The sequence below is a fragment of the Brevibacillus sp. FSL K6-2834 genome (assembly GCF_038592925.1).
In the GTDB taxonomy this organism is placed as follows: domain Bacteria; phylum Bacillota; class Bacilli; order Brevibacillales; family Brevibacillaceae; genus Brevibacillus; species Brevibacillus borstelensis.
Genome location: NZ_CP151945.1, coordinates 2,157,501 through 2,272,843 on the forward strand (window position 1 = coordinate 2,157,501; position 115,343 = coordinate 2,272,843).

At 52.4% G+C, this 115,343-nt stretch carries 107 protein-coding genes, 9 tRNA genes, 1 other RNA gene, 1 riboswitch and 1 other annotated feature (2 of these 119 cut by a window edge); of the genes, 74 read left to right on the top strand and 43 right to left on the bottom strand.

Going from position 1 to position 115,343, the window contains the following annotated elements:
• The 6 genes from NST96_RS10615 to NST96_RS10640 all read left to right on the top strand — a co-directional run.
• Nucleotides 1–47, top strand: a tRNA-Ser gene (locus NST96_RS10615) (it extends 44 nt beyond the left edge of the window).
• 9 nt (nt 48–56) lie between these two features.
• Nucleotides 57–133, top strand: a tRNA-Met gene (locus NST96_RS10620).
• Between the two features lies 1 nt (nt 134).
• Nucleotides 135–208, top strand: a tRNA-Trp gene (locus tag NST96_RS10625).
• Nucleotides 209–230: 22 nt separating this feature from the next.
• A tRNA-His gene (locus NST96_RS10630) sits at nt 231–306 on the top strand.
• Nucleotides 307–310: 4 nt separating this feature from the next.
• Nucleotides 311–384: transfer RNA gene (locus NST96_RS10635), tRNA-Cys, on the top strand.
• A gap of 6 nt (nt 385–390) precedes the next feature.
• Nucleotides 391–467 (top strand) — tRNA-Arg (locus NST96_RS10640).
• 220 nt (nt 468–687) lie between these two features.
• Here the strand turns inward: NST96_RS10640 and NST96_RS10645 are convergent.
• Nucleotides 688–948, bottom strand: a complete 261-nt coding sequence (locus NST96_RS10645; RefSeq protein ID WP_024985113.1) for a hypothetical protein — start codon at nt 946–948, stop codon at nt 688–690.
• A gap of 200 nt (nt 949–1,148) precedes the next feature.
• On the bottom strand, nt 1,149–1,463 hold the full coding sequence (locus tag NST96_RS10650; protein WP_003387497.1) for a hypothetical protein: 315 nt from the start codon (nt 1,461–1,463) through the stop codon (nt 1,149–1,151).
• Nucleotides 1,464–2,006: 543 nt separating this feature from the next.
• Between NST96_RS10650 and NST96_RS10655 the strand changes: the two genes are divergently transcribed.
• The 4 genes from NST96_RS10655 to NST96_RS10670 all read left to right on the top strand — a co-directional run bounded on the left by NST96_RS10655 (nt 2,007) and on the right by NST96_RS10670 (nt 4,917).
• Nucleotides 2,007–2,088 (top strand) — tRNA-Leu (locus NST96_RS10655).
• Between the two features lie 33 nt (nt 2,089–2,121).
• Nucleotides 2,122–2,198, top strand: a tRNA-Glu gene (locus NST96_RS10660).
• Between the two features lie 255 nt (nt 2,199–2,453).
• Nucleotides 2,454–3,692, top strand: a complete 1,239-nt coding sequence (locus tag NST96_RS10665; protein WP_003387495.1) for a glycosyltransferase family 2 protein — start codon at nt 2,454–2,456, stop codon at nt 3,690–3,692.
• 265 nt (nt 3,693–3,957) lie between these two features.
• A complete protein-coding gene (locus NST96_RS10670) occupies nt 3,958–4,917 on the top strand; it encodes a TIGR01212 family radical SAM protein (RefSeq protein ID WP_024985114.1) in 960 nt (319 codons plus the stop codon).
• A 55-nt stretch (nt 4,918–4,972) separates the two neighbouring features.
• Here NST96_RS10670 and NST96_RS10675 read toward each other — a convergent pair whose 3' ends face one another.
• The gene (locus NST96_RS10675) at nt 4,973–5,701 is read right to left on the bottom strand and encodes a glycerophosphodiester phosphodiesterase family protein (protein ID WP_024985115.1); all 729 of its coding nucleotides are present in this window, start codon (nt 5,699–5,701) and stop codon (nt 4,973–4,975) included.
• Nucleotides 5,702–6,048: 347 nt separating this feature from the next.
• Here NST96_RS10675 and ablB point away from each other — a divergent pair, with 347 nt between their 5' ends.
• Complete coding sequence (gene ablB / locus NST96_RS10680; protein WP_024985116.1) at nt 6,049–6,888, top strand: putative beta-lysine N-acetyltransferase; 840 nt, start codon at nt 6,049–6,051, stop codon at nt 6,886–6,888.
• Nucleotides 6,889–6,903: 15 nt separating this feature from the next.
• Here ablB and NST96_RS10685 read toward each other — a convergent pair whose 3' ends face one another.
• Nucleotides 6,904–8,463 carry a PucR family transcriptional regulator gene (locus NST96_RS10685; protein WP_031931727.1) on the bottom strand — a complete coding sequence of 520 codons (1,560 nt, stop codon included), beginning with the start codon at nt 8,461–8,463 and terminating at the stop codon, nt 6,904–6,906.
• Nucleotides 8,464–8,606: 143 nt separating this feature from the next.
• Here NST96_RS10685 and NST96_RS10690 point away from each other — a divergent pair, with 143 nt between their 5' ends.
• The 7 genes from NST96_RS10690 to NST96_RS10720 all read left to right on the top strand — a co-directional run bounded on the left by NST96_RS10690 (nt 8,607) and on the right by NST96_RS10720 (nt 15,765).
• Nucleotides 8,607–9,959, top strand: coding sequence for an aspartate aminotransferase family protein (locus tag NST96_RS10690; protein WP_003387490.1), 1,353 nt, complete (start codon nt 8,607–8,609; stop codon nt 9,957–9,959).
• A gap of 18 nt (nt 9,960–9,977) precedes the next feature.
• Entirely contained in the window at nt 9,978–10,670 is a 693-nt protein-coding gene (locus NST96_RS10695) for a CoA transferase subunit A (protein ID WP_003387489.1), read from the top strand.
• The gene (locus NST96_RS10700) at nt 10,652–11,329 is read left to right on the top strand and encodes a 3-oxoacid CoA-transferase subunit B (protein ID WP_003387488.1); all 678 of its coding nucleotides are present in this window, start codon (nt 10,652–10,654) and stop codon (nt 11,327–11,329) included. The genes NST96_RS10695 and NST96_RS10700 overlap by 19 nt, the downstream gene beginning before the upstream one ends.
• 12 nt (nt 11,330–11,341) lie before the next feature.
• Nucleotides 11,342–12,613, top strand: coding sequence for a peptidase (locus tag NST96_RS10705; protein ID WP_003387487.1), 1,272 nt, complete (start codon nt 11,342–11,344; stop codon nt 12,611–12,613).
• A 45-nt stretch (nt 12,614–12,658) separates the two neighbouring features.
• Nucleotides 12,659–14,020: a 4-aminobutyrate--2-oxoglutarate transaminase gene (gene gabT / locus NST96_RS10710; RefSeq protein ID WP_003387485.1), complete on the top strand. Its 1,362-nt coding sequence runs from the start codon at nt 12,659–12,661 to the stop codon at nt 14,018–14,020.
• Nucleotides 14,021–14,101: 81 nt separating this feature from the next.
• Complete coding sequence (locus NST96_RS10715) at nt 14,102–15,520, top strand: aldehyde dehydrogenase family protein (RefSeq protein WP_003387484.1); 1,419 nt, start codon at nt 14,102–14,104, stop codon at nt 15,518–15,520.
• A gap of 156 nt (nt 15,521–15,676) precedes the next feature.
• Nucleotides 15,677–15,765, top strand: a tRNA-Ser gene (locus tag NST96_RS10720).
• Between the two features lie 102 nt (nt 15,766–15,867).
• Here NST96_RS10720 and NST96_RS10725 read toward each other — a convergent pair.
• On the bottom strand, nt 15,868–16,176 hold the full coding sequence (locus NST96_RS10725; protein ID WP_003387482.1) for a DUF3817 domain-containing protein: 309 nt from the start codon (nt 16,174–16,176) through the stop codon (nt 15,868–15,870).
• A gap of 567 nt (nt 16,177–16,743) precedes the next feature.
• Here NST96_RS10725 and NST96_RS10730 point away from each other — a divergent pair.
• Nucleotides 16,744–18,318, top strand: a complete 1,575-nt coding sequence (locus tag NST96_RS10730; protein WP_003387481.1) for an acyl-CoA synthetase — start codon at nt 16,744–16,746, stop codon at nt 18,316–18,318.
• A gap of 75 nt (nt 18,319–18,393) precedes the next feature.
• Here NST96_RS10730 and NST96_RS10735 read toward each other — a convergent pair whose 3' ends face one another.
• Nucleotides 18,394–18,537, bottom strand: coding sequence for a hypothetical protein (locus NST96_RS10735; RefSeq protein WP_003387480.1), 144 nt, complete (start codon nt 18,535–18,537; stop codon nt 18,394–18,396).
• Between the two features lie 92 nt (nt 18,538–18,629).
• On the bottom strand, nt 18,630–20,801 hold the full coding sequence (locus NST96_RS10740; protein WP_003387479.1) for an exo-beta-N-acetylmuramidase NamZ domain-containing protein: 2,172 nt from the start codon (nt 20,799–20,801) through the stop codon (nt 18,630–18,632).
• A 150-nt stretch (nt 20,802–20,951) separates the two neighbouring features.
• On the opposite strand from NST96_RS10740, the gene NST96_RS10745 reads away from it, so the two are divergent.
• The 7 genes from NST96_RS10745 (at nt 20,952) to NST96_RS10775 (ending at nt 29,364) form a co-directional block, all read left to right on the top strand.
• Complete coding sequence (locus NST96_RS10745; protein ID WP_051567434.1) at nt 20,952–21,374, top strand: copper amine oxidase N-terminal domain-containing protein; 423 nt, start codon at nt 20,952–20,954, stop codon at nt 21,372–21,374.
• 270 nt (nt 21,375–21,644) lie between these two features.
• Nucleotides 21,645–22,268 carry a YhcN/YlaJ family sporulation lipoprotein gene (locus NST96_RS10750; RefSeq protein ID WP_122957757.1) on the top strand — a complete coding sequence of 208 codons (624 nt, stop codon included), beginning with the start codon at nt 21,645–21,647 and terminating at the stop codon, nt 22,266–22,268.
• Nucleotides 22,269–22,498: 230 nt separating this feature from the next.
• Entirely contained in the window at nt 22,499–25,594 is a 3,096-nt protein-coding gene (locus NST96_RS10755; RefSeq protein ID WP_003387476.1) for a BTAD domain-containing putative transcriptional regulator, read from the top strand.
• Nucleotides 25,595–25,753: 159 nt separating this feature from the next.
• Nucleotides 25,754–26,332, top strand: coding sequence for a TetR/AcrR family transcriptional regulator (locus NST96_RS10760; protein ID WP_003387475.1), 579 nt, complete (start codon nt 25,754–25,756; stop codon nt 26,330–26,332).
• Between the two features lie 77 nt (nt 26,333–26,409).
• Nucleotides 26,410–27,600 (top strand): HlyD family efflux transporter periplasmic adaptor subunit, encoded by a 1,191-nt coding sequence (locus tag NST96_RS10765; protein ID WP_024985123.1) that lies wholly within the window; start codon nt 26,410–26,412, stop codon nt 27,598–27,600.
• Nucleotides 27,593–28,768 (top strand): ABC transporter permease, encoded by a 1,176-nt coding sequence (locus tag NST96_RS10770; RefSeq protein WP_003387472.1) that lies wholly within the window; start codon nt 27,593–27,595, stop codon nt 28,766–28,768. Before NST96_RS10765 ends, NST96_RS10770 begins: the two co-directional genes overlap by 8 nt.
• A gap of 95 nt (nt 28,769–28,863) precedes the next feature.
• Nucleotides 28,864–29,364 (top strand): DUF3907 family protein, encoded by a 501-nt coding sequence (locus NST96_RS10775; protein WP_024985124.1) that lies wholly within the window; start codon nt 28,864–28,866, stop codon nt 29,362–29,364.
• 57 nt (nt 29,365–29,421) lie between these two features.
• Here NST96_RS10775 and NST96_RS10780 read toward each other — a convergent pair whose 3' ends face one another.
• The 6 genes from NST96_RS10780 to NST96_RS10805 all read right to left on the bottom strand — a co-directional run bounded on the left by NST96_RS10780 (nt 29,422) and on the right by NST96_RS10805 (nt 35,719).
• Nucleotides 29,422–30,015 (bottom strand): NAD(P)H-dependent oxidoreductase, encoded by a 594-nt coding sequence (locus NST96_RS10780; protein WP_327926036.1) that lies wholly within the window; start codon nt 30,013–30,015, stop codon nt 29,422–29,424.
• Between the two features lie 63 nt (nt 30,016–30,078).
• Nucleotides 30,079–31,476 carry a S8 family peptidase gene (locus NST96_RS10785; protein WP_003387469.1) on the bottom strand — a complete coding sequence of 466 codons (1,398 nt, stop codon included), beginning with the start codon at nt 31,474–31,476 and terminating at the stop codon, nt 30,079–30,081.
• 145 nt (nt 31,477–31,621) lie between these two features.
• Nucleotides 31,622–32,395, bottom strand: a complete 774-nt coding sequence (locus NST96_RS10790) for a Cof-type HAD-IIB family hydrolase (RefSeq protein WP_172920641.1) — start codon at nt 32,393–32,395, stop codon at nt 31,622–31,624.
• 112 nt (nt 32,396–32,507) lie between these two features.
• Nucleotides 32,508–33,623, bottom strand: a complete 1,116-nt coding sequence (ugpC, locus tag NST96_RS10795) for a sn-glycerol-3-phosphate ABC transporter ATP-binding protein UgpC (protein ID WP_003387467.1) — start codon at nt 33,621–33,623, stop codon at nt 32,508–32,510.
• A 106-nt stretch (nt 33,624–33,729) separates the two neighbouring features.
• Nucleotides 33,730–34,728 (bottom strand): PucR family transcriptional regulator, encoded by a 999-nt coding sequence (locus NST96_RS10800; RefSeq protein WP_243014616.1) that lies wholly within the window; start codon nt 34,726–34,728, stop codon nt 33,730–33,732.
• A 40-nt stretch (nt 34,729–34,768) separates the two neighbouring features.
• Nucleotides 34,769–35,719 (bottom strand): metallophosphoesterase, encoded by a 951-nt coding sequence (locus NST96_RS10805; RefSeq protein ID WP_003387465.1) that lies wholly within the window; start codon nt 35,717–35,719, stop codon nt 34,769–34,771.
• 163 nt (nt 35,720–35,882) lie between these two features.
• On the opposite strand from NST96_RS10805, the gene acsA reads away from it, so the two are divergent.
• Nucleotides 35,883–37,598 carry an acetate--CoA ligase gene (gene acsA, locus NST96_RS10810; RefSeq protein WP_003387464.1) on the top strand — a complete coding sequence of 572 codons (1,716 nt, stop codon included), beginning with the start codon at nt 35,883–35,885 and terminating at the stop codon, nt 37,596–37,598.
• Between the two features lie 105 nt (nt 37,599–37,703).
• Here acsA and NST96_RS10815 read toward each other — a convergent pair whose 3' ends face one another.
• The 4 genes from NST96_RS10815 to NST96_RS10830 all read right to left on the bottom strand — a co-directional run bounded on the left by NST96_RS10815 (nt 37,704) and on the right by NST96_RS10830 (nt 42,047).
• Nucleotides 37,704–38,861, bottom strand: a complete 1,158-nt coding sequence (locus tag NST96_RS10815; protein WP_024985128.1) for a cation diffusion facilitator family transporter — start codon at nt 38,859–38,861, stop codon at nt 37,704–37,706.
• 34 nt (nt 38,862–38,895) lie between these two features.
• Complete coding sequence (locus NST96_RS10820; RefSeq protein ID WP_031931738.1) at nt 38,896–39,945, bottom strand: NAD(P)-binding domain-containing protein; 1,050 nt, start codon at nt 39,943–39,945, stop codon at nt 38,896–38,898.
• Between the two features lie 164 nt (nt 39,946–40,109).
• Entirely contained in the window at nt 40,110–41,486 is a 1,377-nt protein-coding gene (locus tag NST96_RS10825; protein ID WP_024985130.1) for a hypothetical protein, read from the bottom strand.
• 225 nt (nt 41,487–41,711) lie between these two features.
• Nucleotides 41,712–42,047, bottom strand: a complete 336-nt coding sequence (locus tag NST96_RS10830; protein WP_051567436.1) for a metalloregulator ArsR/SmtB family transcription factor — start codon at nt 42,045–42,047, stop codon at nt 41,712–41,714.
• A 220-nt stretch (nt 42,048–42,267) separates the two neighbouring features.
• Here NST96_RS10830 and NST96_RS10835 point away from each other — a divergent pair, with 220 nt between their 5' ends.
• Both NST96_RS10835 and NST96_RS10840 read left to right on the top strand, forming a co-directional pair.
• Complete coding sequence (locus NST96_RS10835; protein ID WP_003387457.1) at nt 42,268–43,272, top strand: permease; 1,005 nt, start codon at nt 42,268–42,270, stop codon at nt 43,270–43,272.
• 11 nt (nt 43,273–43,283) lie between these two features.
• Entirely contained in the window at nt 43,284–44,384 is a 1,101-nt protein-coding gene (locus NST96_RS10840) for a TIGR03943 family protein (RefSeq protein WP_024985132.1), read from the top strand.
• A gap of 211 nt (nt 44,385–44,595) precedes the next feature.
• Here NST96_RS10840 and NST96_RS10845 read toward each other — a convergent pair whose 3' ends face one another.
• The 6 genes from NST96_RS10845 to NST96_RS10870 all read right to left on the bottom strand — a co-directional run bounded on the left by NST96_RS10845 (nt 44,596) and on the right by NST96_RS10870 (nt 50,303).
• Nucleotides 44,596–45,477: a metal ABC transporter permease gene (locus tag NST96_RS10845; protein ID WP_003387455.1), complete on the bottom strand. Its 882-nt coding sequence runs from the start codon at nt 45,475–45,477 to the stop codon at nt 44,596–44,598.
• Nucleotides 45,474–46,829 carry a metal ABC transporter permease gene (locus NST96_RS10850; protein ID WP_024985133.1) on the bottom strand — a complete coding sequence of 452 codons (1,356 nt, stop codon included), beginning with the start codon at nt 46,827–46,829 and terminating at the stop codon, nt 45,474–45,476. Before NST96_RS10850 ends, NST96_RS10845 begins: the two co-directional genes overlap by 4 nt.
• Nucleotides 46,826–47,617: a metal ABC transporter ATP-binding protein gene (locus NST96_RS10855; RefSeq protein WP_003387453.1), complete on the bottom strand. Its 792-nt coding sequence runs from the start codon at nt 47,615–47,617 to the stop codon at nt 46,826–46,828. Before NST96_RS10855 ends, NST96_RS10850 begins: the two co-directional genes overlap by 4 nt.
• A gap of 27 nt (nt 47,618–47,644) precedes the next feature.
• Entirely contained in the window at nt 47,645–48,607 is a 963-nt protein-coding gene (locus NST96_RS10860; RefSeq protein ID WP_342406291.1) for a zinc ABC transporter substrate-binding protein, read from the bottom strand.
• A 227-nt stretch (nt 48,608–48,834) separates the two neighbouring features.
• Nucleotides 48,835–49,497, bottom strand: a complete 663-nt coding sequence (locus NST96_RS10865) for a response regulator transcription factor (protein ID WP_339167761.1) — start codon at nt 49,495–49,497, stop codon at nt 48,835–48,837.
• On the bottom strand, nt 49,494–50,303 hold the full coding sequence (locus NST96_RS10870) for an ATP-binding protein (RefSeq protein WP_003387449.1): 810 nt from the start codon (nt 50,301–50,303) through the stop codon (nt 49,494–49,496). The genes NST96_RS10865 and NST96_RS10870 overlap by 4 nt, the downstream gene beginning before the upstream one ends.
• Nucleotides 50,304–50,409: 106 nt before the next feature.
• Here NST96_RS10870 and thiD point away from each other — a divergent pair, with 106 nt between their 5' ends.
• Complete coding sequence (gene thiD / locus NST96_RS10875; RefSeq protein WP_003387448.1) at nt 50,410–51,204, top strand: bifunctional hydroxymethylpyrimidine kinase/phosphomethylpyrimidine kinase; 795 nt, start codon at nt 50,410–50,412, stop codon at nt 51,202–51,204.
• A gap of 134 nt (nt 51,205–51,338) precedes the next feature.
• Here the strand turns inward: thiD and NST96_RS10880 are convergent, their stop codons facing one another.
• Both NST96_RS10880 and NST96_RS10885 read right to left on the bottom strand, forming a co-directional pair.
• Nucleotides 51,339–52,769 (bottom strand): DUF4179 domain-containing protein, encoded by a 1,431-nt coding sequence (locus NST96_RS10880; protein WP_342406294.1) that lies wholly within the window; start codon nt 52,767–52,769, stop codon nt 51,339–51,341.
• Between the two features lie 139 nt (nt 52,770–52,908).
• Complete coding sequence (locus tag NST96_RS10885) at nt 52,909–53,286, bottom strand: sigma factor (protein ID WP_342406297.1); 378 nt, start codon at nt 53,284–53,286, stop codon at nt 52,909–52,911.
• Nucleotides 53,287–53,428: 142 nt separating this feature from the next.
• Here NST96_RS10885 and NST96_RS10890 point away from each other — a divergent pair, with 142 nt between their 5' ends.
• From NST96_RS10890 to NST96_RS10935, 10 genes are all read left to right on the top strand, one after another.
• Nucleotides 53,429–53,638: a hypothetical protein gene (locus NST96_RS10890; RefSeq protein WP_003387444.1), complete on the top strand. Its 210-nt coding sequence runs from the start codon at nt 53,429–53,431 to the stop codon at nt 53,636–53,638.
• An 83-nt stretch (nt 53,639–53,721) separates the two neighbouring features.
• Nucleotides 53,722–54,795, top strand: a complete 1,074-nt coding sequence (gene splB / locus NST96_RS10895) for a spore photoproduct lyase (protein WP_003387443.1) — start codon at nt 53,722–53,724, stop codon at nt 54,793–54,795.
• 290 nt (nt 54,796–55,085) lie between these two features.
• A complete protein-coding gene (locus NST96_RS10900; protein WP_024985136.1) occupies nt 55,086–55,721 on the top strand; it encodes a deoxynucleoside kinase in 636 nt (211 codons plus the stop codon).
• A 45-nt stretch (nt 55,722–55,766) separates the two neighbouring features.
• A complete protein-coding gene (locus tag NST96_RS10905; protein ID WP_003387441.1) occupies nt 55,767–56,453 on the top strand; it encodes a deoxynucleoside kinase in 687 nt (228 codons plus the stop codon).
• Between the two features lie 113 nt (nt 56,454–56,566).
• Complete coding sequence (locus NST96_RS10910) at nt 56,567–58,279, top strand: hypothetical protein (protein ID WP_339167764.1); 1,713 nt, start codon at nt 56,567–56,569, stop codon at nt 58,277–58,279.
• A 103-nt stretch (nt 58,280–58,382) separates the two neighbouring features.
• Nucleotides 58,383–59,144, top strand: a complete 762-nt coding sequence (locus NST96_RS10915; protein ID WP_003387439.1) for a class I SAM-dependent methyltransferase — start codon at nt 58,383–58,385, stop codon at nt 59,142–59,144.
• A gap of 64 nt (nt 59,145–59,208) precedes the next feature.
• A complete protein-coding gene (locus NST96_RS10920) occupies nt 59,209–59,493 on the top strand; it encodes a 4a-hydroxytetrahydrobiopterin dehydratase (RefSeq protein WP_003387438.1) in 285 nt (94 codons plus the stop codon).
• Between the two features lie 100 nt (nt 59,494–59,593).
• The gene (locus tag NST96_RS10925) at nt 59,594–59,914 is read left to right on the top strand and encodes a hypothetical protein (protein ID WP_003387437.1); all 321 of its coding nucleotides are present in this window, start codon (nt 59,594–59,596) and stop codon (nt 59,912–59,914) included.
• A complete protein-coding gene (locus tag NST96_RS10930; RefSeq protein WP_024985138.1) occupies nt 59,911–60,684 on the top strand; it encodes a DUF3109 family protein in 774 nt (257 codons plus the stop codon). The genes NST96_RS10925 and NST96_RS10930 overlap by 4 nt, the downstream gene beginning before the upstream one ends.
• A 110-nt stretch (nt 60,685–60,794) precedes the next feature.
• A complete protein-coding gene (locus NST96_RS10935) occupies nt 60,795–61,304 on the top strand; it encodes an acyl-CoA thioesterase (RefSeq protein WP_003387434.1) in 510 nt (169 codons plus the stop codon).
• Nucleotides 61,305–61,347: 43 nt separating this feature from the next.
• Here the strand turns inward: NST96_RS10935 and NST96_RS10940 are convergent, their stop codons facing one another.
• Both NST96_RS10940 and hutH read right to left on the bottom strand, forming a co-directional pair.
• Nucleotides 61,348–61,764 carry a thiol-disulfide oxidoreductase DCC family protein gene (locus tag NST96_RS10940; protein ID WP_342406305.1) on the bottom strand — a complete coding sequence of 139 codons (417 nt, stop codon included), beginning with the start codon at nt 61,762–61,764 and terminating at the stop codon, nt 61,348–61,350.
• A 94-nt stretch (nt 61,765–61,858) separates the two neighbouring features.
• Nucleotides 61,859–63,370 (bottom strand): histidine ammonia-lyase, encoded by a 1,512-nt coding sequence (gene hutH / locus NST96_RS10945; protein WP_172920636.1) that lies wholly within the window; start codon nt 63,368–63,370, stop codon nt 61,859–61,861.
• A 334-nt stretch (nt 63,371–63,704) separates the two neighbouring features.
• On the opposite strand from hutH, the gene NST96_RS10950 reads away from it, so the two are divergent.
• Nucleotides 63,705–64,295: a hypothetical protein gene (locus tag NST96_RS10950; RefSeq protein WP_172920635.1), complete on the top strand. Its 591-nt coding sequence runs from the start codon at nt 63,705–63,707 to the stop codon at nt 64,293–64,295.
• A 348-nt stretch (nt 64,296–64,643) separates the two neighbouring features.
• On the opposite strand, the gene uvsE is transcribed toward NST96_RS10950, so the two are convergent.
• On the bottom strand, nt 64,644–65,570 hold the full coding sequence (gene uvsE / locus NST96_RS10955) for a UV DNA damage repair endonuclease UvsE (protein WP_122957746.1): 927 nt from the start codon (nt 65,568–65,570) through the stop codon (nt 64,644–64,646).
• Between the two features lie 124 nt (nt 65,571–65,694).
• Between uvsE and NST96_RS10960 the strand changes: the two genes are divergently transcribed.
• A complete protein-coding gene (locus tag NST96_RS10960) occupies nt 65,695–66,039 on the top strand; it encodes a carboxymuconolactone decarboxylase family protein (RefSeq protein ID WP_003387429.1) in 345 nt (114 codons plus the stop codon).
• Between the two features lie 72 nt (nt 66,040–66,111).
• On the opposite strand, the gene NST96_RS10965 is transcribed toward NST96_RS10960, so the two are convergent.
• Nucleotides 66,112–66,996: an IS3 family transposase gene (locus tag NST96_RS10965; RefSeq protein ID WP_155808033.1), complete on the bottom strand. Its 885-nt coding sequence runs from the start codon at nt 66,994–66,996 to the stop codon at nt 66,112–66,114.
• A complete protein-coding gene (locus tag NST96_RS10970; RefSeq protein WP_024985204.1) occupies nt 66,936–67,262 on the bottom strand; it encodes a helix-turn-helix domain-containing protein in 327 nt (108 codons plus the stop codon). The genes NST96_RS10965 and NST96_RS10970 overlap by 61 nt, the downstream gene beginning before the upstream one ends.
• Nucleotides 67,263–67,429: 167 nt before the next feature.
• Between NST96_RS10970 and NST96_RS10975 the strand changes: the two genes are divergently transcribed.
• From NST96_RS10975 to NST96_RS10995, 5 genes are all read left to right on the top strand, one after another.
• A complete protein-coding gene (locus tag NST96_RS10975) occupies nt 67,430–69,856 on the top strand; it encodes an EAL domain-containing protein (protein WP_003387428.1) in 2,427 nt (808 codons plus the stop codon).
• A gap of 206 nt (nt 69,857–70,062) precedes the next feature.
• Nucleotides 70,063–70,992 (top strand): GGDEF domain-containing protein, encoded by a 930-nt coding sequence (locus NST96_RS10980; RefSeq protein WP_003387427.1) that lies wholly within the window; start codon nt 70,063–70,065, stop codon nt 70,990–70,992.
• Nucleotides 70,993–71,063: 71 nt separating this feature from the next.
• A complete protein-coding gene (locus tag NST96_RS10985; RefSeq protein ID WP_251247096.1) occupies nt 71,064–73,616 on the top strand; it encodes an EAL domain-containing protein in 2,553 nt (850 codons plus the stop codon).
• Nucleotides 73,617–73,693: 77 nt separating this feature from the next.
• The gene (locus tag NST96_RS10990; protein WP_342406311.1) at nt 73,694–74,497 is read left to right on the top strand and encodes an ABC transporter ATP-binding protein; all 804 of its coding nucleotides are present in this window, start codon (nt 73,694–73,696) and stop codon (nt 74,495–74,497) included.
• An 84-nt stretch (nt 74,498–74,581) separates the two neighbouring features.
• The gene (locus NST96_RS10995; RefSeq protein ID WP_003387423.1) at nt 74,582–75,271 is read left to right on the top strand and encodes an MBL fold metallo-hydrolase; all 690 of its coding nucleotides are present in this window, start codon (nt 74,582–74,584) and stop codon (nt 75,269–75,271) included.
• 82 nt (nt 75,272–75,353) lie between these two features.
• On the opposite strand, the gene NST96_RS11000 is transcribed toward NST96_RS10995, so the two are convergent.
• Together NST96_RS11000 and NST96_RS11005 are read right to left on the bottom strand one after the other, a co-directional pair.
• Nucleotides 75,354–76,040, bottom strand: a complete 687-nt coding sequence (locus tag NST96_RS11000) for a hypothetical protein (protein WP_003387422.1) — start codon at nt 76,038–76,040, stop codon at nt 75,354–75,356.
• A gap of 76 nt (nt 76,041–76,116) precedes the next feature.
• On the bottom strand, nt 76,117–78,156 hold the full coding sequence (locus NST96_RS11005) for a beta-propeller domain-containing protein (protein ID WP_342406315.1): 2,040 nt from the start codon (nt 78,154–78,156) through the stop codon (nt 76,117–76,119).
• Nucleotides 78,157–78,347: 191 nt separating this feature from the next.
• Between NST96_RS11005 and NST96_RS11010 the strand changes: the two genes are divergently transcribed.
• From NST96_RS11010 to NST96_RS11035, 6 genes are all read left to right on the top strand, one after another.
• Nucleotides 78,348–79,877 carry a fumarate hydratase gene (locus NST96_RS11010; protein WP_003387420.1) on the top strand — a complete coding sequence of 510 codons (1,530 nt, stop codon included), beginning with the start codon at nt 78,348–78,350 and terminating at the stop codon, nt 79,875–79,877.
• Between the two features lie 340 nt (nt 79,878–80,217).
• Entirely contained in the window at nt 80,218–80,391 is a 174-nt protein-coding gene (locus NST96_RS11015; RefSeq protein WP_342406318.1) for a hypothetical protein, read from the top strand.
• 20 nt (nt 80,392–80,411) lie between these two features.
• Nucleotides 80,412–80,882: a HipA family kinase gene (locus NST96_RS11020; RefSeq protein ID WP_342406320.1), complete on the top strand. Its 471-nt coding sequence runs from the start codon at nt 80,412–80,414 to the stop codon at nt 80,880–80,882.
• A 157-nt stretch (nt 80,883–81,039) separates the two neighbouring features.
• A complete protein-coding gene (locus tag NST96_RS11025) occupies nt 81,040–81,351 on the top strand; it encodes a LysM domain-containing protein (protein WP_003387418.1) in 312 nt (103 codons plus the stop codon).
• Nucleotides 81,352–81,498: 147 nt separating this feature from the next.
• Nucleotides 81,499–82,293: a carbon-nitrogen family hydrolase gene (locus tag NST96_RS11030; protein WP_122957741.1), complete on the top strand. Its 795-nt coding sequence runs from the start codon at nt 81,499–81,501 to the stop codon at nt 82,291–82,293.
• A gap of 98 nt (nt 82,294–82,391) precedes the next feature.
• The gene (locus NST96_RS11035) at nt 82,392–82,580 is read left to right on the top strand and encodes a hypothetical protein (protein ID WP_003387416.1); all 189 of its coding nucleotides are present in this window, start codon (nt 82,392–82,394) and stop codon (nt 82,578–82,580) included.
• A 72-nt stretch (nt 82,581–82,652) separates the two neighbouring features.
• On the opposite strand, the gene NST96_RS11040 is transcribed toward NST96_RS11035, so the two are convergent.
• Both NST96_RS11040 and yfkAB read right to left on the bottom strand, forming a co-directional pair.
• Nucleotides 82,653–82,907, bottom strand: coding sequence for an alpha/beta-type small acid-soluble spore protein (locus tag NST96_RS11040; RefSeq protein ID WP_003387415.1), 255 nt, complete (start codon nt 82,905–82,907; stop codon nt 82,653–82,655).
• Between the two features lie 28 nt (nt 82,908–82,935).
• Nucleotides 82,936–84,051, bottom strand: a complete 1,116-nt coding sequence (gene yfkAB, locus NST96_RS11045; protein ID WP_039071079.1) for a radical SAM/CxCxxxxC motif protein YfkAB — start codon at nt 84,049–84,051, stop codon at nt 82,936–82,938.
• A 76-nt stretch (nt 84,052–84,127) separates the two neighbouring features.
• Between yfkAB and NST96_RS11050 the strand changes: the two genes are divergently transcribed.
• Nucleotides 84,128–84,814 carry a DUF1385 domain-containing protein gene (locus tag NST96_RS11050; RefSeq protein WP_003387413.1) on the top strand — a complete coding sequence of 229 codons (687 nt, stop codon included), beginning with the start codon at nt 84,128–84,130 and terminating at the stop codon, nt 84,812–84,814.
• 20 nt (nt 84,815–84,834) lie between these two features.
• Here NST96_RS11050 and NST96_RS11055 read toward each other — a convergent pair whose 3' ends face one another.
• Entirely contained in the window at nt 84,835–85,365 is a 531-nt protein-coding gene (locus NST96_RS11055) for a gamma carbonic anhydrase family protein (RefSeq protein ID WP_003387412.1), read from the bottom strand.
• Nucleotides 85,366–85,525: 160 nt separating this feature from the next.
• On the opposite strand from NST96_RS11055, the gene rnpB reads away from it, so the two are divergent.
• An RNA gene (rnpB, locus tag NST96_RS11060) (RNase P RNA component class B) lies at nt 85,526–85,911 on the top strand.
• Between the two features lie 72 nt (nt 85,912–85,983).
• Here rnpB and asnB read toward each other — a convergent pair.
• Entirely contained in the window at nt 85,984–87,837 is a 1,854-nt protein-coding gene (asnB, locus tag NST96_RS11065) for an asparagine synthase (glutamine-hydrolyzing) (RefSeq protein WP_003387410.1), read from the bottom strand.
• A 151-nt stretch (nt 87,838–87,988) separates the two neighbouring features.
• Here asnB and NST96_RS11070 point away from each other — a divergent pair, with 151 nt between their 5' ends.
• From NST96_RS11070 to NST96_RS11105, 8 genes are all read left to right on the top strand, one after another.
• Entirely contained in the window at nt 87,989–89,740 is a 1,752-nt protein-coding gene (locus tag NST96_RS11070) for a LytS/YhcK type 5TM receptor domain-containing protein (protein WP_003387409.1), read from the top strand.
• Nucleotides 89,740–90,477, top strand: coding sequence for a LytTR family DNA-binding domain-containing protein (locus tag NST96_RS11075; protein ID WP_003387408.1), 738 nt, complete (start codon nt 89,740–89,742; stop codon nt 90,475–90,477). The genes NST96_RS11070 and NST96_RS11075 overlap by 1 nt, the downstream gene beginning before the upstream one ends.
• A gap of 150 nt (nt 90,478–90,627) precedes the next feature.
• Complete coding sequence (locus NST96_RS11080; RefSeq protein WP_342406328.1) at nt 90,628–90,978, top strand: DUF485 domain-containing protein; 351 nt, start codon at nt 90,628–90,630, stop codon at nt 90,976–90,978.
• Entirely contained in the window at nt 90,975–92,501 is a 1,527-nt protein-coding gene (locus NST96_RS11085) for a cation acetate symporter (protein WP_024985150.1), read from the top strand. The genes NST96_RS11080 and NST96_RS11085 overlap by 4 nt, the downstream gene beginning before the upstream one ends.
• A gap of 80 nt (nt 92,502–92,581) precedes the next feature.
• Nucleotides 92,582–94,138, top strand: coding sequence for a cation acetate symporter (locus tag NST96_RS11090; protein WP_031931757.1), 1,557 nt, complete (start codon nt 92,582–92,584; stop codon nt 94,136–94,138).
• A 44-nt stretch (nt 94,139–94,182) separates the two neighbouring features.
• Nucleotides 94,183–94,500 carry a hypothetical protein gene (locus NST96_RS11095; RefSeq protein ID WP_003387403.1) on the top strand — a complete coding sequence of 106 codons (318 nt, stop codon included), beginning with the start codon at nt 94,183–94,185 and terminating at the stop codon, nt 94,498–94,500.
• A 120-nt stretch (nt 94,501–94,620) separates the two neighbouring features.
• Nucleotides 94,621–95,685, top strand: a complete 1,065-nt coding sequence (locus NST96_RS11100; protein WP_338461443.1) for an HD domain-containing phosphohydrolase — start codon at nt 94,621–94,623, stop codon at nt 95,683–95,685.
• A gap of 139 nt (nt 95,686–95,824) precedes the next feature.
• Nucleotides 95,825–96,679 (top strand): universal stress protein, encoded by an 855-nt coding sequence (locus NST96_RS11105; protein WP_031931759.1) that lies wholly within the window; start codon nt 95,825–95,827, stop codon nt 96,677–96,679.
• Between the two features lie 133 nt (nt 96,680–96,812).
• On the opposite strand, the gene NST96_RS11110 is transcribed toward NST96_RS11105, so the two are convergent.
• The 3 genes from NST96_RS11110 to NST96_RS11120 form a co-directional block, all read right to left on the bottom strand.
• Nucleotides 96,813–98,093 (bottom strand): MFS transporter, encoded by a 1,281-nt coding sequence (locus NST96_RS11110; RefSeq protein ID WP_003387400.1) that lies wholly within the window; start codon nt 98,091–98,093, stop codon nt 96,813–96,815.
• A gap of 62 nt (nt 98,094–98,155) precedes the next feature.
• Nucleotides 98,156–98,749, bottom strand: a complete 594-nt coding sequence (locus NST96_RS11115) for a TetR family transcriptional regulator C-terminal domain-containing protein (protein WP_342406334.1) — start codon at nt 98,747–98,749, stop codon at nt 98,156–98,158.
• A 132-nt stretch (nt 98,750–98,881) separates the two neighbouring features.
• Nucleotides 98,882–99,394 carry a GNAT family N-acetyltransferase gene (locus tag NST96_RS11120; RefSeq protein WP_003387396.1) on the bottom strand — a complete coding sequence of 171 codons (513 nt, stop codon included), beginning with the start codon at nt 99,392–99,394 and terminating at the stop codon, nt 98,882–98,884.
• Between the two features lie 255 nt (nt 99,395–99,649).
• On the opposite strand from NST96_RS11120, the gene NST96_RS11125 reads away from it, so the two are divergent.
• Together NST96_RS11125 and NST96_RS11130 are read left to right on the top strand one after the other, a co-directional pair.
• Nucleotides 99,650–100,531 (top strand): deoxyribonuclease IV, encoded by an 882-nt coding sequence (locus tag NST96_RS11125; protein WP_003387395.1) that lies wholly within the window; start codon nt 99,650–99,652, stop codon nt 100,529–100,531.
• A 39-nt stretch (nt 100,532–100,570) separates the two neighbouring features.
• The gene (locus tag NST96_RS11130) at nt 100,571–100,969 is read left to right on the top strand and encodes a hypothetical protein (protein WP_003387394.1); all 399 of its coding nucleotides are present in this window, start codon (nt 100,571–100,573) and stop codon (nt 100,967–100,969) included.
• 201 nt (nt 100,970–101,170) lie between these two features.
• Here the strand turns inward: NST96_RS11130 and argS are convergent, their stop codons facing one another.
• The 4 genes from argS to NST96_RS11150 form a co-directional block, all read right to left on the bottom strand.
• Entirely contained in the window at nt 101,171–102,886 is a 1,716-nt protein-coding gene (gene argS / locus NST96_RS11135; protein ID WP_003387393.1) for an arginine--tRNA ligase, read from the bottom strand.
• A gap of 57 nt (nt 102,887–102,943) precedes the next feature.
• Nucleotides 102,944–103,192 (bottom strand) — a binding site (T-box leader).
• A 42-nt stretch (nt 103,193–103,234) separates the two neighbouring features.
• Nucleotides 103,235–103,714 (bottom strand): hypothetical protein, encoded by a 480-nt coding sequence (locus NST96_RS11140; protein ID WP_031931765.1) that lies wholly within the window; start codon nt 103,712–103,714, stop codon nt 103,235–103,237.
• 90 nt (nt 103,715–103,804) lie between these two features.
• Nucleotides 103,805–104,665 carry an AraC family transcriptional regulator gene (locus tag NST96_RS11145; RefSeq protein ID WP_327970259.1) on the bottom strand — a complete coding sequence of 287 codons (861 nt, stop codon included), beginning with the start codon at nt 104,663–104,665 and terminating at the stop codon, nt 103,805–103,807.
• Between the two features lie 167 nt (nt 104,666–104,832).
• Nucleotides 104,833–104,937: a YjcZ family sporulation protein gene (locus tag NST96_RS11150; protein WP_003387390.1), complete on the bottom strand. Its 105-nt coding sequence runs from the start codon at nt 104,935–104,937 to the stop codon at nt 104,833–104,835.
• Between the two features lie 199 nt (nt 104,938–105,136).
• Nucleotides 105,137–105,237: riboswitch (SAM riboswitch) on the top strand.
• A gap of 101 nt (nt 105,238–105,338) precedes the next feature.
• Here NST96_RS11150 and metH point away from each other — a divergent pair.
• From metH to NST96_RS11195, 9 genes are all read left to right on the top strand, one after another.
• Nucleotides 105,339–108,785: a methionine synthase gene (metH, locus tag NST96_RS11155; RefSeq protein WP_342406341.1), complete on the top strand. Its 3,447-nt coding sequence runs from the start codon at nt 105,339–105,341 to the stop codon at nt 108,783–108,785.
• A gap of 32 nt (nt 108,786–108,817) precedes the next feature.
• Entirely contained in the window at nt 108,818–110,686 is a 1,869-nt protein-coding gene (locus tag NST96_RS11160) for a bifunctional homocysteine S-methyltransferase/methylenetetrahydrofolate reductase (RefSeq protein WP_031931768.1), read from the top strand.
• 229 nt (nt 110,687–110,915) lie between these two features.
• Nucleotides 110,916–111,437 carry an AAA family ATPase gene (locus NST96_RS11165; protein ID WP_024985159.1) on the top strand — a complete coding sequence of 174 codons (522 nt, stop codon included), beginning with the start codon at nt 110,916–110,918 and terminating at the stop codon, nt 111,435–111,437.
• A 28-nt stretch (nt 111,438–111,465) separates the two neighbouring features.
• The gene (locus NST96_RS11170; RefSeq protein WP_342406344.1) at nt 111,466–112,053 is read left to right on the top strand and encodes a histidine phosphatase family protein; all 588 of its coding nucleotides are present in this window, start codon (nt 111,466–111,468) and stop codon (nt 112,051–112,053) included.
• 32 nt (nt 112,054–112,085) lie between these two features.
• Complete coding sequence (locus NST96_RS11175) at nt 112,086–112,526, top strand: Rrf2 family transcriptional regulator (protein WP_003387384.1); 441 nt, start codon at nt 112,086–112,088, stop codon at nt 112,524–112,526.
• Between the two features lie 326 nt (nt 112,527–112,852).
• Complete coding sequence (locus tag NST96_RS11180; RefSeq protein WP_251873633.1) at nt 112,853–113,647, top strand: transposase; 795 nt, start codon at nt 112,853–112,855, stop codon at nt 113,645–113,647.
• 1 nt (nt 113,648) lies between these two features.
• Nucleotides 113,649–114,212 (top strand): hypothetical protein, encoded by a 564-nt coding sequence (locus tag NST96_RS11185; protein WP_342405527.1) that lies wholly within the window; start codon nt 113,649–113,651, stop codon nt 114,210–114,212.
• A gap of 161 nt (nt 114,213–114,373) precedes the next feature.
• Nucleotides 114,374–115,015, top strand: a complete 642-nt coding sequence (locus NST96_RS11190; RefSeq protein ID WP_327955987.1) for an NAD(P)-dependent oxidoreductase — start codon at nt 114,374–114,376, stop codon at nt 115,013–115,015.
• Between the two features lie 59 nt (nt 115,016–115,074).
• Nucleotides 115,075–115,343, top strand: the beginning of a protein-coding gene (locus NST96_RS11195; RefSeq protein ID WP_003387382.1) for an NADPH-dependent FMN reductase. Its footprint extends 283 nt past the window's final position; the window shows 269 of its 552 coding nt (coding positions 1–269); the start codon lies at nt 115,075–115,077; its stop codon lies off the right edge, out of view.

Here is a 115,343-nt window from a genome sequence, read left to right on the forward strand (position 1 = left end):
TAGTACGCGTAAGCGTAGCGAGGGTTCGAATCCCTCACTCTCCGCCATATCCGCATGGCGGTGTAGCTCAGCTGGCTAGAGCGTTCGGTTCATACCCGAAAGGTCGGGGGTTCGAGCCCCTCCGCCGCTACCATAGGGGTATAGTTTAAAGGTAGAACGAAGGTCTCCAAAACCTTTGGTGTGGGTTCAATTCCTACTGCCCCTGCCAAATGGATTTGGTTTTGTACATGGCGGTCGTGGCGAAGTGGTTAACGCACCGGATTGTGGCTCCGGCACTCGTGGGTTCAAGTCCCATCGATCGCCCCAATATGGGAGTATAGCCAAGTGGTAAGGCACGGGTCTGCAAAACCTTCACCCCCGGTTCAAATCCGGGTACTCCCTCCATATCACGTCCCAGTAGCTCAGCAGGATAGAGCAACGGCCTTCTAAGCCGTCGGTCGGGAGTTCGAATCTCTCCTGGGACGCCATCTCTTAAAAGAAAACCTCCCGTAGACTTTTTTAAGTCCATGGGAGGTTTTTTGACGTCAACTTCCGCTATGGGTCTCGCAAAGATGAGTGTTCTACGGATGCCGTTTCTGTCGGATGATGAAACACCCAGACATCCGGGCGAAACGAGGAAGAAGAAAACGAACGAAGAAACGAACAAACGATGCGTGCCTTCCGAAAGAGGGGACAGTTGGTGGGTATTCAATCGACAAAAGGATTGTAATTGTATAGTCCGCCAAAATACCGCTTATCTGCGATCTGAGTGGCCTCGGATTTCTCTTTCTCAAGAGATGCTCTGATTTCATCCCAATATTCAGGTGTTGCATCGGACAAGTCTACATTCATTTTCTCCCCGATCAGGTTACGGATTAGCTGCCAATCGTCGGGGTGCTCGTATTTCTTGACCCCGCCTCCAATTAACCTGATGTCATGCAAGGTACGTTTGATGTCATCCGGAATCATGGATTACCTCCATAAAGAACAAATGTACACTCAGTTTGACCTGAAAGGGTCATTTATATCCAAAAGAGTAGGTCTTTTTCCATCGACGGAAGCTGGAGCAGACGGCAGCTAGATCAGAGAGCAGCTGGATCAGCCAAAGATACTGGCCGTTACAAAAGCCACTGACGACATGCCAGTGGCTTGAAAAGGTCATTCATTCATTATTTGACAGAGTAGGAGTAGATGCTAACGCCGCCGTCATCCCATACTTTGAGCGTTACATATCCAGGCTTCTGGAACTGAAACGTAAGCTTTCTGCCATCGAATACTACGTTTCCGACCAGGTTGGCTCCTTCTGTGAACTCATAGTCATTGCCGTATTTTGTATCCCAGTTGCCAACATACACGACTCTACGAGAAGCTTCAGTCACTGCTTGATTAGTTGAATCTACGGATACTTTTGCAAATGTCGGAGTGATGCTGCTGCCAAGAACAAAAACAAAAGCGAAAGCCCCAGCACTCAATTTTTTCCACATAAGCGATTCCTCCCAGAAAATTGTATTTTTCTTACATTTTTATAATATAACTGTTATCTAATAATTGTATATATTAGGAAATTACTATTTTTGTTTTTCCAATTGTTATAAAGAGTCTCAGATTTTGAAAAAGTTAGAATCGCTCCTGCTACTTCATTACTTTTACGGTCAGGAAGATTATTCAGTGAATGAGTCGAATACATGTCGAAATCTCGACATTCCTGTCGGTTCCAGTTGTTTTATTGGTAGGGCTGTCGTTTTGTAAGAGCAAGCAGAAGTAGTACGAAGAATTAGGATTCGTGTCGAAAACACATTAGTATAAAGAGAAACGAGGAGTACCAAAATTCCTATTGACTCGAAAACTACAACCGTGTATACTTCGTAATTGTGAGTGAATCTGCAGGAATCATTCGGGACCATAAGTCACCTTCAAGTATGATGAAAAGGCTTATATGAGGTATTCGGAGATCAGCAAAGCGCTCTTGCTTTTAAAGCCAGTAGGTCGGGAATGCGCATCTTCCTAGGGCTTTCTATTATCAACCTGCGGTCGTGGTGGAATTGGCAGACACACCATCTTGAGGGGGTGGCGGGGCGACCCGTGCGAGTTCGAGTCTCGCCGACCGCATTATGTTCTGAAGCGGGAGAAATCCTGCAATCTGGCCCGTTGGTGAAGCGGTTTAACACAGCAGCCTTTCACGCTGTCATTCAGGGGTTCGAATCCCCTACGGGTCACCACTTTTTTGGCATACGGGTTTTAGACTAAGCCTTTTCCGAAGGCTTTTTTTTCTGCTTACTGGCATGGATTCGAATAGAACCGAATAAAGGTGGGAATGGTGATAGAAGTGCCTCTTTTTTTTCCCACTTTTGGGTCATTGCGATATACTGAATTTTGAGGTACACTCCCAATTGAGAGAGAGAGAAGAGTAAAAATTTGGAAAAACACTGCCTGAATCAAGAAAAAAATAAGATTTAGGTCGAGGAGAAGAATCCATGAGTGAATTGAAAGAGATCATTGAGGGACTGTTCATCGGATTTACTAGTACGGTAGGTGTAGTAAGTACGTACCAGACACTTGTTTCATGTGCGGGCTTGTTCCGTAAAAAGGAGCAGGTTACACATGAGCCACAAAAGACATTTGCCGTCCTGGTTGCAGCACACAATGAGAGCGCCGTAATTGCGCCGCTTATCGAGAATTTGAAGAAGCTGGATTATCCGCGCGAGATGTACGATATTTTTGTTATCTGTGACAACTGTACGGATAATACAGCCGAGATCGCACGTCAGCATGGAGCCTATGCTTGTGAGCGTTTTGACACGTCGAAGCGAGGCAAAGGATTCGGGATTGAATGGATGCTGGAAAACCTGTGGGCAAGGCCTAAGCAATATGATGCCGTCGTGATGTTTGACGCTGACAACCTGGTAGAAAAGAACTTTTTACGTGTCATGAATGACCGCTTGTGTAAAGGAGCACGGGTCATCCAAGGATACCTTGACTCCAAAAATCCATTTGATTCGTGGATTACGCTTTCATACGCTGTGACTTACTGGTTCACAAACCGCATGTGGCAATTGGCACGTCACAATCTGGGACTTCCAAACACTTTGGGAGGAACAGGGCTTTGCATTGAAAGCAACTTGTTAAAAGAGATGGGCTGGGGAGCTACCAGCTTGACGGAAGACCTGGAGTTTGCCACCCGCTGTATTGAGCGGGGGATCTACCCGACATGGGCCCATGATACAAAGGTGTGGGATGAGAAGCCGATCGACTTGAAAGCTTCTATGCGCCAGCGCTTGCGCTGGATGCAGGGTCATTACGATGTGGCCGGCCGCTATATCGGTTCGGTGCTGAAGAATGGCCTGCTCAAACGTAAACTAGGCATGCTTGATGCGGCATTTTACCTGTTTCAGCCGATGTATGTGCTGATGGTAACGATGATGTCGATCCTGTTCCTGGGCCGCTTTTTGGAGATCGAGATGCTCATGCCGGCGGCAACCATATTGCCAACCTGGCTTGTTTATGGCTCGACAGCAGTCTTCTACATGCTGCCGCTTCTTGCGCTCTATCTTGATAAAGTGCCGTGGAAAGGGTACTTTGGGCTATTGCTGCTGCCTTTCTTCTTCCTGACATGGCTGCCGATCATGTTTTATGCATTTTTTACAAAGAAGAACCAAGTGTGGAGCCACACATCGCATACTCGTGCGATACGCATCGAAGAGATTCAACAATAGCACAGCGTAAATGTAAAACCACAGGGAAAACGTGCCCTGTGGTTTCCTGTATTGCGCTTCCCCTCTCGACCTATCTGTCTGGTATAATGGAGAAGTCGCATCTGAAACACTTTATGCAAAAGAACCGCGGTTATGGTATCGCGAAACGTATATAATGAGTTGTTGGACAGTTTCTCAGGAGGCTACGGGCAGGATTGTGGACGTGGTTTCAACGAAAGTGGATTCGAAGAGCATGGCCGCCAAGAAGGGAGATAAGATGATGAATATGCAAATAAAACCGTTGGACACCCCGCAACTGTGGGGCGACAAACGTTATCATACATGGAACTACCATCTCCGCCAAACATTTCAGGAGAAGGTGTTTAAAGTGCCGTTGGACGGGGGGTTCAGTTGTCCGAACCGGGATGGCAGCGTCGCAACGGGAGGCTGCACGTTTTGCAGTGCCAGGGGATCGGGAGACTTTGCCGGGGATCGACGGATGGATCTGGAAAGACAGTTCCATGACGTGAAAAACAGAATGCATCAAAAATGGCCGGAAGCGAAGTACCTTGGTTTCTTTCAGGCATATACCAATACCTATGCTCCCGTGGAAGAGCTGCGCGAGATGTATGAGGTTGTACTGAAACAGGAGGGAGTCGTCGGACTTTCAATCGCCACACGCCCTGACTGTTTGCCGGATGACGTTGTCGAATATTTGGCCGAGCTGAATGAACGAACGTATTTATGGGTAGAGCTCGGCTTGCAGACCATCCATGAACGGACCGCACAATTGATTAACCGTGCGCACGATTATCAGTGCTACCTGGACGGCGTGGAAAAGCTGCGGAAGCATAACATCCGCGTCTGCTCGCATATTATCTACGGTTTGCCGGGCGAAACGCACGAAGACATGATGGAGACGGCCAAAGCGGTGGCCAATCTGGATGTCCAGGGCATTAAAATCCACCTGCTGCATTTGCTGCGCAAGACTCCGATGGTCAAACAGTATGAGGCTGGCCTGCTGGAATTTTTGACACAGGAGGAATACACCAAGCTGGTGGCCGACACACTGGAGATTTTGCCGCCGGAGATGATCGTGCACCGTGTCACCGGAGATGGACCGCCTGATCTTCTCATCGGTCCGATGTGGAGCCGTAAAAAATGGGAAGTGTTGAACGGAATTGATGCCGAGCTCGTTCGCAGAAACAGTTGGCAAGGGAAGTTTCATACACCGTGTTCTCGATAAGAAAGAGGGCGTCCTCAACCGTCTCTGACGGTTGGCGGGGCGCCCTCTTTTCGTCTCATGGTTTGTGCAGGGCTTTTCTCGCTCTGCCCGGGTAATTGGTGATGATGCCGTCAACGTTCATTTTGGCGGCATCACGTATGCCGGCAGTTGAATTAATGGTCCAGCCGACGACGCGAAATCCGTTCTCTTTTGCCTTGCTGACCAACGCGGAAGTCAATTGATCTTTGGGTACGTGCAATTCGTCGACGCGATACCGGCTCCCGACCTCCCAAGGGTTATGGAGCGGCCCGATATACAGCAAGGCGGTCGTCTGATTGGGATCAAGCTCTTTGACAGCAAGCAGACTGTCAAAATTAAAAGAGGAGATAACTGTGCGGCTCGTCAAATCGTATTGTCGGATCAGCCCGATCACGTATTCCTCCAGTTGGGGTTGGGCAAAGAAGAAGTTTTTGAGCTCGATGCAAAAACGCAGTTTCGTCGGGGCAAATGTGTGGAGCACCTCGCGCAAAGTAGGGATTCGGATGTGCTTTTGGCGTGATGGAACGGCCTTGTCAGCGCGAAATTTTTTCAGCTCTTCCCATGTATGCTGCCGCACGGTTCCACGTCCGTTGGTGGTCCTCTCGAGGTGGTGGTCATGAATCACGACCACCTTGTCATCCTTGCTCAACTGAACATCCAGCTCAATCCCGTCTGCGCGACGTCGCACAGCGGCGCGAAAAGCCTCCATCGTATTTTCCGGATAGCGGCCGGAAGCACCGCGGTGAGCGTAGATCAGTGGTGTCAAGAGAGCTTCCTCCTTCCGTTCGGTCCTGCACAAGTGGTCCTATTACATACATATGTATTGCGCCCCTCGCTACTACCAGAAGAGAGGGGCGCAATGGTATTTACGTACATGAGCAAAGCACGATAACGAGCAAAATGAACAGGACCAGTATAAGGGTACTGTTGTTGTTCCGGCTGCAGCTCATCTGATTCTCTCCTCTCGGCAGTCTAGCGTACTTTATCCTATGTCTGCCTGTCGTGATTGGCACTCGCCAAATACCTACGCAGTTTTGTACAGTCTGGAGGATGAATGATCTGAGCGACATGATACAATAGCAGCAAGAGAAACAACGGGAGGGGCGGTTAGTCATGCTTGATGTGTCTGCGATGATTTCAACAGGAGATCTGGTTATTGATCACCGGAACAAACGGGTGAAAGTACATGTTTATGACCCGGAAGCCATTACTGACTTGCACGGGAAAATGATCGAATGCGCCCAACAGTCTGAAGCGACAAAGTTGATTGTGTACGCAAAACGAAAGGATGTGCCGGCCTGGCTTTCACTCGGCTACCGCCAGGAAGGAGTGATCGACGGTTTTTTTCAGGGAGAAAACGCGTACATGCTCGCCAGCTTTTTGACAGAGGAGCGGGCCACCTCCATGCACCATCTTGCCGAGGAGGAGATCCTGCAGCTCAGCTTGTCCAAGCGCCCGGAGACAAAAACGCTGCCGGTAGGGTACAGCTTGCGCGAGGCAACCGAAGAAGATGCCGAGGAGCTTGCCAGTCTGTATAAGACGGTGTTTGCTACTTATCCGACCCCCATGGATGATCCAGAATACGTTCGAAAGACGATGAGGGAATCAACCTACTATATCGTCGCTGAGCATGATGGACGGATCGCCTGTGCGGCCTCGGCGGAAGTGACAGAGCGTTTCGGTTCGGCGGAATTGACGGACTGTGCCACGCATCCGGACCACGCGGGGAAAGGGCTGCTTCAGCCGATCTTTACGGCGCTGGAAGAAAAGATGAACGGGCAGGGCATTTATTACTTGTACACCCTGACCCGCGCCCAATCGGCTGGAATGAATATTACAGCGGCAAAACACGGCTATGCTTATCGAGGCCGTTTGATAAACAACTGTACGATCTTTTCCGGCTATGAAGACATGAATATATGGGTGAAATCGCTCCGCCCGACCCGGGAGTAGCCCTTCCCGCGTTCCTTACTCCGGCGGAAAGAGCTGTTCCTGCAGCCGGCGCGCCATCAGCGCCAGTTGCAGCTGCCATCGCTGGTGGGCGTCGTCCAAATCACAGCCTGTTTTCTCTCTGATTTGAGCCAGCCGGTATGTGAGCGTGTGCCGGTGAATATATAGAGCCTGAGACGTTTGTAAACCATTTCCGTTATGCATAAGGTACATGTCCAGCGTCTCGAGGAGCTGCTGCTTATGCTTCTGATCGTAGCGCAGCAGAGGCTCCAGAAACGGCTTCCAGATCGCCTCAAGCATTTCGGCTTTGTGATGGTACGGAAAGAGAAACTGATAGCCTTGCATCTGCTGGTACGACAGCAGAGCGGGAGAACGCACCAGCAGCGGGTAGGCCTGCAGGGCAAAGAGCGCTTCTTGCACGGCTTCGTCCAGTTCGGTCAGGCGTCCGCGTGGGGAGCTCAGTCCAATTCGCAGGTCGTGCTCGCGATGAAGCCTGTCCCAACGGGCAGCGAACTGTTCCAGCAAAGCAAGACTGGTCTGGTCATGCGGCATGATGAAAAACAAAGAGTGTGGTCTCTCCCGCAGCAGATAGGGGCGATTGTGCGAGTCAAACAATCGCTTCATGAGTGTTATGCAGGCCTGATGAAGCTCAAAGGAAGAGCGGTCGACAGAGGCCTCTACCTGCACGGCCGCGACAAAGTGAGCACCGGACAACGGATAGCCGAGCATGCGGCAGCGGCTCTCCAGTTCGGCAGGAGCCAGTTCTGTGCCGCTGAGCAGTTCTTCCACGAAATCTCCTTTTAGTCTCCATTCCGTCGCTGCTACCGCGTTTTCTTTGATATATTCCATCGCGCAAAGCGTAGCGGCATGCTGCAGTGCTACATCATCCAGATCTTTCCACTCTTCCCTCGGCTTGGCCAATCGCAGTGTCCCGAACTTCTCGCGATGGGCCCGAATTTCAACCGTATGGATTTGCTCTTTTTCCTGGTCTTTGCCGCTTCGATCGGCCTGCTGTCCAGCGTCCCCTTCGTGATTGCCGTAAACCTTGAATCCGAGCGCGTCTGTCAAAGAAACGCGGCCGCCTGTCAGTGACGCCAGCTTCTCCACGATTGCCCGGAGTCCGCCTTTGGAGAGGGCGGCTTCAATCATCTGACGGTGTATGGCTTGCGAATAGGCGAGCGTTTCGAATTGCCGATTGACGATAGGTTGTAGGATTGCTTTGGTAATCGTTGAAAAGTTCATTTCAACGGGAATTTCGATAAGCGGCAGGTGGTGGCGGTCGGCCATCTCGATCAAATCAACAGGGATTTCCCGCAAATAAAAGCCGGTATGAAAGGCGATGCCGCTAAGTTTTTGCTTGGCCAGCGCCGGGATGAGGGAGGCCCTGCGCTTCGCGTCTTCGGCCAGACCAAAGCCGGTCGTGATCAAAAACTCGCCTTCCTGCAGACGTCCTACGTCCTCCAATACCTCTACAATTGTCACCCAGCGGATGGGATTGTCCAAGCCCTCTGCGCCACCGACCAAACGAGTTTGAACCATGTCAGGGAGCTGCAGCGCTTCGCGTATGGTGATCGTCATTTTTTTCGAACCCCCTACGAATCTCTTATACAAAATGTATAAAACATTCCGTCTCTTTGTCACGCTTTTTCTTCCAGGCAGTCGAATGGCACCGTCATGCTCATTCGCTACGATAAGGGAAGAGAGAAGGAGAGGTGGCTAGCATGCAGAGAAGTTATGTCATAAAGCCTGAGCTTGGCAAAGAGTATCCCCGGGTTTCCCATGGCAAAGGGATTTACCTGTACGATACGTCGGGCAAACGATACATCGATGGTTGTTCCGGTGCGGTAACGGCCAGCATCGGCCACGGCGTCGAGGAAATTGCCGAAGCGATGGCGGAGCAAGCACGCAAGGTCTCTTTTGCGTACCGTTCGCACTTTAGCAGCGAGGCAGTCGAAGAGCTGGGCGCCAAGCTTGCCGAATGGGCTCCGGGCGAGCTCAATTGGAGCTTTTTCGTCAACAGCGGCTCCGAGGCGACGGAGACGGCGCAGAAGATCGCGATTCAATACTGGCAGGAGCAGGGAAGACCGTCGAAGACGAGAATGATCTCCCGCTGGATGAGCTATCACGGCATTACGATGGGGGCGCTGTCGATGTCCGGGCATGTGCTGCGCCGCAAGCGGTTCGTTCCGCTGTTGGCTGATTATCCGGCCATCTCGCCGCCGTATCCGTACCGCAGACCGGATGGCATGTCCCTGGAGCAGTACGCGAGGCTTTGTGCTGATGAGCTGGAGACGGCCATTTTGCGGGTCGGTCCGGAGCAGGTAGCGGCTTTTATCGCCGAACCGGTCATCGGCGCTTCTGGCGGCGCTGTCGTGCCTCCTGACGGCTACTTCCAGCGCATTCGGGAGATTTGCGACAAATACGACGTCCTGTTTATTGCCGACGAGGTCATGACGGGGGTGGGAAGGACGGGCGAGAAGTTCGGGATTGACCACTGGGGCGTCAAGCCTGACCTGATAACGCTCGGCAAGGGGATGAGCGCGGGCTACACGCCGATGGCAGCAGCGATGGCCACGGAAAAGATCATCGATACGATTACACGCGGCTCCGGTCTGATCATGGCCGGACACACGTACAGCGCGAACCCGCAGTCCGCAGCCGTTTCGCTCGCCGTGCTTCGCTACGTGGAAGCGCACAACCTGGTCGAGAAGGCAGCTGTACAGGGAGCCTACCTGCTCAGAAAACTGCGGGAGCTGGCGGACGAGTCTCCGCTTATCGGAGAAGCGCGCGGTCTCGGGCTGTTGTGCGGTCTGGAGTTCGTCAAAGACAAACGGACCAAGGAGCCGTTCCCGCTTTCCAGGGGAGTTGCAGCGCGGGTCATTTCCCGGGCGTTCGAAAACGGCCTGCTCGTCTATCCGGCGACAGGAGGATTGGAAGGCGTAGCGGGCGACTCGGTCATCCTTTCGCCGCCGCTGACGATTACGACAGAGGAAATTGACGAGCTTGTAGACTTGCTGAAAAAGTCCGTTCAGCGTGTACAGGAAGAAATGAGACAGGAAATGCAACTGACCTGATCCAGGGGAGGAGGACACATGGCGAACCAGTTTGACAAGGTAATCACAGTCGAAGAAGCACTCGCCCATTTTCATGACGGAATGACGCTGATAGCGGGAGGCTTTGGCGGGGTAGGCAATCCACCTACCCTGATCCAGGGCATTCTCGACAAAGGAATCAAAGACATCACGCTGATCAGCAACGATACGGCATTCCCACATATCGGCGTAGGAAAGCTGGTGACAGAGCGGCGGGTCAAGAAAGTGATCGCTTCGCATATCGGCTCCAATCCGAATGCCGGGGCGCAAATGACTGCTGGAGAGCTGGAGGTGGAATTTTGTCCGCAGGGCATCCTCGCAGAGCGTGTACGCGCTGGCGGAGTGGGTCTGGGCGGAATTTTATCCGATATCGGCATCGGCACCATTGCGGAAAAAGGCAAGGAAAAGGTGTTGGTGGGGGGCAAGGAATATTTGCTTGAAACGCCCTTGACTGCGCAGGTAGCCATCGTACATGCGAAAAAGGCGGACCGCTTCGGCAATCTCGTCTACGACACCAGTGCCCGCAATTTCAATCCATTGGTAGCAATGGCGGGCGATATCACGATCGTCGAAGCTGACGAAATCGTGGAGATCGGAGCGCTTGATCCGGAAGAGATCGTCACACCTGGCGTCTTCGTCAACTACATCGTGAAAAGCGAGGGGGTGAACTGGCAATGGGCGTGGGAGAAGTAAAAGAAACGGAAAGCTTTCGTGAGAAGATCGCGCGGAGAGCGGCGCAGGAGATCGAGGACGGCATGATCATCAATCTGGGAATCGGCATTCCCACGTTGGTTGCAGACTTCATTCCAAAGGACAAAAAGGTTCTGTTTCACGCGGAAAACGGCATCCTCGGCACGGGTCCGAGCCCCGCTCCGGGAGAAGAAAATCCGATGCTGTGCAATGCCGGCGGCTTTCCCGTCACACTGGCGACCGGCGCTTCCTTTTTTGACAGCGCCACCGCTTTTGCCATCATTCGCAGGGGTCTGCTGGACATGACCATTCTCGGCGTTCTGGAGGTCAGCGAGCGCGGAGACATCGCCAACTGGATCGTGCCCGGGAAGCGCGTGCCCGGCATGGGCGGCGCGATGGAGCTGGCGCAGAAGGCAAAGAAGGTCATGGTGTTGACGACGCATCTGGACAAAAACGGGAGGTCGAAGATTGTGCGTGAATGCTCCCTCCCTTTGACTGCCGTAGGCGCAGCCCATCTGATCATCACCGATATGGCAGTGATGGAGGTTCGGGAGGATGGCTTGTATTTGAAAGAAGTCATGCACCCCTATACGGTGGCGGACGTGATCGGAGCCACAGAAGCGGAACTGAAAATGGACGAAGAGGTCAGAGTTTTCCGATAAAGGAGGATACCGATGACAAACTGGCAAGCGCTGATACGGGAGCAGATCGAGAAGGAACGGGCTGCCGCAACGCAACTTCTGCAGGAGTGGGTTCGCGAGCCGAGTGTTCAGGGAGAAGAGCGTTCCATCCAGGAAAAAATCGCGCAAAGACTGCACGCCATGGGAATGGAAGTGGATCTTTGGGTGATGGGAGGAGAGGAGCTGCTGAAGCATCCCTATTTTGTATCGCCGAGAAGCGAATTTTCAGGCAGTCCGAATGTCGTCGGCGTCTGGAAGGGAACCGGCGGCGGCCGCTCGATCATCTTGAACGGACACGTGGACGTGGTGCCTGCCGGAGACCCTGCGCAATGGTCACACGATCCGTTTAGCGGCGAGATCGAGGAGGGGAAACTGTACGGGCGCGGCTCCACCGACATGAAGGGCGGCAACCTCTCCTCGCTGCTGGCGATTCAGGTCCTGCAAGCGCTGGGCATCCGGCTGAAGGGAGACGTCATCTTTCAAAGCGTCGTGGAGGAGGAGAGCGGCGGAGCGGGGACACTCGCTGCAATCCTACGCGGATACAAAGCGGATGCGGCATTGATTCCGGAGCCGACCAACATGAAGATCTTCCCCAAGCAGCAAGGCTCGATGTGGTTCAGATTGACGGTGAAAGGCCGCTCTGCACACGGAGGCACACGCTACGAAGGAGTCAGCGCCATCGAGAAAAGCATGCAGGTCGTCACCGCGATCAGCAAGCTGGAAAAAGAGCGCAATGATCGAATCGTCGACCCGCTTTACGCAAAGCTGCCGATCCCGATCCCGATCAACCTCGGCGTGATTGAGGGTGGAAAATGGCCGTCTTCCGTAGCCGATCTCGTCAAGCTGGAGGGACGGATGGGGGTAGCCCCGGGCGAGAAGATGGAAGCTGCGAAACGAGAAATGGAAGAAGCTCTCGCAGCGCTTGCCCATGACGACCCGTGGTTCGCGGAGCATCCGGTTGAATTGGAGTGGTTCGGGGCCCGCTGGGTGCCTGGTGACGTGGGTGAAGATCATCCATTGATGGAGATTTTGCAGGATCAATTCCTCAAGGTAACCGGTGAGCGGGCGGTCGTGGAGGCATCGCCATGGGGAACGGATGGCGGGCTGCTGACAACCTTGGCCGATACTCCTGCGATTATCGTAGGCCCGGGTACAACGGCAGTCGCCCATTATCCGAATGAATCCGTCGAGCTGGATGAAGTATTCCGCTGCGCGGAGATATTTGCCCTGACGCTTATGGAGTGGTGCGGCTACGAAACAAAATGATGTGGTCTTGATAAAGAGAAAAGGGATGAAGGGAGCAGATCAAAAATGGATTCGACGACTACAAAGTACATTCAGATCAAAACACAGATTCCGGGACCAAAGGCTCAGGAGCTTCTGGCACGAAAGGAAAGCCATGTGCCGCGCGGTCCGTTCAACACCTTGCCGACCTTTGTCCAGAAGGCGGAAGGAGCGCTTCTGACTGATGTCGACGGAAATACGTTTATCGATTTTGCCGGAGCCATCGGGACGATCAATGCCGGCCACTGCCCGCCTGCGGTGGTGGAAGCCCTGAAGGAACAGCTTGATCAGTATATCCATACCTGCTTTCACGTCATGATGTACGAGCCGTACGTCAAACTGGCCGAGACTTTGAACAGAATCACGCCAGGGACGCATGCAAAGAAAACATTCTTCCTTAACAGCGGTGCGGAAGCTGTGGAAAATGCGGTCAAAATCGCCAGAAAGTACACGGGGCGAAAAGCGATTATTTCGTTTGAACGCGGCTTCCATGGCCGTACCTTGCTGGCGATGTCACTTACGAGCAAAGTGCGTCCGTACAAATACCAGTTCGGCCCGTTTGCTCCCGATGTGTATAAGATGAGCTATCCGTACTACTACCGTGCAAAGCCGGGAACGACTCCGGAAGAATGCGACGAACAAGTGCTGAGACGCTTCGAAGACTTCTTCCTGGGTGAAGTGCCTGCGGATGAAGTCGCGGCCGTCATTATGGAGCCAGTTCAGGGCGAGGGCGGATTCGTGGTACCGTCCAAGCGTTTTGTCCAAGGGGTAAAAGCAATCTGCGAGAAGCACGGCATCCTGTTCATCGCCGATGAAGTCCAGACGGGTTTTGGCCGCACAGGCAAAATGTTTGCGATGGAGCATTTCGGCGTAGAGCCTGATTTGATTGTCATGTCCAAATCGCTTGGGGCCGGGCTGCCGATCAGTGCAGTTACTGGCCGGGCCGAGATCATGGATGCTCCCAATCCAGGGGAGATCGGCGGAACATATGGAGGCAGTCCGCTCGGGTGTATCGCCGCTCTGAAGGTGATCGAAATGATGGAGCAGGAAGGCTTCATGGACAGAGCCAACCAGATCGGAACCAGGATTTTGCAGTGCTTCGAAGGCTTCAAGCAACGCTTTGAACAGGTAGGAGATGCGCGCGGCATTGGAGCGATGTGTGCTATCGAAATCGTCAAAGACAAATCAGGCAAAGAGCCAGACAAGGAATTGACGGCAAAAATTGCGCAAGCCTGCTGCCAGCGCGGGTTGGTCGTACTCACGGCCGGTCTTTACAGCAATGTCATCCGGATTCTCTCTCCGCTCGTGATTGACGACGAACAATTGGAGGAAGGTTTGGGTGTGATGGAGAAAGTGTTAGAGGAACTGTGTACGCCTTCACAAGCATAAAGGAATGGCTAGAATAGCGCGGACTGAAAGACGTATATCGGGAAAACTCATAGGAGAGTCGATGAGAGGGAGGCTGGATGGATGAAAAAAGCGTGCTACATTGGCGGGCAGTGGGTGGAGGCCAAAAACTACGCGCCGCTCTACGCTCCCTACAGCGGGGAACAGATAGCGGAAATCGCGCAGGCGGACGCCGAACTGGTAGAAAAGGCTATTTCCGCAGCTCAGGAGGCTTCGGTGGTAATGCGGCGCATGCCTGCTTATCAGCGTGCGGCTATTCTGGAGAAAATTTCATTCATCATGGACGAACGGCTGGAGGAGGCTGCCAAAATCATTGCGCTGGAGGCAGGCAAGCCGATCAAAACCGCTCGCGGCGAAGTGATCCGTACAATACAGACTTACAAATTCGCTGCGGAGGAAGCAAAAAGGATTCACGGCGAAACACTGCCGCTGGATGCCGCCATCGGAGGAGAAGGGCGCCTTGCATACACCGTGCGTGAGCCTTTGGGCGTGATTGGCGCGATCACTCCTTTCAATTTCCCGATGAATCTGGTCGCCCATAAAGTTGGTCCGGCATTGGCTGCAGGGAACACCGTCGTGCTCAAGCCGGCATCCCAGACGCCTCTCTCCGCATATTTTCTGGCGGAGGTTGCCGAGCAGGCCGGAGTGCCAGCGGGAGCACTAAATGTTGTGACCGGCAGCGGAGCAACAGTAGGCGATCTCCTCGTGACAGACCCGAGGGTGAAAGCACTGACCTTTACCGGCAGCCCGGCTGTCGGCATCGACATCCGCAATCGGGCCGGACTCAAGCGGGTTACGTTGGAGCTGGGCTCCAATTCTGCCGTCATCATCGATAAAGGGGTAAATCTCGACGAGGTCATCCCGCGCTGTATTTTTGGCGCATTTGCGTACTCCGGACAGGTATGCATCTCCGTACAGCGGATTTATGTGGTCAGGGATGAATACGAGACATTCGTGGAGCGCTTTGTGGCGGAGACCAAAAAGCTGGTCGGCGGCGACTCTCTGTCCGAGGAAGCAGACTACTCCGCGATGATTTCTCCGAAGGAAACGGATCGGGCCTTGGCCTGGATCGAGGAAGCCAGGGAGAGAGGCGCCAGGGTAGAATGCGGAGGAAAAGCAGATGGACGGGTGCTGCAGCCTACCGTATTGACAGGAGTTCCGGCAGACGCCAAACTGTCTTGCCAGGAGGTATTCGGACCGGTCGTCCTGATCAATCCGGTGGACTCTGTAGAGGAGGCGATTGAGTTCGTAAACGATTCTCGTTTCGGCCTTCAAGCCGGACTCTACACGCAAAACCTGTCACTCGCATTGAAAGCGGCAGATGAGCTGCATGTTGGCGGCGTCATGATTAACGATATCCCGACCTTCCGCGTCGACCATATGCCTTACGGCGGTGTCAAGGAAAGCGGCATGGGCCGGGAAGGAATCAAATACGCGATCGAAGAGCTAACGGAGTTAAAGCTGGTTGTCGTGAAGCGATAGGTTTCAGGAAGAGAAAGCTGCTGTCAAAGGCAATTGACAGCTGTTTTGAGGCCGGTACAGGAAACGAGCTTCCCCGTTTGGAGGAAGCTCGTTTTTGTAAAAAACGGTTGCTTTCAGTGGAATGAGTATGTTATAGTATAACTTGTTCAACCATGCGGAGGGATACCGAAGTGGTCATAACGGGGCGGTCTTGAAAACCGTTAGGCGGCAACGTCACGGGGGTTCGAATCCCTCTCCCTCCGCCATAAGAAAGCACTGCGAACAGGTCTTGCACCTGTTTTTTCTTTTTTTCAGATACCCCATCTATTCAAAAACGCTTGACGGGAGAAGGTCGTCAAGCGTTTCCTTTATGATCGCTTCATGGAAGCTTCTTCTTTTTTCAATTGTGCATCGAGAACAAAATTTCCAAACGGGATCAAAGACGCGACAAACGCGCCGAGCGCCCGCAGGATCGACCACCGGTTTGCGAAAAAGACATGGGCGAGTGCCAGCATGAACAATACGAAAAACACGCCATGCAAGGAACCGGCAATCGTCACAGCTTTTGGCATCTCCAGAAAATATTTCAGTGGCATGGCAATTCCAAGCAGGACGAGGTACGAAATTCCTTCGATGAGGCCGATAAAACGAAGACGGCCAAGGGGCGTTTTTAGCAAGGGGAACACCTCCAGTGAGTAAAGAACCAGTCTCCACTTATTCTATCGAGTTAAAGGGCATGTATCAATGGAACATAGGCAATTTTGAAATTTTTGCGATACATTTATGGCAAAAACCAAAACTTTCTTCCGTAGCCATCGACTTCATATCGCATGGTATGTACCCTTTGATATATTCTGTAGGTAAGCACTCAGACTAAACTTCTTGGGGGCTGCGGCGACTTACTAATGCAGATCGGGTCGCCGCATTTTTTTTGATTGGAGTAGGCAGGTTAACGGACCGGATTGAAACCATGCAAATATGGAAAGCGGGAGTTGTCGCGCTCGGGCAAAAAGAATTTGTCCAAGGTGCGGCTTGTTTCCGTTTACTAATATATCCCGGTTGAGTATATACTCGAATATATACTATACTATAGATACAACCTCATAACCTTGAGTTCTTCTCCCTGACTGATTTCGAGTCAGGGGTTTTTTACATTGCATGGATATATCGGGAAAGAATAATGATTCTATTTTTCTGAATATTCGTTGTATAATAGAGGCAGGAAAAATGACGGAGGGATGTCCATGAAAGAAATTCAGCGGGCGAGAAGGAATACGCTGGGAGATATTTTGCGCAGAAGCCGAGGCAGATTTCCGCAGAAGATTGCATTGCGCTTTGGGAACGAGGCGCTTACATACGAACAACTGGACATCCTGGCCAATCAGGCAGCGCATATGATTTTGGCGTCTGGACTGCAAAAGGGAGACAGGGCAGCTGTGCTCTCCCGCAATTCAATGGATTTTGTCATTCTCAACTTTGCCCTCGCCAGGGCGGGAGTGATTATGGTCCCGATCAATTACATGCTGAACGCTGACGACGTGGCCTTTATTCTGGGACATGCCGATGTGAAAGCGATCTTTGCCTCCCAGGAATTCCATCCAGTCGCCGACGAGGCGATTCGCCGATCAGGCTGTTCTCCGGTCCTGAGATGCTCGATCTCCGAAAAAACAGAGCAGGCAAATGACTGGGGCCATTTCCGTACGCAGCTCGCCCAATCGAGTACAGAGGAGCCGGAGCTGGAACTGGAGGATGACGATGTTGTGCATATTCTCTACACCAGCGGGACGGAATCCAGGCCAAAAGGAGTCATGCTGACGCATAAGAGTGTGCTGACAGAATACGTCAGTACGATTATCGACGGTGGAATGACCGAAGACGATGTCGCTATCCACGCTCTCCCGCTTTTCCATAGCGCCCAGCTGCATTGCTTCCTGGGGCCGTACGTCTACCTCGGTGCGAGCGGAATTATTTTGGAGCAGGCACAGCCTGCGCTCCTGCTGAAAACTGTCGAGGAGTACAAGGCGACACAGCTCTTTTGCCCCCCGACCGTCTGGATCGCCCTGCTCCGTTCTCCTGAATTTGCGGAGCGGGACTTGTCTTCATTAAAAAAATGCTACTACGGAGCAGCAATCATGCCTGTCGAAATCTTGAAAGAGCTGGGGCGGAGGCTCCCGAACGCGCAGTTCTGGAATTTTTACGGCCAGACAGAGGTAGCCCCGCTCGCTACTGTCCTAAAGCCCGCGGATCAAATCCGCAAAGCTGGCTCCGCCGGCAGACCGTCTCTGAATGTGGAAACGAGGATTGTCGACGATTCCGGCCAGGATGTGCCCCGCGGTACGGTGGGGGAGATCGTACACCGAACCAGCCACGCTATGCTGGGGTACTTCCGCGATGAAGAAAAAACGTCCGCAGCCTTTCAGGGAGGCTGGTTCCACAGCGGTGACCTCGGCGTCATGGACGAGGAAGGATATATTACCGTCGTTGACCGAAAAAAGGATATGATCAAATCGGGTGGAGAAAACGTCGCAAGCAGGGAGGTAGAAGAGGTGATCTACCAGCACCCGCTTGTTTCTGAAGTAGCCGTGATCGGAATCCCTGATCCATACTGGATCGAGGCGGTCGCCGCAGTCGTCGTTCCCAAAGCGGGAGAAGCCTTGACTGCCGAAGAGCTGCTTGACTTTTGCAAAGCCAGACTGTCTGCGTTTAAAGCTCCGAAGCATATCGTCCTGGCAGAAAACCTCCCGCGCAATCCAAGCGGAAAAATACTAAAACGGGAACTGCGGGCAAAGTACGAGAGTCTGGCCTCGCAGCAGAGCTAAAAAAGGCAGCCTTGTCAAAACGGATAAAGAATGCGAAAAAACCGCTTGATCGATCAGGCGGTTTTTCCCATGATTTTACGGTTCTACTTTCAGGCCTTCGAGCCAATCAGCGTAGCAGGAACTGCAAAGCAGCTCGTTCTTTTCCTCTGTCCCTTGAAAGAACGTGATGAGATGTGCCGTTTCGGATTCGTGCTCACAATAGTAGCAGGTGTAGCTCACCAGATGTTCCTCCCCATGTAGATGATCGTCAATGATATTGTTGCCGGAATAAAAACAACCAACTCACGAATGAGTTGGTTGTCGAGTCGCCATTATTTCACAGTGGCTACTGTGGATTTCTCTGCATGGATCGTTTCAAAGCGGTAACCATGTTCTTTGAGGAACTGGATTACGGCTGGAAGGGACTTGGCCGTTGCGCTCTTGGTCGCGGCGTCGTGCATCAGTACGACAATTTCTTTCTGATTTCTTACCTGCGCCTTTATATTTGCCAAGGCCGTTTCTGGCGTATACTTGCTGCTGCGGGCATCCCCGTTTGTGATATTCCAGTCAATAAACGTATAGCCGCGTTTGGCAGCCTCCGTTTTGATGGCACTCATCACCGTATGCTGGTTATTGTAGAGCGCTGCGTTCTGGTAGGTCTTGCTGACGGTATTGGTGCTGCCGCCTGGGTACCGAAAGACAGTCGGCTTGATTCCTGTTGCCTTTTCGATCAGTTGATTGCCTTTTTCCAGATCGGCGAAAAAGGAGGAGAGATCTTTATAAATCGTGCGATAGTTGTGGGAGTATGTGTGTCCTCCTACGACATGCCCCTCGGCAATCGCCCGTTTCAAAATCGCTTCGTGTCCCGGCACGCTTTTCCCTACGACGAAAAAGGTCGCCTTGACGTCATGGGCCTTGAGGATGTCCAGCACCTCAGTTGTAATCGGAGAAGGACCGTCATCAAATGTCAGATACGCCACTTTTTCCTGCGTCTGACTGCCGCCCGGCTTAGCTGGCGTCTGGTCGGCTGACGGAACTGAAGGTACGGCGGGTTTTGCCACCGGCTTCGGTTGTCCCGCCACAGACGGTTGTTTAGACTCGGGCAGTCCTGCCGATCCGCCAGACCCTGGAGTTGGCGTTGCTGTCGCAGTGCTGTTGTTTGATTGGTTCGGCAAAGGCGTTTGCGCGGCTGGCTTCGTCTGGGCTGTCGGCTTCGTCTGCGATTGTGAGCTGGCTGGACCTGGCTTGCCGGGAGCAGCAGGTTTTGCCTGTGAAATGCCCTTCTTTGATTGAATGGGCTGAACAGGAACGTAAGGCTGGTCATTGTAGATCAAATAGTTGCTGCGAAGCTTGCGAAATGCTTCCAGATCTTTTGCATACTTCTCCTCAATCTGTTTGGGGGACAGCCCCTGCTCCAGGTACTGGCCGATTTTGTTTGTTCCCATTACCAGATCAAACATCACTTTTGTCTTTCCGCTCTTCGGAACCTTGAAATGATTCAATTGATGAGCGTAGGTCAAAGCGTAAATCCCCGTTTTGGCCGGATTGAACAGATGAGGATTGGTGATCTGGAGCCGGACGCCGCCTTTTGAATCTTTCTTCTCGGGGAGAAAAACGACACCAGGCAGCAGCGCTCCGTTTAACAGATCAGCGTATTTGCCCGAATCGATCCCTTCGCCGCCGATCCAGCGGAAATTGTCAGCCTGGACGATTCCGGTTCCTTCTCCCAGGCCGGTTGCCATATAACCGAATACAGCAGCCAGATCCGGTATTCGCGGAGAGCTCGGAATCCAGTGAAGTCCGGTATCCTGGAACAGCATTTGACGCGTATAACCTTTCATGGGGATAACGGTCAGGTTTGCGTCGATGTTGCGGTTGAAAAATTGTGCCAGCTCGCCGATTGTCATCCCGTGTGCCATCGGGAGGGTGTCCACACCGACAAATGAGCGGTAGGCAGATTCCAGAACGGGCCCTTCGACAATGGTTCCGCCAACAGGATTGGGCCGGTCCAGTACGATGATCGGTTTGCCCTGCTCCTTTGCCGCCGTCATGCAGTATTGGAGAGTGGATATGTACGTATAGGTACGGGCTCCAATATCCTGCAAGTCGACCAGCAAAAGATCAATGCCAGCGAGCATTTGCTTTGTGGGCTTTCTTGTCGAACCATAGAGGCTGTAGACAGGAATGCCGTAGACGGGATGCTGGTAGGAGGCAACGTATTTGCCGGCCGGTGTTTTCCCATCCAGACCGTGCTCCGGTGTGTACAAAGCCGCCAGTGTCACCGATTTGTCCCGGCGAAGCAGGTCGATCGTGCTGATTCCTTGACTGCTTACACCTGTTTGATTTGTGACAAGGCCGACTTTTTTTCCTTTGATGACATGGTGAAATTGGTCGAATAGCACGTCGCTTCCGAGCAGAACCGCAGAAGTGTTCGCAAAGCTTCCACCAGGAGGAATGAGGGTTAAAATCAGGACAAGAATGAGGAAGGGGATAAATCGTTTCATAGCTTCGGCCTCTTTCGGGAAAAATGTCGTCGATGTATGTTCATTGTAGCGTGTTTTTGTAGCAAATTGGTTTCATTTTTGTAACAATTTGAAAATAGGAAAGAAGTCGGAGGCAAGAAGTCACCTATCACGTGTGGGAAGCATCTCCATGTGGCCCGAATACCGCCATGGAGCTTAGAATATAATCACAAGCCGATCGCGTTCCCCGATCAAAAACCGCTGATCAAAGACAGCCGGGCACTGGTACCGCTTCGTCCGATCGCGGAAGGCTTAGGCTTTGACGTAGACTGGAACAGTCAGACAAGAACGGGTTTGATTCAAAAGGGTGACGCCCAAATTAAACTGATTGTTTCCCGGAAGATTGCAAAGCGTAACGGCGAGATCATCAGCTTGGATGTGCCCGCCCAAATCGTCAACCAGCGGACGATGGTTCCGGTTCGCTTCATTGCCGAAGCTCTATCCTACGACGTGAATTGGGATGGAAGTAACCAGACCGTTCTGATCAAAGACAAAGCAGAAGAGGGTAAAGCGCCAGCCAGCCTGGTCACATCGCCGGAAAGGAAGCAGGAGTAAAATCCGGTTGCACAAAAGCCTGCTGGCAGCAAAGAAGGAAAGCTGATTGATGCGAGCTACGAAGTCCAGATCCAATCAGACGGGACATTTTTGTTTGAATGGACGGAGAAGATAACGGCTGAAGAATATACGCTACTAGCTGAAAAAGGCGATGAAAAGCAGACCGTGGAAGGAACATTCGTCATCCTGAATTAGAAAAAAGAAGCAGTTTTCTCATCGAGTAAGAATACCTCCGGCTCCTCACACTAGGGAGTGAGGAGGTGTTTTTCTTTGAAACGATGGGGTTCAGCGCTTTGTGCACTGTTGCTTGCCGGAGTCGTCGGGTCAGGCTGTACACCGAATAAGGAACAAGGCGGAGAAGACTATCACGGAGAGCCTGCCAAGTATGATGCTTACGGGATCAATATAAAAAATGACAACGTCGGTACAGACAAGGGACCGGCTGCGATGCTTGTCCAAAAGAACAGGCATCACCGCGAGCCGGATCTCGTCCGGACTCTGGAGGCACAAGCGGAAAGAATTCCGGGTGTCGTCGACATCAAGGTACTTGCGTATAAGGATAATTTGTTGATCGGGGTGCTTCCTGATGGTGCAACGAAACCCGACAGTATTGATCCTACGCCATCGGTGCTCTATACGCCGGGCAAGCCTGCACGTATCGATAACGGGCATACGGACCGCCTCCAGCAGCGTGTAGCGGGAGTGATGCGCAGCAGACTCCAGGCGCAGACACGCTACAACATCATGTACGTTTCAACCAATCCGGCTGTTTATCAGCGCATTGCTGACATCCACCAGCGCGTCGTACGGGGAGAACGTGTTCCAGAAGACGAATTCCAAACGCTGTTAAACGACATCGGCTATACGACAAAAGGGTTCAATCTGGTTGATTGACACACGATGAATGATTTGGACGTAAAAGACCACCTGACCGCCGGGTGGCTTTTGTCATGGACGGGAGGGAGGATTTTGGCCAGGCTCATGGAACTATATCTTGGATGATGTGATCGGTGAGGAGTGTACGAACGATGAATGCATCCAGGGTGAGCCTGACCAGGATAACCCCTCCGAGACTGGGGCCTTACGTGTTTCACAGATTGTCATTGGCGAGGAAGCTCAGGCTGATGAAGCACAAAGCTCTGTCTGTGATCCATGGAGGTGCGGGGTACGGAAAAACGACAGCAGTGGCTGCATTTTTTGATCATGGCAACAAAGAGGCGTGCTGGTATCGGATTGGCGAGAAGGATGGCGAGCTGCCCGTTTTTCTGTTACATCTGGTGGAGAGCATACGAATGGTTCATCCGGCTTTCGGCGATTCTTTTTTGCAGGCAATGAGGGCTTCGGGCACACAGCCCGGAGACGATTCAACGGAATCGATTGCTGACCTGTTTATTCGCGCATGCATGGAAGTCAAGGGCGAGCTCCTATTGATTCTGGATGATTTTCACAATGTTCACTCCAAAGTGACAGTGGACAACTGGATGCAATATTTTTTGCAGAACATGCCGCAGAACGTTCGGGTAGTCATACTGACCAGAACCCGGCCGGACTGGCCATTTTTGAATGTCATGTCCGCACGCGGCGATGGGATGGAGCTGACGGTATCCGACCTCGCTTTTTCCCGTGAAGAGATGGAGACATTTTTTCTGGACGAATACGACATCGCCTTGTCAAAGGACGATAGCGAGCGGATTGCAAACATAACCAAAGGGTGGGCGGCTGCTGTCCGAACGATTGGAGAAACATTGGCAATGGGCGTCCACACAGTGGGCAGCGCTTCCGAATCCTCGCGATTTCTGCCATTCTTGGAAACAGAGGTATGGGACAAGCAGGAGCAGGAGCTTCAGACGTTTTTAATGAGGTCCTCCGTTTTTGAGAGCTTTGAGGCGGAAGACATCCGCCAGGTATTCGGTGAACAGGCTGCTCATCTGCTTGCAGAAACACTTCGGCGCAACCTTTTTTTGCTGAGGGAAGACAATGTCTATGCGTATCATCCGCTGCTGCGGCGTCTACTGATCAGCAAATTGGCGGGACATCCGGAGGAATACATACACATGCACAGAGCTGCTGCTGCCTTGTACAAGCGAAAAGGAGACGTGCAGCAAGGCTTTGAACATTTGCGCTTGATCGAGGCGTGGGACGAGCTCGGAGAATGGCTTTGTCAAGCGGCAAACCCGCTGCTTCAGACAGGCAAGCTGGACCAACTGTCACAGTGGCTGCAGCTTCTGCCGGACGAGGTAAAAGAGCGTTATTATGTTCTCTGGCTGTATCAGGCTGAGGTCGAGCGGTACCGCTGCCTGTACCCGAAGGCCTTTCTGTCTTATCAGCGATTCCTCTCGCTGTGCGAGGAAAAGGGGGATATTATCGGCCAGTGCCGAGGGCTGGAAGGACTCGCCCGGGTCCATCTGGACAGTGTCCAAAGCGTGAAGGCAGAGGAACTGCTGAAGCTTGCGATTCGTCTGCTCGAGCCTGCAGACCATGAGCTGGCTCCACGGCTTTATCGCTTGCTCGCGGAGATATACACCAACAGGGGAGACTCGCAGCAGGCTGCCGATTGGTACCGGCGGAGCCAGGAATGGGAGCAGCGGACGGAGGTCGAGCTGGAATCCCGCCTGCTGTTCCGGACGGGCAGGCTTCAGTCGGCGATCCAGCTCCTGGAGAGCGAGTGGAAGTCGGAGCAGGTAAACCAGCCTGCATTGATGAGATCCTACCGGGAAACCTCCCTGCTGCTGGCCTTTGTATACGGCTTGAACGGCGAATGGGAAAAGGGGCTCAGAGCAGCAGAGTACGCGATCCAACAAGGAAAAGAAGCGCACTCCCCGTTCGTGGAGGCAAATGGATACGTGCGCAAGGCGACGGCGGCTTTGGTCAGTCAACAAATGCCCTATGACCAAATTCGTCAGTTGTACCAACTGGGTCTGCAAATGATGGAGGACCTGCAGTCGACGCGAGGAAAATCGGAGACGCTCCTTGGGCTGACTCTTCTCTACGGGCGGGAATCGAATCTGGATATGGCGCTTTCTTACGGGCAGCGGGGACTCCAGGAAACAGAGGCGATGCGTGATGACTGGCTGAACAGCTTGGTGCGACTCGCAATCGGCATCGCGTATGCCTCCTGCGGGCAGGACAAGCAGGCGGAAGAGTGGATTCGCGATTGCGAGGAGCGCTTAAGCCGTTGTGGAGATAGCTTTGGGGTCGCGATCTGTCATTTATGGCTCAGTTTTTTTGCCTATCGCCAGAAAAATTGGCCTGCTTTTATCCCGGCCGTGACTCAGGCGCTGACCGCGATCCAGGCGGGGGAATACCATTTCCTGCTGCAGCGGCCGACGATGTTTACTCCGCATGACGTCCAGCAGCTGATGCCGGTACTGATCGAGGCTCAGAGGCGACAGGTTTCTCCCGATTACGTCTCGCAGCTGCTGACTGACCTGGGCCTGCAGAACGTCACTTTTCATCCCGGCTATACCTTGCGAATCCAGACGCTCGGTCAGTTTCGTGTCTGGCTTGGCGAACGGGAGCTGGGGGAAAAGTCTTGGCAGCGCGGAAAGGCAAAGCAGCTATTTCAGCTTCTCCTGACGAAAAGGCAGCATCTGCTGGCCAGAGAAGAGATCGTCGCGACCCTCTGGGGAGAAAGTGACGAAGAGACCGCCGCCCGTGACTTCAAGGTTGCTTTGAACGCACTGAACAAAGCCCTCGAGCCGAATCGGGAAGCCAGAGCGAGCGCTTTTTTCATCCAGCGTCACGGCAGCTCTTACGGCTTTAACCTGGCCTCGGGCTTTCAGATCGATGCGGAGGAGTTCGACCGTTACGTAACACTCGGGCTGGAGGCGAGTGTCGCTTCGCAAGCGATTGTCCTATTGGAAAAAGGGCTGTCTTTTTACAAGGGGGAGTACATGCCGGATTGTCGGTACGATGATTGGTGTGTAGCGGAAAGAGAAAGGCTGCAGCTGCTTTTCCTGCGAGGGGCAGAGCGCCTGGCCAAACTGCTGTTGGACTCGAAGCGGATAGACGAAGCGATCCGCTGGTGCGAATCGATCCTGATGGCTGACGACTGCTGGGAGGAGGCATACCGGCTCCTCATGCTGGCCTACTATCGGCAAAACAACCGGGCACAGGCCATCCGCATCTACGACAAATGCGTGGCAAACCTGCAAAAGCAGCTCGGCGTGCAGCCGATGCCGCAGACTGTGGATACGTACCGTTTTATTATGGAAGGCTAAGACCGCAAACTGATGCGGTCTTTTTTTATGCCTGCATTTTACGAGGGCTTCGATGGAAGCTTTTTTCATCGGACCTATTGACGAAATCAGGAAAACGACGTAAACTACTTTTTGTACTGACCAGTCAGTTCAAAAAAACAAACGGGAGGCTGAGGAGGGATGGCACGTTCGAAGAAAGATCAGATTGTGGAAGCAGCGTTGACTGCCTTTGCTCAATACGGATACAGCGATACGACGATGGATGCGATTGCCGATGTGGCTGCGGTGGCGAAAGGGACGCTGTACTACCATTTTTCAACGAAGGAAGAGCTGTTTCTGTACGTGATTGAAAAAGGCGTGAAGATGCTGATCGATTCCGTGGACAGCGTGATGCAGCGAGAGGATTTGTCAATGGATCAACGCGTGCTGTGCGTTCTGGATGAGCATCTTCGCTTCTTTTCCGAGCATCGGGAGCTTTGTCTTCTCTTGTTGAGCTTCTTTACCGGAGACCAGCAGCGGGATGAAATGATCGGGAAGCTGCTGTCCGGCTATTTCATGGCCATGGAGGCCTATGTTGCCGAGCTGCAGCAGGAAGGCTTTGTCAGACCGGATATTGAGGTCCGTACAATGGTCTCCTCGCTGTTCGGCATGGCTGGTTTTACGATGCTGCGGAAGCAGTTCCGCAAAGAGACGGGAATTACGGATTCAGACCGAAGGACGCTTCATATGTTGCTGTCCGGAGTCTTGATGAAAGGGTAAAGCAATCAAAAGGCTGATGAATCATGCAGCCGAGCACGACACATGCAAAGAGAGAATGGAAAAGAGGAGAATGAACGATGAATAAACGAGCGTGGATAGGAGTAACCGGTTTTGTCGTCTGCATTGCTGTACTGGGGGCATACCTGATGGGACCGGGTGCAGGTAGCGTGGCTGGTCAGCGCTCCAAGCAAGTCGCCGGGGTTGTCGAAGGAACATCCGTGGATCTTTCCTTTAAAATGGGGGGCTCCATCGCAGATATCATGGTCAAGGAAGGCGACGAGGTAAAGGCTGGACAACTGGTCGCGACCTTGAACAACGAAGAGCTGCTGGCAAAGCGCGAGCAGGCGCAAGCTGCCTACCATCTGGCACAGGTAAAGCTGGAACAGGCAAAGAAAGGCGTCGGAATAACGGATACTTCCAGCAACGCGCAGGTAAACCAGGCTTTGGCCGTGGTCAATGCTGCCAAGGCGCAGTATGAAGCGAACAAGAACGGCGCCCGCTCAGAAGAAGTGTCCCAGCTGAAAGCCAAGCAGCAAGCGGCGCAAACGGCCAAGCAAATTGCGGAGACGCAGCTCCAACGGATGAAAAAGCTTCTCGAAGAAGGGGCTGTCCCGCAGGTGAAGGTCGACGAAGCGCAGATGGATTACGAAAAGGCGGTTGCGGAGCAGAAGGCAGTTGAGGAGCAGTTGAAAATGGCCCAGTCCGGCTCGCGCAAGGAGCAGCTCGATGCAGCCAAGGCGCAGTGGGAGCAGGCGCAGGCCGCCTACGATCAAGCTGTCGCTGCACGCGGACAGGTCGGCCTTAAAGAACTGGACGTAAAGTCGGCTGAAGCGGGAGTACAGCAAGCGAAGGGAGCTTTGGAAGAGGTAGAAGCGTATCTGAACAACACCAAGCTGACTGCCCCTGTCGACGGCGTCGTCAAATCGGTAGCTGTGCAGAAGGGTGAGCTGGTTTCGCAAGGCTTCACTGTTTTGACGATCCAGACGAAGCAAGACAACTACGTGAAATTTTACGTGGATGAATACGAGATTGCCGGAATCAAAGCCGGGGATACGGTCAACCTGTTCGTGCCTTCATTGAATCGTGAAACCGAAGCGCGTGTAGTCAATGTAGCGCCTGCGGCCGATTTCGCGGTGAAAAAAGCGACACAGGAGCTGGGCGATCGCGATATCCGCGCATTCCAGGTCAAAATGGAAATTCACGATCCAGAAATTCTGCCGGGCCTCAGCGTAGAATGGAAGCTCGAAGGGGCTGGTGAGCGTGAGTAACCTGTCCCGGCTGTTTTGGGAAGAATGGCGTCGCATTTTTACAAACAAGACGATTGTGACGGTAATGTTTGCCGTACCGGTGATTTACCTGACTTTGTTCGGATTTTTGTACAGCGAGAAAAAAGTGACGGAAATTCCGACGGTCGTGGTCGACGCCGATCAGACAGAGCTGAGCAGGGAGCTGTCGCGCGCTTTCGATGCCGACCAGACATTCCGCGTCACCCATATCGTCAACACAGAAACACAAGCGATGGACCTGATTGACCAAGGCAAAGCGGCAGTAGCTGTGATCATTCCGGATCACTTGGAGATGGACGTCAAAGCCGGACGGGACGCCAGTGTACTTACGGTTATCGACGGCAGCAACATGATGATCTCCAATACCGCTGTCCGCGCTGCCAATACAGTCACGAAGACGGTCTCTGCGGGTGTGACCTTGAAAAAGCTGGAAGCGCATGGCGGCTGGGGCGAGGAAGGGATGAAGCTGTACACCGGGATCGACTACCGCTATCGCGTCCTGTACAATCCGACCTTCAGCTATATGTCGTTCATGGTTTTTGGTTTGGCTGGAACCGTCATGCAGCAGGTTCTGTTCCTCGGGATTGCCCTCTCAGTCACCCAGCAAAAAGAAGCGGGGACATGGAGGGAGACGCTGGCTGAGAATTCCTTCTGGGCGATCGCAATCAGCAAGCTGCTGCCGTACTTTCTGGTTGCGACCTTCAACCTCGTGCTGACCTTTGCGATCCTGCTGAAAGGCTTTGGCATCCCGTATTACGGCAGTACGGCACATTTGCTGCTGATCGGCACCGCTTTTAACCTCGCCGTGCTGGCCATCGGTTTTGCGATCTCGTTTTACTCGAAGGACCAGCTGCAAGCTACGCAGGCAGCCATGATGATTGCAGTACCGTCCTTCATGCTCTCAGGATACACCTGGCCGCTGATGTCCATGCCGCCGGTGATTGCGGCGATCGGAAAGTCACTGCCGCTGACGTATTTTCTCGATGGAGTTCGGGAAGTTTTGACGAAAGGCCACGGGCTTTCCCACATTACGTATCAAGTGTCCGTTCTTCTGTTCATGACGCTGCTGGGCTTGTTTGCAGCCTACCTGACCTATCTAGTCCAAAGCAAAAAAGCGGCAGCTGCCGCCCCTGAAACGACAAACGCATAGGCAGGATTTGCAGAAAAGAAATCCTTGTGTTGCAAAGAACCTATCCAGTATACTTATCAAAAAAAAGCAGATTCTTTCAACGCGAGGGGGACATTATGTCAGTGACTCATCTGAAGCAATTGTGCGAAGAGACGTACACGAAGTTGAAAAGAGTAAGCATGGATCTGGAGCGCTTTTTAAATCAAGTCACCTTGATGGGGCTGGTCAATCAGTCCGGTGATCCGGAGGAGTACGAGGCTTACTACCGCAACTACCTTTCCGACTTGCGCCATTTGCTGGTGTACTGTGAGAACGCGTACGAGCGGCTGGGAGTTGCTCTCCGCCGGGCGAGGTTCAATGAAGAGTATGCCGAAGAAGTCCTGTACCAGGTGTATCATTCCTGTATCAACAACTTCTACTACCCCAAAGGAGAAGTATACGACGAGGATGGCCGTTATTCGTACACAGACCATGATGCCATTATCTTCCGCAAAGAAGTAACCCCTGAGCTCAAGCAACTGACGATTTCGCTTTGCAAGGTTTTTGAACAAATGCGTGATGACCTGCATTATTACGAGACGGATTACATTACGAAAAAACGGATGCAAAAAGTATAAAAAGGAAATAGACCCTGCCGACAGGTTCGTATTCGACCTGCCGCAGGGTCTTTTTGCTTACACTTCAACGGGCTGAAGGGTATTTTTGAGAAGATGCTCCACCTCGTCCAGCATGGCACGGCGAGCAGCCTCGCTTACGTAAGGAACAGCCGCAAAGTTGTGGTACAGTGTCTTGTATCCCATCATGCTGAGCGTTCCGTCCGCCATCTGTTTTTTCATGACCTGATCCATTCCGCTTGCCCGCATGTCATGCTCAGACTCGCGAGTCGTCGTCATGACGAGGGCTTGCTTGCCGTTGAGCAGACCGACAGGCCCTTTTTCCTCATAGCGAAAGGCGAAGCCGTTTGTAAACACCCTGTCAAAATACCCCTTCATAATGGCTGGCGGAGACCACCACCATACAGGGAAGATCATGACCAGCAGATCCGCGTCTGTAATTTGCTGCTGTTCTTCTGCAATATCCGCACTGACATGTCCTTCTTCCACACGGTGCATGTCTTCTCCGCGAAAAACAGGCTGGAAATCTTGTTGATACAGATCGCGTACAGTATAGGAGATTCCTTCCCCGTTCAGGGCTTGCTTGGTCCTTTCCAGTATTTCGTGGCAAAAGCTTGTATGCCCCTCATGAGCAAAAACGATGTACGCCTTCAATGTTATTCCTCCTGTTGGCGTCAGGTGCAGTGCGCCAGTTTTCTCTTGGCCAAGCTTTTATTCTTACTCAAACCCTTGCCGCAGACGCAGGAAAAACTTGTTGAGCAGGCCGCCGATGGTTTCGGGCTTCTCTTCTCTCATTTCCTGAGCAGCGGGCTTCAAGCTTCTGATCGCGGTATTGACGTTGATCAGACCGTATCCGTACAGTTTGTCTTTGCCCGGAGGCCCGAGGTCGTCCGCCGAAGAGCGAATGACTTCCATCACTTCGGTGTTTTTCATACCCGGACGGACAGAGCGGAGGAGCGAGGCCAACGCGGTGACGTGCGGACAAGCCATCGAGGTGCCGGAAAGCACGGCGTAGTCGCTATAAATATAGGTACTGGGAATGTCCACACCGGGCGCAGCGACATCGACTTGAGCGCCAAAATTGGAAAAGTCGGCCCGTTCCCGATTGTGGTCAACAGCCGCTACAGACAGGACTTCCTTGTAAGAAGCGGGGTAACTGGGCTGTTCGCTGGCGTCATTGCCGGATGCCGCGACGAGGACGACATTTCGTTCAAAAGCGTAGCGGCAGGCCTCCTGCAGGGCGGCAGACGGGGTGTAGTTGCCGACGCTCAGATTGATCACGTCGGCTCCATGATCAGTAGCCCAGTATATGCCTTGGGCGATGTCAAATGCGGAGCCCGAGCCGTCCGCCCCGATTGCCTTGATCGGCATGAGCTTGCTGTTCCAGGACATTCCGGCAATCCCGTCGGCATTGTTTGTACGGGCCGCGATTACTCCCGCCACATGGGTGCCGTGGCCGTTGTCGTCTTCAGGCGTATTGTTGTCTTCCAGCACATTGTAGCCTTCTACCAGCTTGTCCTGAAATTCGGGATGTGTCATATCAATACCCGTGTCAACGATGGCGACAACCACCTTGTTGCTGCCCCTGGTGATATTCCAGCTGTCCTCCATCCCGATCATCGGCAGATTCCACTGGTATTCCCGGTAGTAGGTATCGTTTGGAACGCGGTTTGGAAGCAGCAGATAGTTGGGCTCCGCGTAGACGGAGTCGGGATGTTCGGCCAGCTTCTTCATCAAGTCTTTGGTCGAAAGCGAGCGGGATTTGATAATCATGGCTTGGCCGTAATCGCGTTTCACTTTTCCATCCAAAGAGGCGAGCAGCTTGTCGATCGTTTTCTGATCGGGGCGAGGGTGGAACCGCACGACAACCTCGTGTTCGACATAGTGACTCTTATCCTGTTCATTGTGGTGCAAGGTTTTGATATGGGCGCTCTTCTCCAAGTCTCGACGGACGTCTCGCACTTGTTCGATATAGTTGATCCTCGGGATGCTGGTGTTGACCGAGGTAAGGCGGGGGTGAGGCTCGCGCATTTCCTGATTCTGGTGCCAGGTCAGTGGGATGACCGCCAGGCCGACCAACGCGAGGGCTACGAAAATCGGGGGCAAGGCTCGCAAAAAAACTCACTCCCTCCATGCTTTTATAGATATAGCGTGTGCACGGAAGGAGTGATTATGAAGAAAAAAAGCTGACAGTTTATAGAAAGTCCTCTTTTTGTTTGCAAAAACGATCCAGCGGGCAAGCTCGTCCAACTGACCGGGATCAGATCAGCTTCAGCTGGCGAAGACCGTGGAAAATGCCGTCTGCATCCACATGCCGTGTGACCAGATTTGCCAACGGCTTTACATCTTCATGGGCATTCCCCATCGCGACGCCCATCCCTACAAAGGAAAGCATTTCCTTGTCATTCAATCCATCGCCAAAGGCAACCGCATCCTCAGGTGCCAGACCGTAATGGCGCAGCACTGCTTCAATGCCTCTAGCCTTGGAGCCGTTGGGCGGCAAGACATCGAGAACATTCGGATGCCAACGGATGAATGTGACCGGATGAGCTCGCTCCAGATATTCTTTTGCTTCCGTTTCCTTGCAGTACAAAAATGCTTGATAGATCGGCGTCTGCTCCCAGTATCGCTCATGGTAGCCAGGGGGAGACAGCTGTAAATAATGAAAAGAATCGATGACGTCCGGGTGGTCAGCCTTGTTTGCATAGCAAGTGTCAGCTCCCAAAAAAACCATCGGGTGCTGATTCGATTCTGCGTGTGCTTCCAGAGCTTCCAGGGTAGCCGTGCTCATCGGCGTATGGTGAATACGTTTTCCCTCGACAACGACATAGGAGCCGTTGAAGCTGACAAAGGTGTCGATATCCAATTCATCTGCGATCGGGGCCAGGTGGTAAGGGGCTCGTCCGGTTGCGATCGCGACGCGGACACCGTTCGCTTTCAACCTGCGGATAGCGGCTTTTGTATCCGGGGGAATGGTGTGCGCTGTGTTCAGCAAAGTGCCGTCAATGTCAAAAAAGACGATTTTGTATGGCATTCTCTCTCTTCCTCTCCAATACGCAGCATGCGCAATCTCGTTGTCTGCTTCCATTTGCGGACATAATAAAGAAAAGGAATGCCGGCGGAGACATTCCTTTTGCCACTCAAACCTAGAATACCGCCAATTCTGTCTCGCTGTCAAATACGTGGCACTTGGACAAATCCATGCCCAGCTTGACAGACATGCGCGGTTTAAAGCCTTCGCGGGCATCGACGCGGGCAACCATCTGGGTTTCGCCCACGTTGGTAAAGTAAACATACAGCTCCGATCCCATATTTTCCACTACATCAATGACAGCCTCGATGGAACTGTCAAACGGATTGGCTTCAATAAATTGATTGTCGCTGTATATATCCTCCGGACGGATGCCAAAGGTGACCTCTTTGTTGACATAGCCGCGCTCTTTCAAAAGCTTGGCTTTGTCCTCAGGGAAGCTGACATGGATGTGGGGGGCGTCGAAAACGAGGCGGCCCTCCTTTTCAGTAATGCGTCCTTTGATAAAATTCATCGCAGGCGACCCGATAAAGCTGGCGACAAATTGATTGACAGGGTAGTTGTATATGTCTGTGGGGGTAGCCACTTGCTGGATCAGGCCATCCTTCATCACGACGATCCGGTCGCCCATGGTCATCGCTTCAGTCTGGTCATGGGTAACGTAAATAATGGTCGTATTGAGCCGTTGGTGCAGCTTCAGGATTTCCGTGCGCATCTGCACCCGCAGCTTGGCGTCAAGGTTGGACAACGGCTCGTCCATCAAAAACACCTGCGGCTCGCGGACGATCGCGCGTCCCAGTGCGACACGCTGGCGCTGCCCGCCGGAAAGCGCTTTCGGCTTGCGGTCCAAAAGGTGGGAAATGTCGAGGATCCGAGCGGCTTCCTGTATCCGTTTGTCAATTTCCGCTTTGGAAAATTTGCGCAGCTTCAAACCAAAGGCCATGTTTTCGTACACGTTCATATGAGGGTAGAGGGCGTAGCTTTGAAAGACCATGGCGATGTCCCGGTCTTTTGGTGCGACATCATTGACACGCCGGTCCCCGATGTACAGGTCGCCCTCCGATATCTCCTCCAGGCCCGCAATCATCCGCAGAGTTGTAGATTTCCCGCAGCCGGATGGTCCGACGAGAACAAGGAATTCCCTGTCTTCGATTTCAAGATGAAAATCATTAACAGCAATGACATTGTTTCCGAATTTTTTGTAAATGTGCTGCAAGCTAACTTTAGCCACGAACGGCACCTCCCCGGAATATACATGCTGTCTGATACGTATGGTATCCATATCGTACCAGCAACAGAAAGAGGTGCTCTATGGTCAAATTGCACGAATTGTTTGGTTATTTTTGACGAAAGAGCAGAAGAAGCTGCAGCAGAACGGCTTCGGTGAACTGCCGCGGGTCCAGTCCGGTCTGTTCGGTAAGCTTGTCCAACCGGTACAGCAGCGTATTTCGGTGGAGAAAAAGCTGCCGGGCTGTCTCGCTGACATTCAGGTGCCTGGCAAAAAACGTTTCCAGCGTCTCAACCTGCTCCGCATTCAACTGAGGCAGAGGGATCATCTCTTCGATGGCCTTTTGCAGAGACTCCGTTGTCTCCGGGCCAAGCATCATCACCCAGCGCTCCAGCGGAAATTGGCGTACGCTGGCAACCATTGTTTTTGGCCGGAATTTACGCAAGGCACTGGACAGGGTTAAAGCCCGCGTCAGAGCGTCCCCCAGCTGTGGCGGCTGCCCGACTGGCTCGCCGACGATAACCCGCACATTTTCCATGCATTCCGTCGAGATCAGGTCATGCAAGCCGGATGCCCACTCCAAGCCCGTTTCCTCGTCGAGCTTTGAGCCAAGAGCAGACAAAGGGACTGCCAGCAACAGGTAGGGGAAAGGCAGGGGAAACTGGGAGAGGGAAGCCCCCTTGAAAAAGTCCGGCAGGATCGGAGCAAGGGAATGCCATGAAAAGCCTTCCCGGCACTGCTCCAGCAAAAAAGGAACCCGCGGCTCTTGCCAATGCAGTTGTTTTGCCAACCCGGCAGGAGGGGGAGTAGGCGCTCCCAAAGCGATCTCGTGTAACCAGTTCGCAAGCTGTGACTGGTCCGAGGCGGCCTGCAGCTTCTCCGAAAACATGAGGGAGAGGAGCGCTCGCGGAACGCCTTCCCACGCTGTGCTCGGAATCATCACGATGCTGCATTGGCCGCTCGAGCTTGCTTGGGCGACGATCTCCCAGCCTTCCTCTTCCAGTCGCAGCGACTCCGCCCTGATCTGTTCTACGGTACCGCACAAATAGGAAATAGGCAGGTTTGTCGCCTGCCGGATTTTATCGACTTCGTATTTCCAATCGTTCATCTCCGCACCCCGTCTTTTTATCCGTTGGCCTCATTATACCTTAATCGAGAGCCAGGGTGGGAGCAGCTTCTGCTGCAGGTACCTTCTTTACAGCTTGGATGTCCTCTGCCGCATGCACCGTCTCAGAATTCACTTCGTGAGACTGAGCCAGGGCGAAATACGATGCAGGCGCGAGGGTGTGCAAAGCGATCTCGGGACGCGAGCGCAGGCGAATGTTCAACCCGGTCTGTCCCACGCCCTCGCTGATGTAGAAGGGACGGCCGTCGAACTGATGCAAGCCTTTCACCATGTTGAGCTTTGGCAGTTTCCCCATCTTTGCCAAATGGTATGGCTTGGGCCAGTGAATCTGCCCGCCATGAAAATGGCCTGCGAGCAAATAGTCGTACGGATAGTCCTTCATTTCCAGGACGAGGTTGGGGTCATGCGTCAATACAAGTCGCAGTCCCTCTTCGGGAACGCCGTTAAACGCCTTTTTCAGATCGCTGTGGCGGGTAGCGTAGTCGTCAACTCCGATAATGTGCAGCGGTTGGCCATACGCATTTACCGTTACGTGCTCGTTGATCAGGACCTTGCAGCCGATCCGTCTCAGCTCCGCTATTAGCTGGGCCAGTTTTGGAGAGGAGAGGACATAGTCGTGGTTGCCCAGGACAACGTAAGTGCCGAGACGGGGCTGAAGCGACATGACGGTTTCCACGTAGCGGACGGCTTTGGGGATATTTTTCTCGCGATCGAGCAGGTCCCCTGTGATCGCGATCAAGTCGACGTTGCGAGCAGCATAGTCACGGGCGATCTGCTCCGCCTTGATCGAAAGGTTTTCCATATGCAAATCGGAAAGGTGCAAAATGGAAAGCGGCAAATGCCGTTCTGCGTTTGGCACTCGTTCCGACTGTTTCAGTGCAATATCGACAAATGTGGTGTTTACTTTAAACGTATTGCGGTAGGCACGGGCAAAGAGGACAGCAATCAGCAAAAAAAAGAAAATCCAGGTCATCCCGGATCTCACCTCCGCATTATGATTTGTACGTCTATTATACCGGATAAAAGATTCGATAGGGGAAGTAGGTTTTTGGTAGGAGGAATTTGTCAAGAAGTGAAGAAATATTATGAAAGTTGAAAGAAAAAGATCCTTCAGCCACACAAGGAGAGTGAGAGGTATGAAAGTGGAAATGATTCCAACTACGGAAGGACAAAGCAACCTGACGAATTATGAGGAAGCATATGCCAACTTTGATTGGTCCGAAGTGGAAAAGCAGTTTACCTGGTACGAAACGGGAAAGGTAAACATGGCTTACGAAGCACTTGATCGACATCTTTTGACAGAACGTAGGGATAAAACAGCTCTGTTGTTCAGCGACGCAACGAGAAATGAAAGCTATACGTTTGCCCAGTTGAGCGAGTTGTCCAACAAATTCGGGAATGTGCTGCGCAATCTGGGGATTAAAAAGGGAGACCGCGTATTCGTTTTTATGCCGCGTTCCCCGGAATTGTATGTAAGCTTTTTTGGCATTTTGAAGCTCGGCGCTATCGTCGGGCCGCTCTTTGAAGCTTTTATGGAGGCTGCCGTCCGTGACCGCTTGGAGGACAGTGAAGCAGTCGCCATCGTCACGACTCCAGCCTTGCTGCCTCGCATTCCTGTAAAAGACCTGCCACATCTGAAGCACGTGATCGTAGTAGGGGCGGATGACTCGCTGGGTGAAGGGCTGATCAGCTTTGAAAAAGCGATGAGCGAAGCTTCCTCCGACCTGGAGATCGAATGGGTCGACCGGGAAGACGGCATGATTCTGCACTACACCTCCGGTTCTACAGGGAAGCCGAAAGGGGTCCTGCATGTACACAACGCGATGATTCAGCATCTGCAGACAGGCAAATGGATTCTCGATTTTCAGGAGGGAGACATCTACTGGTGTGCAGCGGACCCAGGCTGGGTAACGGGAACCGCTTACGGCATTTTCTCCCCATGGCTGAACGGCGTCACCAACGTCGTGCGGGGTGGACGATTTACGCCGGAGGCTTGGTACAAGACAATCGAGCAGTACAAGGTGTCGATTTGGTACAGCGCGCCTACAGCTTTCCGCATGATGATGGGTGCGGGCGATGAGCTCGTCAAGCAGTTTGACCTGTCGTCCCTGCGGCACGTCCTGAGCGTCGGCGAGCCGCTCAATCCGGAAGTCGTTCATTGGGGAATGCGGGTCTTCCAGAGACGGATTCACGACAACTGGTGGATGACCGAGACAGGCGGACAAATCATCTCCAACTACCGCTGCATGCCGATCAAGCCTGGTTCGATGGGCAAGCCGTTCCCGGGCATCTACGCGGCGATTCTCGATGATCACGGAAATGAACTGCCGCCCAATCGCATGGGGAATCTGGCCGTCCGCGCCGGCTGGCCGTCAATGATGCGGCAAATCTGGAAAAACCCGGCCAAGTATGAGGAGTATTTCCGCTTTCCGGGCTGGTATGTATCCGGCGACTCTGCTTACAAAGACGAGGATGGCTATTTCTGGTTCCAGGGCCGGGTAGACGATGTAATCAACACCTCCGGCGAACGGGTCGGTCCGTTTGAAGTAGAGAGCAAGCTGGTGGAGCATCCGGCGGTTGCTGAAGCAGGCGTGATCGGCAAGCCCGATCCGGTGCGTGGGGAAATTATTAAAGCGTTCATTTCGCTGCGGGCCGGCTACGAGCCAAGCGAGGAATTGATGGAAGAAATCCGCAAGTTTGTAAAAGAAGGGCTGGCTGCGCATGCGGCCCCGAGAGAAATCGAGTTCCGCGACAAACTGCCGAAAACCCGCTCCGGCAAAATCATGCGCCGAGTGCTGAAGGCTTGGGAGCTTGGACTTCCAACCGGCGATCTGTCCACGCTGGAAGATTAAGAAGCGCAAGCTTGCCTGCATCGCCCGACAATACGAAAAAACTCCTGACAATCGCGTCAGGAGTTTTTTGCTTTCCAGTTTTTTGCGATCCGTGGAAAGAAGGACTCAGGAAGTAGCTTTTGGATTATCGTGATGATGACTACGGCTGTGACCAGGAGCAGAGCCGTGGTCATCATGATCGGAGGGTGCGTGGCTGTGAACATGTCCGTGATTGTAGCCGTGTTCGTGGTTGTGTTCGCGATCATGTCTGTGATCGTGCTTGTGCCCGTGATTGCCCCCATGATCATGACCGTGAACATTTGCCCATGGCTGCTTTTTCTGGTGGTTGTCGCCGTGATTTTCGCAAGCCAGCTCTGCGTGTCTGATCGAGGAGTTTTCCACCTGGATCGTCGTATGCGGAATGCCAAATTCATCGTGCAAAATGCGGATGGCTTCATTCAAGATCGGGTAGCTTGGCAAGCTGTCGTGAACGGTCAAGTGGCAGGTGAGCGAATCAAAGCCTGACGTGACTGTCCAGACGTGAAGATCATGGACCTCTTGAACGCCGCTTATTTGCTCCAAGCGTTCTTTTATTTTTCTCGTGTCAATCCGTGATGGGACTGCCTCCATTAAAATGTTGACCGATTCTTTTGTGACGCGCCAGGCGCTGAACATGATCAGGACAGCTACGATGATGCTGATCAGCGGGTCGGCCAAATACCAGTCAAACCACATCATCAAAAGGCCGCCGATAATGGCCCCGACAGAACCGAGCAGGTCGCCGAGCACATGCAAGAAGGCACTGCGAACGTTGACGTTATTTTTATAGTCGCCCCGCATCAGTACGAACGCAGCGGCGATATTGGCGAAAAGGCCGATGGCGGCGATCGCAACCATGGTGCCGCTGGCCACCTCAGGCGGATCCCACAGCCGCTGGTAGGCCTCCCACAGGATGACAAGCGAGATGACGACCAGTGTCACCCCGTTGACTAGAGCAGCGAGGATTTCAAATCGGTGCAGACCGTACGTTCTTTCGGCAGAAGGCGGGCGGGAAGCCATGATGAATGCAAGCAGGCTTAACAACAGAGCCATTGCGTCACTTAGCATGTGACCGGCATCTGACAGGAGGGCAAGGCTGTTGGTCATGAATCCGCCGATTACCTCGACGACAAGAAAGACGGTGATGATGGACAGGGCAATTCCGAGAGCGCGTTTGCTTGCGCCCTTTCCATGGTGATGGTGCGAGTGGTCGTGGGAATCGCCGTGGTGGTGATGGAAACCCATAAGATACGCCTCCTCTGTCAATGAGAGCATGAAATTAGTAATTGCAAATCCGCTCGATCAAGTACGCCGCGTCCAAGCCAACTCCCCCGAGCAAGGCAGAAGAGCGGCGATACTGCCAGGGCAGCCCCAGAAAATAAATGCCTTTTGCGGGAGAAACTCCACGAGTATGCAGGGGTTGACCCTTGGGATCGAGAACTCCCGGAACTTTTATCCAATCGTAGCGGGAATAAAAGCCTGTACTCCATATCACATTGGCTATGTCAGTGCGGCTGCCGTCTGCAAAAACTGCGGTTCGTCCCGACAAAGCGACGGTGCGTTCCTTTAGCTGGAGAGTTCCGGCCTTTTCCCATTTGCGCAGTTCACGCCTGTAGCCAAAGATCGGGTCTGGTTTTGATTGTAGCCATTTTCCCAAGCTTGAGGTTATCGGTGCCGTCAACAGGCCTGTAGCCTGAAAGTACCAGAACATGGGCTTCCCGAACAGGGAACGGGGAAGAAACATCCTCTTTTGCCCCATGGAGAGGTAAACGGTTCGATGGGAAGCAAGCTCTGCGGCGATTTGCGCACCGGAATTGCCGGAGCCGACGACGAGCACCGGCCCGTCTTGAAGCTGCGTTTCGTTTTTATAGTGAGCTGTATGGAGCTGCACAATATCATCGGCTGCCTGCGTATGCATCAGCGGAATGTTCGGAACCTGAAAGGGCCCGGTTGCAATGACGATCTGTCGGGCGCTATAAGTGCCGTCCGAGGTTTCCACGCGATAACCCGAGCCGGTTGGGATTAGGGTCTGTACTTCCGTATCGAGCTGAATCGGGAGAGAATGATGCGCAGCATACCGCTCCAGATAGTCGGCAACCTCATCCTTTGCAGGAAGGCCGCTCCGTTCGCCGGGAAAAGGAAGTCCGGGAAGATCGCTTTGTTTGCGCGGGGTGAACAGCACCAACGAATCATAACGCTCTCTCCATACATCCCCAATCCGCTTATGTTTGTCTATCAGGAGGCAGGATATTCCTTTTTTGACCAAGTAGTATCCCATCGCCAAACCGGCTTGGCCGGCTCCTACGACGATAACCTCGTATGTTTTCATGCAAAAACCTCGTTTCTTAGGGGAAAGCTCCCATTTTAAAGGTTCCAGATGAAGTACCGCATGCTGTTAGGAAAAGTATACCAAAAACAAAACAATAATCAAGCATATATTTGAATGATGAGAATAAAAAAATGGCCGCCAGGTTTCAGCGGCCCAGCAAAAGCTTATCCAGCGACTGATTGAGCAGCGGGGAACCGATAGGCGCGATGACGCGTAAGGTCGCCTCGATGCTTGACGTAGAGTGGTCCCCATGCAGGGTTGGCATCGTGCATCTCCTTGAGCAAGGCGAGCATGCCGGCAAAAATCGCTTCGATGTTTGCGTTTTTCTCCAGAGAAGCAGTGACGGAAGCCGCCACGACATGCGCGGCATACATCCCTGAAACGTAGCATTCATGCAGCTTTGACTCTGAGTGGATATGTGCCCGGATTTGGCTTGCGATGCGCTCATCTTCGTTATGCCAGTTCTGGATTTGTCCGAGTGAATGCTGTTCGAGGCTATTCAGACGTGATTCTGTTATCGCTTGAGCGACGACAGCAGCAGATTTCCGGGCAGTTTTGGCATCGACTGTCTGCCTTCCGAGCTGGATGGTAGTCAAATCCTTGTCGGTCTCGGCGGAAATCGCCTCTGCCCACGCTTCCGCCTGGTCAAATTGAAGCAGGCGAACGGTTTCGGCAGCAAGATAGCCGCGCAAAATATCGGCAGGATGGGAATCGTACTCAGGCCCCGTGTTTCGCAAGGTCGGCGTCCCGTTCCATGCACCGTTCAGCCCCCGGAAATAGCCGATCAGGCCGATACCGGCTGCGGGTCCCATGTTGAGGATTCCCAGTACATCGGAAGCGGTCTCATCCACTCGTTGCGACCAATAATTGGCCAATCCCAAGGTGAAATTTTGCTTCAACAATTGCTCGCGAATTTTTTGCGCCAGTTCTTTCAATAGGCCTGTGTCTGCGTGAAGAATGTCATGCCCCGCGGTTTCGTGGCTCAGCGCAGACCATCCGAGCAGGCCCCGTTTGGCATGAGAGGGCGGGAGATTGACAATGCCTGTTTCAAGGCCAAAGTGAGAGGCGGCCGCAATGGTCCACGTATAAGGACCGTATTCAGGCCGTCCCCACTTGACCAGCGGAGCTGTCACACTGAGGTCGGGAGGCTTGATTCCATTTCGGTCGGATGCACTTAGAAAGCCGTCATACAAGTCGCTGACCACTTCCTGGAAGGCATCGGTAGCGCGGTCTTCATAGCCTTCTCCGTTTTGGAGAATGGCCTGTGCGATGTCGAGCAGCAAACCGGCAGCCTGCTCCCGGTTGGGATCGCGGCGAAGCAGCTCGGCAAAGCCTTTTTCGGAAAGCTCGTCCAGTGCCTTGATGAAGGGCTGGTAGACGCGATCCTGATAGAGTGGCGGGAGCTTTTCCCGTGCGGCGACTAATCGAGTATACAGCTGTTGAAAGTCCGTAGGGTCTTCAGGTCCTCGGTTGTTGTCCAAGGCTGCCTCCATCACGTCTTTAATGCACAGATCCATATTCCCGATATCCGGTTGATTCATAGATGACGCCTCCTTTTGTCAAGAGTTTGCTCTAGACCAGTCAGCAACGTCAAACGGTGAATCTATATCGTGGGAAAAGCCGACCACCTCCTTTCCATGCAGTACACGGTAATCTGAAAACATAAAAGTGGAAGAAGACTGGCGTGAATGACAAGAAAGTTGTTGGCGGGATGATGGAAGTGCCCGGAGCAGGGGGAGAAAGGGGAAGGGCTTCGGGATATCAGGTCAGTTTTGTCTTCGTTCGGCTGCATGCTCAACGCCAGAGAGAATCAGATGGCGGACATGATCATCATCGAGGGAGTAGTAGACCAGCTTGCCCTCTTTCCGGTGACGAGCCAGCCCCATATTGCGCAAGAGGCGCAGATGGTGAGAGGTATTGGCGATCGTACCCTCTATCACGTTTGCTACATCACAGACGCATAGCTCCCCTTCGAGGGCGAGGGCGTATATTATTTTCGCTCTCGTATCGTCAGCAAGCGCTTTAAAGATGGTCGCTACGCCGTCGGTTTCCTGCATGCGCGGCTTCAAACGGTTTACCTTGGCTTCATCGACACTTTGCATTTCGCATATGTGGGCGTCTTTTCCGAGCGTATCATCAGATGGCACGTCATCACCTCCCTGTTTAGGTATTATAAAACGGATTGAGCTGGAAAAAAAGTACAGGTATGCAATTCGTGCAAGCAATCTCTTTTTTACATTTCCCAATAGGTGGAATTGTTGTAAAGAATGCATATAATGAGTAAGGACAAGCAATTTTGAAGCTGGATTGGAGGAACGAGCTGTGCTGGCAAAGATACGGGGGCTGTCTCTGGAAATCATGGGGGCTCTTTTGTTGGGAACGTTTGTCGTCTTGTTGCTGGGCAGAGGTGGAAGTGGCGAGTCCGGCTTGCTTGGCTTTCTTCAATCCCCGAGCTTGCTTGATGTAAAAACACTTTTTCTCAGCATTCTTCTGGAAGCCATCCCGTTTGTATTGTTGGGAGTTTTCTTTTCCGCCTTTATTCAGACGTTTGTATCGGAAGAGCAGGTAAGGCGCTGGACGCCTCGGCATCCGCTTGCGGCGATTCCTTTTGCGGGCCTTTTGGGAATCCTTTTTCCCGTCTGCGAGTGTGCGATCATTCCGGTCGTCCGGCGATTGATTCAAAAAGGGATGCCGGTTCATGTGGGCATTGTCTTCCTGCTGGCAGGGCCTGTCGTCAACCCGGTCGTATTTACATCGACGGTGGTTGCTTTTCAACGCTTTCCTGATCTGGCCTACTACCGGGTCTTGGCCGCTTTTCTCGTCGCCGTGATCACCGGTGTGCTGATATTTTTGACCGTCAAAAAGAATCCGCTCCGGATCGGTGTGGAGCAAGAGATTCGCCATGAGACGGCACATGCGGAAGCGGTCGGCGGCAAGCTCGGTGCTACGCTGAACCACGCGGTCGACGAATTTTTTGATATGGGCAAATACTTGCTGTTTGGCGCCCTGATCAGCTCAGTACTGCAAGTCTGGATCAGTCGGGAGACGCTGCTGTCTATCGGACAAACACCGTTTACTTCCCATTTGGTCATGATGGGCATGGCGTATGTGTTCTCGCTCTGTTCGGAAGCGGATGCCTTTATCGCGGCTTCCTTCGCAAATACGTTTCATGCCAGCTCGCTGTTGGCTTTTCTAGTCTACGGGCCGATGCTTGACTTGAAAAGCACGATGATGCTGTTTGGCTCGTTTCGATTCGGCTTTGTCGTCAAGCTGCTATTGACTGTGACGCTGCTGGTGCTTGCCGTCACATTGCTCATACCAGTGTAGGGGGGAGACAGATGGATGCGAATGCTGTAAAACGTCATTATTGGGTGCGCAGCTTTCTGTTGGCCGGATTTACGGTGCTGCTCGCGGAGCTGATCTGGTCGGGAAGCCTCAGTCAGTATCTGGCTCCGCGCCTGCATATGCTGAGCTATGTCACGCTCGGGGTTTTTTGCCTGCTTACGATTGCCAGTATCCGCCAGGCTGTCATTGGACCTACAGCCTATGAGTGTGACTGCGAGGACGCCCACAAGCTCCCTCGCAACCGCTGGATTTCGATTGTTGTGTACTCCTTGTTTGCTTTGCCGCTCTTGATGGGGTTTGTGATGCCGGACAAGATTCTCGGCAGCTCTTTGGCGGAAAAGCGGGGTGTTACGCTCTTGACAGGGGAAAGCCATTGGGTAAAGAAAGTCACCGTTGCTGCGCCTTTATCAGAGGAAGGTGCAGGAGGGGAGAGCGGAAGCGGTCGGTTGCCGGAGTCGTCCGGAACAGGCCAGAAAGCGAATGCCGCTGCAATTACAGGAGAAGCTGGGGATGCATCCAGCTCTAGGCAGGAGGTGGAAGTCGTCCCGATTGACTCGAATTCATCCGGAACAAACAGCATCGAGTCGAAAAATACGGACACAGGTCACGCTTCTGGCAATACAGCCGCAACAGACGAGGAACTACGCGCCTTGTTCAACCCTGAACAATTTGGCGGTTTTTATACCGATTTGGCAGTCAAGATGTACAAACAACCGGTAATTCTGCTGGATGACAAGCTGTTTCTCGACGGCTTGACGACGATGGATTTGTTCTCCAAGGAATTTGCCGGCAAAGAAGTGCAAACAATGGGCTTTGTGTACCGGGAGGCAGGATTTTCACCGGAGCAATTCGTCGTCGCCCGGTTCTCTGTTTCTTGCTGCACGGCAGATGCGACAGTCTTTGGCATTCTGGTCGAAGTGCCGGAGGCAAGCAAGTGGAAAACGGACAGCTGGGTGCAGGTTCGGGGAAAGCTGGAGTTGAGAAAAGTAAACGAGTACGACATGCTCGTGTTGAAGGCATCGAAGGTAGAAAAGGTAGAGGCGCCGAAGGACCCGTATGTCTATTACAATTTTGAAACGGCTCCCTCGCCTTGATCAGACTAGTTAACGCACCGAAGCGGGGAGCTTTTGCCGAAAAGAAAAAAGAAGCTGACGGTATCTGCCGTCAGCTATTTTTATGGCCCTAGACTTTGGGTAACTCAAGAAGTGGTTACACCAAAAAACATAGGCTCTTCCGAAAACAGGTCAGCGTTTCGGGGAACTGAATGAGAAAAGTCATGGGAACGACAACGACTCAATTCCCGGATCAATTGGTGCCCAAGCGCATTCTGCGGCGGGCCAGCATCCGGATAACCATCCCGTGGCGCGGCGAGAAGAGGAACGCCAGCAAAAACAAAAGACCGGAGACGGCTGTCATCGAGCCGGCGATCGAGCTGTCCATCCAGGAGGCGAGCAGATAGCCAAATACCGAGCAGAGAACGCCAACCCCCATACTGATAAAAAGCATGACGTGCAGCTTTTCCGTCAATAGGTATGCCGTCGCGCTGGGCACGACCAGCATCGCCACTACCAGGATGGCCCCTACGCTCTCAAACGCTGCCACGGTTGTAAAGGAGACCAGTGTCATCAGCAGGTAGTGGAAAAATACGACGGGAATGCCGATCGCGGCAGCAAGGGCGGGATCAAAGCTGCACAGCTTGAACTGCTTGAAGAAAAGGCCGACAAGCAGCAGGCTGAGCAGAAACACACCGCCAATTCCCCAAGCGGCACGCGGGCCCATGTCGATTCCGCCCCACTGCCATGTATCCCACGGGACATAAGCGATTTCTCCGTACAGGACGCAGTCCAGATCGAGATCGACCTGCGCGGTGTACAAGGAGACTAGCACGACGCCTACAGAAAACAGAGCGGTAAACGTTACGCCAATGGCAGCGTCCGCTTTCACGCCGTTTTGACTGAGAAGCTGCACGATAAAGACGGTCAACAGGCCGACGACAGCAGCACCGATCAGCATCGGCAAAATATCGCGGCTCCCGCTCAGCAAAAAGGCAATCACAATGCCGGGAAGGATCGAGTGGCTGATCGCATCCCCGAGCATCGCCATTCTGCGAAGGATCAGAAAGCAGCCCAGAAAACCGCATGAAGCAGCGACCAATGCCCCGGTCAAAATGATCCAGAACGTATTCATAGTGACAATCCTCCCTGCTCGCGGGCGTACAAGCGGCTTATGGCCTGTGTGCCTTCCGTCAGCTTCGGCGTCAAATCATACGCTTCGAGCTGGGCCAGCATCTTCTCCAGCATTTCTTCAGTCAACTGCGGTGCCAGCTCTTCCTGAGATTGATCAATGTGAACGTGATGATACTCATTTTGGTTCATGTGGTACAGGTCCCACAGCCTTTGGTTCAGCACAAGCAGATAGGAGTTTTTCAACCCATCCGGTGTAAACGTCCAGGTTGAACTTCCATCCGCCTTGGCACGTTCGGCCACGATTTTTTGCCGAACCATTTCCGCCAAAGCGCTTTTCACCTGGGACAAGCTTTTTCCGCTTTTCAAAGCGAGCTCGGCCGAACCGATTCCGAGGTAGACACCTCCCGGACGAGAGCTGCCTGCTTGCTCCTCCAAACACTCGTACAAGGCCTGCTGAACATCCTCGATCAGAACCTTGCGCCGCAGCTTGAAAAAACGGAAAAGACGCGCCAGCACCCCTCTGCGGGGAGAGAACAGGATCGAAAGGACAAAAAAGCAGGTTGCGGAAAGGACGATAGTCGGGCCGGTAGGCAGGTTTTCCTGCTGGGTGCTGATCAATGTACCAAGCACGCCGCTAAGCGCACCGAATACTCCCGACAACACGACCATTCTGCTCAGCTTATCCGTCCAGTATCGAGCGGTCACGGCAGGGGCGATCAACATGGCGGCGACGAGGACGACTCCGACTGCCTGCAAGCCGATCACGACTGACATCAGCAGCATCAGCATGAGCAATCCGTCCAAGAGGCCCATCGGATAGCCAAGGCCGCGGCCAAATCCCGGGTCAAAGGAAAGCAGGGTGAACTCCTTGAAGAGGATCGCCGTCAGCCCGATCAGTACACTGGCCACGATCATGATCGTCACCACATCGCTTTTCACCAACGAAGCAGCTTGCCCGAACAAAAATTTGTCAAGACCGCTCTGATTTCCGCTGGCGCTGTGCTGGATGAACGTCAAAAGCACGATGCCGATGCCGAAAAAAACGGACAGGACGATGGCCAGTGAAGTATCCTCCTTGATCCGGCTGTAGCGGGAGATGGCCGTAATGCTGTAGCTGGCCAACAAACCGGCTACTCCGGCTCCGATGAGAAACAGTCCGATCGATTTGGAGCCAGTCAAAAGAAAGATCATGCATACACCGGGTAACGCAGCATGTGCAAGGGCGTCACCGACGAGCGAACGCCCCCGCAGAAAGGCAAAGCAGCCGAGAATCCCGCTGCTTGTGCCGAGCAGGATGCATCCCATCAAAACCCATTGCGTATTGGGGTCTTGAAGGGCGAGAAGGAGATTCATGTTGCATCCGCCTCCCCGGACGTTTTGTCGTTGGTGAGGAGAACCTGGGTCCCCAGCACTTGCAAGCGGCCGCCATACGTTTTTTGCAGGTTTTCAGCCGTGAAGATCTCTTTGACGGGACCTGCGGCGATCACGCGTCTGTTCAACAGGATGACCCAGTCAAAGTACTCATCGACCGTCTGGAGGTCGTGATGGACGACCAGAACGGTTTTTTGCTGTTTTTTCAGATCGTTCAGAAGCTGAATGATAGCCCTCTCGGTGGCAGCATCAACGCCTGCGAACGGTTCGTCCATGAAGTAGAGCTGGGCTTCCTGGGCAAGAGCGCGGGCGAGGAAAACCCGCTGCTGCTGGCCGCCGGACAATTGGCTGATCTGGCGGTCGGCATAATCCGCCATTCCCACTTTTTTCAGGCAATCCAGGGCAAACTGCCGGTCAGCTTTGCCGGGACGCCGGAACCACCCCAATCGTCCGTATCTTCCCATCAAGACTACGTCGAGAGCGTCTGTAGGAAAATCCCAGTCTACCGACTCGCGTTGGGGGACGTAGCCCACCGATCTGCGCTGCTGGGAAAACGGCTTTCCATACACCTCCGCAGTGCCCGAAGCGGTCGGAATCAAGCCTTGAACCGCTTTGATAAACGTAGACTTTCCCGCTCCATTTGGTCCGATGATGCCGATCAGTTTTCCTTCCGGGACCGAAAGATTTACATTACGCAGTACCGGCTTTTTCTGATAGGCGACGGTCATATCGCGTACCAGCAGAGGTACAGCTCCAGTCTGGCTGCTCATCTGTCTTCCTCCTTTAGAAAAGTTAGTTTATTTTAAAGCGTTCACAATCGTATCGACGTTGTGGCGAACCATCCCGATGTAGTTGCCCTCCGGTGTGCCGGGCTCTCCCATGGCGTCCGAAAACAGCTCGCCGCCAATGGCTACAGTGTGATTTTTCGCAGCTGCACCTTGCACTACTGCTTCGATAGAGCGCTTGGGAACGGACGATTCCACAAAGACGGCTTTGATTTTGCGTTCAACCAGCGTATCTACAAGCGTCTGCACATCCTTCAGGCCATACTCGGAAGCGGTGCTGATTCCTTGCAGCCCCATCACCTCTACGTCATAGCCGCGACCGAAGTATTGGAAAGCGTCGTGCGCCGTGACCAAAACGCGCTGTTCTTTCGGGATCGAGCCGAGCTGCTCCCGTGCGTAATCATCAAGTTCTTTCAACTCTTGCAAATATCGCTCCGCGTTGGCCTGATAGCTCGATGCGTGAGCAGCGTCAAACGCGGCGAGATCGTCCCGTACCTGCTCGACAGCCTTCATCCATAGCGAGACGTCAAACCAGACGTGCGGGTCGGGGCTTTCAGGAGCAGCAGGGTCAGCCAGCAGATGCTCCCTTGTCAAACTGGCGGTAACCGCTTTTACCGGCTTCTTCGCACTCATTTTCTCGAAGATTTCGACCATTTTCCCCTCGAGATGCAGCCCGGAGTAGAAGATGATATCGGCCTGGTCAATCCGCCTGATATCTCCTTCGGACGCTTTGTACAGGTGAGGATCGACCCCGGCGCCCATCAATTGTGTCACCTCGACATGTTCGCCGCCCACTTCTTTTACAATATCGGCGACCATGCCTGTCGTTGCCGTGACTTTCCAGACAGTCTCACCAGCAGCCGGCTTTGTTGCCGGCTCCTCCTTTGTCCCGCAGCCGGTCAATAGAAAAGCAGCTGTCAAGACAGAGTAAAACGTTCCTTTCAGCACTCTTTGATATGTAGTCTTAGCACTCAAAAGTTGTCCCTCCTCAAATATTTTATCCTTAGACATAAATGTTTCCCTCGTGCAACTTTAACACAAAAAAATGGCACAGCGCAACACTATTTTCTCAGGACAAAAATGTTTCGCTTGTACAAGTTTTTTGATCCTGGAATACACGTGCTGTTGCTGTAACCATAATACACACGCAAGGGACAGCAGAGCGTGCCCGCTGGCCCTATCGCTTTCACCTGGCTGGGCAGCTAACGCTCGTCGCTTTGCTTGAGCATCAGATGATGCCTTACGGCGTAGGCTGCGAGCTGGACGCGATTGACCAGTTGCAGCTTTTCAAGAATGTTTTTGATGTGATTTTTTACGGTATTTTCTGCGATGATCAGGGCGTCGCTGATTTCCCGGTTTGTTTTGCCTGCGCCGACGTACATCACGATTTCGCGTTCGCGCGGAGTCAACACGTCGGGGACAGGCTCATTCATGCTTTCTTCCTGCCGGAAGCGGGTAAACAAGCGCGCGGCCATTTCTCTTGAGAGCTCGCTGTCTTCACCGAGAAGGGCGTGCAAATAGGTAATCCAGTCGTCCGGCTCCAGGTTTTTCAAAAGATAGCCTTGGGCCCCAAATTGTATGGCTGTGATCAGATCTCCCACATCATCAGAGATGCTGAGAATGACAACTTTTATATGCGGGTATGCCTTTTTTACCTCTCGCGTTGCCTCCAGACCAGTCCAACGCGGCATGTTGATATCCATCAGCACCAGGTCCGGCTGCAGTGCTCCGCACATTTGATAGGCTTCTTCGCCATTGGTCGCTTCACCGATGACGTAAAAGGAAGGGTCTTGCTCCAGGAGACTGCGGATAGCCAGCCTCGCCATATGGTGATCATCTGCAATCAGAACGCGGTACGCATTCACGCTTTGTTACCTCCTCGATCGAACACCAGGCGGATGGAAGTGCCGCCCTCCGTTCTCTGTGTAATTTCGATAGTGGAGCCCAGCTGCTTGGCTCGTTCCCGAACCATTTTAAGGCCGTATTTTTTCGCTTCATGCTCGTCCAGGCTGATTCCGATGCCGTCGTCTTCGACAGACAGACACCAATTGTCTGCACGTAACGCTTTTAATGTCAGCCAAGCGTGTCTGGCCCCTGCATGCTTTTGAATATTGGCAAAGGTCTCTTGGACAATGCCAAATAGCTGGACTTCTTCGGCAGGGGAAAAGAAGCCGTCAGGCACTTCGATCTGGTGAGTGACATCAACGCCGGAGAGGGCGCTCCACTGTGCCAGCCAGTTTTCCAGCCGCTGGGTCAGGCTGCTGCCTTCTTCGGGGAGAGAGCGCAGGTTGAAAATGGCGTGGCGTACGTCATTGTCAATCGCGGAGACTGCAGCGCGGGCGTCCTCCAATTGGCCCTGCTTCAGCTTGACGTTGAGGAAGAACAGTGATTGGGCAATACCGTCATGCAGCTCTCTGGCCAGCCGTTCCCGCTCTTCGTAGACGGCGCGGCGAGCTTGTTCCTCCACGATCCGGGCATTCATCCGGTCAATCTTGCGGAACATCCAGGTAGCGAAGAGAAAGGAGAGCAGCAGAGTCAATATTGTGATGTAGACATTGCCTGTTTCCATGGATAAATAAGGCAGCAAAAAGTCGTGGCGTACAAATTCAAAACCGCCGATGACGATTGGCGGGAGCAGTACAGTCAACCAGTATAAGACACGGTACGTCATAGTTACATCCCTTTCCTTTGACCAGATGGTACATTCCCAGTATACCGGAGGAGACGGGCTGATGATATACTCATAACAGAAGACAGAGAGGATAGGAGGAGCAGACGTGAACCGACTTGCAAAAGCGATGACAATCGCAGGATCGGACAGCGGAGGAGGAGCGGGGATTCAGGCTGATCTGAAAACCTTCCACCAATTCGGCGTTTACGGGACAAGCGCTATCACAGCGGTTACCGTGCAAAATACATTGGGTGTAACAGGCGTGTATCCGCTGCCGACGGAAGCGGTAGCCCAGCAGATGCATGAAGTGCTCCGGGATATCGGGACGGACGCAGCGAAGACAGGGATGCTGTTTAACGCGGAGATCATTGAAGCAGTCTCCCGGGAAATCAGCCATTTTGACGTAAAAAAGCTGGTCGTAGACCCGGTCATGATCGCCAAGGGGGGAGCGAAGCTGCTGCAGGATGAGGCGATTGCGGCCCTCAAGCGCTTTTTGCTTCCACTGGCAGAGGTCATCACTCCCAACCTGCCGGAAGCCGAGTTCTTGAGCGGGCTGCGCATCGAAACCCCGGAGCAAATGCGCGAAGCGGCTAGAGCGATCCACCAGATGGGCCCGCGCCATGTGATGATGAAAGGGGGCCATCTTCAAGGGGATGCCATCGTGGATATCCTCTATGACGGCCGGGATTTTTTTGAAATGGAGCATGAACGGGTACCGACCCGTCATACGCATGGGACAGGCTGCACGTTTTCGGCGGCGCTTACTGCCGAGCTGGCGAAAGGCACGCCGCTCGTCGAAGCGGTGGACCGGGCCAACCGGTTTATCGTGGAAGCGATCAGAACGGCACCGCAGATCGGCGGCGGTCATGGGCCGACCAATCACTGGGCGGCTGTGAAATAAAAACAACGGATTTTGCAACAATTGGCAGGGGAAACAAAGCAAGAAAGCCCGCAGCAAAACCTAGATGCAAGAGGGTGCATCGGGGTCCTGCTGCGGGCATTTTGTGCTGGTGCAAAAGGTTCCCAACTGTTGCTTTACTTTATCTCGATCGGAATGGACAGATCCCCCTTCAATCTGGTCGGGTAGTAGTTGAGCGTAAATTTGTACGTGCTGGGGGTGCCCTTGCGAGCCGGTTCCGTACGCTTGAACAAGACGCCATATCTTTGAATGGTTTCGGTTTCTGATGGGGTGGAAGTCCCTTGGACAAATTCGTATCGATTTCCCAGATCGTCTGTCAGCTCTGAAATGTGCGAGCCGTACTCGTGGAAGTCCTGCTCATCGACGCGAAGGTGATAGTCCATGCCGACTACGTCATCATTCTGCCTAAGCGCTTCCAGCGACAGCCTGTCATCCGGCGCTTTCAATAGCACCTTGTTCTTTGCGTCGATTACCACGACCAGCTTGTCTTTGTCCAATGCCTGGATGCCGCTTGCTTTCAGATAGAGTTGCTGAGGAGTGTCGAAATAGTTGCTCTCCAGATGGTAGATCACCTCGTACTCGCCATTTTTATGGGAAGGAATGCCATTCCCCCAAAAGGCAAAGGTTTGTCCCTTTTCATCCACCAGCCGCAAATTGTCGAAACCGAAGATGTGCTTTGTATTTTCGGGAGCGAACCGAACCGTGACTTCCGCCTGGGTAGGGTAAACGGCGACCTGCGAAACCGTCAGTTTTTGTCCGTCGACAGTAATCGTCTGGTTGACCGGGTATATTTTTTCTTTCAGGTCGGCATACCTGGACTTGTCGATGGGGACAGTTACGCTGATCGGAGTATCCATTGGCAGGGCATCCACGTAGATCGTTGCCTTTACAACCAGATGATCCGGGAGCGGCAGACTTTCATCCGTCGGGTATATCTCAATCGCTTCCTGCGCATGGCTGACAGGTTTAAAGCTCCCGCTGGACAGCGAGTAGCTGAGCGGTATTTGGTTGCCCTTGTCATCCGTAATATCGATGCCCTCCAATCGAACGACATGCCCTGGTTCCCTGTGCCTGATCGTATACAGCAGCAGCATCCGCCTTTGATCCCCGATTACCCGATCAATCGTGAAGCTGACGTTATCCGCTTCCGCAAATGCGCCGATTTCTTGTGCCAACCCGTGCTTCGCAGCCCTTTCCAAGCCTTTCTTCGCCTGGACCAAATTTACGATCGGCTCCATTCCGGGAATATTGCTCACATAAGCCGCGAAGGCGGGGGAGAGGCGGATCGTGAACAACAAGCCCGCAACCAGGGAGCACGCGGCAATGAGCGACCAGCGGATGCGCCATATACGCTGATGCTTCCGCAACTGCCCCTTTGCTTGGGTCATACCGGCCAGAATAAAGGCGTCTGCCTCCGGAGGAGCCTGAGTCTTTTCGTACTGTACCTTCTTCTCTGTTAATTGTTGCTCGATCCGATCCTCGCCGGGGCGCGATTCCGACTCTTCTCCTGAGAAAAAAGCGTCCGTTTCTTCGCGTCGATTCATCATCTCACCAACCTTTTCCCAAATCTTTGCGCAACGCGCCCAACGCCTTGTGAAGCCATGTCTTGATCGTTCCCTCGGGATGATCGAGCAGGGCGGCGATTTCGCGTATGGTCAAGTCTTCGAAGTACTTTAAAATAATAACCTACCGATGCATGCCAGTCAGCCGGGAAATCGCGTCTTCCAGCTCAAGCCGCAGGTCGGTTGTATCCGTGTCATCCCGAATTGGCGCATCGCTGCCCATATCACTTGCCAGCGACCGTTTTTTTCGTTTTTGCTCATCCACACAGACATGGATCATGATCCTCGTCAGCCACGTGGAGACATAGGCCGGCTGCTTGAGCTTGGGCAGCTTGAGATAAGCACGGCATGTGACTTCCTGCATAGCCTCCAGGGCGTCGGTTTCATTGCGAAAGAAAGCGTATGCGACTCTGTACAGCTTTTCTTTATGTGTCTGCATCAGTTTGTAAAAGGCGTCATCATCCCCCTGCTGGGCAGACGAGACGAGTTGTTCCAGATTCACGCTCACCCCTCCTTCTTATTAGACGGCGACGGGGAAGAAACGGTTTTCAAAATCGCATTTTTCTCCTTGTCTGGGGGGAACCGGACGCCTTCTTTTCGCTTATCGTATCGTATAGCACCTAGAGAGGACGGTCAAAACGGGGATGTGGATCAAATGGGTGACGATTCATGAGTCGTACGGTTTGCCAAGAATGGCGAATGAGTGCAGGCACTACTTGGAAATGAAGGGCATTCGTGTCCGCCTCTTGTCACGGAAAACGCAGCGAACGGGGCACGTCTATGTGCTGCAGGTACCCGAGAAGCAGAGGGATCAGGCGTTGGAGTGGCTTCACCAGTTTAAAAACCGCCTGTAGCTGATCATCAGGACAGCGACAGCCATTTTCCTCCATCGAACCCCTCGCTCGGGTTCGGAGATACTATCTCTGGGGGGATCGACATGGCGACGACGCTTACAGAAAAACCGGAAACAGTTGCGAATAAAGAGTCAAAGCTGTTTCTGCCTGATTTTGTTTTCTTCGAGCCCGACGCACTCCATTATCCGTTAGGGAAAGAGCTTTATCAGCGGTATCAGGAGCAGGGCATCCCGATCCGAATGACGACCAGCCACAACCAGGTCCGCGGGATTCCCGGAGAAACGGACGTGGAGCAGTATCGCAATGCGAAGCGGACGCTGGTCGTGGGCGTGCGCAAGACGCTCAAATTCGAGCAGTCCAAGCCGTCTGCCGAATACGCCATCCCGCTGGCTACAGGATGTGCCGCGCACTGCCATTACTGTTATTTGAACACAAATATCGGCACAAAGCCGTATATCCGCGTATATGTCAATACAGACGACATACTCCGGCAGGCGGAAGCCTACATTCGCGAACGGGAGCCGGAAATTACCCGGTTTGAGGCGGCTTGCACCTCGGACCCGGTCAGTATCGAGCATATCACCGGAAATTTGCGGAGAGCGATTGAGTTCATGGGGAAGCAGCCGCTGGGACGGCTTCGTTTCGTAACCAAGTTCCATCACGTGGACTCCCTGCTGGACGCCGCCCACAACAAACACACCCGCTTTCGCTTCAGCATGAACGCTGATTACGTCATCAAGCACTTTGAACCGGGGACTTCCACATTCGCCCAGCGCCTGGAAGCGGCGGGAAAAGTGGCCAAAGCGGGGTATCCGCTCGGCTTCATTCTCGCGCCGCTGTACTGGTTTGAGGGATGGGAAGAAGGATATACCGACTTGCTGGAACGTCTGCGGGAACAGCTGGTGCCGGAGGCGATGGAAGACCTTACGTTCGAACTGATCCAGCACCGCTTCACCAAGGTGGCCAAGAAGCTGATCCTGCAGCGCTATCCGAAGACAAAGCTGGAAATGAACGAGGAAGAGCGCAAGTACAAATGGGGCAAATACGGGAAAGGCAAATACGTTTATCCGGACGTGCAGGCAAAAGCGCTCCGTGAGCATTTGGAAAAGGAAATCACCCGCCTTTTCCCGCAAGCGAAAATCGAGTATTTTACGTGAGAACGAGATGAACAAAAAAATTTTTGATCGATAGACCGTAAAACAATGAACCGCCAGCCCCCATGCTGAGCGGTTTTCTTGGTCGAACGGATTCCTGCGGACAACAGCCAAGCTGCGAGCACATTTCGGAGAGGAAGACTTGTCGTAATCAGGTGCAAATGTTCTGCGCAAAGCCTCAAGCGGCACAGTTTTCTGCGCCTGACATTATCCGAATCTTTTCGACAAAATTGACATGTCCATGCTACAATATGGAGGCTCTCATATCTGGGAAAGGATTTGTTGTGACAATTATGAAGCCCGTATTTGTAACTATCGAGGGACCGATTGGCATTGGCAAAACGTCGCTGTCCCGTGAACTCAGCAAAGCCTTTGATCTGAAACTGCTGGAAGAGATCGTGTATGAAAATCCGTTTCTGGGAAAGTTTTATGAAAACATTGCCGAATGGAGCTTTCAGCTGGAGATGTTTTTTCTTTGCAACCGGTACAAGCAATTGCAGGATTTGCACCGGGACTATCTGAAACAGGGGATATCGGCAGTGGCAGATTACAATATTTTTAAAAACACCATTTTTGCCAAGCGGACATTGGATGAGGAGAACCTGCCCAAGTATCTGAAGATTTATGATATCCTTACGGAAGGCTTGCCACAGGCGAATCTGGTCATCTACATGACAGCATCGATCGATACGGTGATGAAGCGTATCGAGATGCGCGATCGCGATGTGGAACGCAAAATGGATGTAGGCTATATGAAAAATCTGATCGCTGATTACAATGAATTTATGGAAGCGTTTGAAAGACGCCATCCAGATACGCCCGTAATCAAGTTTCAGTGCGACGAGCTTGATTTTGTACATAAGCCGGAAGATCTGCAGCATGTTCTGAAGCAAATCGAACCATATATCCGTTCGCTCCAGGGGGCTTAATCTTTCCATGCGCACGGCCTGATCATTTTAGAAGGAGTTACGTTCATGTCTGGGTTTAAAAACAGTGATTTGAGAGAAAAGTACGGGATACCTAGCAACGCTGTCATTACGATCGGGGGAACGGTAGGTGTCGGAAAGTCCACCTTTACATATGCTTTGGCCGATCTGCTCGGCTTTCGGGTATCCGTGGAAAAAGTGGACAACAACCCGTATCTGGGGAAATTTTATGAAGATCTGTCCCGCTGGGGCTTCCATCTGCAGGTATTTTTCCTCGCAGAGCGGTTTAAAGAGCAAAAGCGGATGTTTGAATACGGGGGCGGTTTTGTGCAGGATCGCTCTATTTACGAGGACACCGGCATTTTCGCCAGGATGCTGTACGAGCAAGGGCACATGACGGAAGAGGATTACCAAACGTATACGCAACTGTTCGAAGCGATGGTCATGACTCCGTATTTTCCGCACCCGGACATCCTGATCTATTTGGAAGGAAGCTTTGACGACATTCTGGACCGCGTCCAGGAACGCGGCCGTCCGATGGAGCAGCAGACGCCGACCGATTACTGGCTGGATTTGTACAACCGCTATGAAAAGTGGATCTCCTCGTTTTCGACCTGTCCGGTTCTTCGGATCAACATCAATGAATACGACGTCGTAGAAGATTCGTCTTCCGTCGAAGTTGTACTGTCCCGGGTAGCAGAAAAAATCAGACTCGGGCGGTCCTTCCACCGCTAATGCCATGCCCCTTTGATGATAGGAACTCTCGTCAGCAAAGGGGCTTTTATCTGATCGGACACAAAGGTTTATGATATCATGGAGAAAAGCGTGTTTATTCAGGGGGCGTTCAAGTGAAGCGGTGGATGCTGATTGTTGCCCTCGGATCGGTTTGCCTGGCTTCCATCTGGATTATTACTGCCTTCTACCGGTCGCAAATGATGGAGAAAACGTTGAATTCCGTCACGGCCGGAGAAACGTATGCCTTTGAGCAAGCTTTTCAGCGATTATTGATTGGACAGCAAGACGATCAGGCCAGCTTTCGGATAGCCGAGTTTGAACGAGGCAAGATGCCAAAACAGCCGATTCAACTTGGACTGCATAAAAAAGAAGCCTTTATACATATTGATGTGACAACGAACCAATCCTTGGAGGCAGCGGAAAGCTTCCTTTCCCAAGTGGAGCTTATCGGCGATGTGAAGTACAGCACGTCCGTCCGCGAGGTGTCACGAGGCAATTATCAATTGACGATGACCTTTTCGGAAATCAAAGACGAGTTCGGGTTTCGTTTTGGGAATATTCCGACGATCACTCTCCGAAGAATGGCCCCCCTTGCTCTTACCATTCAGCCCGGCAAGGCAGAGGGAGCGGTGCTCATGCTTCCGGAGAGCAGAGAATCCCGATCCTTGTACATAACGGAAGGATTGGGAACGATTCTGCTGCGATTTTCAGAGCCTATGATCAGGAAGGAAGAAGCGGGACGGTCAGTCAACGGCTACCCGGCAGTCTGGCTGGATGATCGGACGATGTCTCTTGATGTGCGAAGGGTCAATCGGGCGGCGCTGGACTTGACGCAATTCCATTCGCAAAGCGGGAACTATCTGCCCGAAGAGTATCGCTATGTGGCATTATACAAAAAACAGCCGTTGTCCTGGCTCTCCTACCCTGACAGCGAGGTGGTCGGTTTTAGTCCCTATGACTCCTTTTACGACCGATTGATACTCTCTCCTGACCGCGAAAGCTATCTCGGCGTGATTGACAGAGGGCGAAGCAAGAGCAGACGGGGAGATAGACAGGTTGCCCTCGTTTTGGAGCAGAGAGGACGTGATCCGCTATTGATCGAGCCGATGCTGGAAGGCAGCGGACTCTCCCATGCGACAATCGATTGGCTGGATGCAGGGAGATTTCTCTATGTCGAAGAGAAGCTTGGAACAGTGTATCATTTGGCTACGGGAGAAAAAACGCCGCTTTTCGATGAGACGTCGACCGGGTCGATTGCGCTGGAAATGGCTGTAGACGATGTGGATGGCTATCTCTATATCGTGCTCGTGCGTCCAGCGGGCGACAAAAATTTGTATCGGGTGGAAAAACGAACGTATCGCCTCCATGATCTCGTACTGGAGAAAACGGAGTCGTTGGGAGAGGCATTGCTTCACCCTCGGGAGAAGCTGCCAGCCTTTCCGATCAGGGTACGAAAAGACGGCATTTATTACACAATACCGGGTCCTACGGAAAACAAAACCGTCTTTGTATCGCGCAAGGGCAAATCCTGGACGGCCGAAGGCGAGGTTGTCTGGGCCAATGACCACAGCCAGGCTGTCTTAAAGCGAAAGAGTGACGAGGAAGCCGGGACGTATACATGGTGGCAAATCGGAGGGAGACAGCGGGAGCTGCATGTGACCCGTGCGGAAGTGATGCCGTTTGGACCGTATCTTGTAACGAATGACGGTTTGCGGTATCAAATCTGGGATGATCGAAGGAAGCGTTGGGAACCGCTCGATTTGGCCGAGGGTGACATCCGATTGTCCGCGGCAGAGGGCAATGCTGTGTATTCGCGACAGCGGTGAAGACGGCTGCCCTTCCTGCACATTTCTGTCGCGGAAAACGGCTTCTGATCAAAATAGGCTGTGGTATAATAGGTGCATCTTGGAAGGAAAAAGGAGCACAGACATGGCAGAAGAATGGTTTGAACGAAGCTTTCGCGAGGACTACGTGTTGGTGTACAAACACAGGGATGACGCGTCAGCTGATAAAGAGATAGCCAACCTCCTGGAGCGTTTGCCCATCAAGCGATCCGGAAGAGTTCTTGATCTTTGTTGCGGGAGCGGACGTCATTCGCGTGCACTGGCCCGACGCGGGTATGAAGTTGTCGGGGTAGATTTATCAAACGTCCTGCTTCAGCTCGCCAATGAGCAAAAGATTCTCCCTAATCTGCATTTTTACCAATATGACATGCGACATATACCGTTTCGGGAAGAGTTCGATATCGTGGTCAATCTGTTTACCAGCTTCGGGTATTTCTCTTCGGACGAGGAAAATGCGCAGGTCGTTCAAAACATGGCCCTTGCCCTGAAATCGGGGGGAGAGGTGGTCATCGACTACTTGAATCCCGCGTTTGTAGAGGCCAATCTCGTACCGCACTCCGAAAAGGAAGTCGGCGGACTGCTGATCGAGGAGGAGCGGTGGCTGGAAGCAGGATTTGTGAAGAAGCGGATCGTCGTTAAGGATAAAGGCGCAGCGGAAACGAGAGTCTACCAGGAGCAGGTCCGCCTCTTTACGGTTGAGGAGATGACCGCAATGCTGCAGAAAGCTGGCTTTGTCAACATTCAGACGTTTGGCAATTACCAGTTTGAACCGTATCAAGCGGCTGACTCGCCTCGGATGATCTTTTTCGCAGTCAAAAAACAGGACGTCGCGGATAAGCGTGACTAACCCGCTATCAAGGTGAATATGATGGTGAAAACGATGTCATTCATCGATGATGGGGGTGCGCTGAGTGAGCAAGCTTTCGCTGGAACAAGTGAAGTTGTATTTGAACAAAGTGCCCGGCTGGAGACTGATGGAGGATCGGATGGCGCTGTCCCGTACGTATCAGTGCCGCGATTTCTCCACTGCCGTCAGCTTTGTCAATCGTGTAGCGGAATTGCTTGACCAGGATAGTCACCATGTCGAAATCCTGATTCGTCAATCGACAGTGACCTTTACGGTGACGACGAGAGAAGCGCACGGTTTGACCGGGAAAGACTTTGCCCTGGCACAGACGATCAGCAAGGTAAGCTGAAGAGGGGATTCCCGCCTTGTTCGGACGAGGCGGCTTTTTTTGTGCAAGCGCATCTGTCTGTTATCATAGAGGAAAAAGAACAAAGTGGAGGGATTTTTCCATGGACATCCATAAACACGATCAACTTCTCGGCTTGATCGAAGAGCATTATGCCAAAGGACAGATTCAGGCGCAATTTACACAGTGGGACTCGGACAGCGAAGATGAAGAGGTGACTCAGCTGCAAGGCACACTTGCCTCGTGGAAGCTGACGGACAACGAATTTGGAGAGAAGGATTTGCTGATCGTCCTGGAGTCCGATACAGAAGGAACCGTAGAAATTTTGATGGAGATCCCTGCGGATGAAGACAATCTGGCGGTATTTGCCGAGGGGCGTCTCTCTATCTTCGGAACGGAAGCGGAGCTCATCTTGTCCAAATGAATGGCAGAGGTCTCTATCGCTACCTGGGTACACCGGAAAAGATGAATGAACGAGAGGTGTACGCCTGCAAAAAGTACATCAGGAAGCATCGCGCTGCGATGAAACAAATGGGAAAGGTTCTGCTCGATCTGCCGGCGCTCTTGACGCCATTTCACTTGGATTGCGAAAATTGCCGTCTCGTTCACCGGGAGACTTGCTGTGAAGGCGGACAACCCTATGCCGTAGAAAACCAGCAGGCCGATCTGCTGGAGCGGGAATCGGGTGCGATCGCAAGCCAATTCTGGAGCGAGCGGGAGCAGCGAGGATGGGCTGCCGAAGGGATCTGGGACAAACACTATGGTCTGGGCACGATCCGGATGGACCACGGGAACTGCCTGTTCTATAAAGAGATGAACGGAAGGTACGGGTGCTCCATTCACGCATACGCCGAGAAGTCGGGAGTGGATGTTGTTTCACTCAAGCCGTTTAGCTGCCAGCTTTACCCATTAGAGGTCATTGATACGGGCGAAATAATACTTCTGACCGCTTTGACCGAGGAAACGGCTTCTTTCTCCAGATGGGGCACCGATTATTTGGAGCATTTCTACTGTGCAAGCATAGAACGGCGGAAAGCAGCAGTACATTTGGATGAGAATCTGTTTTCGCTAACGGGCTATAAGCCGGCCTATTTATGGAATCTGCCGTTGCTGCATGCGCTGCTGGGCCCGGATACAGCCCAGTCGCTGGAGCTCTTGGGATACATCAGCGAGCAGGAAAATCTCGTCACATAGGGGCAAGAGCAATTCCCCGCGTATGTTTCCGAGAGTTTTTGAACATCCTCTAGTAACGATGTGGTATGATGGCTAGGTCAGATAAGTAGATTGGCAAAGGAGCAACAGTGATGAACGCGAAGACGACAAAAGAATCCCGTACGATTCAGGCTTCCCTCGTACAACCTTCAGACACCAACTTTCACGGCACGATGTTTGGAGGGAAAATGATGGCCTATATTGACGAAGTGGCTGCCATTGCGGCGATGAGGCATTCCCGCCGTCCCGTTGTCACGGCGTCGATTGATTCGATCGATTTTCTTACTCCCGTAAAAATGGGCCATTCCATCTGTCTGGAAGCGATCATCTCCTCCACGGGAAAAACATCGATGGAGGTATTTGTTAAAATCATCTCGGAAAATTTGCGAACAGGGGAGCGAACCTTGACCGCTACCTCTTTTCTCACGTTCGTAGCGCTCGGTGAAGACGGCAAGCCGACTCCAGTACCGCCCATCATCCCGGAAACCGACGAGGAACGCTATCTGTTTGAAACGGCAGAGGAGCGCAAAAACATGCGCAAAGAGCGGAAACGGAGCACGGAAGCATTTGTCAGCCAATTAAATATTACAAAGAATATATAAGGTTAAAACAAGAAGAGGCGATGCCATAAGGCATGCCTCTTTTTCAGTCCAAAAAGCGTGCTCGTATTTTGGCTGTGGGGAGCAGACATACGGTCGACCGGCCGAACCAGCGATAGCGGTTGCGAGCGATGAACCGATACAGTCTATCCCTGACAAGCCTTGGGAAGAAAAAGCCGATCGCTGAGAAAATCGGCCAGGCTCCGCGCAAAAGCCGACCAACGCGCAGGATTGCATCAGAATAGACGTACACGGTTCCCTGGTCGATCAGTACGACAGATGACAGGTCGTGAGTCGCCAGTCCATACTGCTCCAGCAAGCTTTGGCCTGTCTCTGACTGCAGTGAGGCGAAGTGAATCCGCCCCGCCGGATCACGCGGGATGATAAAGCGGACAGCGCCGTTGCAGAAATTGCAGACGCCGTCGAATAACAGGATTGTGTCTGGATGGGAAGCAGTAGACATGGCGGACGCCTCCTGTTGAGCATGAAATCTGGCAATGTTACCTCCATCATAACAGGAAGGTCCGCCGGGTCAAGGGAGGAAAACGTTGAAGCAATCAAATTTCAGGGACGAGACAGCCGCTTGCCAAGAGCTCTGCCGCTTTTGCCATGTCCACATGCATTTCCCGGTCTTCGGAGAGTGGCGGTATGACCTCACGAAGCTTGGCATAAGCTTTCTCCGTGCCGATTCCCAATTTTCCTTTGCCAAATTCGATTGCTTGCGCAGCCGCCAAATATTCGATGGCGAGTACCTTCATGGAGTTGGCGATGACGGTTCTCAGCTTGCGGGCCGCCGTCGTTCCCATGCTTACGTGATCCTCCTGATTGGCAGAGGAAGGGATAGAATCGACGGAAGCCGGATGGCACAGCACCTTGTTCTCCGAAACGATAGAAGCAGCGGCATATTGCGTGATCATAAATCCGGAATGCAGGCCGCCTTTTTCCGTTAAAAAACCGGGGAGTCCGCTTAATTGCGGGTTGACCAGACGCTCGGTCCGCCGCTCGGAAATATTGGCAAGCTCAGCTATTGCTATGGCCAAAAAGTCGGCTGCCAATGCCATCGGCTGACCGTGGAAATTCCCTCCGGAAATAACATCGCCGGTCTCGGCGAAGAGAATGGGATTGTCGGTTACACTGTTGCACTCTCTGGTTACAGCAGCACGTACATACTCCCAGGCATCGCGTGTAGCGCCATGCACCTGCGGGACGCATCGGAGGCTGTAGGCATCTTGCACGCGGAGCTCCCCTTGCGCTGTCGTCCGTTCGCTTCCTGCGAGATGGGCAAGCAGCTTGCGAGCAGATTCCTGTTGGCCGGGATGGGCGCGGACGAGGTGAAGCTGTGGATCAAACGCTTTTGGAATCCCGTGCAACGCTTCCACGGTCATGGCGGCGATGACATCGGCATTTTCGATCAGCGCATGAGCATCAGCCACAGCCAGGCAAAGGAGAGCGGTCATCGCCTGCGTACCGTTGATCAATGCCAGACCTTCTTTTGCCTCCAGCCGAATAGGGGATAAGCCAGCGCTCTCCAAGGCGGCTTTGCCGGGCATTCTTGTGCCGTTTACCTCCGCTTCTCCTTTCCCGAGCATGACGAGCACCATATGGGAGAGGGGAGCCAGATCGCCGCTTGCTCCCAGAGAGCCCTGCTGCGGGATGATCGGATGGACGCCGCGGTTGCACATTTCGATCAGCAGGTTGATCGTCTCTTCCCGGATGCCGGAGTATCCCTTGGCCAGTGCATTGATCCGCAGGGCCATCATCGCACGGACCACCTCGGTCGGATAGGGATCGCCTATTCCACACGCATGGCTCATGATCAGATTTTCCTGCAACTGGCTGACGTCTTCTTGAGGAATCACTACGTCGGAGAACTTGCCAAAACCAGTCGTAATCCCATAAACGACCTGTTGGTTTTGAACCATTTGTTCAACCATCGAGCGGGATTTACGGATTTTTTCAACGGCTTCCGGCGTCAGTTCGATCTGCTCGAATTTCCTGGCAATGGCAGCTACTTGTTCAATGGTCAGCTTATGTCCGTCCAGACGGATAGAAATTGTGCGTTGATTCATGAGTATTTTCCTCCTTTAGCATAGCAGAGGACAAAAAGGAAGAGGGGCTAGGATTGTTATCCTAGCCCCTCTTCCCATGCGGGTATGAAATTAACAAAACGAGTAAGCGCCAAGTTCTGCATTTTTTTCCCCGCTTCCGTCTGCTTATTATTCAGATGATTTTTTCTATTCCCTATTGTAATACTAGTTTATGAGCTGTCAAGTGAAAACGTTATCATCCGTATCATATTCTTTCACCCGGCAGAATGCGTTTTCCTGCCCAAACCAAAAAAGGGCGCTTATTTTTTTGAAATATGGGCAAGTGCGGTTTCTCTAGACGGGTGAATGTCATACCATGTACTGTGCTATTTCACTAGAAAGGACGTGTGAGTTTGGAAAGACGCCGAAATATGCCACCTATGCCTCCAGCGTTGCCGATGCCTTCACGCAGGCCCAAAGAGATGCCCAAACCTTCACCGAATTTGCCGTCGCCAAATGTATCACCAAACATTCCATCACCGAACCTGTCTCCGATCATGCCGTCGCCAAATATGCCATCGCGAAACGTGCCATCACCGAATCTATCGCCGAATATGCCATCGCCAAATATGCCGTATCGGGCGGTGCCAAGACCAAACAGGCCTTATCGGATGATGCCATCGCCAAACATGCCGTCACCGAACATGCCAAGACCAAACAGGCCGCATCGGATGATGCCATCGCCGAACATGCCATCGCCGAACATGCCGTCTCCGAATATGCCATCACCGAACATGCCATCACCAAACAGACCCTTCCCGAAAAGACCGTCAAACCGCAGACCGCCAGCTCCGCCGAGGAGAAGGGAACGCAGACCAAAGTCCGGGGCTCATGCAGACCTCGAAATGCTCCTGTTCAAGTACAGAATGCATATGGAGCGTATGCATCACTACAAGCAAAAATGTGAACAGTACCGTCATCACCGCAAAAAATACAATACGTACTACCGCTTTTACGATCATCATAAAAAGAGAATGCGCTACTACTACGATAGCTGCTATCCGCAGCATGACTCAGGGAGCAGTTCCTCCGGCTGCGGTTGTTCTGGCAGCGGTTCCTCCGATTATGGATCCTCCGGCTACAGTTCCTCCAAATACGGTTCCTCCAGATATGGAAGGTCAGGACATGGTTCCTCTTCCTCCGCATGCAATTGTGGCGGACCATGTTGTCAATAACAGCATACGCAATGACGCTGCTTGCTGTGAGCAGCGTCATTTTTTTATGCATAAGCCTGCGGGCAGAGGTTGTTGCTTTCTCAAACAGGCAGACCTTCGGGTGAAATGCCCGCCTTTTGCATGTCCCGCCGCAATGTGCGAAGAGCGTCATCTTTATTTTTGCATTCGAGCATCACATCGATGTCGTAGTCGCTGAGCTTTGTGACCCATTCGATGAACTTCACCGGATCGATCTTATCTGCATGGGAACGAAAATCGCTTTCCGATTTTGGAGAGGAAAAGTGCATCTTCGGAGTTCGCGTGCCCCACGTTTTGAGTATTCGGGGAATGTATTCAAACAGATCTTCGCCATTGTTGAGACAGTCGTGGTGATGGACATCCAGTACCATCGGGATGCCAATCCGCTCACAGAGTGTCAGCACGTCGATCATGGAAAAGGAGGTGTCATCATTCTCTACGACCAGCCTGCGCTTTACGTTCTCTGGGAGCAGCTCGAACTGATCGGCGAAGCGTTGAAGCGAGGCTTCTTTGTCGTTGTAGACACCGCCTACATGGGTAACCAGGACGGAGTTGTCGTCGAGGCCCATCAGATCGAAAACGCGGGCATGGTAGGAGAAATCCGCAATCGTTGCTTTCAGCACTTTCGGATTGTCTGTATTCAAAATACTGTAGTGGCCAGGATGCGAGGTCATGCGGATGCCGTGCTTTTTTATATAGGCACCGGCCTTGTCGAAATCCCAGCTAAACTCCTTGGCCCAATCCCAATCCTCCGTAACCTTGTGGGTGGCCAGCGGCACGAACTCGGAAGGGAGCCGGTAGAGAAAAATACGATTCTCTACATTGTAAGCAAGCAGGTCCATCAGGTTAAAAAAGTTGGTTTGCAAAACTTGCCTCAGCTTTTTTAGTCTCGCATCCGGCGAGAGCTTTTGAACCTGAGCTACCGTCGTTTTCTTATTGGGATTGTTCGGGCTGTCCAGACGGATGCATGCATACCCAAGTCGTATCATCCGGAACCCTCCATTTCGGTTTAGGCTTACTCCTAGTATTTCCCCGAAACGAGCTTGCGGGCGTGCATGAGCGTTTCCTTTTGGTGGGAAGCTAACAGCGATATTCCATCAGGAGGAGACGACCATGGAGCATTATTTAGCGGAACAGTATCGAGAAGGTCTGCAGGCATTTGGCCAAATGATGCCGGACGCACTGCAGGCGTATAACGATTTCACCAGCAAGTGTTTTTCTTCCGGTACGCTGTCTTCCAAGCAGAAACACCTGGCAGCCTTGGCGATTGCCTTGTACGCCGGAAATGAACACTGCATCGTGTTTCACCTGGAAGCGTTGTTGGAAGAAGGCGTATCCAAGCAGGAAATCGCGGAAACGGTCGCAGTTGCAGGGGCGTTTGGCGGAGGAACGACACTCTCTCACGGTGTCATTTTGATCCAGGAAGTAATGGAGGAAAAGAATCAGGGGATTCAGTAAACATCCCTTTGCAGCCCTTCCTGGTATTTGGTCAAGACCCCATTTAGTGGACAGTAAGAAAAAACCCGACCGTTAGACCGACAGCTGACGTCTGAATTCAACAGGCGTCAGCCTTTTTAATTTTCGTTGTGGTCGACTTTGGTTGTAGAATTGAATATATTCCTCAATTCGCCTTTGTGCCTCATCCACACTTCGGATATCATAAGGGTAGAGCCCTTCCGTTTTGAGATGCGAGAAGAAGCTCTCCATCGAGGCATTATCATAACAGTTGCCTCTCCGAGACATGCTGATTTGGGCGCCAACCTTCGGCAACATGTCGTGGTAAGCGTAGGACGTGTACTGGAATCCCTGATCGCTGTGAACGATCAGTCCAGTCACGTCTTTCGTCTTTTTAAAGGCTTTCTCAAAGGTCCGTAGGACCAACTGATTGTCGTTGCGAACTCCAATGTGGTAAGCCACAATCTCATTATTAAACAAATCCTTAATAGCAGACAGGTAGAGCCACGTATCCGCGACACGATACTGTGTGACATCGGTTACCCATTTTCGATTAGGTGCATCCGCTTTGAAATTCCGCTGCATCACATTCTCAGCGACTCGTCCACCTTCGGTTGAAGCATAGTGACCTCGATATTTGCGGCGTATTCGAGAACGGAGCTTCATTTCTTGCATCAGACGTAGTACCTTCTTATGGTTGACCCATACCCCGTGATCTCGTAAGAGAAACAGCTGGGTTTGTCGATACCCATATTTACCATCATACTTCTTATAAACTACTTTGATGAGGTCTTTCACGGGCTTGTCCCGGTCCGCTTGTTGCCGTTTCAAGTATGCATAGTATCCACTTCTTGAGACTCCAAACAGCTTGCAAAGTTCACTAGTCGTATACTCACCAGCTACTTGCTTGATCGCCTCATACTTATGGGCTGCACCTCCCGCATCCAGATTTTCAAACACTTTTTTAGCATCGAGTTCTCTCGTTTTAGCTTTTTAACATATCGATCTTGATCAACATATTCTTCACGTCTACCTCGTTGATCCATCAACCCAAATTCGCCTAACTGTTTATATTTTTTCATCCATACTTTAAGCCGGTGGCGGTCCGGAATCCCCAGATGCTCCATGATTCGACGGTATGTCCATCCTTCTTCGATATGCAGTCGTATGGCTTCCACCTTTAATTCGTGAGAATAACTTCTAAACGTTTGCCCCTTTTTCACCATAAAAAATGCACCCCTTAAATTTCATCGGATTTACCAGGGGTTTAATCCAATGTCCATTCTAAGGGGTGCACTTCAATTTGGGGAAGGGCTGCTTTTTCTTATATTGCGATAGGGAGGAAAAAGCTATAAGATGAGGAAGTCATTTCATCCGTGCTCGAGGGGTATTTATGAATACGTTATCACAATCGTACAGCATTGGTTTAGTCATCCTGTCCTATTTTATCGCTGTTTTGGCTTCCTACACGGCATTGGATCTCGGTGGACGCGTCAGTCATTCTCGGGGAAACATTCAGAGAATTTGGCTAATGGCCGGAGCAGGCGCGATGGGATTGGGAATCTGGGCAATGCATTTTATCGCAATGCTTGCTCTGCATCTGCCGATTCATGTTGATTACGATTTCTGGATCGTTTTGATTTCCATCCTATTTGCGATGTGCGCATCAGGTATCGCCTTGCATGTGGTCAGCAGCAAACACATGTCCAAAAAACGGCTGGCAATCGGCTCGCTGTTCATGGGAACAGGGATAGCCTTGATGCACTACGTCGGGATGAGCGCGATGAGGTTGGATGCGCAAATCGTTTACGATCCGGTTTTGTTCGCGATCTCCATCCTCGTTGCTGTCCTCGTATCTGCTGTTGCGCTGATGATTACGTATCGTTTGCGAAAAGCAGGAGACGTCCGCGGAATAGGACTGAAAATACTGGCTGGCATGGTGATGGGGGCGGCAGTTGCTGGAATGCACTACACAGGTATGCTGGCCACCTCGTTTGTAACGCATGGCAATCATCATCCGTCGCCATCCTCGGCTGTCAGCACGATCTGGCTGGCTTATGCGATCGGGATAGCAACTCTGATCATACTCGGGATTACGCTGTTATCGGTATATGTAGAAAAGCTCTTGATGACCAAGACATTGCGGATGATGGAGAGCGACCAGCGGTACAAATCGTTGTTCGAGTACAACCGGGATGGTGTCATATCGTATGGTGTGAACGGCCAATTGATTGGCATGAATCCTGCTGCCAAGGAGCTGACGGGCAGGGAATTGCTTTCGCTTTCAGACTTCGTGGACATGTGTGACCAAGCGGATGCGGAGATGATTCGGAAACATTTTTTGCAGGCCGTTCTCGGAGGAGCCAATACATACGAGGTAAAGCTGTATCCCGAGCCGGAAAAGCAAGTCATCCTGCATATGACCAATGTTCCCATTATCATAGACGGAGAGGCGGCAGGCGTGTTTTTTATTGCCCGCGATGTAACCGAGCAAAGGCAGGCTGAATCCAAAATCAATTACCTGGCTTACCACGATGCATTGACGGGTTTGCCCAACCGGCGATTTATCGAAGAACAGCTTGAAAAAGCGATCCGGAATGCAAAGAATCGTGAACAGACTGTCACTGTGATGTTTCTCGACTTGGACCGCTTTAAGCTGATCAATGACTCTTTGGGACATGACTTTGGCGATCTGCTTTTGCGAGAAGCGACGCATCGGATCGTCAACTGCGTCGGAGAATCGGGTATCGTAGGGCGACTCGGCGGCGATGAATTTATTGTCTTGATGCCGGAGGTGCCAGAGAGCGAGCTGATACAGATGGCGGATCAATTGATCCGGATCATCGAGCAGCCCTTTTTGATCGAGGGGCATGAGCTGTATATTACGACCAGTATCGGAATCTCGCGCTTTCCAGAGGACGGGAATGACTATCAGACATTGATGAAGACGGCAGATACTGCCATGTACTCGGCCAAGGAACGAGGCAAAAACGCCTATCACAAATACTCGGCCCATATGCAAAAGGCGGCATCGGAGAGGATGTACCTGCAAAACGAACTGAATCGCGCTTTGGTTCGCAACGAATTGCTGGTCTATTACCAGCCGCAAGTCAATGTCACAAACAAGAAATTGTCAGGTATGGAGGCGCTCGTCAGATGGAATCATCCGAAGCGTGGCGTTATTCCTCCGGATCAGTTTATTACGATTGCAGAAGAAACGGGGCTGATTGTTCCAATAGGGGAATGGGTCCTGCGGACAGCGTGCAAACAAAACAGAGAATGGCAGGAAATGGGGTATGCGCCGGTTCGCGTTGCCGTCAATTTGTCCGCCCGTCAATTTTTAAAAAAGGATTTTGTTCAGACAGTTGAGGGAATTTTGCGGGAGACCGGCATGCAACCCGAATATTTAGAGCTGGAAGTAACAGAAAGTACGATGATCGACGTGCAGCGGGCGACGCAAACACTCTATGATTTGAAAAAACTGGGAGTGCACATTGCAATCGATGATTTCGGGACAGGCTACAGCTCTCTCTCCTACCTGAAAGATTTTCCGTTGGACAGGCTGAAAATCGATCGCTCCTTTATTCGTGACCTGAAAAAAAGTCCAGGCAATAGAGCAATCGTCGCGACGATCATCTCGATGGCCAAAAATCTGGATTTGCACGTAATCGCTGAAGGGGTAGAGACTTCAGACGAGCTCGATTTTTTGCAGGAGCAGATGTGTGAGGAGGTACAAGGATTTTTCTTCAGCCATCCGCTGACAAAGGAAGATATGGAAAGCTATTTGAAAGAAAAGTTCTCGAAGCCTGGTATCAGCTAGATGCCAGGCTATTTTTATGCCAGTTCGCTTTTCTGAGAATTTGACAATATCGTGTAGGTTATTGTCGAAATTTGGTATTTTTGTGAAGATAGGTTATGTTCGGGAGGAAAGAGGGAATAGGAAAAAAGAAACAGTCAAGCTGTCGGCCCATCTGATGATCGAGACCATATACACAGATTATGTTCGAGAGAGAAAGGAGGGGGAGCATGAAAGGTGACCAGAAATGGCCGGGTGGGTTCGAGACGGGCCGGAAATCGATCAGCACGATCCGGCAGGATGAGGAGCTATTATATCTCGTAGCGATTGCTTTTGAAACAGCGCCAAATCCACTTCTTTTAACCAATGCGAATGGAACGGTCTTGCTCGTCAATCAAGCTTTTTGTGAGGTGACAGGCTTCTCCAAAGAAGAGATCGTAGGAAAAAATCCGCGTCTTTTAAGCTCCGGGCGTCATCATCCGCATTTTTATCAAAGAATGTGGGACAAATTGACCAAAGAAGGAGAATTTCAAGGCGAGATCTGGAATCGGCGCAAGACTGGCGAGCTGTTTCTTGAATACATCAGCATACGTGCCGTTCGTGGGGAGAATGGCGACATTCAGTACTATACGGCGGCTTTCAGTGATATTACGGAACAGAAGAAGCACCAGGAAAAAATCAAGTACTATGCGTATCATGACTACCTGACCGGACTGCCGAATCGATTGCTGTTTCAGCAGAAAGTAGAGGAACAGATCAGAGTGGCTCAGAAGGAGCATACTTTTTTCGCGCTGCTCTTTCTCGATTTAAACGGCTTTAAACACGTTAACGACACATTCGGGCATGATGTAGGGGACCAATTAATCCAAGCAGTCGCCAAACGTCTTCAGGGTCATTTTCAGGAGGGAGTAACGGTCTCCCGGATGGCAGGGGATGAGTTTAACATTTTGCTTCCGAACCTTTCTTCAAAGCGGGAAGCAGAAAAAGTGGCAGATGATCTCATTCGCTTACTCGAGTCGCCCTTTATCATTGATCAGACCGAGATTGCGGTTTCGGGCAGTACCGGAATCAGTATATACCCGGATGACGGGGGTGACCTGAAAGCACTGCTTAAACGGGCAGACTTTTCGATGTATCAGGAAAAGGGGAAAAGAAAGTAGTCTTTTTTCACGGATGTGAAACGTGAACAGGAATCGCAAGTATAGCGCAGGTTTGGTATTGGGGTGAAGGTATGCAACAACAGGTAAAGAAATCGGCCGATGTATGGCCAGTTGATATTGAGAGGAAGACGATGGTGTATGCCGTTCTGGCTATCGCCTTGTTTATACTGGTTTCCCTGGTGGAGATACCTTTTTCTATGACGATGACGTCTGAAGAAGTTCAATCGTTGTACCGCATGCTCGAGTTTTTCAACATTATGGTGGCCATTTCGATTGCGTTTCAGGGATGGATGCTGTTTCCAGTGACGATGTCCCGTCATCGCCTTTTGATCGGCGCCCTGTTCCTGGTTGTCGGCGTGTTGGATTTGCAGCACACGATCAATTACCAAGGGCTGTCTTTTTTTGGAGGCGAAAGCTCCGTTCAGAAAGCGACGTGGTGTTGGGTTTTGTCCCGTTTCATTTGTTCAATCTTTATCCTCGTCATTTTATCGACCAAGGACAAGGAGATCAGCGTATATCAAAGAAAGCCCGTATTCAGCTTCGTGATTCTGCTTCTCATTCTCATTTTTACATGGCTCGGCACGCAATCGGAGCGCCTGCCGCTTCTTATCACAGAGCAGCAGGAAGTGACTTTGCTGAAGGCAGGAATGGAATATGCAGCTTCGTTCTTCAACCTCGCCGGGGCCGTTCTTTTTGCGCTGCTTTATCGCCGAGACAAAAACCCGACTATGCTGAGATTTGCCACTGCCTCTGTTTATCTCATGCTCGGCGGTCTCGTCTTCACCCAGAATCAGACTGGAGATGACTGGTATACCATCATGGGGCATGTATTCAAATTTTGCGGGTACTACACCATTATGAAGGCGATCTATGTCTCCACGATCGAAGAGCCCTTTCGCCGCCGTCGCGAGGCAGAGCTCGCATTGAGCAAAAGTGAAAAGCAGTTGAAAACGATCACGAACACGCTTGGAGAAGGAGTCATCGTCGTCGACCGCGCGGGCAGCATCACATTTGTCAATCCGGAGGCGGAACGCTTGCTGTCCTGGATGAAGGAAGAGTTGCTCGGCCGGGATATCCGCTGGATTGCCCAGTACAAGCCACCCTGCGACGGAGCGGTTGCATACGAGACAAGTCCCATTTTGCAGGTACTCGCAAACGGAAAGAAACGGCGTGTAGAAGACGCGATGTTTTTCCGAAAAGACCGCTCTTCCTTTCCTGTGGCCTATATCACCTCTCCCATTATCGAGGACAATCAGGTGATCGGAGCTGTAACGGCCTTTCGGGACATCACGGACAGCAAAAAAGCGGAGGAGACCATTGAGAAGCTCGCTTTCTTCGACAACATTACCGACCTGCCAAACCGTTTTTTGCTGGAGAAGCAGTTGGCTGAAGCGATTAGAGAGGCTCGGGAGAAAAAAATGCTGGGCGCGGTTTTGTTTGTGGATCTTGACCGGTTTAAAACAATTAACGATTCCTTGGGTCACGGGATCGGAGATGAGCTGCTGAAAAGCGCTGCCGAGCGGATTCAGAAGTGCATAGAAGGAAAGTATAGCGTTGCCCGTTTTGGCGGAGATGAATTTGTCATCATGCTTTCAGAAATAGACCATGTCAATACAGTCATGCGCATATCCTCATCGCTTATCGCAGAGATGTCCCAGCCTTTTTTCATCAATGGGCATGAACTGTTTACGACGGTCAGCATCGGGGTTAGTCTTTTTCCAAAGGACGGGACAGATCCCCAAACGCTGATCAAGCTTGCCGATGTTGCGATGTACAAAGCAAAGCGTCTTGGCGGCAATCACTACCAATTGTACAAAGAAGAGATGAATACCCTTACCCCGGAGCGCCTCGCCTTGGAAAATGCCCTTCACCATGCATTGGAACGCAACGAGCTCGAGCTCTACTACCAGCCGCAGATTGAGACAAAAACGGGCAGGATTGTAGGGATGGAGGCGTTGATCCGCTGGAATCATCCGGAGCAGGGAGTGATTTCTCCGGGAGTGTTTATCCCGCTGGCCGAGGAAACGGGATTGATTATTCCGATTGGGGAGTGGGTTCTGGAGACGGCTTGCCGGCAAAATAAAAGCTGGCAGGAAGCGGGGGCGCCCAAGGTCCGCGTGGCTGTCAATCTATCGGCGGCACAGTTTTATCAGGAAGAGATCGTAGACAAGGTAAAGAGCGTTTTGGAAACGAGCGGCCTTGCTGCGGAATGCCTTGAGCTGGAAATTACGGAGAGCATTGCAATGCACAGCGTCGACCGCGTCATTGAGACCTTCCGGGAGTTGCATAAGGTAGGCATTCAAGTATCCATGGATGATTTTGGAACAGGCTATTCATCGCTCAGTTACCTCAAACATTTCCCGATCAAGCGTTTGAAGATCGACCAGTCGTTTATCCGGGGAATCCCGAGCCGAGCAGATGATGCGGCGATCGCTTCCTCGATTATCGTGATGGCGCACAGCCTGGGGCTGCAGGTGCTGGGAGAAGGGGTGGAAACGGAGGAACAGCGGCAGTTCCTTGCAGAGCGAGGGTGTGACGAAATGCAGGGATATCTGTTCAGCAAGCCGGTGCCGGCCAAGCAGGCGGAGGAACTTTTGAAGAAGCAGACTGTCGTGAACAATTGAACTCGTGCCATTTTTCTGAACTCCATGTATACTCGTAGTAATCGTTTCAATTGGAGTATAGGGAGGAGTGAGGGGACATGCTAGATCAATTCGTCATCGATATCAGCGATGTTTCCTGGCAGAGAGAAGAGAAACATATTTTGCGCCATATTCATTGGCAGGTAAAAAAAGGGGAGCACTGGTGTCTGGTCGGCCAAAATGGTTCAGGTAAAACGAGCCTGCTCAATCTTATTTGCGGCTATACTTGGCCGACAAAGGGGCAAGTGTCTGTATTGGGTCACCGATACGGCGAAGTGGACCTGCGCGACATGCGCAAATCAATCGGCTGGGTCAGTTCCTCGCTGATGTCTCAACTGCATGAGAATGAGACTGCCGAGAGGGTGGTGTTGAGCGGACGCGAGGCTACGATCGGGCTGTACACAAAACCGTCGGCAGAGGATATTGACCGGGCCGATGCCTTGCTGGAGGAGTTTGGCTGCGGGCATTTGCGTCATTCGCCATTTCGGACACTATCCCAAGGGGAGCGGCAAAAAGTCCTGATTGCCCGTGCTTTGATGGCTTCTCCGCGACTGCTGATTCTGGACGAGCCTTGTACAGGCCTGGATCTGCTGGCACGGGAACAGCTTTTGTCCATGATCGCACGGGTCGCCGAGCAGCGGGACGGTCCCACTTTACTGTATGTGACCCACCATATCGAGGAAATTCTGCCATGCTTTACTCATACCCTGCTGTTAAAGGCAGGGCAGGTCGTGCGAGCTGGACAATCATTGGATGTATTGACAAAAGAAGTACTGAGCGGTTTCTTTGGCGTTCCTTTGGAGCTTCGCGAGGTTAGCGGACGGGTGTGGGTGAGTCTGGGTGAAGCTTCGCCTGCCAGGTAAGCGCGACTTTTCAGCCACACCCTCGGGCATTCGTGTATAATAAGATTAGGAATATACTCTTGGAAGGAGAGGAGAGATGGTAGCTTGACGAACGTAACGGAACAAATCGCCGAGTCCACGTGGGCGATCCTGACCTATGAAGAAGCGTGGAAAAGCTATATCAACAGCTATGTGATTGCGAAAGACGATGCGTTTGTGCTGGTGGACTCCCATCTTCGCAAGCACCGCCCCTACTTCCAGCAGGCACTTGTGGAGATCGGAGTCAAACCGGAGCAGATTGCCTATGTATACTTCACGCATCGTCATGCTGACCATATCGGAAACGCCGATCTTTTCCCCTCACGGCATAATTGGATTCATCTCGAAGACTACTATGAGCTAGACGATTTTTCCCAGACTTTTTTCGGTCATACGTTCACGGGGACTGGAGGAGACCTGCCGTGTCTTCGATTTCGGCAGCTTCCCTTCCATACGGAGGGATCTGTCGCCTTCTTTGATCCGGATACGAAAATTTGCTTTATCGGGGATCACATCCACTTCGGCAGTACGCCATGGGAACAACTTGTCGACTACGGCACGCTGCAGCGTGACGCTTGCAGGCAATTCATCCAGCGATGCAAGGACGAGGAACCGGAAAAGGCCGCAGGCTTTGCGGAAGGATTGGAAATTCTGCTGGACTGGCCGATTGAGTATTTGGCTACAGGGCATGGCCCGATCCTGCGCGGCGACATTGCCCCTTTTTTTCAGGAATTGATCGGGATTGTTCGGGGATAACAAAATGGCATGGAAATAAAGAAGAACCGCGCAACGGCAAACGTTGGTACGGTTCTTCTTTTTCGATGACGCCTATCACTAGTTATCCAGCTTGTGTGGAAGCTTTCGTCCATTCTTCCAGACGCTTCTCCAGTTCTGCGCGATTCAGGCAAAGTGAAAGGCCGGATTTTGTCATGAGCTGATGCAAATGAGTAATTGCTCTCTCGTAGTTGCCTTTGGCTGCTTCGATTTCGGCCAGGCAGAGGAGCTTCCATTCTCGGGTTGAACGCTTTCCTGGTATCAGGCTGTAGGCTTCGATCGCGCTCTCGATCTCACCCAGCCGGGCGTGTGAGCAGGCAATCAATCCAAGCGAGTCGGTCATGCCTTGATCCCGCTGATAGACGCGAAAAGCGATTTCCAGCGCTTCCGAGTACTTGCCGCTCGTAAAGTAGACAAAGGCAAGGTTGTAAAAGAGGTAATGCACCATTGCCTGATTAAACAGGGACGGGCGTTCCTTGCATACATTCAGGCCCTGTACAATATATTTCTCTGCCAATTCATAGTTTCCCGACAGGATTTCCAATGTTGACTTATCCAGCATGGCGACCGTCCGCGTGCGATTGCGCCGATAGGAAGCGTCTAGCCAGCGCTTGCGTCTTTCCGGATTTTGCCTGAAAAAATGTCCGATGTATTGGTAGCGAAACGGCCAGTGCAGTCGCAAAAAGGCTACTACCAGCACGACGGCCACGCCTGAAAGCGTCGATGTCAGATTTAGGTCCAAATATTCCAAGCGGGTGACACCCTCTCTCTGCTGTGTCTCTTTTTTATCTTAGCACAGAATGGACAGCCTTGACAGATGGTTGCTTCTATTTGGACAACATCAGTGTGTTCGTTTCGGTCAGGGTTTGCAGGCTGTTTGCCTTCACCTGATCTCGTGAGATCGTGTACAGCGTATCGCCGATGTAGACGATCCGCTCTACGTTTTTTGCGCTGTCGTACCAATCCTGGCCGGCTTTTTTCATATCGTCGGAATTCAGATGGGTAATGGTCCCGCGCAAGACAAATCCATCCTGCTCATTCAGCCTGTAAACATAGGCTCCTTGAAAAGAGAAGCTTCCGTAAGCGCGAATATCTTTTTCCGCCTTTTGCTCCGCTGTCAGCTCGTGAACCGACACAGGGAAGGCCAAAAGCTGTTTCTCCTTGGAGAACAGCAGCGCTTTGTGATCATACAGCAGCTCGGAATCCGTTCCGCGATCCCCGATGACTGTCTGGAATTTCTCCACCGGCTTGCTCACATCCGTGACATCGAATAAAGCCAGCTTCATTCCTTGGTAAAAAGCGGTCTCTTTGTCGGCCACGGCGTCTTTGCCAAATCCGATGATATGGTTTTCATCATACGGGTGCAGGTAGTCGCTGTAGCCGGGAATTTTCAGAGCGCCCAAAATTTTGGGTGAATCCGGCTGTTTGACATCGATTACAAACAGCGGGTCCACTTGTTTAAAGGTAACCATATAGGCTCTGTCCCCCATAAACCGCACAGAATAGATTCTTTCGCCAGGGGCGATTCCTTCCAGCTTTCCTATTGCTTGCAATTGTGAGTCGAGCACATACAGGTTGTTTTTGGAGGTATTCTCGTCTGTTCGCCACATGTCTCCCGTGGTTGTCGCGATACGCAGATAGCCGTTGTGCTCATCTAGGGAAAACTGATTCAGCATGCGGCCCGGAACAGTCCCTTTTCCCGTATAGGCAAGATTTCCGTTTTTCATGGAAAAGCGGTAGAGAGACGTTTCGCTCTTCATGATTGGAACGGGGCCGCCGGCGATCAGCGATTTCTTTGCTTTGCCCACTGACTCCACCTCTTGCTGAGTGACTGCCACGTACAGGTTATTCGGTGAAGCGTAGACATTTTCGCCTGAGCCCAGATACGTATGGATGGAAGCGGCTTGCTTGGGGTTATCGAGATTGGCTCCCGCGACGATCAGGTAGCCAGGCTGAATCGCTTCAGGAAAGTAGCGAATCGCCGAGTAGCCGATCGTCTTGTAATCATCCCCTTGTGCTGTATCCCGGTAACGCGGTCCGGGGACTTCCTGAGACTGGCTGGAGAGCGCATACCAATCAATCCCCTTGTTGGTCACCAGATAGAAGCTGGAGCCGATCTTCCGGGAGGACACGTAGTAGCCGTCTGCTTCCAGTGCTCTGGTCAAACGGGGAGAGTGCTTATCCGAGATGTCGTAGATGAGCGCCTGCACCATTGTATTCGAGTGGCCGGGCATGAACCGTTTTTCATTGGTTATGATATGGTCGCGCACGGCTTTCGGACGCGATTGTCCGATCACAATCAGCCGCTTTTCATCGATGTACATGTCCTGCGGGGAGAATTCATCGCCGGAAAAGCTCAATCTGCTGACGAGCTCCATGCTTGTTGCGGGTTTTGCCCGAATGATCCGCACTTCTTCGGGGGTCGCCTGATACAAATACGTCCCGTCCGTTTTGACAATATCCGCTTCATCGACTCCCTGTACCTGAACGTTGGTAGGGGAGTAGGAAGAGGAATCCGGGGTTGGAGCCGCTGCCGTTTTTGCCTTGAGCACCGGTGCTCCCTCCATCGCCGGTACGGCTTCCATCGCTTCTTTCACGGCTACCCCATACTGGATGCCATGGCCTTTTTCATAGTCTTTCAACAGCTTCTTTAGCTTCTCGTAGGAACCGACGACCGGAAGAGGCTGGTCGGACTCCTTTGGCAGTACTGATTGATCGGCAGCAGGAGCGACTTCTTTTGCAGAAGCGACAGCCACTTTCGCTGAAGCCGCCGCTTCCTTTTCCCCCAGGCTCTCGAAACTCATCCAAACAGGTACAGCAGCTATGGCGATTACGCCTGCCAACATTCCACTCATCCATTTTTTCATTTGAATACGCCCCTTATCATTCGTTCCGGCAAACCGGCAGAACCAGTTTTTTCTATCCTTTAGACGGAAGGTGGGGGGAAATGTTTCACACCCCGGGAAGCACATTCTACGGACGAAAGCGAAGCAGTGTGATATAATGAGAGGCGGTTTAGGATATCGATACTACAGATGGTTAAAAAGGAGCGACAAAGATGGATACATTGAAGCAAAGCATCCTGGAGCTGATTACCGAAACCTCGACGAACCTGCCTCCGGACGTGCGCCGCGCCATCAACGACGCGAAAGCAAAAGAAGACATGGGCACACGCGCTGCTCTGTCATTGTCAACCATTGCAAAAAATATCAAGATGGCGGAAGACAACGTTTCCCCCATTTGCCAGGATACTGGAATGCCGACCTTTGAAATCAAGACCCCGGTCGGCGTAAATCAGCTCGTTATCAAAAAAGCGATTTATGAAGCCGTCGTGGAAGCGACGAAAACCGGAAAACTGCGCCCCAATTCTGTAGATTCGCTCACTGGTGCGAACAGCGGGGACAACCTGGGACCGGGAACGCCCGTCATTCACTTTGAACAGTGGGAAGAAGACGAAATCGAAATCAAGCTGATCCTCAAGGGCGGCGGGTGTGAAAACAAGAATATCCAGTACTCCCTCCCCTGTGAGCTCGAAGGCCTCGGAAAAGCAGGCCGCGATCTTGACGGCATTCGCAAGTGCATCCTGCACTCGGTTTACCAGGCGCAAGGACAAGGCTGCAGTGCCGGCTTCATCGGAGTGGGCATCGGTGGCGACCGGACGTCCGGCTATGCGCTGGCCAAGCACCAGCTGTTCCGTCGCGTCGACGATGTGAATGAAATTCCCGAGCTGGCCGAGCTGGAGAAATACATCATGGAAAAAGCCAACGAGCTCGGTATCGGTACGATGGGCTTCGGAGGCGTTTCCACGCTGCTCGGCTGCAAAATCGGCGTTGAAAACAGATTGCCAGCCAGCTTTTTCGTATCTGTAGCCTACAACTGCTGGGCGTTCCGCCGTCAAGGTGTCCGCCTCAATGCAGAAACGGGCGAAATCATTCGTTACCTGTACAAGGATGAGCCGGTTGCCATGAACCTCGATGCGGAAACCGACCAGCCAAAGGCAGAGCGTCGTGAGGTTGTGCTTCAGGCACCAATCACCGAGGAGCAAATTCGCAGCCTGAAGGTAGGGGATGTCGTCATCATCAACGGTATCATGCATACCGGACGCGATGCCCTGCACAAATACCTGATGGATCACGATTGCCCGGTTGACCTGAATGGCGGCGTCATTTACCACTGCGGTCCTGTTATGCTGAAAGACGAGCAAGGCGAGTGGCACGTAAAAGCAGCCGGACCGACAACATCTATCCGCGAGGAGCCTTACCAGGGCGATATCCTCAAGAAATTTGGCATTCGGGCTGTCATCGGAAAAGGCGGCATGGGCGCAAAAACGCTGAAGGCGCTGGGAGAGCACGGTGCTGTATACCTCAACGCGATCGGGGGAGCAGCTCAGTATTATGCAGACTGTATTGAAAAGGTTGAAGGTGTCGACTTTATGGAATTCGGAATTCCAGAAGCGATGTGGCACCTTCGCGTGAAAGGCTTTGCTGCCATCGTTACGATGGACTCCCATGGAAACAGCCTGCATGCAGATGTAGAAAAGAGCTCGATGGAAAAACTGGCACAGTTCGCGGAGCCTGTTTTTAAATAAAAAGAATACGAGTATGGGACAAAAAGTCACCAGCAGTGGAAACGCTGCCGGTGACTTTTTTGCTGGATTAGGAACCGTGTAGAAAGGAAGTGACAGCGTACACAGACGGAACTGGTGCTTTTTGAAATGTATGCCCGGTTCAAATCTGTGTAAATTCCATATTCTGTATCAGTACCTATGATCAGCAGAAAGGAACATTTACCGAATGAGGTGGAAATATGCAGGGCGCATGAAGAGAGAAACGAGAAAAAAAGTCTGGAAAGTTCGCGATAAACGAGGAAACATCGGTTTTTTTAAGTATCCATACAAAAGGACTAAAAAAAGCAGGAAGCATCGCCAAATGATCGTGAACGAATACCTTGCGAATTCCCTTGCAAAAAGCCTGGGATTTCCGGTAGCAAACTTTAAACCGGCCATGGTGTCAGGCCCCGACAGAAGGAAGGTGAGGGGCTATATTTCAAGGCGTGTGAACGCAAAAGAAGTCATCACGTGGGAGGGGCAAAAAAAGAGGTGAAATACTGTCCGGAGTGGTTTGTGAACGATATCAAGCGTTTGGCTCAAGTGATCGTGTTTGACGCATGGATATTGAACAAGGACCGCACGAGTGTCAATCTCGTACTCTATCGGGACAGTACGAAGGAAAAGTACAACTGGTATTTAATCGACCATGGGAGCGCACTGCTTGGCTCGCCTACCAATTCTCCATTTGCTCGTGTGAAGGGATTCAAGCACCCTCAGTTGAAAAAAAGCATGAGAATTCCCACTGGCATGAAGAAGGTTGTTTTAAGCAACAGGTCGGCTGTAGACGAAATGGTAAATAGAATTCAAGGGCTGCCTGAATCGGAGATTACTCGTGCCATCGACACTGTTCCCAAACAGCTCGCGTTGACGAAACGAAAAAAGGAATTTCTGCGAAGATTATTGCAATATCGTCAAAAATGCATAGATTTGATCATGCTGGATATTCTCGATCAAATCAAGCAGAACAAACCTGGTTTGCTGTAACCCTGTGGCTCTCTGAATGTTTTAATGCGTAAGAGCCTGTCACGGCGAATGGCGTAGGTGTTTGACCAATCTTGGGAAAATGGGTGATCGCTTATTTCACAGGCAGGCGGGCGGGCATAGGTTAATAACGAATCAAATACAAAAAGGAGTGGTTTACGTGAACTACGTAGTCCAACCCGGGGATACATTAAATGCGATTGCCGCCCGCTTCGGGGTTCCCGTACAGGAACTGATTCGAGTGAACAACATCCCCGCCCCGTACTACATCTATATCGGTCAAACGATCTGGGTGCCCGTTCGACAGCCAGGTCCGCCTCAACCGCCGCGCGACGATGTAGATCGCCGTATCCGCCGTCTCAATGAGCGCATGGACCGTGCCGAGCGCAATATTCGTGAACTGGATCGGCGCGTCGATCGTCTCGAAACACGGGTAACTCGTCTGGAGGCACGGCCGCGTCCACGCACGTAATCTTTTTCAAGCCCGCCCGGGGTTAGCCTCGGGCCCTCTCTTTTCTTTCCGGTTGCCCGATGGCACCCCTGGCAAAATCGACAATTATGCTTGAACTCCTGTGGAGTGAAGGCTACGATTAAGAGAATAAAGTCAGGGGGGAAACAGATGAAGTGGAATGTTGCCTTGCTGCAGATGGATATTGCTTTTGGACAGCCGGAAAAAAATGTAGAGGCGATTCGGAATTTTGTCAATCAACTCCAATCGTCAGACGAAAGACCGGATGTGGTCCTCTTGCCGGAGTTGTGGGATACAGGCTATGATTTGAAGCGGCTGGATGAAATCGCCGATAAAAACGGCGAGCGAGCCAAGCAATTGCTGAGCGATGCGGCAGAAAAGCTGCAGGCCCATGTAATCGGCGGTTCCGTCGCGGAAAACAGGGGTGGTCGGATGTACAATACAACGTTTGTGTTTGATCGCAGCGGGAAACTTGCAGGCAGCTATTCAAAGGCGCATTTGTTTCGACTGATGGAAGAGGAAAAGTTTCTTGCCGCCGGAGATCGCCCAGGCGTTTACATATTGGATGGTCAGCCAGTCAGTTCCGTCATTTGCTATGACATTCGCTTTCCGGAGTGGGTGCGGGTGCATGCTTTGCAAGGAGCACGGGCTCTGTTTGTTTGTGCCCAATGGCCCCATCCCCGGCTTCATCACTGGCGCCAGCTTTTGATTTCACGCGCGATTGAGAATCAGATGTACGTCATCGCCTGCAACCGCGTCGGGGAGGGCAACGGAAATACATTTTGCGGGCATTCCATGGTGATTAACCCCTGGGGGGAAATTATCGCCGAAGGCATGCAGCAGGAAGAGATCATCAGGGCGGAGATTGACCTCTCCCTCGTAGATGAAGTGAGAAGCCGAATTCCTGTAATTGCTGATCGCCGTCCGGACCTGTATCGCCTCTAGAATTTCTCAAAAAATGGGCGGATGGACCGGCGTTTCCCTCTCTCCGTTGACGCCCGTATCGCATACGGTGGTAGGAGAGGAACAGAGGAGGTGCGGTCATGTTTCGGCTGAATGGAAAAAACGTTCGTCACCATTTTGACGGTGTATACGGAAAAGTGGTGCAGGTACGGGAGCTGATCGAGGTCCTGGACCAAATGTTTGATTCGTTTCACAAAGTAAACAACATCAGCCGCTCCATGCTTGGGCCGAGAAAATCAAGCGTCAAGCAGTTAGATCGGCTTCGCTGAAACGAATAAAAGGATGATGAAAAACAGCAGAACCGCATCTGCATACGATGCGGTTCTTTCTTTTTGGTCAGGTTATTTGCGGGGAAGCTGCTCCATCGCCATTCGAACCAATTCCTTTACCATGCCCCCGCCCAACTGACCGCCGATACGCCCTGCATCATGAGCGGACAACTGGCCGTTGTATCCGTTTTGCAAAGGGACATTCAGCTCCTGGGCAACCTCAAATTTCGCCTGCTCGGGTTGATTGACACCGGCCACCCTGGCCTTCAACTGGTCCAGTCCTGCCTGTGCTTGCGGTACGAGAGGACGTCTTCTACGCCTGCTCATGCAAATCACCTCACAGGTAGTTTGCCCATTAAATCAGCGCTTTTCTCTCTTTAAAGTTTTCATTTGCATAGTAGGTGTTGGCAACCAGCAGGTTGGGGCCGGCACAAGAGGCAGCCGGACAGTAGCAGTTGATGTTTTGGTTCAGCGGGTGCTCCTGCCAGCGGCTGAACATGGTATCCAAACGGTCGGTCTGGATGTTGCCCAAAGGAGCGACATCTCCGAAATCAGTGACGATGACGTCTCCGGTAAAGACGTTTACGTTTAGTCTGTTTCGGCCGTCCGGATCGTTGCGTACCGTTACGTTTTTGGCCTCCCGCAGCTTCAGGATCAGCTCTCTGTCCGCCTCCAATGGACTGCAGGCAAAGAACGGCAAGGTGCCAAAGAGCATCCACAAATTCTCATTGCGGATTTCCAGCATGTGTGCAACAGCTTGACGAAGCTCATCCAAAGTCAAAACATCCAGTTCACGTGCGAAATCACTGGCGTACATGGGATGCACTTCGTGACGGAGGCAGCCCATTTCCTGAATCTGCTTGTGAAGGATATCCAATTTCTGGTATGTCCGGGGGTTTAGCATTGTTTCGGCAGAGACAAAAACGCCGGCGTCGGCAAGCTTCTGCGCATTGGACCACATCGTGGCAAACTGCTGTTCAGCCTGTTTGGAAGAAACCATCTGCCTGCTTTTTGCGTAAACAATGGTACGGAACTCTTCGGGCGTCGCCCAGTTCCAGGACATGTGCATCACATCTATGTAAGGCAATATCATTTCATACCTGGAAAATGGCATCGACAGATTGGAGTTGATCTGGGTGCGAAGGCCTCTGTCCGTCGCGTAGCGAAGCAGCGGGAGAATGATTTCCTTGACGGTGCGCTCGCTGTACATTGGTTCTCCGCCTGTTATACTGATAGTAGCGAGGTCCTGCGCTTCATCCAGACGATTCAGGATGGTCTGGATCGGCAGGGCAGGATCGTCTTTGAAACGAAGGGTGTCACCAACTGCACAATGCTCGCAGCGGAGGTTGCACAGGTTGGTAACCGTAAACTCGACACTTGTCAGCTTGTAGGCAGGCGGCGTCGCATGAAAAAGCGGCTCCCACGGGTCGTGCTGAGGTGTAAGCGGTGTAGTTGGTACCATACGGATCATGGATTGACCCCTCCTTCATTCTGCGTACATTCCTCTAATTATACTGATGATGGAACGGAAGGAGAATAGATAAAACATGATTATGGGGATTTCTTTTGCTCGCGGTGTCCTGTTTCATGATCGGAACGTCCTGGCTTGTGCGGAAGTCAAAAACGGTGTGATTGAAGTATGGGCCGAGAAAATCAGCCTGCGTACGATCGGCAAGCTGTGGGTGCGGATCTTTTTCTCTTTCCCTTGGTACTACCAACTGTTGCATCTGGGTCTTGTCTTGTATGTGCTCGCGGCGCTGGTCTACCCGGAAGCAGCTGTAGTCGATCCGTGGTGGGCAGCCATTTATGTGGCCGGTTTCCACTTCGTGTTTCCACGTGAATTGAAAAAATTTCACGGTGCCGAGCATAAAGTCTTCAGCTACAGAGGAGAGAAGCGGCTGGAGTCGTGGGAGGAAATCGCCCGGGCGGACATCGTGAACGCCGGGTGCTCAACGAACCTCGTCGTCTGTTTTTTTGCCGGATTTCTTCTGGCCATTCCGTTCGTTCCGCTCGCTTTTGGCGTAGCTGCCGGATGTGCGGGAATTTTTATCGGGATGGTAGGGGATAAGCTGCTGCGAAAATATTGCGGCTTCCTGTACCGCATTTCGGCTTTCTTCCAGCGGTACTTGACCACCAAAGAACCAAACCGCCTCCATCTGGAGACAGCCATCCGCTCCTATCGCCAATTTGAGTACATTCGCAGCAAGGAATTGCAAGCAACCGAGGCAGCATAAGAAAAAACCGCTCTCCATCATCATCTGGAGAGCGGTTGTTCTTCCAATTTGCGGTAAATCTTGCCCTTGTCCACGTAAGACTGGCGGATGCGCCGAAGCTCCTTGAAGTCGTCTTCCGTGAGCTCGCGCTTGATTTTGGCGGGCGAGCCGATGACGAGAGTGCGAGGAGGGACCTTCATACCCGGTGGGACGAGCGCTCCCGCTCCAACCATTGCTTCCTCGCCGATCTCCGCTCCATCCATCACGATAGAGCCCATGCCGATCAAGGCGCCGCGGCGAATCACGCAACTGTGCAGAACGACATTGTGTCCGATCGTCACTTCGTCTTCCACGATCAACGGGTTTCCCGGACTTTGATGCAGCGTGCTGTTGTCCTGCACGCTTACCCTGCGCCCGATGACGGTGGGAGCAATATCTCCGCGGATGACGGTATTGTACCAGATCGACGTATCCTCTCCAATCGTAACATCGCCGGAGATGACGACGCCTTTTGCAAGAAAGACAGACTCATGAATGCGGGGGACGTGATTCTCAAAAGGTAACAGCAGCATCGAAATCTCTCCTGTCTTGGGGTATGGCTTGCAAATGACATCCCATATTGTACTACAACGCTGCTGCATTAACAATTTCCAGTGCTTCCAGCGGCTTTCGGTTGACCGGGAAACACAGATATGGTACATTATTTATTGCTGATTCATGCGAGTGGGCAAGGAATGCGGGTAGTCGCTGCCGCGGCCTTTATGGTCGGCGGTAGAGGAAAGTCCAGGCTCGCCCAGACTGAGATGTCTGGAGTGTTCGTACCTGGTGCAAACCAGGGCAGCGAGGCATTTGCTTCGCTGACGGCGTGGAAAGGGTTCTCTTCCAGAGACCCGAGTACGCTGAAAGTGCCACAGAAACGTAGCTTCCCTGGCGACAGGGGAGATGGAACGCGGTAAACCCTGCGAGCGAGAAACCCAAATTTGGTAGGGGAACCGTCCCGAAGGAACTGAACGGAGGGACGGATGGCATCTCGGATGCCATAGATAGATGACTACCGCTCTTGGTGCGAGGAGCAGATCCGTTTGCAGCACGGGAGAGACAGAACCTGGCTTACAGCATTCCTTGCTTATCACGAAACAACGAAAACCGTCTGAGTTCATTCAGACGGTTTTTTTGGCATTTGCGCTAATTTACGAAGAAATGGTGATGTTGTACTCTCTCATCCACAGGTCAATCGATGCCAGGTAGGCAAACATCTGCGGGCTGCCCATCAGTTGGCCGAAATAGGGTTTTCCCGAGGCCTGAGCTTCTGACATCGCGAAGGCTTTGACCCGGGTTTGGTCAATGACTTGATGCAATGGCGAGGAGCTGTCCTCCAGCACGTTCAAGAGCCAGGAGCGCGTTGCTTTCGTATAGGCCGGGTTATGTGTTTTCGGGTATGGACTTTTTTTGCGGTACAGCACTTCTTCCGGAACGATTCCTTCCAGTGCCTTTCTGAGAATCCCTTTTTCGCGATTACCCCAGTTTTTTAGCTCCCAAGGAATATTCCAGACGTATTGCATCAGTCGATGGTCGCAAAACGGAACCCTCGCCTCCAGGCTTGCCTTCATGCTCATTCTGTCTTTCCGATCCAGCAGGGTATTCATAAACCAGGTGAGATTCAGATAAAACAGTTCCCGTCTTCTAGCCGCAAGCGGGTTTTCGCCAGGCAAGCGGGGCACCTCGTCGAGCGTCTCCTCGTAGCGTTGGGCTACATATTCCTCGGGCCTGATCCAGTCTCTCATCTCGGCGGAAAGCCAGCCGGCACGCTCCCGGGTAGCTTGCGCCCAGGGAAAGGTATTCGCGCCAAGCAGCTCTTCCCGATGGAACCACGGATAGCCCCCAAACATCTCGTCGGCGCATTCTCCCGACAAGACGACAGTTGTCTCTTTCTTGATTTCCCGGCAGAACAGATAGAGAGAGGAGTCGACATCGGCCATCCCCGGAAGATCACGGGCGAAAAGTGCGGTATGCAGGGCGCTGACCAATTCAGGGGTATCGAATTCGAGGGTGTGGTGAACGGTGCCGAACCGTTCGGAGATCAAGCGGACGAAAGGAGCGTCATCGGTCGGCTGGAAGTCGCTTTGCTGGAAATGAGAAGCGTTGTTCACATAATCGATGGAGTAGGTATGGAGAGCGCCTCGGCCTTCCTCCTGAAACACAGCTGCAGCGACCGCCGTGATTGCGCTGGAATCAAGACCGCCGGACAGCAGTGTGGCGATCGGGACATCCGAGACAAGCTGCCGTTTGATCGAGTCGGCCAAAAGCTGGCGCACGGTGGCAGCCGTCTGTTCGACATCATCCTCGTGAGGCTGGCTCTTCAGGCTCCAGTAGCGCCTGATCGAAACGCCTTCGCGAGAAATGGTCAAATGGCAGCCAGGCCGCAGCTCATGGACGTCATGAAAGACGCCATGCCCAGGGGTGCGCGAGGGTCCGAGCACAAAAATTTCTGCCAGCCCTTCCCGCGACAAGACGGGTTTTACCAAAGGATTAGCCAATAAAGCTTTCAACTCCGATGCGAATAAAAAAGCGGTTCCCCTTTTCGCGTAAAAGAGCGGTTTTACCCCGAGACGGTCACGCGCCAAAAACATCTGTTGCCTCTGCTCATCCCAAACAGCGAAGGCGAATATGCCATTGAGCTTGTGCACGCAGTCTGCTTCCCATTCGATATAAGCGGCGAGCAGAACCTCTGTATCCGAGTGGGAGCGAAACGAATGGCCGCGGGCAATCAGCTCCCGTCGAATATCTTCCGTGTTGTACAGCTCCCCATTGTAAACGAGCGTATACGCCCGCCCATTTTGCTGTCGTGACATAGGCTGACGCCCACCGGCAGGGTCGACGACGACCAGACGGCGATGACCGAAGGCCGCATGCTTGGAGTCTGCCCACCAATATCCTTCTTCATCCGGTCCCCGATCCGTTAAAGTCCGCGTCATTGCTTGCAAAACAGCGTGTTCTTGGGTAAGATCCTTCTCCCAATCGATCCAGCCGGTAATTCCGCACATTCGTCTTCACCCTTCCTGCTGTAGAAAATTTAGGCAAAAGCTATCATATGCAAATCACCTGTTTCGTTTGTCTGTCCCAGAAGGGAAAGCAGAGGAAAAAGCGGAATTGTTAGAATATGCCTATTTATGACTTTTTTCGGAGGTAGGGGCCTTGGAGCATTTGACGCTGCTGTTGATCGAGAGGATGGGCATCCTGCTTACCATCGCCTTTATCCTGACGAGAATTCCGCTGTTTCGCCAATTACTCGACCGCGAGCTGCAATTGTGGACGTCGGTGGCGTACTCTTTGTTATTCGGGCTGTTTGGCATTGCAGGCACGTATGCGGGAGTGGTCGTCCACGAGGAGACGTACAACCCGGCTTTCTGGATCTTTCCGCTTCAGTCAAGTGAAGTGATCGCAAACTCAACGCTTGTCGGTGTCGTGATTGGCGGCCTTCTCGGAGGGCCGTTCGTGGGACTGGGGGCCGGACTGATCGCGGGCTGCCATTTGTTCAGCTTGGGTGGCCTTGGCGCCTGGGCGTTTGGCTTGTCCAGCCCGATTACGGGCCTTCTGGCCGGATATGTTGCCCGCTTTTTCTCGCAAGAGCGCGTAATTTCTCCGTCCAAAGCGCTGTTCATCGGAATGTTTGCCCCGATCATACAGATGTCGCTTTTGCTCATATTGGCTCAGCCTCCCGAGCTCGTCCGCACGGTTGTGAATATTATCGGCATCCCCATGGTGCTTACCAATAGCATTTCCATCGCCATTTTCACGACGATGATCCGCGTCGCTCTCCGCGAAGAAGAACGCTCTGCCGCGATGGAGGCGGAGAGGGCATTCACGATTGCCGAGCGCATCCTGCCCCATCTGAAGATGGGCTTGACTCCCCAGACGGCCCAATCCGTAGCCTATATCCTGCTCAGAGAGGCGAAGGCCAGCGCAGTCGCCGTGACAGACAGAGAGCAGCTGCTAGCCCACGTAGGCGCCGGTTCGGACCACCATGTAGCCGGGGAGCCGATACGCAGTGAGCTGGCCCGCCGCGTCATCTACACCGGAGGGATACAGACGAGTCTTTCCCGCGAGCATCTTCCGTGCGAGCGAAACAATTGTCCGCTGCAGGCAGCCATTGTCGTCCCGATCCGAGAAGGAGAGAGCGTCGTCGGGCTGATCAAGCTGTATTTCAAGCGGCCGCAGCAGATCGGCAAAATTCAGGGGGCGCTGGCTAAAGGTCTGGGAAACCTGTTGTCCAACCAATTGACGCTGACCCTCGCAGAGAAGATGAAGGGGTTAATGAAGGACGCAGAGCTGCGAATGCTTCAGGCTCAAATTCATCCCCATTTCCTGTTTAATACATTAAACTCGATCGTTACGCTGATTCGGATCAACCCCGATCTCGCCCGCCACATGACGATTCAGCTGGGGGTTTTCATGCGGCTCAACCTGAAAATGACCTCGACGCCGCTCGTATCCGTCGGGCAGGAGCTGCAGCACCTGAATGCGTATCTGGAAATTATCAGCATACGCTTTGCAGAGCAATTTACGGTTTCGCGCGAGGTAGAGCCGGGTGTGGAGCAGGCGTTGATTCCGTTCGGCACCTTGCAGCCGTTGGTGGAGAACAGCATCCAGCACGGCCTTAGCGGAAAGCCGAGCGGCGGACGTATCGCCATTGCGGTCAGAGAGGAGAGTGACTGCATCTCCGTCGTGGTCGAGGACAATGGTGCAGGCGTTCCGGAGCCGCTTCTGGACAAGCTGGGAAATACGCCGCTTGAGAGCAAAGACGGCAACGGCATCGGCGTATACAATGTCAACCAGCGTTTAATCAGCCTTCTCGGTCCGGAATCGAAGCTCCATTTTTCCAACCTGCCGGAAGGAGGCTGCCGCATCCAGTTTGCAATTCCACATAGACGAGGAGAAGATGCCTGATGCAGATCCGAATCATGATCGCAGAGGATGAAAGGCTGGCGAGGGAGGAGCTGGTCTATTTGCTGGAGCAGGAGGCCGATGTGGAGGTACTGCCCTGTGCGACAAATGGCCGCGAGCTTCTGCAGTTGGTAGAGGAATACGAACCGGACGTGGTGTTTCTCGACATCAAAATGCCGGAGCTGGAGGGGGACCAGGCCGCGCGCATGTTGGCCGCCCGCAAGAAACGGCCTCTGCTCGTATTTTCCACTGCACATGAAGACTACGCTGTCGAAGCGTTCAAGCTGAATGCGGTCGATTACCTGTTAAAGCCGACAGAACCGCAGCGGCTGAAAGAAACACTGCAACGGTTGAGGAAACGGCTTTCGGAAACGGCTCCGCCATCTGCTTTGCCGAATCCCTCGAAGGTAGCGAAGATGATCATCGAGGACAACAACCGTTTGGTGGTGATCGATCCCAGCACCGTGATGTACGCTGTCCGGGATGAGCGAGTCGTTCAAATCTGGACGGAGTCGGAAGTGTATACGACGCGCATGACATTGCAGCAGTTGGAGGAAAAGCTCCAGGCTTACCCGTTCTTTCGGACGCATAAAAGCTACCTGGTAAACCTGCAGTATGTAAGCGAGCTTCAGCCGTGGTTCAACGGCGCGTACAATCTGATCCTGAAAGGGCCCAATCCGGTTCGGCTTCCCGTCTCCCGGACCGCAGCAAAAGATCTGCTGAAACGCCTGGAAGGGTAGAGCTTGACTTTGATCCCGTATTTTTTGCTTTTGACGCGCTACTTTTTGCATGTCGCGCGCAAATGTAAACAATATTGGGAATTTTTTTGTAAAATAAGGAAGCGCTTTCAATGGCGCGGTTACACATTCTTGACAAGGGGAGATTCCACAATGGGAAATACAAGCTCGACAGCGAAGGCCATGTCTGAGAAGCAGACGTCTGTCCAGTACTCGTCTATCATCCGGTCGGCGACGTTTCAGGAGCTGCTTAGACGAAAAAAAGCATTCATCGTACCCTACTCCATTTTCTTTTTCTTGTTCTACTTTACTCTTCCCATCATGACCTCCTACTTTCAAGTGTTGAACAAACCCGCCTTCGGGGCGATTACCTGGGCCTGGGTATTTGCCTTCTGCCAATTTATCATGACCTGGGGACTGTGCATCATCTATTCCAGGAAATCGCGGCAGTTTGATGAGCTGGTAGAGAAGATCAAGCAAGAGACGGGAGGCAAAAGCGCATGAATGTAATGGCATTTTTACTCTTTTTGGCAATTGTTGTGTTAACGCTTGTTATTACGTATTACGCCTCCAAACGGACCAATAGCACTAGCGAGTTTTACACGGCGGGAGGAGGACTGACCGGTTGGCAGAACGGCCTTGCCATCGCCGGCGATTACATGTCCGCGGCCTCTTTCCTCGGGATCGCCGGAATGATTGCTCTCTCCGGCTTTGACGGCTTCTTTTACAGTATCGGCTTTCTCGTCGCTTATCTCGTCGTGCTGTACATCGTAGCCGAGCCGCTGCGCAATCTCGGAAAGTACACGATGGCGGACATGATTGCGGCCCGGTTTGAAAACAAGCAGGTCCGCGGAGTAGCGGCTCTGAACTCCATCGCGATCTCCATTTTTTACATGATCGCCCAGTTGGTAGGGGCCGGCGCCCTGATCAAATTGCTGCTCGGTCTCGACTACACGACCTCTGTTCTGATCGTAGGCGTTCTGATGACGGTTTACGTCGTGTTTGGCGGCATGACGGCAACCTCCTGGGTGCAGATCGTCAAGGCGGTTCTGCTGATGGCCGGTACCTTCATTATTTCCGTAATGGTGTTTGCCAAGTTTGACTTCAGCGTGACGCAGATGTTCGAGCAAATGAAAACGGCAACGCCGCTGGGCGAAAAGTTCCTGAATCCGGGGAACAAGTTCAAGGACGGCCTCGATACGATTTCGCTCAATCTGGCGCTCGTTCTCGGTACTGCCGGACTGCCGCACATTTTGATGAGGTTCTTTACGGTAAAGGACGCCCCGACGGCGCGGAAATCTGTTGTGTACGCCACCTGGATTATCGGCTTGTTCTACGTCATGACGATTTTCCTCGGATTCGGCGCAGCCGCATTTGTCGGGGCGGACAAGATGGATCCTGCCGGAAACATGGGAGCGCCGTTGCTGGCCCAATTCCTAGGGGGCAATTTCCTCTTTGCGTTTGTGTCTGCCGTCGCCTTCGCTACCATTCTGGCGGTAGTGGCTGGTCTCGTACTCACGGCTGCATCAGCGTTTGCCCATGATTTTTACGGCCATGTCATTCGCCAGGGGAAGGCTACGGAAAGAGAGCAGATGGTCATGGCCAAATGGGCCTCTGTCGGCGTTTCGGTCATCTCGATCCTGCTTGCCCTGTTCGCGCAGAAGCTGAATGTCGCTTTCCTCGTTGCTCTTGCCTTTGCGGTAGCCGCCAGCGCAAATTTGCCGGTTATTATCTACACGATCTTCTGGCGTCGATTCAATACGACCGGGGCTGTTGTCGGTATGCTGGTAGGCTTGTTCAGCTCGCTGATCCTCGTTTTCCTCAGCCCGAACATCTGGAATCCGGAGGCGGGCAAGGCCATCCTGGTCGGAGAAGCTCTGTTCCCTCTCTCGAATCCGGGGATCGTCTCGATTCCGCTCGGTTTCCTTGCAGCCTGGCTGGGTACCTACTTCTCGAAGACCAAAGACGATGCGAAATACGATGAAATTGTTGTCAAAGCGAATACCGGGATGAAGGAATCCGCGTAGTCTCTGTACAATTGTAAAAGCAACGGAAAGGTGTCGGGGGAGGCTCCGGCATCTTTCCTATGAAACGGGGGAGCGGCGATATGTCATCGGTCATCTTTTTTTGCAGCGTCATTATCGGCACGCTGTTCATCACGTATTCAGCGGCGAGCCGAACATTCAATACGAGAGAGTTCTACGCTGCGGGAAACCGGATGACCGGGCTTCAGAACGGGGTGGCCATCGCCGGAGATTACATGAGTGCCGCTTCGTTTTTAGGAATCGCCGGGACGATAGCAATGTACGGTTTTGACGGCTTTCTTTATGCGATCGGCTTCTTTGTGTCGTATTTGGTCATGCTGTTTTTGATCGCGGAACCGCTGCACAATCTGGGCAAATATACGCTGGCGGATGCGATTTCCGTCCGGTTTGAGAGCAAATGGCTGAGGGGTGCGATTGCCGCCGTCACGCTTTTGATCACAGTCTTTTACATGATTGCGCAATTGGTCGGCGCGGGGGCGCTGATCCACTACCTGCTCGGCATTGATTACGCTGCTGCGGTGATGGTCGTGGGAACGCTGATGACCATCTACGTCGTGTTTGGCGGGATGGAGGCTACCTCGTGGGTGCAAATCATCAAAGCGATTCTGCTGTTGACGGGGACGCTGATCATCTGCCTGATCGTCCTGTCGCGCTTTCACTGGAGTCTGGCGGAGCTGTTTGTATATGTCGGCGAAGCGACACCGATGAAAGAGCGCTTTTTGCACCCGGGAAACAAATTCAACCAGCCGCTGGACATCCTTTCGCTCAATCTGGCTCTCATATTGGGGACAGCCGGACTGCCGCATATCATCGTCAGGCTGTTTACCGTAAAAGATGCCCCCACGACGAGACAATCCATCATTACGGCCACATGGGTGATGGGCGCGTTTTACCTGATGACGATTTTGCTCGGTTTTGGAGCGTCTGCTTTTATCGGATGGGAATATATCCAGGACGCCGGATTCGGAGGAAATCTGACGGTGACGATGCTTGCGGAAGCGCTTGGCGGAGAATTTTTGATGGCCTACATATCGGCCGTGGCTTTTGCGACGATTCTCGCGGTGGTCACAGGTCTTGTGCTGTCGGCCTCATCGGCGTTTGCCCACGATTTGTACAGCCATATCATTCGCAATGGGATGGCTTCGGAACGGGAACAGGTATGGGTCGCCAAATTATCCTCGGTGGGAGTAGGAGTGATTTCCATCTGGCTTGCGATTGGCGCGCAAAAAATGAATGTTGCGATTCTCGTGGCGCTGACTTTTGCTGTGGCGGCATCGGCCAACTTTCCCCTGATCTTCTTTACCATCTACTGGCGCCGTTTCACCCTACAGGGAGCGTTGACCGGGATTGTCACAGGGGCACTGTCCGCCCTCATCCTCGTTTGTCTCGGGCCGTCGGTCATGGACCCCGAAAGCGGCATGATTCTCGCCGAACCGCTGTTTCCTCTCGCCAATCCCGGCGTGGTTTCGATCCCTCTCGGATTTTTCGGAGCCATCGTCGGTTCGCTTGCAAGCAGACCGGCTCCCGGCGCGTCCGATCACTACGATGCGGTATTGTTTCAGGCACACACCGGCACGCGGCAGGGACTGCGTCACAGCGTGGCAGCGAAAAGCGAATAATCTGCTGCAATCCGGCCCACCCTATAGGTCAGGGGGGAAGCGATATGAGTACGGACAAAGAGACTCGGACATCTGCCGAGGTGGATGTCTACGAGCAGGCCCGGATTTCCTTGGTAGGATTGATCCAGGAGCTGTGCGAGGCGCTGGATGAGACCGATGCGGAGGCATACAAGCGAAAAGGCTATGAGATGATCGGCCAGTATTACAAGACGCCCGTACATACTGGTGAATTGACTCTCACCTGTGCCGCTGTTCTCGAAGATATTTTGCACAAGCTGGAAATGACCCAGCAGGGCGACCAGGTAACGATGGTCAGAGGCCCTTACAGTATTATGAAGATGGATGATCATGAAAAGAGTTAAAAGACCCGTCTGGCGGGTCTTTTTTGCTTGCTGCATGAAAGTTTTCTTGTCTACCGGATGGTTATTTCATGGTAAGATAGGTGGGAATAGCAGCAGGGGAGCAGGCAGGAGGAAGACCCCATGAAATATGTCAACATCGATCAGGTAGAACCGGGCGATGTCCTGGGCAGAAGCATTTATACGAGCGACGGTCTGACCTTGTTGCAGGCCAACGTACAGCTAACCGTTGGAATGATCAATAAATTGCGCCGTTTTGGCGTTACGATGGTAAGCCTCAAGGACCCAAACCTGCAGGACGTGAACACGGAAGAGGTTTTAAGCGAATCGACGAGAAAAGACGCCATCCGCAATTTGTCCGCGGCGATCCAGTGCATTCAGGCAGGAAAAGGAATCGATGTGCGCGGAGTCCAAAAATCCGTCAACAATATCGTGGATGAGACCTTGCGAAACCGGCGAGTTTTGTTAAACCTGGGTGAAATTCGCACGAATGACAATGCCCTGTACATACACTCCCTGAATGTTTGCATGATGGCTGTCGTCATGGGGGTTGGACTTGGATATTCCGTCAACCAGCTAAAGGAGCTGGCGATCGGCTCTTTGCTCCATGACATCGGGAAGGTCGTCAAAGAGGAGGGAGACGCTTCGCCCTACAAGCAAAACAGTATCGAGAATCACCATACGTGGACGGGATTTAACCTGCTGCGCAAAAAGCACGAGATGAGCATCGTTTCTGCTCATATCGCCCTTCAGCACCATGAGTGGGTAGATGGCAGCGGCATACCCAGAGGTCTGATGAGCCACGAAATCCATGAGTTCGGGAAAATCGTCGCGATCTGCAACGCATACGACAATTTCATCTCTCCTTTTTCTGAAGAAGAGGAGACGCTCCCGCCTTATGAAGCTTGCGAGCGCATCATGGGACTGGCGGAAAAAAGGTTTGACCACCAGATGGTCATTCAGTTTTTGCGGACAATAGCCATGTATCCGACAGGTACATCCCTGAAGCTGAGCACAGGCGAGGTAGGGATCGTGATTGATCAAAACAGGGGATTGCCCTCGCGACCAGTGGTTCGAATCATTCGCAAGGACAGAGTTGCCAATGAGCGAGTGGGAGACGACCATGAGATTCGGGATGTCGACTTGAGCGAAGAGACGACGATATTTATTACCGGCATATTGGAATAAGGCGAACAGACAGAAATCAGGGAAAAGTTTGCCTGATATAGGGGAGTTTCCCTACATACACCATCCTTTGTTTTTCCTAGAATGAAGTCAGAAAAGGGCGGACACGATTGCCCGATGACGAGGAAAAGGATGGTGCACAATGTCGATTCTGGTGCCGGTAGATGCTACTCCACAGTCTTTGCAAGCTGTAAAGTTTGCATTGGCTTTTACGAACGGGAATAACGAACTCTCTCTCTTGCATGTCATTCCTCCGTTTTCATCCAGATTTGCTGTCAATCAGTTGGGAAACAAGACTGTGCAAGAATTTCAGTTGGATGAAGCAAAAGAGGACCTGAAAGAAATCGTGGAGCTGGTCGAGCAGGCAAAGGTTCCGTACAAACTGAATATTCAGTTTGGAGAACCGCACGAGGCAATTGTGGAAGCAGCTCGCGAAGGCCATACGGCTGTCGTCATGGGGACACACGGATATGGCCGGATGACCGGTTATTTGATGCAAAGCGTCAGCTATCCAACAATCCACGATGTGGAGATTCCCGTATTTTTAGTGCCCGAGGCGGCGAAGATCAACGACAAGTGGAAAACGGTACTGATCGCAGTCGACGGCTCCGACCACGCCATGAAGGCAGCGCAGCAAGCCATCCGGATGGGCAAAGAGGATGGCACCCGGTTTGTTCTTCTGACCGCGGTGATTCCTCCGGTCGCTTACGCAGGCGTTTACGGGATTGGCTGGGAGGATACAGCAACACTGGAATCGTGGGGGAAACAGACGATCCGTCCATACGAGGAGCTGTTTGAGCAAGCACAGGTCCCTTACGAGAGCAAAGTGTTGATCGGAGACCCGGCTACGCTGATCAAGGAAGTTGCCCAAGAGACAGAAGCAGATGTAATCGTCCTCGGCCACCACGGCATGAGCGGCATTGCCGGAACGCTGATGGGCAGTGTCACCTTCAAGGTGATTTACCGGACGAAAACGCCTCTATTGGTCGTGAAATAAAGGAAATACAGGGTAATCCTACCAAAGGGAAGGCTGTACGGATTGAAGACTACCCATCGAGCAGCGGCTAATGAAACCTGTTTGCTCGATGGGAGCATTTCATATCCCGGACAGTCTGTTTTTATTGTTGGCGTTACAACTGCTCGGTTTCAAGAGACTGCTGGTGTTTCGGTTTCGAGAGCGGATGTTGTTGTTCTTGGTTTGATTGTGATTGTGGCGGTTCTGCCTCCATAATTTTGTTGACCCCGAGGGAGCCAAGCAGCAGGAAGAAGCCTGACAGGCAGAAGACCGTGATCAGAGAGGTCAACTCCATGAGCGGGCCGGCCACAAACGAACTGATCATTACCAGTGCCACAAAGAGCGGCGTCATGGTGCCATTCACACGCCCCACGTACTCTTCCGCTACCAAATGAATCATCTTCATGCTGAGTACAATTTGCAAAAATGCCAGCAGCACTCCGGAAAGCAGGCGCATCGTCCCAGTCAGCGGAGCAGAGGTGGAAAGTGCCTCAACGACAACCGAGACGGCAAAAAAGACAATGGCGCCGTGAATGACCAGCTTTCCGTTTAACTGCCTGTGCAGGGCGGAGGCGAGGATGCCTCCGAGCAGCATGCCGACACCCTCCAGAGCCGTAAACCACTGGATGGATTCTTTCGGAAGCTGCAGGCGGTCTGTCACGAGAAAGACCTCCAGCGGATTGATCAGACCCGAGCCGAGTCCAAGCATGGCAAACAGCCACACAATCCCCCTAAGATGCGAGTGGTGCCTGACGTAGCGAATGCCGTCCTTGATCTCAGCCAGAAGCGAGGTTTTTTCATGAGAGTCACTAACGGAAGAAGCGCGCTTTGACGAGGGCAAACCCAAGAGCATGAACGCGGACAAGAGAAACAAGAGGGCCATCGCAAACAAGGAGACATAGACGCCGGAAGCCTCATAGACAAACGTCCCCACGATCGGGCCAAAAAGGATAAACAGCGACCCCATGCTTTGGGAAACAGAGATGGCGGAACCTACCTGTTCTTCCGGAACGTGTATCTTAAAGACTTTGGCGGAAGCGGGCTGTGAGAATTGGGAAACGACAGCGGAGACAAAGGTAGCGAAAAAAACAGCGGACCAATAGCCTTTCCAAAGCAGTACGGCAATCACGCAGACGGAGAGCGAGCTGAGGAGATTGGCGGAAATCATGGTCCGCTTCGGGTCCCAGCGGTCTGCCAGTGCCCCGCCGATCACGGAGAACAACAAAATGGGAACATACTCGATAGCAGTCAGCAGCGAGACGGCGGTCGGGTTGTTGCCGCTGATTTCCATGACGAAGAAGAGCAGCGCCATGTTTCGGATCCAGACGCCGATGTTTTCCAGCAAATCGGTAGAAAAGACGATGAGAAAGACGCGATTGCGCCAAAGCTCCTTCATTCAGGTTCCTCCTAACTTTTGCAAACCGAACGGTCGGTCTAATGATAGCGTAAAAAAAGGGGCTATTTTTTCCCCGTCCCCTTTATGAACACATCAATAGACTTTCGCATGTACGTATGAAGCTGGTCCGGGTGGTCGTAGTATGCTGCGCTGCATACCCCGCTGAGAAAGCCGTCCAGAAGATAGGCCAGGGCCGCCGGTTCGTCTGCTTCAAACTCGCCTGCCTCAATGCCCTTTTCAAAAATGGGGATGTAGACTTGATGGGCTGTTTTTGTCAGATTGATGACCTGCTCCAGAATTTCGGGTTCAGCCAGCTTGCTGCCGCTGAACTCCTCGGCAGCCTTTTTCAACGGGTGATTTAAAAAATCATCTACGAAAAAGTCAGCCAATGCATACAGCTTCTCCGTCGCTGTGGGGTAGGGAGCGGAGTACCTTGCCCATTTCTCTTCCCATTCCTGCTGATTCTTTTCCAGCAGATAGAGAAACAATTGCTCCTTGTTTTTGAAATGGTAGTAGAGACTTCCTTTGCTTGCGTCTGCTGCAAGGCAAATGTCCTCGATGGAAGTTGCGGCATACCCCTTTTGGGCGAATAGTTCTGTTGCTTTTTCGGCGATATGTTGCTTTGTCTTTTCGCCTTCGAGACGGCGGCGTGTCATGGCGGATACTCCTTTTTCTAGACTGAACGTTCGGTATAGATTAAAGGTAAAACAACTTCGCGGATTTGGCAAGGGAAATACATCTTTTTCGTTTCCATGCGAAGTCAAAGTCAACATTTCCCGCTGCACTCACTATTTGATGTCGTAAGCCATGCAGATGACCAGTCCCAGCTTTTCGGTCATCCGTTCTTCATAGACGCGGAATCCGCATTTTTCATAAAACGGGACTACCCCTCGGTTTTTATCCAACACGCCCAGATGAAGGGACGTGTAGCCGTTTTCTTTATACCATGCAATCAAGGTGTCCAGAAAATGCTGAGCGTATCCTTTTCCCTGGTGGTCCTTGTGCAGCATGATGAGCCCGAGCCATGGATTGCCATCGCGAGGATTTCGCAGGATGAATTGGGCAATGCCGACGAGATCGCGGGTGGAGCGGGAACGGAGCAAGATGCTGTAGGAGTCTTCCATCGCCAGATTCTCGGCGTGGTCCGATTCCACTGTTTGGACAGTGACTTCCCGCTTGCCGTACGCATACTCCATGTAATCGGGGTTGGAATTGTAGACGGAGAGCAGCTCATCGAAATCGCTCTCCTCTACGGGAAAGTAAAGCAGGTGCTGGCTCGAAGCAGGAAATGGAGACGGCATCGGGTACCTCCTGAAACATTTTGATAGGATTTGAAGATGGATATTAATCGAAATAAAATGAAATGTCAATCTTGCAAATACTGCTCAAAATAAGGACCTCAGCCCAAGTCATTTCTTGCAGGGGAAAAGCAACGAAAATGATAGATGATCCAACAGGCAGGCGCATGACAAACCGGGTCCCGTAGAGGACAGCAGACTGAAAAAAACAAAGGTGGGGGAAACTGCAACTAATCAGCAGAGGGAAGGAGATGCAATATGTTTGTCGGTTGTCACGTCAGTATCAGAAACGGATACGCAGGAGCGGCAAAGGCAGCAATGGCGATCGGAGCGAACTGCTTTCAGTACTTCCCGAAGAATCCGAGGAGCATGGGCGTAAAAACCTTTGATGCCAAAGATGCAGCTTCGTGCAGGCGCTTTGCAAAGGAACACGGCATGCTATCCATCGGTCATACGTCGTATCCGACAAATCTTGCAGTGGAAGAGGAGGAGCTATACGAGCGGACTGTCGAACACCTCCGCAATGATCTGGAGATAGCGGAAGCATGCGGTTCACTCGGTGTAGTCGTTCACTTCGGGCACAGCAAGGGTGGCGACCCGCTCGAGGGATACAAGCGGATGATCCGGCTTTTGGATGAACTGCTCTGCGATTGGCGGGGAGAGGCGAAAATTTTGCTTGAAAACAATGCAGGGCAGGGAACCCGGATGGGGACGACCATCGAAGAGCTGGTGCAGGTGCGTTCTTTGCTCGCGGCACCTGACCGGGTGGGTTTTTGTCTGGACACCTGTCACGCTTTTGCCAGCGGGCTGTGGCGGGGACACGATTGGGACGAGGTTTGCGCTCACATGCGAAACGCGGGGTATTTTTCATCACTCGTCGCTGTTCATTTGAACGATTCCGTTTATCCGAGCGGCTCCTTCCGCGACAGACATGCTCCTATCGGCAAGGGTGAGATCGGGTTGGAGGCGTTCGCAGCATTCCTGCAAACTCCTGAGCTAGCGGACATCCCGTTCATTTTGGAAACCCCGGCACCGGCGGATGGAGGTCACCAGGAGGAAATTTCGCTGGTTCGCCGGCTGGCAGAGCAGAGAGATGGAGTCTTCGGTGTGGAAAAAGGAGCGACCCGTGTGGTAGAGTGAGGAATGAAGAGTTGTGTGTCGAACCAAGGAGGAACATACGTGAAAAGACGAGTGAAAGTAACGATCGAAGATTTTTCTTCCCTGCAGGAAAACCTGAACAATCCCGAAGAGCTCGCCCTCTACCAGGGAGCCAACGGACATACATACGATGCGGAAATTGAGCACGATGGCTATGCCATCATTGATGTGACCGAGGATGACTATATCGAGCTTGCCCCCGGCGAATATCAGATCATGATCGAAGAGTGGACCAAGGCAGGGAATATCGGAGACTGCACACTGGAAACCAAATCCGACCCGGCCGATGACAAGGCGATGCTGTACCGCCTCGTGGATGCGTCCGGAAATGAAAAGGAACAGCCGGTGTCGCTCTCCAAACAAGTCGTCGAGCTTCTGGGCAAGACTTGGTTTGGGAAAAATGCAAAGAAAGAAGAATAAAAAAGCAGCGCTGGCCGATCAAAGACATGTACTGTTAAAAGGGGCGGGTACGTTTACAAGTTCCGGACCAGCCCCGCGACAAGACTCCTGACAAGCCGGATGGAAGGCTAGCACCGGATGGAAGGCCGGCAATCGAAAAAAAACCGCCGACGCATTGCATGGGACTGATCCCATAATGCATCGGCGGTTTTGCTTGTTTTCTTACATTTCTTCCGGTGCTGCGAGTCCGAGAATGCGGAGCCCTTCCTTCAAGACCGTAACAACAGCCGCTACGAGCTGGAGACGCGCATTTTTCACAGCGTCCTCCTCGGCCAGGATGCGGACGTTTGCGTAGAACTTGTTGAAGGCCTGCGCGAGGTCGATCACGTACTTCCCGATTTGCGAAGGATCAAAGCCGTTGGCAGCGCGGTCTATCACTTCCGGGAATGCATTCAGAAGCGTAACGACTGCCCAGGCTTCCTTGCTGTCCAGCGCATCCTGAGGCAAGCTTACCGCTGCGGACGGTACATAGCCGCCTTTTCTCAGCAGGGAGCAAGCACGTGCGTGCGTGTATTGGACGTAAGGACCGGTTTCGCCTTCAAAGGTGAGCATCTCTTCCCAGGAGAAATTGATGTCATTGAGACGATAGTTTTTCAAGTCGTGGAAGATGACGGCCCCGACGCCAACCTGGCGGGCGACTTCTTCCTTGTTGGCGAGACCAGGATTCTTTTCCTCGATCACTTTCTTGACGTCTTCGATCGCCTGGGACAGCACTTCTTCCAGCAGGACGACCTTGCCCTTGCGCGTGGACATTTTCTTGCCGTCCTTCAGCATCATACCAAACGGAATGTGATGCATTTCCTTTGCCCACTCAAAGCCCATTTTCTCCAGTACCTTGTAGAGCTGTTGGAAGTGAAGGCGTTGCTCGTTTCCGACGACATAGAGCGCTTTGGCGAAGTCGTAGGTTTCATGGCGGTAGAGGGCAGCAGCAAGGTCACGCGTCGCGTACAGCGTGGCGCCGTCCGATTTTTTGATCAGGCTTGGCGGCATGTCGTATTCATCCAGCGTCACGACCATGGCGCCGTCCGATTCCGTCAGCAGGCCTTTTTCCTCCAGCATGGCGACGACGCGATCCATCTTGTCGTTGTAAAATGCTTCGCCGTGTGTCGAGTCAAAGGAAACGTTCATCAGATCGTAAATCTTCATGAACTCCTTCAGAGATTCATCGCGGAACCACTGCCACAGGTGGAGCGCTTCTGCGTCTCCGTCCTCCAGCTTTTTAAACCACTCGCGCCCTTGATCCTCCAAAGACGGATCGTTCTCCGCTTCTTCGTGGAAGCGCACATAGAGGCTGAGCAGTTCTTTGATCGGCTCCGCTTTTACTTTTGCCTCGTCGCCCCACAGGCGATACGCCACGATCAGCTTGCCGAACTGCGTGCCCCAGTCGCCCAGATGGTTGATGCGGACCGGCTGGTAACCGTGTTTTTCCATGATGTTGGCAATCGCGTTTCCGATCACGGTAGAGCGCAGATGCCCCATGGAAAACGGCTTGGCAATGTTGGGAGAAGAAAGATCGATCGGAACCTTCCGCCCTTTGCCGATGTCGCGGCTGCCGTAAGCGGCTCCTGCGGAGAGGATGGTGCCTACTACCTCTGCTGCGACACTTTGCTGATCGAGAAAAATATTGACGTACGGGCCAGCTGCCTGGACTTCGCGAACCGGCGTACCCGAGATAAGCGGGGCAAGCTCGGCTGCAATCACAGGAGGCGCTTTGCGAAGTGCCTTTGCCAGTTGAAAGCAAGGGAAGGCGATATCGCCCATGGCCGGATTCGGAGGCGTCTCCAGCATGTTGCGCACTTGCTCGGCCCCCAGCGTATCTACGCCTTGCTTGGAAAGGGCTGCAGAAATCATCTCAGCCACTTGATGCTTGTAACTCATAGCGATGCAAACTCCCTTCATCATGAAAAATAAAAAAACCTCTGCGTCTCTGATTGATCAAGAGACGAGAGGTATTCTCCCGCGGTGCCACTCTTTTTGCCATGCAGCCTTTACATTTCGGGCAGCACAGCCGCTTTGTTCTGCGATAACGGGCAGACCCGGCTGCCTTACTTGCTCCAGAGATAAACCGGGCAATCAGACAGCATCTCCGAGGTGCGATTCCTGCCGCCATCCTGCACCGGGCTTACACCATCCCCGGCTCGCTTGGGCATTTTGACGGAGTACTTTCCTCATCATCGATCCTTTATGATTCATCCATTATAGCGAAAAGGATGCGGCTTTCGCAACTCAATCATCCGCTTTTTTTATGATCGCATCGAGATCGCGAAACAGGTCGCGGGTCAGCGATTCTTTGTCTTCGGCAGCATTCCATTGCTGCTTGAACTGCTGCAGCTTCTCGAGCAGAGCCAACTCCGCCTCCGCGTCCTTTTCCAGATCGTGATTTTCACTCGGGTCGAATGGCATCAGCCGCTCATCCGTGCCGCTGCGAAGATAGGCGGTTTTCCAGTTGTCCGGAAACTGATAAGCCTGCTCTCCGAACAGAATCGCGAGAACATCGTCCGATTCAAGCGGCAGGAAGTGGTCGAATTCGTCGCGCCTGCCCCCTTCGGACAGATTGATATGTGTAAAGGAATACCGGAGATAGTGTTGGCCATTTTCGCTGTCTTTCACGACAGAATATGTCTCGAAGTCGGTTTGTTCCAGTTCTTTTACCGTTTCGATACGCGATAGGAATTCGTGCTTGTCACAAGGGTGTAGTGGATCCAAAGCGTTTCGCTCCTTTGCTTGGCTTCGACCTCATCATAGCAAAAGGGGCATGGATTGACAATGAGCGGGGACAGCGGGCGGACTGGAACACTAGTCGATCGGTATGTAAATTTTTATTTTCATTTGATCCGGGTACACGGACTGGCGGACATCGGTTATTTCAAAATCAGGTCCTTCTCTTCGCTCGTAGTTGGAATTCGGAAGCCAGGTGCCGTAAATATAGGTTCTTGTATTTTGGACAGAGTCGATCACCCTGAATTCGGCGTATTTCCCTGCCGGAAGCAGACAGTGGACAAAGCCATCCTCCAGCTCGCCATCCAGGTTTTTTACCTCTTCGCCGACGATGAACGTAAAGTCGCCGTTATCCTGGAAATCGCACGAAATGCCGTATGCCATGTCAGGGGCGGCTTTGTTGGGAATCCGCATATAGTGTCCATTCCTTCCGAAATCGGCATAGAAGCGGGGAATGTCCTCAAAGTAGCTTTCGTTGTTCAGATTTGTCTTGTAGGCGTACCCGACGATGGCAATGCTGTTTAATTGCACAATGTTTGGTTTGTTCATGCTTATTTCTCCCTTTGCTCGTTTTTGATCATCCAAAAAATCCAGCTTCTTTTGCAGGGAAATAGGTATGTTCGCCTTTCGGAACTTGGCCGGGGTGATGCCGAAAGTAGCTTCAAAAGCACGGGTAAACGCCTCCTGGGAGCCGTACTGGCAGGCGATAGCCAGATCAAGGATGCTTGTTTGCGTCTGTTTCAACAAAACGGCGGCCTCGCTCAGCCTTCTTTTTCGTATGTACTCGTGAACCGAAAAACCGGAGATCGCTTGAAACAGCCGTTGAAAATGAAAGGCGGAAAAACAGGCTTCCGCGGCAATATCCGCGATATTCACCTCCTCTTGAAGATGCTTTTCGATAAATTCGATTGCGCATTGAATCCGCTCGTAGTGATCCATACCTGCCTCCATTTCCCAGATGTGCTACTCCTATTGTACAGCCGGGAAGACGATGTTTTTTGATAATCTGTGCCGATTTGGCAAGTGATTGCTTGATTTCTTCAAAGTGCACCTGTTGGACAAGAAAAAAGAAGCCTGGATTCCAGGCCCCTTTTTCAAGCAGCTGCTTAGCAGTCGTTATTGCACCCTACGATGACCAGCAGGATAAACAGAACGAGCACTAGGGCGAAGCTGTCACCGAAGATATTGTTTCCGCAGTAGGATGTACTCATGTCGTTTTCCTCCTTTCCGATATGCTTTAGTCTATACACGGGAGTCATGAAGAGTGTGGGCGATTGACTATATGGGGCAAATATGGGCGCCGGACTTGCGTGGATACGGACAATTTCTTCATTGACGCGGGGGAGGGGGGGTGTTAAGATACTTTCAAACCTTGCAATTACTGGAACGAATCGAATAAAAAAGCGACATCTCTTATCCAGAGAGGCAGAGGGACTGGCCCGATGAAGCCTCGGCAACCGGAATTTTCAGGTGCCAATTCCAGCAAAGCCGTGTGCTTTGAAAGATGAGAGGATGCGTCAGGCGTATCGTATTCGCGGACAAATCCTCTTCTGCACACAGAAGAGGTTTTTTGTTTATCTGAGATGATCTGCTTTGAGAAAAGGAGTCTGCCATGAAACCGAATTTTCGCGAACAGCTTTACCGAAAAATTCTGATACTGGACGGCGCGATGGGAACAATGCTGCAGCAAGCCAACCTGACTGCCGAGGACTTCGGCGGAGAGGAATACGACGGCTGTAACGAGCTGTTGAACCTGACCCGGCCGGACGTCATCCGCTCGATCCATGAAAAGTACCTGGAGGCGGGTGCCGATATTATCGAGACGAATACATTTGGCGCTACGTCCATCGTCCTGGCCGAGTATGACGTGGCGGAAAAGGACCTGGAGATCAACATCGCCGCTGCCAAAATCGCTCGCGAGGCCGCAGATGCCTATTCCACGCCTGAGTGGCCTCGCTTTGTGGCAGGGGCGATGGGCCCGACGACCAAGACGCTTTCTTTGACGGGCGGGGTCACCTTTGACGAGCTGGTCGAGTCGTATTACCGCCAGGCAAAAGGGCTTTTGATCGGGGGAGCGGATGTGCTGCTTCTGGAAACCTCGCAGGATACGCTGAACGTAAAAGCGGGCGGCATCGGCATACGCAAGGCTTTTGATGAGCTGGGGACGGAAGTGCCGGTCATGCTTTCGGGGACGATTGAGCCGATGGGCACGACGCTGGCGGGACAAAACATCGAAGCGTTCTACGTCTCGCTTGAGCACCTCAAGCCTGTCAGCATCGGGCTGAACTGTGCGACCGGTCCCGAGTTCATGCGCGACCATATCCGCACGCTATCCGGTCTTGCAGACTGTGCCGTGAGCTGTTATCCCAATGCCGGTCTCCCGGACGAGAACGGCCACTATCACGAAACTCCGCAAGGGCTGGCGGCAAAAGTCAAGGCATTTGCCGAGCAAGGATGGCTCAATGTGGCGGGCGGATGCTGCGGAACCACGCCCGACCACATCCGGGCGATGGCCGAAGCCTTGAAAGACTGCAAGCCGCGTGCCCGGCAAGAGCATGCAGTCAGCGCCGTGTCCGGGATCGATGTCGTCTACGTGGAACAGGACAACCGCCCGCTGCTGGTCGGGGAGCGCACGAACGTCATCGGGTCCAAGAAATTTCGCGATCTGATCGCAGCCGGACAATACGAGGAGGCTTCCGATATCGCAAGGGCACAGGTGAAGCGGGGGGCTCATGTCATCGATATTTGTCTGGCCGACCCGGACCGCGACGAGTACGGCGATATGGAAAAATTCCTTCAATATATTGTGAAAAAAGTAAAGGCGCCTCTCATGATCGATTCCACGGATGCGCGCGTCATGGAGCTGGGGTTGAAATATTCCCAAGGGAAAGCGATTCTCAACTCGATCAACCTCGAAGACGGGCTCGAACGGTTCGAGCAAGTCGTGCCCTTGATCCACAGATACGGGGCCGCAGTTGTCGTCGGAACTATCGACGAGACCGGCATGGCTGTCACCGCCGAGCGAAAGCTGGAAGTGGCAAAACGCTCCTATGACCTTTTGGTAAACCGGTTTGGCGTCAATCCGCGGGACATCATCTTCGACCCGCTCGTGTTTCCTGTCGGTACAGGAGACGAACAGTACATCGGCTCTGCCAAGGCGACAGTAGAAGGCATTCGCCTGATCAAAGAAGCGATGCCCGAGTGCAAGACCATTCTCGGCGTCAGCAACGTGTCGTTTGGTCTTCCGGCCGCAGGTCGGGAAGTGCTGAATGCCGTTTTCCTCTACCATACGACAGTCGCTGGTCTCGATTATGCCATCGTCAATACGGAGAAGCTGGAGCGCTATGCTTCCATCCCTGAAGAAGAGAGAAAGCTGGCTGAAGCTCTTTTGTTCGAGACAAAGGACGAAACGCTTGCCTCCTTTACCGATTATTACCGGGAAAAGAAAAAGGAAGCCAAAGTCGAGGTGTCCTCGCTTCCACTGGAAGAGAGACTCGCGCGGTATGTCGTCGAAGGCTCCAAAGACGGACTGGTAGAAGATTTGAAGCTTGCTTTGGAAAAATACGCGCCGCTGGAAATTATCAACGGGCCGCTGATGACCGGGATGGAAGAAGTGGGCCGCCTGTTCAACAGCAACCAACTGATCGTGGCCGAAGTACTACAGAGCGCCGAAGTAATGAAAGCATCCGTTTCATTCCTGGAGCCGTTTATGGAAAAAACGGAGTCGGCGGCAAAAGGGAAGATTTTGCTGGCCACCGTAAAAGGCGACGTCCACGATATCGGAAAAAACCTGGTAGAGATCATCCTTTCCAACAACGGCTATGAAGTCGTCAATCTGGGGATCAAGGTTCCGCCGGAGCAGCTGATCGCCGCTTGCCGCGAAGAGAAGCCGGATGCGATCGGTCTGTCCGGTCTGTTGGTCAAATCGGCCCAGCAAATGGTCATTACCGCGCAGGATTTGCGCGAGGCTGGCATCGACGTGCCGCTGATGGTAGGCGGAGCGGCACTGACACGTAAATTTACGTCCAACCGGATTGCACCCGAATACAAAGGAATCGTTCTGTACGCCAAGGATGCAATGGACGGGCTGGAGCTGTTTAATCGACTGCAGGACCCGGAAGCAAGAGAAAAGCTCCGGGCCGAGCAGCAGGAGGCAATCGAGGCTGCGGCTTCTGCCCAGGCCCCGCCCGAAGTTGAAAAACCGTCCAAACCGAAGCGTTCCGCCGTCAGCCGCACACAGCCGATCTACCTCCCGCCCGATTGTGAACGGCATGTGCTCCGCAACTATCCGCTGAGCCATCTCCGGCCGTATCTCAATTTGCGGATGCTGCTCGGAAAGCATCTCGGCGTTCGCGGAAATGTAGACAAATTGCTGGAGAGCGGAGACGAGAAGGTGACGGAGCTTCACGATCTGGTGCAGGAGCTGCTTGCGGAAGCAGTACAGGCAGGCTCGATAACAGCAAACGGGATCTATCAGTTCTTCCCCGCACAGGCGAATGGAGACGAGATCTTGATCTACGACGCCAAGGATCATTCGCGGGTCTTGGAACGCTTCCAGTTCCCGCGCCAGCCAGAGGAGCCGTACCTTTGTCTGTCGGACTTCCTGCGGCCCGTGGAAAGCGGCGAAATGGACTATGTCGGATTCCTGGCGGTCACGGCGGGCAGCGGCATTCGAGAACAATCGGAACGTTTGAAACAAAAGGGCGACTATCTCCGATCCCACGTCTTGCAGGCGCTGGCGCTGGAGCTGGCCGAGGCATTTGCCGAGCGGGTCCATCACGTGATGCGGGATAGCTGGGGCTTCCCGGACCCTGCGGAAATGACGATGCTGGAGAGATTCGGCGCGCGTTATCAGGGCATCCGCGTTTCTTTCGGATACCCGGCATGCCCCAACCTCGAAGATCAGGCCCAGTTATTCCGCCTGCTGCGGCCGGAGGACATCGGCATTCAGTTGACGGAAGGCTTCATGATGGAACCGGAGGCCTCTGTAACAGCGATGGTGTTTTCTCATCCGGAGGCGCGGTATTTCAATGCGGGCCCATCCGTTTTTGAATTGTAAGGTCGAGATGTTATGGAGAGAAGGGATGGATTTTGTCAGCGAATAAAAAAGATTTGCGCGCATATTTGCAAGACAATCTGCTGATCGGGGATGGGGCGATGGCGACGCAGTTGTACCGGACAGGTGTGCCGGTCGGCGTCAGCTTCGAAGAGCTGTGCCTCTCCAACCCCCAGCTCGTGCATGATGTGCACAAGGCGTATTACGACGCCGGTGCGCGGCTTTTGGAAACAAACACATTCGGTGCCAATCGGGATGCGTTGTCCCGTTATGGCCTGGAGCATAAAGTGACGCGGATCAACCGGGCTGCTGTGGCGATTGCCCGCGAAGCAGCGAAGGCAGATGCCTTTGTGATCGGCAGCATTGGCTCGATTCTGGCGGGGCGGGTCCGACAGAAGGCGATGGATGAGTTCCGCGACCAGTTCGAAGAGCAAGCAATTGCCCTGATCCATGCAGGTGTCGACGGTCTGATTCTGGAGACGTTCCTCGATGTCGAGGAGCTGCTGCTGGCAATCGACGTCATCCGTCCGCTGACAGATCGGCCGCTGATCTGCCAACTGGCAACGCTGGAGGTGGGCCGTACACGCGATGGCTACACCCTGACAGAGGCGTTCTCGCTGCTTCAAAAGGCTGGAGCTGACATCGTCGGTTTGAACTGTCGCTTGGGTCCGGCCGAAATCCTGCGTTCATATGAGCGGGTCCAGGTGCCGGAGGGGACGCTTCTTTCCGCGTTTCCCAATGCGGGACGGCTCGGCTTGACCGATGGAGAGTACGCGTATAAGTCTTCGCCGGAGTATTTTGCGGAAAGCGCAAAGCGGCTCAGAGAACAAGGCGTCCGTCTCTTGGGGGGCTGCTGCGGTACGACGCCGGAGCACGTCAAGGCGATGGCCGACGCGCTGCATGGACTCGCACCGCAGGTGAGGGTGAATCCTTCGGAGACGGAAAATGAACGGCCCTCCCTGTCGTCTTACAATGTCAGGGACAGACAAAAGCCCAGCATCGTCGAACGAGTGAAAACAGGTACGACGATTATCGTCGAGTTCGACCCGCCGAAGGACCTCGATACCGAGGGCTTCCTGCAAGGGTGCTGTGAATTGCACAAGGCCGGGGCCGATTCGATAACGCTGGCCGACAACTCGCTGGCCAATGTGCGGATGAGCAATATGGCGCTCGGCGCGATCATGAAAAGCCAGTACGGGATGGATCCGCTGATTCACATCGCCTGTCGCGACCGCAACCTGATCGGGCAGCAATCGCATCTGATGGGCTTGCACGCTCTCGGCATTGACCAGGTTCTCGTCGTGACCGGGGACCCGTCCCGGTTCGGGGATTTGCCAGGGGCCAGCTCGGTGTTCGATGTCACGTCATTTGATCTGATCCGCATGGTGAAGCAGCTGAATGAAGGCATATCCTTCTCGGGACGTCCGCTGAAACAGAAGGCGCAGTTTATCGTGGGCGCAGCCTTCAACCCGAATGTTCGCCAGATCGACGCGGCGATCAAACGGTTGGAGAAAAAAGTGGAGGCCGGTGCCGATTTTATCATGACGCAGCCTGTCTACGATGCGGAAGCGATCCGGCTTGTCTACGAATCGACGAAGCACATCAACATCCCGGTCTTCATCGGCATCATGCCGCTGACCAGCCAGCGGAATGCCGAGTTCCTGCACAATGAAGTGCCGGGGATCAAGCTCTCGGACGAAGCGCTGGCGCGCATGCGCAAGGTGCAAGGCGAGGAGGCCAGACAAGAGGGGATCAAGATGGCAAAAGAATTGCTCGACGCAGCGATCCCGATCTTCAATGGCATCTATCTGATTACGCCGTTCAACTATTACGCAATGAGTGTAGAGCTGATCCAGTACGTACGGCAAAAGAGCAGCCTGCTGCAAGCTTCTGCCCAGGCCTGACAGGCAGCATACAATGTAATAAGGAGCCCTTGTTTGGCGGACCGATCATTTCGGCATTCGACAGCAAGGGTTCTGCTTTTGTCAGAGGGGAAAAAAACACAGACGGTTTATCGAGGCAGGTTTCTTGGAATCGCGTGCTGCCGGTAACAGGACGGGCGTAAAAGGTAAAGGAAAAAGCGACGCTTGCGGAGAAGATAGGTTAAAAAATAATGGCAAAAACGGTGGTCTCATGGCTAAAAAAGGTCCAACCAAAATCCATATTATCGGCTCTGTCGGAAGCGGAAAAACAACTTTGGCACGATTGCTTTCAGCCAAACTGGATGTTCCGTTTTACGAATTGGACAACGTTGTCTGGAAGCGGTTCAAAACGGGAGATGTAAGAAGAACGGACGAGGAAAGAGACGAGCTTCTGGGTGAGATCACAAGCGCGGACGTTTGGATTGTCGAAGGCGTACACCATAAATGGGTACACCCAAGCTTTGAGCGGGCCGATTTGATTATCTTTTTAGATACAAGCTATCGCACAAGGACTTTTCGGATCATCAAAAGGTTTGTCCGGCAAAAGCTTGGGCTGGAGCGGGCAAACTACAAGCCTACTTTCCGGATTTTTCGCAACATGTTTGTCTGGAATGCCCATTTTGAGAACGAGAGCAAGCCGGAAATTGAAAAAATGTTGGGTCGATACAGCGAAAAATTGGTCGTTCTGAAGGATAACAGCGAGATGGAGAAATACTTTGGCACAAAGCAGTAATTACTGATGATCATGCAGGTGAGAGACGATGCGAACCAATATCATTTTCGTTAGACATGCCCATTCCGATTATACGCCGGAGGAGCGGACAAGACCGTTGTCGGAAAAAGGCTTGCGCGATGCCCAAACAGTGAATGAGCTGTTAAAAAAAGAGAATATTCACCACGTGCTTTCAAGTCCATACCGGCGAGCCATTCAAACAGTTGAAGGGATTGCCGTAAGCCTTGAGAAGGAAATCGTGATCGAGGAAGACTTCATGGAGAGAGTGTTGAGCGAGAAACCCGTGGAGGATTTTCATGCTGCGATCACGCGAGTTTGGGAAGACGAGGGGTTTTCCTGGGATGGAGGGGAGTCCAATAAAGCGGCGCAGGATCGCGGAGTAAAGGCCATTAAACGAGTTTTACGCAGGCTAAAAGGGAAAAATATCGTAATCGGCACCCATGGCAATCTCATGGTGTTGATTATGAATGGTTTTGACAGCCGCTACGGTTTTGATTTTTGGAAACAGCTCGATATGCCGGATATATACAAGCTGTCCTTTGACGGATCAGAGCTGAAAGAGGTCACCAGGCTGTGGAGACGCAAAGACAGTGTTGACATTTGGAATTCGTTGTAGCTATAATGATTACAACGGAAGGATGAAACAAAATGAAAATCAGCAGTCGATTCAGCATTGCTGTCCACATCCTGTCTTTGCTGGCAATCGCCAAGGATGCACATGGAACTTCCGAATGGATTGCAGGGAGTGTAAATACAAACCCTGTAACGATTCGCAGGATATTGGGACAGCTAAAAAAAGCGGGATTGGTCAATGTCCGCGCCGGAACTGGCGGAGCTTACTTGTTGAAAGGTCTGGATGAAATCAGTTTGCTGGATGTCTTTCGAGCGGTTGACGTAGTTGAGGAAGACCAGCTCTTTCACCTGCATGAGCAGCCAAACCCGGATTGTCCGGTCGGAGCGAACATACAAGCCGTCCTGCAGCTCATATTTACCCGCGCCCAAAATGTAATGGAGCAGTTCCTGGCAGATATAACGGTGGACGAGGTAGTGAATCAGCTCACGCAAAAGATAAAGAGCGGTGCTAAATGATTTTTTTTTTCTACGACTGACCAATTAACTAACAAGGATTTCCAAGACCTCTGTCGAAGTTAGTCATTAGCCTATTTGACGGAGGTCTTCTCATGCCTTTACCCAAGAATCGTGTCATTCCTGAAAAGAAAATATACTTTCGGCCAGAGATACAGCATTGCCCGCACTGTGGCACGAAACTCAGGCGACATCATACCGCATGGAAAAAGAATGTCATCACACTTGCCGGTGTTATCCAAGCTTGGAGTATGGCTTATGCTTGCAGCAACGCAGATTGCTCATACCCCAGAACCTATTACAAATCCGCTGAAGCTGAGCTTCTCAGCATGAAACACACTTCCTACGGTTTTGACGTGCTAGCGTTGGTTGGTCAGCTTCGGTTTAAGCAACATATGACAATCGGCGAAATTACGGAAACGTTGAATCAGCGCGGGGTAACCACGTCAGAACGCAATTCTCAGCGGTTGTACGAACGTTATCTTACCTTGCTCCGCGCTAGCGTGACGGATCACGTCAAGCAAGCACTCAAGCAAGTTGTTCAGGACCGTGGCGGTATCATGATTTCCATGGACGGTGTTCAGCCCGAGAAAGGCAATGAGACGCTCTATGTCATACGAGAAGTATTCAGCGGAACGATCCTGTCTGCACAAAATCTAAAGAGTAGCTCCGCAGAAGAACTTAAGAAACTCATCCTGCCTGTTATCGAACTGGGATTTCCCATCATCGGGATCGTTACGGATGGTCAACAATCCATCCGAATGGCCATGGAATCGTTACTGCCGGACGTGCCGTACCAATACTGCCAATACCACTATCTAAAGGACATTGCAAAGCCTGTTGTCGATTTAGACCGCAAGCTCAAGACAGGAATCAAGAAGAGCCTCCGTGGTATTCGCGAAGTCGAGAAGCGAATCGAAAACGATGCCTCTACAGAAGCAGAGGTGGCAAAAGATTACGTGGCGGCCATTCGTTCTGTGCTCCTCGAAGACGGCAATCCCCCACTCGATCTACCGGGCATACGTGTTTATGAAAATGCTAGAGCCATTCAGGCTTCCCTCGAACGATGCCTGAGTAAAAAAGGGGCCCTCTCTGCTCAAAAACCTAATCAGAATTTTCGATAAATTGGATGATTTTGAAGAGCAATATGCTACCGTGATGCGCTGGTCCAAACCGATTCACCACGTTGCCGGGATCTTGAATCCAAGCATAGATAAACGAAGTGAAACGGTTCGATTTCATATGCAGCATCTGTTAGATTGGGTTGAACAGACGTACACCAGCAAAGACGACTTGCCAATGGTTGCAAATCTGAAAAGCTACTCCCGAGGGTTTTGGAAAGGCCTGTTTACGTGTTACGACCATCCGCATGTCCCACGAACGAACAACGACCATGAGCGTTTCTTCCGCCAGACGAAGACCCGGCATCGACGGATGACGGGTCTGAGAAGTTGGAACGAATATATCCTCCGAAGTGGTGAAATGGTCGTATTTGTCGATGACGCACTTCACCAGAGTAATGTGTTAAGTAGACTTCAGTCTGTAAGCTACCTTGATTTTAAAAATGAACGCCTGCGTTGGTCTGCTCGTTTGAGTGAAGCTACCAAACGCAGACGATTCCGAACGAATCCAAGTGTGTACCTGGAACAGGCCGAAAATGCTTACTGTATGTTAATTGGTCAGTCGTAGTTTTTTTTAGACTGGTTGTAATGTTGTGGTTTACAACGTTACAACGATGCATCCATCCTTCCTTTCGTTTCGACCGGATGGTATTGCTGATGGCAAATCCTCATCCGCAACAATTATTTTTTTATGGTTACGCTAATAAAAAATGGTAGGAGGAAATCATAATGAAAATCGGAGTAATCGGTGCCACAGGGAAAGCGGGGAGCCTCATTGCGAAAGAAGCGATTGAAAGAGGCCATGAGGTTACGGCAATCGTGAGAAATGCATCCAAGCTGACAGCGCCAAAGACGGCCGTCTTGGAGAAAGATGTTTTTCAATTGACTGCAGAGGACCTGAAAGCTTTTGATGTGGTGGTAAATGCATTCGGTGCAGCGCCGGGCAGTGAGCATCTCCATGTTGAAGCAGGCAGAGTATTGATCGAAGCGTTGAAAGCTGCCCCATCTACAAGACTGATCGTTGTCGGCGGAGCAGGAAGCCTGTTTATCGACGAGGCAAAGACAACACGTGTCATGGAAACGCCGGACTTTCCGAAGGAGTATCTGGCGACCGCGCAAAACCAAGGAAAGAACCTGGAGGACTTGCAGCAATCTACGGGCATCCAATGGACGTTTATCAGTCCATCCGCCTTTTTTGATCCGCAAGGGAAGAGAACCGGAGCTTACCAAAAAGGAAAAGATCATCTTTTGGTGAATGCGAAAGGGCAAAGCTATGTAAGCTATGCGGACTTTGCGATTGCAGTACTGGATGAAATCGAGAATCCGCAGCATCGAAACGAGCGTTTTACGGTTTCGTCCGAATCAGAGTGATTCGCAGCCGCGAAACCAAAGTCAACTAAATCGAAGAAAACCGCTTGGAGGTATCGCACATGAAAGTAGTTGCTCTCGTAGGAAGCATTCGCAAGGAATCCTTCAACCTGAAGCTCGCCAAATTTATGCAAAAACGCTACCACGGCCGTCTGGAGATCGAAATTTTGCCGATCCGGGATCTCCCGCATTACGACCAGGATATCGAGAATGATCCGCCTGAAGCCGTAAAGGAATTCAAAAGCAAGGTTGCCGCTGCCGATGCGGTACTATGGGTAACGCCGGAATACAATTACTCCATCCCGGGTGTACTTAAGAATGCCATTGACTG

Bases quoted from the DNA above. Each gene is read 5' to 3' on its own strand.
- NST96_RS11100 (WP_338461443.1), top strand. From the start codon at position 94,621: ATGAAATATGTCAACATCGATCAGGTAGAACCGGGCGATGTCCTGGGC.
- uvsE (WP_122957746.1), bottom strand. From the start codon at position 65,570: ATGATACGACTTGGGTATGCATGCATCCGTCTGGACAGCCCGAACAAT.
- NST96_RS11010 (WP_003387420.1), top strand. From the start codon at position 78,348: ATGGATACATTGAAGCAAAGCATCCTGGAGCTGATTACCGAAACCTCG.
- NST96_RS10870 (WP_003387449.1), bottom strand. From the start codon at position 50,303: ATGACGTACCGTGTCTTATACTGGTTGACTGTACTGCTCCCGCCAATC.
- NST96_RS10825 (WP_024985130.1), bottom strand. From the start codon at position 41,486: ATGAATCAACCGGATATCGGGAATATGGATCTGTGCATTAAAGACGTG.
- splB (WP_003387443.1), top strand. From the start codon at position 53,722: ATGGCGACGACGCTTACAGAAAAACCGGAAACAGTTGCGAATAAAGAG.
- NST96_RS10915 (WP_003387439.1), top strand. From the start codon at position 58,383: ATGGCAGAAGAATGGTTTGAACGAAGCTTTCGCGAGGACTACGTGTTG.
- NST96_RS10950 (WP_172920635.1), top strand. From the start codon at position 63,705: ATGTACTGTGCTATTTCACTAGAAAGGACGTGTGAGTTTGGAAAGACG.
- NST96_RS11165 (WP_024985159.1), top strand. From the start codon at position 110,916: ATGGCTAAAAAAGGTCCAACCAAAATCCATATTATCGGCTCTGTCGGA.
- NST96_RS10900 (WP_024985136.1), top strand. From the start codon at position 55,086: ATGAAGCCCGTATTTGTAACTATCGAGGGACCGATTGGCATTGGCAAA.
- NST96_RS10820 (WP_031931738.1), bottom strand. From the start codon at position 39,945: ATGAAAACATACGAGGTTATCGTCGTAGGAGCCGGCCAAGCCGGTTTG.
- argS (WP_003387393.1), bottom strand. From the start codon at position 102,886: ATGAGTTACAAGCATCAAGTGGCTGAGATGATTTCTGCAGCCCTTTCC.
- NST96_RS10905 (WP_003387441.1), top strand. From the start codon at position 55,767: ATGTCTGGGTTTAAAAACAGTGATTTGAGAGAAAAGTACGGGATACCT.
- NST96_RS10730 (WP_003387481.1), top strand. From the start codon at position 16,744: ATGAAAGAAATTCAGCGGGCGAGAAGGAATACGCTGGGAGATATTTTG.
- NST96_RS10940 (WP_342406305.1), bottom strand. From the start codon at position 61,764: ATGTCTACTGCTTCCCATCCAGACACAATCCTGTTATTCGACGGCGTC.
- NST96_RS11105 (WP_031931759.1), top strand. From the start codon at position 95,825: ATGTCGATTCTGGTGCCGGTAGATGCTACTCCACAGTCTTTGCAAGCT.
- NST96_RS11170 (WP_342406344.1), top strand. From the start codon at position 111,466: ATGCGAACCAATATCATTTTCGTTAGACATGCCCATTCCGATTATACG.
- NST96_RS10815 (WP_024985128.1), bottom strand. From the start codon at position 38,861: ATGGGTTTCCATCACCACCACGGCGATTCCCACGACCACTCGCACCAT.
- NST96_RS10695 (WP_003387489.1), top strand. From the start codon at position 9,978: ATGGCGAACCAGTTTGACAAGGTAATCACAGTCGAAGAAGCACTCGCC.
- NST96_RS11095 (WP_003387403.1), top strand. From the start codon at position 94,183: ATGAGTACGGACAAAGAGACTCGGACATCTGCCGAGGTGGATGTCTAC.
- NST96_RS10975 (WP_003387428.1), top strand. From the start codon at position 67,430: ATGAATACGTTATCACAATCGTACAGCATTGGTTTAGTCATCCTGTCC.
- NST96_RS10845 (WP_003387455.1), bottom strand. From the start codon at position 45,477: ATGAATACGTTCTGGATCATTTTGACCGGGGCATTGGTCGCTGCTTCA.
- metH (WP_342406341.1), top strand. From the start codon at position 105,339: ATGAAACCGAATTTTCGCGAACAGCTTTACCGAAAAATTCTGATACTG.
- NST96_RS10800 (WP_243014616.1), bottom strand. From the start codon at position 34,728: ATGAACGATTGGAAATACGAAGTCGATAAAATCCGGCAGGCGACAAAC.
- NST96_RS11120 (WP_003387396.1), bottom strand. From the start codon at position 99,394: ATGCCGTCTCCATTTCCTGCTTCGAGCCAGCACCTGCTTTACTTTCCC.
- NST96_RS10645 (WP_024985113.1), bottom strand. From the start codon at position 948: ATGATTCCGGATGACATCAAACGTACCTTGCATGACATCAGGTTAATT.
- ablB (WP_024985116.1), top strand. From the start codon at position 6,049: ATGCTTGATGTGTCTGCGATGATTTCAACAGGAGATCTGGTTATTGAT.
- NST96_RS11005 (WP_342406315.1), bottom strand. From the start codon at position 78,156: ATGAAAAAATGGATGAGTGGAATGTTGGCAGGCGTAATCGCCATAGCT.
- NST96_RS11035 (WP_003387416.1), top strand. From the start codon at position 82,392: ATGTTTCGGCTGAATGGAAAAAACGTTCGTCACCATTTTGACGGTGTA.
- yfkAB (WP_039071079.1), bottom strand. From the start codon at position 84,051: ATGATCCGTATGGTACCAACTACACCGCTTACACCTCAGCACGACCCG.
- NST96_RS10935 (WP_003387434.1), top strand. From the start codon at position 60,795: ATGAACGCGAAGACGACAAAAGAATCCCGTACGATTCAGGCTTCCCTC.
- acsA (WP_003387464.1), top strand. From the start codon at position 35,883: ATGAAAGTGGAAATGATTCCAACTACGGAAGGACAAAGCAACCTGACG.
- NST96_RS10685 (WP_031931727.1), bottom strand. From the start codon at position 8,463: ATGACGATCACCATACGCGAAGCGCTGCAGCTCCCTGACATGGTTCAA.
- NST96_RS10690 (WP_003387490.1), top strand. From the start codon at position 8,607: ATGCAGAGAAGTTATGTCATAAAGCCTGAGCTTGGCAAAGAGTATCCC.
- NST96_RS11125 (WP_003387395.1), top strand. From the start codon at position 99,650: ATGTTTGTCGGTTGTCACGTCAGTATCAGAAACGGATACGCAGGAGCG.
- gabT (WP_003387485.1), top strand. From the start codon at position 12,659: ATGGATTCGACGACTACAAAGTACATTCAGATCAAAACACAGATTCCG.
- NST96_RS11090 (WP_031931757.1), top strand. From the start codon at position 92,582: ATGTCATCGGTCATCTTTTTTTGCAGCGTCATTATCGGCACGCTGTTC.
- NST96_RS11190 (WP_327955987.1), top strand. From the start codon at position 114,374: ATGAAAATCGGAGTAATCGGTGCCACAGGGAAAGCGGGGAGCCTCATT.
- NST96_RS10855 (WP_003387453.1), bottom strand. From the start codon at position 47,617: ATGAGCAGCCAGACTGGAGCTGTACCTCTGCTGGTACGCGATATGACC.
- NST96_RS11015 (WP_342406318.1), top strand. From the start codon at position 80,218: ATGATCGTGAACGAATACCTTGCGAATTCCCTTGCAAAAAGCCTGGGA.
- hutH (WP_172920636.1), bottom strand. From the start codon at position 63,370: ATGAATCAACGCACAATTTCTATCCGTCTGGACGGACATAAGCTGACC.
- NST96_RS10970 (WP_024985204.1), bottom strand. From the start codon at position 67,262: ATGGTGAAAAAGGGGCAAACGTTTAGAAGTTATTCTCACGAATTAAAG.
- NST96_RS11080 (WP_342406328.1), top strand. From the start codon at position 90,628: ATGGGAAATACAAGCTCGACAGCGAAGGCCATGTCTGAGAAGCAGACG.
- NST96_RS10805 (WP_003387465.1), bottom strand. From the start codon at position 35,719: ATGACCTGGATTTTCTTTTTTTTGCTGATTGCTGTCCTCTTTGCCCGT.
- NST96_RS10850 (WP_024985133.1), bottom strand. From the start codon at position 46,829: ATGAATCTCCTTCTCGCCCTTCAAGACCCCAATACGCAATGGGTTTTG.
- NST96_RS10705 (WP_003387487.1), top strand. From the start codon at position 11,342: ATGACAAACTGGCAAGCGCTGATACGGGAGCAGATCGAGAAGGAACGG.
- NST96_RS11085 (WP_024985150.1), top strand. From the start codon at position 90,975: ATGAATGTAATGGCATTTTTACTCTTTTTGGCAATTGTTGTGTTAACG.
- NST96_RS10960 (WP_003387429.1), top strand. From the start codon at position 65,695: ATGGAGCATTATTTAGCGGAACAGTATCGAGAAGGTCTGCAGGCATTT.
- NST96_RS10715 (WP_003387484.1), top strand. From the start codon at position 14,102: ATGAAAAAAGCGTGCTACATTGGCGGGCAGTGGGTGGAGGCCAAAAAC.
- NST96_RS11030 (WP_122957741.1), top strand. From the start codon at position 81,499: ATGAAGTGGAATGTTGCCTTGCTGCAGATGGATATTGCTTTTGGACAG.
- NST96_RS11180 (WP_251873633.1), top strand. From the start codon at position 112,853: ATGAAACACACTTCCTACGGTTTTGACGTGCTAGCGTTGGTTGGTCAG.
- NST96_RS11075 (WP_003387408.1), top strand. From the start codon at position 89,740: ATGCAGATCCGAATCATGATCGCAGAGGATGAAAGGCTGGCGAGGGAG.
- NST96_RS10930 (WP_024985138.1), top strand. From the start codon at position 59,911: ATGAATGGCAGAGGTCTCTATCGCTACCTGGGTACACCGGAAAAGATG.
- NST96_RS10980 (WP_003387427.1), top strand. From the start codon at position 70,063: ATGAAAGGTGACCAGAAATGGCCGGGTGGGTTCGAGACGGGCCGGAAA.
- NST96_RS11115 (WP_342406334.1), bottom strand. From the start codon at position 98,749: ATGACACGCCGCCGTCTCGAAGGCGAAAAGACAAAGCAACATATCGCC.
- NST96_RS11050 (WP_003387413.1), top strand. From the start codon at position 84,128: ATGATTATGGGGATTTCTTTTGCTCGCGGTGTCCTGTTTCATGATCGG.
- NST96_RS11175 (WP_003387384.1), top strand. From the start codon at position 112,086: ATGAAAATCAGCAGTCGATTCAGCATTGCTGTCCACATCCTGTCTTTG.
- NST96_RS11055 (WP_003387412.1), bottom strand. From the start codon at position 85,365: ATGCTGCTGTTACCTTTTGAGAATCACGTCCCCCGCATTCATGAGTCT.
- asnB (WP_003387410.1), bottom strand. From the start codon at position 87,837: ATGTGCGGAATTACCGGCTGGATCGATTGGGAGAAGGATCTTACCCAA.
- NST96_RS10740 (WP_003387479.1), bottom strand. From the start codon at position 20,801: ATGAAACGATTTATCCCCTTCCTCATTCTTGTCCTGATTTTAACCCTC.
- NST96_RS11040 (WP_003387415.1), bottom strand. From the start codon at position 82,907: ATGAGCAGGCGTAGAAGACGTCCTCTCGTACCGCAAGCACAGGCAGGA.
- NST96_RS10985 (WP_251247096.1), top strand. From the start codon at position 71,064: ATGCAACAACAGGTAAAGAAATCGGCCGATGTATGGCCAGTTGATATT.
- NST96_RS10765 (WP_024985123.1), top strand. From the start codon at position 26,410: ATGAATAAACGAGCGTGGATAGGAGTAACCGGTTTTGTCGTCTGCATT.
- NST96_RS10700 (WP_003387488.1), top strand. From the start codon at position 10,652: ATGGGCGTGGGAGAAGTAAAAGAAACGGAAAGCTTTCGTGAGAAGATC.
- NST96_RS11150 (WP_003387390.1), bottom strand. From the start codon at position 104,937: ATGAGTACATCCTACTGCGGAAACAATATCTTCGGTGACAGCTTCGCC.
- NST96_RS10990 (WP_342406311.1), top strand. From the start codon at position 73,694: ATGCTAGATCAATTCGTCATCGATATCAGCGATGTTTCCTGGCAGAGA.
- NST96_RS10890 (WP_003387444.1), top strand. From the start codon at position 53,429: ATGTGGATCAAATGGGTGACGATTCATGAGTCGTACGGTTTGCCAAGA.
- NST96_RS10790 (WP_172920641.1), bottom strand. From the start codon at position 32,395: ATGCCATACAAAATCGTCTTTTTTGACATTGACGGCACTTTGCTGAAC.
- NST96_RS10760 (WP_003387475.1), top strand. From the start codon at position 25,754: ATGGCACGTTCGAAGAAAGATCAGATTGTGGAAGCAGCGTTGACTGCC.
- NST96_RS10650 (WP_003387497.1), bottom strand. From the start codon at position 1,463: ATGTGGAAAAAATTGAGTGCTGGGGCTTTCGCTTTTGTTTTTGTTCTT.
- NST96_RS10665 (WP_003387495.1), top strand. From the start codon at position 2,454: ATGAGTGAATTGAAAGAGATCATTGAGGGACTGTTCATCGGATTTACT.
- NST96_RS11145 (WP_327970259.1), bottom strand. From the start codon at position 104,665: ATGGATCACTACGAGCGGATTCAATGCGCAATCGAATTTATCGAAAAG.
- NST96_RS10775 (WP_024985124.1), top strand. From the start codon at position 28,864: ATGTCAGTGACTCATCTGAAGCAATTGTGCGAAGAGACGTACACGAAG.
- NST96_RS11110 (WP_003387400.1), bottom strand. From the start codon at position 98,093: ATGAAGGAGCTTTGGCGCAATCGCGTCTTTCTCATCGTCTTTTCTACC.
- NST96_RS10670 (WP_024985114.1), top strand. From the start codon at position 3,958: ATGCAAATAAAACCGTTGGACACCCCGCAACTGTGGGGCGACAAACGT.
- NST96_RS10755 (WP_003387476.1), top strand. From the start codon at position 22,499: ATGAAGCACAAAGCTCTGTCTGTGATCCATGGAGGTGCGGGGTACGGA.
- NST96_RS10830 (WP_051567436.1), bottom strand. From the start codon at position 42,047: ATGCAAAGTGTCGATGAAGCCAAGGTAAACCGTTTGAAGCCGCGCATG.
- NST96_RS10840 (WP_024985132.1), top strand. From the start codon at position 43,284: ATGGATGCGAATGCTGTAAAACGTCATTATTGGGTGCGCAGCTTTCTG.
- NST96_RS10925 (WP_003387437.1), top strand. From the start codon at position 59,594: ATGGACATCCATAAACACGATCAACTTCTCGGCTTGATCGAAGAGCAT.
- NST96_RS10880 (WP_342406294.1), bottom strand. From the start codon at position 52,769: ATGATGAATCGACGCGAAGAAACGGACGCTTTTTTCTCAGGAGAAGAG.